A 106622-nucleotide genomic window follows, 5' to 3' on the forward strand; every position below is an offset into this window, starting at 1 on the left:
GTAAACCTCCGGCGACGGCCGTCTGATCTCAGGCTCAATCTGATGGTAAGTCCGACCTTATGTCCGACTTTATCAACCGCCCTCAAATCGAAGTTCTGTCTGCTGCCGATGGTGAACGCCGCCGGCATTGGTCGGATGATGACAAACTGCGCATTGTGGAAGAAAGCTTTATTGGCCACCGTCAGGTGACAGCCACGGCGCGGCGACACGGCATTGGCCGGTCGCTTTTGACGACTTGGCGGCGGCAGTATCGAAACGGTGAGCTTGGGTCTTCTGGCTCTGTATCGTTCGCGCCGGTGACTGTGCCGAAGGAAGTTTCCGCGTCGCAGGCAAATCCAATCGATGCCAGTCCACCTCCGGACTGTCGGGTTGAGGTAGCCCTTCCGAATGGGCGTCGTCTCATCGTGCCCATCGGCGTGGAGTCCGAAGCGCTTGCTCGGCTTCTGGCAGTGGTGGATCGGCAATGATCGCGTTTCCGGCGGGCGTGAAGGTGTGGATCGCAGGCGGCGTCACCGATATGCGGCGGGGCATGAACACGCTGGCGCTACAGGTGCAAGAAGGGCTCGGCCGTGATCCCCATGCGGGTGAGATATTTTGCTTCCGAGGTCGTAAGGGCGACCTCGTCAAGATCCTGTGGCATGATGGCGTGGGCATGTCGCTTTATCTAAAGCGCCTGGAGGCAGGCAAGTTCATCTGGCCCGTGAGCCGGTCGGGCGAAGCGGTACAGATATCGGCGGCGCAGTTGGGTTATCTTCTGGAGGGCATCGACTGGCGTAACCCACGCTGGACACAACGCCCTGCAAAGGCTGGTTAATTTGCGCCAGCCAGCCTGTTTTTATTGGTGCTTCGCGGCTTCGGCTGGTAAATATTGGTCATGTCTAATGCCGCCTCTGAACTCGCCAAATTACGCGCTGCCCTGGCCGCCGCAGAGGCCCGTGCAGATGTTGCGGAAAGCGAGCTGGCGCAGGCCCGCGCGGTTGTCTCCTGCTCCGAGGCGATGATCCAAGAGCTCAAGCTCGAGATCGCCAAACTGCGCCGTGACAAATACGGTATCTCGTCAGAACGACGCGCCCGGCTGATCGATCAACTGGAACTGCAGCTTGAAGAGATGGAAGCGGCGGCCACCGAGGATGCCTTAGCCGCAGATCAAGCAAGCGAGAAAGCCAGCACGGTGCGCGCCTTCACGCGCCGCCATCCCGTGCGCAAGCCGTTCCCCGATCACCTGCCGCGCGAGCGAGTTGTTGTTGAGGCACCGGCCGCCTGCACTTGCTGTGGCTCGGACCGGATCGTGAAGATGGGCGAAGATGTCACCGAGACACTGGAGGTGATCCCGCGACAGTGGAAGGTCATACAGACCGTGCGTGAGAAGTTCACCTGCCGGTCTTGCGAAAGGATCAGTCAGCCGCCGGCGCCCTTCCATGCGATTCCGCGCGGATGGGCCGGGCCCAGCTTGATCGCAATGCTAATCTTCGAGAAATATGGTCAGCACCAGCCGTTGAACCGGCAGGCCGAGCGGTTCGCCCGTGAAGGTGTAGAGCTGAGCCTGTCCACCCTGGCGGACCTGGTCGGGCACGCGACTGTTGCCTTGCAGCCGATCCATGCCCTGATCGAAAGCCATGTGCGTGCCGCTCACCGCCTGCATGGCGATGATACCACCGTGCCGCTTCTGGCGCGGGGCGGTGCAAAAAAGGCCCGGCTCTGGACCTATGTGCGTGATGATCGGCCATGGAATGGTGGCGCCCCACCAGCGGCGTTCTTCCGCTTCTCTCGAGATCGCGGCGCAACCAATCCCAATCAGCATCTGGCCGGATGGCAAGGTGTGCTGCAAGCGGACGCCTATGGTGGATACAACGATCTCTATCGCGAAGACCGCGACGCGGGGCCCGTGACCAGTGCGTTGTGTTGGTCACATGCCCGCCGGAAGTTCTTCGAACTGGCCGACATTGCGGGCAACGTCCGCAAGGGCAAACCCGCCCATCAGATCTCGCCGGTCGCACTGGAAGCGGTGAAACGGATCGATGCCATCTTCGACATCGAGCGCGAGATCAATGGGCTGGATGCTGATGCCCGGCTCGTCGCCCGCCAGAACCTGTCCCGTCCCCTGGTGAACGGCCTCCACGACTGGCTGCAGGACGAGCGTGCGAAACTGTCCAGACACAACAAGGTGGCCAAGGCGATCAACTACATGTTTGAGAAGCATGGCCGTTGGCAGGCCTTCACGGCATTCCTCGATGACGGGCATATCTGTCTGACGAATAATGCGGCCGAACGCGCTTTACGTGGCGTGGCACTGGGCAGAAAGTCGTGGCTCTTCGCAGGCTCAGAGCGCGGCGGTGAACGGGCTGCCGCCATGTATACCCTTATCGTCACCGCCAAAATGAACGACATCGATCCGCAGGCCTGGCTCGCCGATGTTCTCGCCCGGCTGCCCGACTTGCCCGTCTCGCGCGTGCATGAACTTCTGCCTTGGAACTGGAAAGCTCTATCCCTTACACAAGCAGCGTAACCATGCAGCTGAACAAGGTGTATTCCGTCAAGACAATCGACCGCGTCGCTGTCGAACTGGGCGAAACCGTCAATCAGATCTTTGATCTCGCCACCGGTATGGAAACCGAAGATGGTATAATCTGGGTCTACGGTCCCAGCGACGACGGTGTCATCGCATTCACTCCATTCGGGATCGAAAACCTGCAAGAGCTCATCGAAATGGACCGTGATCGCGAGCGATGACCTACCTGTGGCCTACGCCGGATGCTTACTCACGAGGCTTCCGACATGCCATTGGATTGCGGGCTAGCTACCGGCGTGAAGCAAGGTTTCAGGCCAAGCTGACGAGCAAAGATGCGCGTTTCCTTCGCCGTATAGGAACTGCCGTTGTCGAACAAAACCTCGATCACCACGGGCGCACGGTCGCTGCCAAATCGTTTTTCGACTGTCTCCAGCAGCAGGTCACGCACGTCCGAACCGCTGATCTCGGCATTTGCCACAGAGATATGCGCAGAAGTTGGTGACGCGTGATCAAGCGGCGGTTTGAAGGTGGCGGAGGCTGTCGCGGAACTCAACCTCTTCGATGATTTCGGGCATGCGGTTAAACCGCGTGACAGGCCCTTGGCGTTCGGACCCGGCAGCGCCTCCAGGGCCTCGATGAAATCGCCCGTAGACACGCCTTTGAGGTAAAGTCACGGCAGCAGTTCCTCGACCGATTTCGCCTTGCACAGGTAGCGCGGCAGGATGCTGGGCGTGAAGTTGATCCTGTCCGCGCCACGCTTTCGATGACGGACACGCGGCACCTTCACTGGCACCGGGCCGATTCCGCTCATCACCTCGCGTTCCGGCAAGTGACCATGACGGACCAGTCGCGCCCATAAATCTTCAAGCTACTCCCCCGAAACGGCGGCCATCAGCGCGGCCAGTCCCGCGTGGATCGCCTGTTCAATCAGTTTGCGCGTCCCGCCGCGGAGGACGTCAGTGAACGGGTCGGAGCCAAATCTCGATGGATCTGGCAACTGGGTGATGGTATTCTCAGACATGTGGCATATCCCTTTCTCGGCAGAGAATTGGCGGCGTCTGAACACCGCCATGATATGCCGCTCCTCAGGGCATCACCAACTTTCGCGCGTTTGTTGTCCCGCAAGCGTCCAGCGCCGACGCTTGACCATCTACCGAACTCTTCGGGCAAGTTACACCACGGGGCTTCGGTGCAGGAAGTCCGGAAAATTCCTTCAGGAACAAAGCGGTGGGAGGTGGGTTTGAGCCCATTCGGCGCACGGGCAGCCTGGATGACGCTTTTAAGGAACCTCCATTCCTCGTCCGGCATAAGGTCTTGTGCCAAGCTGGTCTCCATTGCAGATACCAGCTTGACTCACGATCAGCGCCCGGTGGAAATCCCCTGTGTCAAAACGGCCTAGGGCTGTCAGCTCTTGGCGGCCGGTTCGTTCTCGGGATGGTCGAAGCTTGCCCAGGGGCGCGATGTGCCAGTGGGGGGAAGGGTGCCGGGCGTTTCGTTTCGGTGAATATGGGTCTTGGCGATGAAGTGTCCGGTCACGGGGGCGGTCAGGAAGAGGAACACCGTGATCATCAGCTCATGGAAGGACAGATGCCCCTCGACCAGTCCGAAATAAAGCATCGACGCAATCAGCGCGCCGCCGACGCCCAGCGTGGTTGCCTTGGTGGGCGCGTGCAGGCGCATCATCGGGTCTGGCAGTTTGATCAGGCCGAAAGACCCGACAATGCCAAAGATACCGCTGATCACCAGCCCGGCGGAAATGAGAATTTCTACGATCATGTCCAGCCTCACTCGATAATGTCGCCACGCAGCATGAAGCGCGTGTAGGAAACGGTGGAAACAAAGCCGGTCATTGCGATGATCAGAGCGGCCTCGAAATACATGGTCGTGCTTTGATGGATGCCGAACAGGGTCAACAGGGCGATGGCATTGATCACCAGCGTATCCAGCGCCAGGACCCGGTCGCCGACGCCGGGGGCGATGACGATGCGGTAGATATTCATCAACAGCGCCGCACCATAGCAGGCCAGCGCGAAAAGCAGGGCATATTCGATCATTCGAAAATCTCCTTCAGGCGGCGTTCGTAACGGTCCTTGATCTGGTCCCGCACGGCGTCAGGGTCGGGTGCATCAAGGCAATGGACCAACAAAGCTCTACCATCACCGGACAGATCGCTGGATACGGTGCCCGGTGTCAGGGTGATTGTGCCGGCGAGGACGGTAATCGCCTCGGGTGTGCGCAATTCCAGCGGGATGGTGATCCAGGCGGGGTGGGTGTTGGCGTTGGATTTGAACAGGATGATATAGGCGACCTCGATATTGGCGATGATGATGTCCCAGATCACGATGCAGATATATGCCACGATCCCGACGGGGTTGCGCAGCCGGGCGCGGTTCGGCCAATACGCGGCTGTCATGAAGGGGATTGTCAGGCCAAGGATCAGCCCCAGCAACAGATTGCCCGGTGTCAGCTTGTTGACCAGCATCTGCCAGACCACGATCAGGGTCAGCGTCAACAGCGGGTGGGGCAGGAGTTTGCGCAACATGGCCTAGTGCTCCTTTTCAGCGACGGGCGCGTCGGTGGCCGCTTTGCCGTGCCCATCCGTGTCGCCATAGGCGTCAGCCTCGTGGCCCTTGTCGCCCTTGTCGCCGCCGATCCGGTCCGGTCCTGTCAGCACTGCCGAGATATAGCCTTGCCGTTCGTAAAGCTGCGCGGAGGTGGCATTCAGGTAGCCCATCATCGGTCCGGCAAAGACGGTCAGCAGGATGATGCCGGCAAGCAAGGAAAAGGCTGCGGTAAAGGCCAGGCCCTGCTTCGGTGCGGGGGGTGTCTCTAGGGGGGCATTTTCGTCGGATGGGCCTTCTTCCGCAGGACGGGTCTTCCAGAAGACCGCGCTGCCGCCCTGTGCAAAGCCCACGATCGCCAAAAGCGAGGTGATCAGGATCACGGCCCAGATTGCGGCAGCGCCCGGCAGCGGCCAGACTGCCTTGAGGATCAGCAGTTTGCCGACGAAGCCAGACAGGGGCGGCATACCGACCATGGCGATGGCCGCAGCAAAAAAGAGGGCCGCGATCAGCCCTTGCTGGTGAAATGCGGGCAGGGTGGCGTAGCCGTCGGAACTGCCCTGACGCCGTTCCCGCACCATGTCCACGGTCAGGAACAGTAGCGCGGTCGCCAGCGTCGAATGCAGGATGTAATACAACGTCGCGGAGGTGGTTTCAGGCGTGAAGGAGGACATGGCCACAAAGACCGTGCCCATCGACGCGATCACCGAAAACGCGGCCAGCCGTCCCAACCTGTTGGTTCCCACGACACCGATCATCCCGATGATGATCGTGATCAGGGCCGCCCCCATCAGCAGCGGTGTCACCACATCCGCCGTCGCGTGCAGGTCCGGCCCGAAGATCAGCGTATAGACCCGCAGGATCGAATAAGCGCCCACCTTGGTCATCACCGCAAAAAGCGCGGTCACCGGGGCAGGGGCCTCGGCATAGGTTTCGGGCAGCCAGAAATGCAGCGGCAGAAGGGCTGCCTTGATCGCAAAGACGGTCAGCAAAAGCACGGCTCCGATGCGGATCAGCGCAATGTCGGAGTCCGGGATCTCTGCGACGCGCACGGCCAGATCGGCCATGTTGAGCGTGCCGGTGGTGGCGTAGATCGTCCCCAGCGCAAACAGAAACAGGGTGGAGCCCAGCAGGTTGAACACCACATATTGCAGGCCCGCGCGCAGACGCCGGGTGCCGCCCGCATGGATCATCAGCCCGTAAGAGGCGATCAGAAGAACCTCGAAGAACACGAACAGGTTGAAGATGTCTCCGGTCAGAAAGGCCCCCATGATGCCCATGACCTGAAACTGCATGAGCGCGTGGAAGTGGTTGCCTCGCCTGTCCCAGTCAGTACCCGCTGCGTAAAGCGTGACCACAAGGGCCAGCACTGCCGTCAACAGGATCATCAACGCTGACAGCCGGTCCAGCACCAGAACGATGCCGAAAGGCGCGGGCCAATTGCCAAGGTCGTAGACCTCTATCGTGCCGCTGGAGGCCTGGACCGCCAGCCCGGCAGTGATGGCAATCACTGCGCTTAGCCCCGCAATGCTGAAGATCCTTTGCAGCCGCACATGGTGGCGCATCGACATCACGATAATGGCTGCCAGAACTGCTGGCAGAATGATGGGGGCGATGATCCAATGGGTCATTCGACGGCTCCCGGCTCTGCTTCGGGGACGGGATCGGGGTCGTCTATGTCAACCGCGTCAGTGCGCGAGGACAGGTAGGCACCAAGCGCCAGCATCACCACCACCGCCGACATCCCGAACGAAATCACGATGGCGGTCAGAACCAGCGCCTGTGGCAGCGGATCGGTATAGCCTGTCGCGTCATCGGTCAGGACCGGCGGCATGTTGACCATCAGCCTGCCGGACGAGAACAGGAACAGGTTCACCGCATAGGACAGCAAGGAGACGCCAAGGATCACCGGAAAGCTGCGCAGCCGCAGCACGAGATATAGGCCGCCGGCGGTCAGGACGCCGATTGCACTGGCCATGAGAAGCTCCATCTCAGGACTCCTTTTCGTCGGCGGGCGGGGTTTCGCGGCCCGGATTCACGTCCATCGGGAAGATGTTGACCTGCTCGCCAGTGCGGCGGGACATGCTTGACAGGCTGTGCAGCGCCAGCATGACGGCACCCACAACGGTCAGGAACACACCGGTGTCAAAGGCCATGGCGGTTGCCCATTCGAACTCTTCTATTGGCGGGATATGAATATAGCCGTAGGACGAACTCAGGAACTGCCGACCTGCCAGCCATGAGCCCATGCCGGTGAGCGCCGCGAGCATCACACCCGCCGCAATGACGGCATGATAGTGAAAGCGCTGGCGTTCCTCGGCCCAGGCGAACCCGGATGCCATGTACTGCATCAACAGCGCGATGGCGACGATCAGCCCCGCGATGAACCCGCCGCCGGGCGCGTTGTGGCCCCGCAGGAAGATATAGGCCCCGACCATGATCGCAATCGGCATGATCATCCGGGTGATGACCACCATCATCAGGGGGTGGCGGTCGCCCGCCTCGTCTTCGTCAGGGCCCCAGTTGACCAGCCAGCGCCCACCGGGACCACGCAGCACGCCCATGGTCAGGGCGTAGATGACCAGCGCGGCGATGCCCAGAACGATGATCTCGCCGAATGTATCGAAGCCACGGAAATCAACCAGGATCACGTTGACCACATTCGTGCCGCCGCCGCCCTTGTAGGAGTTGGCAAGATGGAAGGCAGAGATGCTTTCCGCCGCGAAGTCCCGCATCAGGATGGCATAGGTCAGCACCGACACCGCCAGACCGGTGCCGCCTGCAATAACGGCGTCCCGGATACGACGGGGTGCACCGCTTTCGACAGGCGTGCGCCGGGGCAGGAAGTTCAGTGCCAGCAGCAGCAGAATGATCGTGACAACCTCGACAGAGATCTGCGTCAGGGCAAGATCGGGTGCCGAGAAGAAGACAAAGGCCATTGATACGGCCAGACCGATCACACCCAGCAGGACCAGCGCCAGGATGCGGTTGCGGTGGAACGCGATGATACATCCGGTGGAAATCACCAAAAGCACCCAGCCAATCGCCATGATCGGATTGATCGGCAGCGCGTCGCGGGTTGTCGGCCCAATCGGGCTTTCGACCCAGGCGAAGACACCGGCTGCGGTGATGGCGGCGGCGAAGATCGCCCCGTAGCGGGTGATCGACCCGTTATGCAGCGCGTCGGTCAGCCAATGCGACCCCAGTGTCGCCGCGCGTGTGATGGCGTCGAAGATCACTTTCGCCTCGGGGCGCGGGGCGGCATTCCAGCCGCGCGCCAGAAGCCGGTGCTGTGACAGCAGCAGCGCCCCGGCAGCGACCGCAATCACCGACATCCAGAAGGCCGGAACCAGCCCATGCCAATGCGCGATATGCGCGTGAGGATGCCCCCCCGTCACCGCCGCTGCCGTCACATCGACCAGCGGACCGGCGATCAGGTTCGGCATCAGACCGATAAGGACGACCAGAACCACCAGCAGGGCAGGGGCGGCCCACATGCCGAAGCCCGGATCATGCGGCTTCGCGGGATAGTCGTCGCGTTTGGGACCAAGGAAGACATGCACGATCAGCCGCAGCGAATAGGCGACAGAGAATACCGCGCCGAAGGTCGCAAGTGCGGGCAGGATCCACGGGTTGTTCAGCCATGCGGTATGTGCGGCCTCCTCCAGCATCATTTCCTTGGACAGGAAGCCGTTGAGCGGCGGGATGCCGGCCATCGACAGCGCCGCGATGGTCACGATGACAAAGGTCACAGGCATCAGATGCCGCAGCCCGCCCAGACGCTTGATGTCGCGCGTATGGGCCTCGTGATCGACGATACCCGCGCACATGAACAGCGACGCCTTGAACGTGGCATGGTTGATGATGTGGAACACGGCGATCAATGCGGCAGCCTCTGTGCCGAACCCCAGAAGCATGGTGATCAGGCCAAGATGACTGACCGTCGAGAACGCCAGAAGCGCCTTGAGATCATCCTTGAACAGCGCGATCACCGCGCCCAGCACCATGGTTATCAGGCCGGTGGTGGCGACGATATAGAACCATTCCGGCGTGCCCGACAGAACCGGCCACATCCGCGCCATCAGGAACAGGCCCGCCTTCACCATCGTGGCGGAATGCAGATAGGCCGAAACGGGCGTCGGTGCGGCCATCGCATGCGGCAGCCAGAAGTGAAACGGGAACTGAGCCGATTTGGTGAAACAGCCGATCAGGATCAGGATCAGCGCGGGCAGGTAGTAGGGGCTGGCTTGAATCAGCTCCTTGTTTTGCAGGATCACCGACAGATCGAAGCTGCCGACGATCTGGCCAAGGATCAGCATGCCCGCAATCATCGCCAGCCCGCCAAGCCCGGTGACGGTCAGCGCCATGCGTGCGCCCTGACGGCCCTCGGGCAGATGCTTCCAATAGCCGATCAACAGAAAAGACGATAGCGAGGTCAGTTCCCAGAAAACCAGCAAAAGCAAGATGTTGTCGGACAGAACAATCCCGACCATCGCGCCCTGAAAAAGCAGCAGGTAGGTGTAGAACTGCCCCATCGGGTCTTCGCGGCTCAGGTAGAACCGGGCATAGAGGATGATCAGCATCCCGATGCCAAGGATCAATCCGGCAAAGAGCAGGCCCAGCCCGTCGAGCATGAAATTGACGTTCAGCCCCAGCATCGGCAGCCATTCGAGCTGGAATTGCAGAACCTCGCCGCGCATTACCGCGGGGGCCGACAGCATCAGCAGGATGAAAGCCAGCGCGCTGGCCATGAATGTGTAAGTGGCGCAGGCCGTGCGTCCCGCATGGATCATCACGCCCGGTATCAGGGCTCCGACAAATGGCAAGGCGGCAATGATGGGAAGAAAAATGCCGCCGGTGTCCATTCAGCCTGTCCTTTCAGTTCTGTGTCGTCTTTCCCGAAGCTCACCTGCCCGGTTTCATACCGATGCCGGTTCGATTCTGGCCCGGATGTTTCCGGGAAATTTCATGGCAACCTCTGCTGCCCGGTCTGGGTCGAGGTCCGCTGCGCGCCCCTCTAAGTGTTCTGTGCCAGCATCGCCGCATTTCCGGCGCTTTTGGCGTAGGTGTGGCGAACCATAGCGGTTGCCCGCTCTTGTGGCCCAAGCGCCGTTTCCGCGCCGCGTCCCATGCGCTTGTTCAACAACGACACCTTTGGCGCAAGACCCTTTTCTGCGGCTAACGCGCAGGCAATGTCCACCTCCTTGCGAAACAGCGACAATTTGAAGCCGGTCGCAAATCCGCTACCCCGTTGGCAGCCGGTGAGCCCCCACGCCCCCAAGTTCCAAGAACGTGAACCGCATTAGTCCTTTTCACCCACTTTCCTGTCCATCCGCAATGCAACACGCCAACGGATACGGCGTCAAGCAGTTGAAACCGCGCCATTGATGCCCGAACGCCGTGTCATAGGGCATTCAGCCAGACGGAGATTGCGAACGGTCTTGCGCGTCAAAATGTTCCACCACCAGATCGGCGCGCCTGCTTTCGCGGATCACTGTCCGCGCATTGGGCAGATCATTGCCTTCCATTTTCGTAATCAGCTCGACCCCTTGCAGCGTATCCCAGCGTTCTGCCAGCCGTCTTTCCAGCTCTGCAAAGGGCACTTCCAGAAAGACGGTCAGGTCAAACTGCGCGGCCAGCTCGCCCCATGGCGCTTGGTTCAAGAGAAGATAATTTCCCTCAGCGATGACGTGGCGCACCGATTGCGGGATCAGCCGGGCACCCGCGCGGGCGATCTCGATAGAGCGGTCAAAGACCGGTACGGCGATTTCCGGATCGCAATTCGCCCGCATCCGCGACAGCATATGCGCAAACCCCGCCACATCGAATGTGTGCGGCGCGCCTTTTCGCGCACGCCAGCCGCGGGCATTCAGAACCGTATCATCATAGTGATACCCATCCATCGGCAGAACGGCGGCGCTTCCCGGCGTCGCGGCATTCAACGCCTCGACCAGCTTATCAGCCAAAGTCGACTTGCCTGATCCCGGCGCGCCCGCGATCGCGGTCAGGTATCTTTCGGTGCCGGGCTGCGCGCGCAGTTTTTCGCACAGCGCGTCGATGGTGATTGTCTGCGGCATGACGGGCCTCCGGTGGGCGGATTGCAATGGGTTGGCGCAGCATGGGCGCATCACCTGCGGGTCGCAAGCGGATCCGTGTCTGGCGCGGGGCAGAGGGGCCGGCGGCCTTGGTCCCTTGCCGGTATTATCTGCTTGTCGCGCCCCGCAATGGTGCAGAGACACCGCAATCAGGACCGGTGGGGTCAGGGCGTTGGGGAAAGATCGGGCGCGCCCTCCAGCCAAGCATACGCGTTCGGCGGAAGGTTCAGCGACGTGCCGTCAAGCGTGGCGGTTGAGGGACCGACGAGTTCAGTCGCGCCGATCTCCAGCCTGTGCGGCTCTGGCGAAAGGTTGAAAATGCAGGTCAGCACCTGTTCCTCAGCCTCTCGTGTGAAGGCAAGGATCGGTTCGGGCAGATCGATGAACCGGGTCTTGCCGACTGCCAAGGCCGGGTTGGCCTTGCGCCATGCGATGATCTGTCGATAGACGTGCAGCACGCTGTCGTTCTGCGCCTCTTGCGCACTGACCGCGCGGGTCTGATGCGGTTCCTTGACCGGCAGCCATGGCTTGGCGGTCGAAAATCCGCCATTGGTGGCCTCTGCGTCCCAGACCATCGGGCTGCGGCAGCCGTCGCGACCCTTGTTTTCGGGCCAGAAGCGCAGGCCGGGCGGGTCGGTCAACTCGCTGTATTCCAGCTCTGCTTGCGGCAGGCCCAGTTCCTCGCCCTGATAGATGCCGATCGTGCCTTCGAAACTGAACAGCAAGGCGGCCATCTGGCGCGCAAGCATGTCCTGGTCCAACGCATGTTCGGCCCAGCGGGTCACATGGCGCGGCACATCGTGGTTGGAGAACGACCAGGACGGCCAGCCATCCGGCGCGCCGTTCTGGAAGCTTTCAATGGTGCGGCGGAAATGCGCGGCGGTGAAGGTCGGGCCCAGCATCTCGAAGCTGTAGCACATGTGCAGCCGGTCGGTGCCGCGCGTGTAATCGGCCATGATGTCAATCGCCGTCTGGCCGCCATCACCGACCTCGCCCACCATCATGCGGGCGTCAAATTCATCCGTCAGCGCGCGCAACCGCTTGAGGAAGGCGATATTTTCGGGCCGGTTCTTGGAATAGATATGTTGCTGCATCCCGTAAGTGTCGGTCGCCATTTCCTGATGCCCGTCCGGGTTGGGCGGGTTGTCGCGCAATTCCTGATCGTGGAAATAGTAGTTCACCGTATCAAGGCGGAAGCCATCGACGCCGCGTTCCAGCCAAAAGCGCATCGTATCCAGCAGCGCGTCCTGCACGGCGGGCATATGCATGTTCAGGTCCGGCTGTTCGATCAGGAAATTATGCAGGTAGTATTGCCTGCGGCGCGGTTCCCACTCCCATGCCGGGCCGCCAAAGACCGACGGCCAGTTGTTGGGCGGGGTGCCGTCAGGGTTCGGATCGGCCCAGACATACCAGTCGGCCTTGGGGTTGGTCCGGTCGGCGCGACTTTCGGCGAACCAGTCATGCTTGTCCGACGTGTGGCTGATGACCTGATCAATAATGACCTTCAGGCCAAGCTTATGCGCGCGGTCTATCAGCGCATCGAAATCCGCAAGACTGCCGAATAACGGGTCGATGTCGGTATAGTCCGACACGTCATAGCCCATATCCTTCATCGGCGAGGTGAAGACCGGACTAAGCCAGATCGCATCGGCACCCAGCCCCGCGATGTGATCCAGCCGCGAGGTGATACCGCGAAGATCACCGATGCCGTTCCCCGTGGCATCCTGATAGGAGCGGGGGTAGATCTGATAAACAATTGCGCCACGCCACCATTCAGCCATCAAAAGAACTCCTTGTGGATCGCGAGGATCTCGCGCTCGGTGCAGGCACCGCTGCGCGATTCGTCCATGTTAGCGATACCAGAGATCGCCTTGAAGCGCATAACGGCGCGACATCGGCTTGCACAAGCATCCGATCAGGAAGGGCCGGTCCCGCGCATCGAAGGCCCTCTATGCGATAATCAAACGCGGCGCTTGCGCGTTATGCTTGCGCGGCGCGCCGTTTTGCCGGTTTCGCTGACGTGCAAACCAGTGGTCGCTGTAGACAACTGACCCGCAGAGGCTAAGGTTCCGCTGGAGATTTCATGACCAGGGAGGATAACATGAGACGGAATTTTCTGACGACGGCCATTGCGGCCACGGTGATCGGTCTTGCGGGCACAACTGCCACGCTTGCACAGGAATACACGTTCAAGCTGCACCATTTTCTGGGGGCCAAGGCACCGGCGCAGACCCAGATGCTGGAGCCGTGGATAAAACAGGTCGAGGAAAACTCTGGCGGTCGGGTCAAGATAGAGATCTTTCCCGCGATGTCGCTTGGCGGCAAGCCGCCAGAGCTGGTTCAGCAGGCCCGCGACGGCGTCGTGGATCTGGTCTGGACGGTCAACGGCTACACGCCGGGCCTGTTCACCCGCACCGAGGTGTTTGAGCTTCCGGGCGTTTACACCAATGACCCCGTCGCCACCAATCTGGCCATGTACGACATGTTCGAAGATGACCTGAAAGAGGAATACAAAGGTCTGGAGGTCATGTGGCTGCATGTCCATGCCGGGCAGGCGATGATGATGGTCGACAAAGAGGTCCGCAGCCCGGCCGATCTGGAGGGGATGAAGATGCGCATCCCCACCCGCACCGGCGCGTGGGTGATCGAGGCGCTGGGCGCGGCCCCGCTGGCGACACCGGTGCCGGAGGTTCCGACGGCGCTGTCCAAGAAGGTGATCGACGGCACGCTGCTGCCATGGGAGATCATCCCGCCGCTGAAGCTTCAGAACCAGATCGAATATTTCATCGAAGGCCATGAAAAGACCCGTCTGGGCACGACCACGTTTCAGGTGTCGATGAACGGTGAACGCTGGAACGGTTTGCCTGACGACATCAAGAAGGCGTTCAGCGACGCGTCGGGCCGTGACTGGTGGGGACAGGTCGGCGAATACTGGCGCGCCTCGGATGACTTTGGCATCAGCCTGGCCGAGAAAGCCGGCAAGCAGCATGTCACGCTGAGCGAAGAGGAAACCGCTGCCTTCATGTCGCAACTTGAACCGGTCGTTCAGAAATGGGTCGATGATGTGACCTCCAAGGGCATCGACGGCGCGGATCTGGTGGAAAAGGCGCGTAGCCTGTCCAAACAGAATGCGATGTAATCCGCATGGCTGACATGCACCTCGCATCGGGAACGGGGCCTTTGGGCCTCGTTTCGCGTCTGATCACGGGCTGGGCGCTGCTGGGCGGTCTTGTCCTGCTGGCGGTCGTTCTGATGAACACATGGTCGGTGATCGGCAATCAGTTCGGCATGCCGTTCCCCGGCGATTTCGAGATGACAGAGGTTGGCATCTGCGTCGCCGCTTTTGCTTTTCTGCCTTACTGCCAACTGTCCGGCGCGAATGTGACCGCCGACATCTTCACCAGCGGGGCAAGCCCTTTCTGGCTGGCGATCTTCTCGCTTGCGGCATCCGTGGTCGCGCTGGCATTCTCGGGGCTGCTGCTGTGGCGGATGTATGCCGGACTGCTTGATCAGAAGAATTACGAATACACGACGGCGATCCTGCAATTCCCGCATTGGCTGGCCTTTATCCCGATCCTCATTTCGCTGGCGCTTCTGGCGGTGGCCTCGATCATGACACTCGCCGCTTCGGCGCGACAACTCTGAAGGCGGCGACATGGATGCATTGATGATCGGGTTTCTGGGCCTCGGCGTGCTCGTTCTGCTGATCGGCCTGCGCATGCCGATCGCCTATTCGATGATTCTGGTGGGCGGGGTGGGCGTGACCATCCTGAACGGCCCGTCGATCTTCTTCTCGCAGCTCAAGACCTTGGCCTACGGCCAATTCTCCATCTATGATCTGTCAGTCGTGCCGATGTTCGTGCTGATGGGCAATTTCTCGACCAAGGCGGGGCTGAGCCGGGCGTTGTTCCGCGCCGCCTCTGTCTGGCTGGGCTGGATGCGCGGCGGCGTCGCGATGGCGGCCATCGCGGCCTGTGCGGGGTTTGGCGCGGTCTGCGGCTCGTCGCTTGCCACCGCGTCCACCATGGGGCAGGTCGCCCTGCCAGAGCTGAAACGCTACAAATATTCCGACGCGCTTGGCACCGGCACGCTGGCGGCAGGCGGCGTGCTTGGCATCCTGATCCCGCCCTCGGTGGTGCTGGTCATCTATGCCGTGATCGTCGAGGCGAATATCGTCACCATGTTCATGGCGGCGATGATCCCCGGCATCATCGCGGTGCTGCTGTTTCTTGTGACCATCGGCATCTATGTGCGCCTCAACCCCAATGCCGGGCCTGCGGGCGAATTGGCCGACCGGGCAGAGTTCATCTCGTCCCTGATTGATGTCATCCCGGTCGTGCTGGTTTTCGGTCTGGTGATCGGCGGCATCTATGGCGGGTTCTTCAACCCTACGCCCGCGGCGGCAGTGGGCTGCGTTCTGGTCTGGCTGTACGGTGCCGTGCGCGGTTTTATCAAGGTGAAAGAGACGCGTGACGCATTGCTGGAGACCGCAAAAACCACCGGCATGATCTACCTGATCCTGCTGGGTGCGGAAATGCTCAAGATCTTCATGTCGCGCGGCGGGGTTCCGCAAGCGGTGGCAGAATGGATGGCCAATTCCGGCCTCGCGCCAATGACGATCCTTGTGATCCTGTTGGTGGCCTTGATCTTTCTGGGCATGCTGATGGACAGCCTGTCGATGATCCTTCTGGCCATTCCGTTCTTCTGGCCGGTGCTGGTGGAAATCAACGGCGGCGATTACGTCATGGCGGCCGAGGCGGGCTTTGGCATGACCTCCGAGGATCTCAAGGTCTGGTTCGGGGTTCTGGCGTTGATCGTGGTGGAGCTGGGGCTGATCACGCCCCCTGTGGGCATGAACGTCTTTGTCATATCGGCCATCGCCAAGGATGTGCCCATGCGCGAGACTTTCGCCGGCGTGATGCCGTTCTTTCTGGCAGAGCTGGTCCGCGTCGCAATCCTGTTGGCCTTTCCGGCGCTGACGCTCTGGCTGCCAACCTATCTCGGAGGATAACCATGGCCCGCATGACAGCAGGTGGCGCGATTTTCCCGCGGTTGAAGGCGCTGGGGGTGGATTATGTGTTCGCCAATTCCGGCACGGATTTCCCGCCGATCATCGAAGGTCTGGCCGAGGCTGCGGCCCAGGGCGAGGAATTGCCGCAAGCCGTGGTGATCCCGCATGAACATGCGGCAATGGGCATGGCGCATGGCTATTACCTGGTCTCGGGGTGCCCGCAAGCGGTGATGATGCACACCAATGTCGGACTCGCCAACGGCTCTATCGGGGCGATCAACGCGGCCTGCGAGAATATCCCCGTGCTGATGATGTCAGGCCGCACACCGGTGACGGAAGCGGACCGTTTCGGTGCCCGGACCGTGCCGATCGGGTGGGGGCAGGAGATGCGCGATCAGACGGCGTTGGTACGCGAAGCGTCGAAATGGGACTATGAGCTGCGCTTTCCCGAACAGATCTCTGGCCTTCTGGATCGTGCTTTTGCCATCGCCAACTCCACCCCCAAAGGGCCGGTCTATCTGTCCCTCCCGCGCGAGGTGCTGTGCGAGGACGTGGACGCAGATGCGCTGTCCGCCCCCGCCACCATCCGCCCCTCTTTGGGCGCGGGCGATCCGGCCGCCATTGCCGAGGCTGCCGCCTTACTGGCCAATGCGCGAAACCCGTTGATCATCGCGCAGCGCGGTGTCGGCACGGATGCGGTGTTTGACGCCTTCGGGGACTGGGTGACACGGCACGGCATCGCGGTCGCATCCTGGTGGGCCACGCATCTGTCGCTGCCCACCGATCATCCATGTCACATCGGCGCCGACCCCGGTGCGGCGATGGCCGAGGCCGATGTGGTGCTTGTGATAAATTCGCTGGCGCCGTGGTGGCCGGACAAACACAAGCTGGCCGACGACACCAAGGTCATCAACATCGGGCCAGATCCGATTTTCAACCGCTTTCCCGTGCGCATGTTCCCGTCGGACGTCACCATTCAGGGCGAGACCGCGCTGATCCTGCCCGCTTTGATGCAGGCGGTGGATGCCGCACCTGACCATCCTGACACCGAAACGCGCCGAGTGGCCTTGGCCGAGGCGTCTGCAACGCGGTTGGCGGCAGAGCGTGCCGCCGCATTGGGCGACACGGCCAAAAGCATCACCAAGGCTCAGGTCAGCCATGCCCTTGGCGAAGCTCTGGCCGGGCACGGGCAGGCTTTCAGCGTCTTTTCGGAACTGGGCGCGCAGCTTGGCCCGCTGGCCTGCCGCGAAAGGCTGAACTGGTTTCAGGAACCGCATTCCGGCGGGCTTGGCTGGTCCTTTCCGGCAGCGCTTGGCGCGCAATTGGCCGCGCCTGACCGGACCTGCGTCGCGACGCTGGGGGATGGCAGTTACATGTTCGCCAATCCCACCGTCTGCCACCAGATCGCCGAGGCTATGGAGCTGCCGATTCTGGTGGTGATCCTGAACAACGCCGAATGGGGGGCGGTGCGCCATTCGGTGGCGCAGCTCTATCCCGACGGCCACGCAGCGCGCGCCAACACCATGCCGCTGACCAGCCTGTCGCCGGTGCCGGATTTCACCCTGACCGGGCAGGCCAGCCGCGCCTGGACGCGCGACGTCACCGATCCCGCCGAGGTCGCCTCTGCCATCGACGATGCCCTGCGCGTGATCCGCGAAGAGCGCCGCCTTGCGCTGCTGAACATCCGCATCCTTCCCTGAAACGCCAGCCAGAACGGATCAAGATGAGCCCTCTGAAACCGCCCTTCCGCGCCGACCATACGGGCAGCCTGCTGCGTTCGCAGGCAATCACGGCCGCTCGCCGACAGCACCTCCAAGGGGACGGACTGTCGGCTGGTGATCTCAAAACGGTCGAGGAGGCCGAGATCCCCGCGCTGATCAAGATGCAAGAAGGGGCGGCCCGAAAGCCGTCACCGATGACGAGGCGCGACGGTCCCTCTGGCATTATGATTTCATGGAAATGCTCGACGGGTTCGATCTGGTCGAACGCGAAGAGGGTGTGCAATTAGCGGGTGTCAAACTGCGACCCATTTTCCCGACGATCTTCGCAAGCTCGGCTTTCCCGAGGACCGCCCGATGCTGGACCATTTCCGCTTTGTGAAGAACGACGACCAGCATCGTGCCCCGGTTCTCGATGCCCGGTCCGTTCTGCTGCCATTTCCGCACCGCGCCTGACGACATTCATCCGACGGAGTATAAGGATGCCGACAAGTTGTTCGTCGACATCGCCGCGACCTACAAGACTGCGCTCGAACAGTTCTACGAGGCCGGGGTCTTTGCTCTTTCCGTATAATCGTGCAACACACCACCAACGGCCACAGGGGGGCGGCGGCGCAGAAAACTGCTGTCTTGTCCTGACACATGCCAAGGCGCGCAAAGGTAGACCGCAAAGTGATAGACAATAGCCTCCTGTTGATCGGACTGGCCTTCGCATTGGGCGGGATTCTGAAAGGGGCGACAGGGGCAGGGGCACCGCTGATTGCCGTGCCGCTGATTGCAATGCTCTATGACGTCCGGCTGGCCGTTGCTGTGTTCGCGATCCCCAATGTCGTGACGAATGCCGTTCAGGTCTGGCAATTCCGTGATGCGCGCGTGCCGAAGTTGTCGTTGCGGTTTGCGCTTGCCGGGGCGGTGGGGACGGGCTTCGGCACTCTGGCTCTGACCGCCCTGAACGCCGCGGCGCTGCTGCTGGTCGTGGCGGCGGTCGTGTTTCTTTATATCGGCTTCCGGATGGCGCGTCCCGGTTGGTCGCTGCCCTTCGCGCTGGTGTCGGTTCTGGCTTGGCCGATGGGGGCTTTGTCAGGCGTCTTGTTCGGGATTTCGGGCCTGTCCGCGCCGGTCAGCCTGACCTATCTCAATGCAACCGGTTTGGATCGTCATAATTTTATTGCGACAGTAACGTCACTATTTCTGGCCTCGGGGCTGGTGCAGATTCCGCTGTTGTTGTGGTACGGCATCATGTCGTCACAGACCATCCTGTTGGGCCTTGCCGCCATTGCGCCGCTGCTTGCCGGGATGCCCGTGGGGGCGTGGCTGGCGCGCCGCATCTCGAAACAGGTTTTCGACAAGACGATCCTGGCGCTGCTCTGCGTTCTGGCGGTCAAGCTGGTCTGGGACGCGCTGATCTGACATGCGGCGGCCCTTGGCCTGGTTCGTCCGCCATTGCGCGCCGCAGCCCCGGGGCGTCAATGGCGGATCTATCCCCCTGACGGCCTGTTAGCGTGCGTCGCCCAGGCACTCTTCGATCGTTGTGGAGAGCGCCTCAAGCAGTCCGGCATAAAGCCCGGCCCCCGCTGGCAGATCTGCGCCCAACGGGTCAAGCACCGCATGCGCTGCGCCGTCCGGGCTAACGGCCCGGATAAGGCCCGTGTTGTATTGCGGTTCCGAGAACACGCACTGCACGCCGGCATCCGTCAGGTGATCGCGCAGCGCTGTCAGACGTGCGGGACCGGGCGCCGATGCGTCGTTCATCGCGATGGCACCCAGAGGCGTCAGACCAAAGCGATGTTCGAAATACTGGAAGGCATCGTGATAGACGGTGAAGGATCGCTTGGACAGCGGTGAAAGCCGGTCTGCGATCTGCTGTTCCTGAACTTTGAGAGCCTCTATCGCCGCCTGCGCGTTCGCGCGGTAGGTGTCGGCATTGTCCGGATCGGCATCACCAAGCGCCTGGGCAATGGCCGCCAGCCAAATCCGTGCATTGGCCGGATCAAGCCAGGCATGCGGATCGGGGCCGGAATGGTTGTGGCCCGACGCCGCGTGATGGTCGTCGTCGCCGTGCGCTTCATGCTCGTGACCGTGATCCGTATGGTCCTGCGCATGTTCCGACGCGGCATGGTCATCGTGGGCATGTCCCTCGTGCGACTTATCTTCGTGCGCGTCCTCTGCGTGAACCTCATCTGCGTGGGCGTCGTCGTCATGAGGATGCTCTGTTTCAAACAACGGCCCTTCGCGTGTCTCCAGAACTTCAGTTCCATCGGTTTCCAGCAGCGCGACATGCAACGCCTCCCCCGACAGCGTTTCCAGCGGACCCGTCAGCCACGGCGTCAACGCGGGGCCGACCCAGAAGACCAGCTCGGCCTCTTGCAGGGCGCGCGCCTCGGTCGGGCGCAGCGCGTATCCGTGTGGAGATGCACCCGGGCGCAGCAGCACATCCGGCGTGCCCAACTCGCCCATGACCTGCGCCGCCAGCGACTGAACAGGCAGGATGTCGGTGACCACATCGGGGGTGTCGGCGTTTGCCGCACCGCAGAAAACTGTGGCGGCCAGAAAGAAAGATCTCATCGTATCGGCTCCGGTTCTTTTGCTGTGAGTCGCCTCTTGTTAAATGTAACAGTATAACATATCAAGCCACTGAAACGCGAAGATGACCGCAAGGGGGCAGCAGATGGCAACACTCGGATTTGAAGCGCATGACCATAAACATTGCATCACGGATGGGCTGGAAGAGCTTCGCACGCAATGCGCTGCGAAGAAGCTGCAACTGACGCCGGTCCGCAAGCGGGTGATGGAACTGCTTCTGGAAAAGCACCGTGCACTTGGGGCGTATGAAATCCTTGACCATCTGCGCGCCGAAGGACTGGGAACACAGCCACCGGTGGCGTATCGGGCGCTGGATTTTCTTGTCACCAACGGGTTTGCTCACCGGATCGAGCGGCTGAATGCCTTTGTGGGCTGCGCCCATCTTGGCAAGCAACACATCCCGGCCTTTCTGATCTGCCGCGGGTGCAACGCCGTGGCAGAAGCGCCCTCGGGGCGGGTCAGCCGGGTGCTGGGACGCGCGGCCCGCGAGATCGGGTTTCAGGTCGAAAAACTGGTGGTCGAGGCTGAAGGCGTCTGCCCGTCCTGCGCCGAAAAGGCCCCCGCATGAGCCTGATCGAGGCGCGAGGGCTGGCCGTTCGTCTGGGCGCGCAAACCGTGCTGAGCGGGGTCGATTTTGACATCTCCGCACGCGAAATCGTCACCGTGGTCGGCCCCAACGGATCGGGCAAGTCGACCTTGCTGCGGGCGCTGATCGGGGCCGTGCCCATTTCGGCGGGCCAGGTGGTGCGGGCATCGGGGCTGCGGCTGGGCTATGTGCCGCAAAAGCTGCAAATCGACCCGACGCTTCCGATGACGGCGCGGCGGTTTCTGAATTTGCCGGTGCGCGCGACGCCACAAAAGACGGCTGCGGCGTTGGAGCGGACCGGTGCGGCCGGGCTTGAGGCCCGGCAATTGGCGGACCTTTCGGGCGGGCAGCTTCAGCGCGTGGTTCTGGCGCGCGCGCTGCTGGCCGATCCGCAGATCCTGCTGCTGGACGAGCCGACTCAGGGGCTGGATCAACTGGGGTCCGCCGCTTTCTACCGGTTGATCGAAGATATCCGCACCGATCTGGGTTGCGCCATTCTGATGGTCAGCCACGAGCTGCATGTGGTGATGAGCGCGAGCGACCGGGTGATTTGCCTTAACGGTCATGTCTGCTGTCACGGCACGCCAGAAGTGGTGGCAAGCGCGCCGGAATACCGCGCGTTGTTCGGCACCGGAACGCAAGGTGCCTTGGCGCTGTACCGGCACGAACATTCGCACCGGCACGATCACGACCATGACCACTCGCAGGAAGAGGCGCATTGATGCTGGATGATTTCATGGTGCGCGCGGCGCTGGCGGGATTGGGGGTGGCCCTGGCCGCGGCACCGCTGGGATGTTTCGTGGTCTGGCGCCGCATGGCCTATTTCGGCGATGCCACGGCCCATGCGGCGATCCTTGGCGTGGCGCTGTCACTGATGCTGTCGATCTCTGTCTTCGCCGGCGCGCTGGCGGTGGCGTTGCTGACGGCGGTGGCGGTCACGGCCCTGTCCGGGCGCGGGCAGGCTGTGGATACATTGCTGGGCGTGGTGGCGCATTCCGCGCTGGCGGTTGGCCTGGTCGCGGTCAGCCTGGTCGGCGGGCGGGTTGAGCTTTCGGCCTATCTGTTCGGTGACATACTGGCAGTGGGGCGCGGCGATCTGGCCGTGATCTGGGGCGGCGCGGTGTTGGTGCTTGGGCTGTTGGCGTGGAAATGGTCTGACCTGCTGACAGCAACCATGGGGGCGGATCTGGCGCGCGCCAGCGGTATAGATCCGGGGCGTATCCATATGGGCATGGCGCTGGCGCTTGCCGTGGTGGTGGCCGTGGCGATCAAGGTCGTGGGCGCGCTTCTGATCGGCGCGCTTCTGATCGTGCCCGCCGCCGCCGCACGACCGCTTGTCCGCACGCCCGAGGGGATGGCCGCCGTGGCGCTGGTGATTGCGGTGCTATCCGTCGCCGGCGGGCTTTGGGGGGCCTACCACGTCGATGCGCCCGCCGGTCCGGCCATTGTCTGCGCGGCGGCGTTGGTCTTTGTTCTGGTCAATCTCGGCAAGCTTTTGTCCCGCAGGTAACGCTGTGGGCAATTGAAGATCGGCGCTGAGCCTGATCTTCGGGCCTGCGTGATCGCCCCTTTGGTTGCGGCCAAAGACAGCGACGGGGTGGTGAACGGCTGAAACATCAGACGCTTCCGTTCAGGACCACACGGCCCGATCAAGATGTCGTTTGCGAGATCCGGCCAGCTGCATTTTCCAAAACGGCACTGTGGCAAATCATGCATGGCTGACAGACCAACAGGGTCGGCGGCTATGCTTTTCCGATTGGAAACACTGTTCCGGGCACGCCCCGGACGGGCGAGGGGGCGATGTGCCCCCTCGCGACCTATCAGGCCGCGTCAGCCTTTGGGCCGAAGCGTCCGTAGAACTCTTGCCCTTTGCTTGCCATCTCGCGCAGCAGGTCGGGGCAGGCGAAACGGTCGCCATGTGCGCTGGACAACTGATCGCAGCGCTCTGCCGCATAGGGCGCGCCGATGATGTCGAGCCAACTGAACGGACCGCCGGACCACGGCGCAAAGCCCCAGCCGAGGATCGCGCCCACATCGCCTTCGCGGATGTCTTCCAGCACACCCTCTTCCAGCGCGCGGACCGCTTCCAGCACCTGCACGAACAGCAGCCTGTGCTGGACCTCGATCAGCGAGGGCTGTTCGTCGGCCTGCGCATAACGTTCGCCCAGCCCGGACCACAGACCCTGCCGCTTGCCCTTGTCATCATAGGCGTAGAACCCCGCTTTGGACTTGCGGCCCAGACGGCCTTCGCCCTCCATCCAGAAGATCACCTCGTCCACCGCACCGTCGGGATAGGCGTCACCCATCGCGGCCTTGGTCGCGCGGGCAATCTTGGCACCCAGATCAATCGAGGTTTCATCGACCAGTTGCAGCGGTCCCAGCGGCATGCCGACCATCTTTGCGGCATTCTCGATCAGCGCAGGTGCGACACCTTCGGCGACCATGCGGATGCCTTCGTTGATATAGGGAATGATGCAGCGGTTGGCGTAGAAGAACCGCGCATCGTTCACCACGATCGGTGTCTTGCGGATCTGGCGCACGAAATCCAGCGCCTTGGCGACGGCGCGCGTGCCGGTCTCGCGGCCCTTGATGATTTCGACCAGCATCATCTTTTCGACTGGGCTGAAGAAATGGATGCCGATATACTGCTCGGGCCGCTTGCTGGCCTTGGCCAGATCGCTGATCGGCAGGGTAGAGGTGTTGGTGGCGAAGATGCAGTCCTCTCCGATCACGGCCTCGACGGCTTGGGTCACCTCTGCCTTGATCCTGGGATCCTCGAACACCGCCTCGACGATCAGATCGCAGCCTTTCAGCGCGTCATAATCGGTGGTGGCGGTGATCCGGCCCAGCACCTCTTCCTTTTTCTCGGGCGTGGCCTTTTTGCGGGCGATGCCCTTGTCCATGTAATCGGCGGTATAGGCGCGGCCCCGGTCGGCAGCGTCCTGTTTCTGGTCCAGCAGCACGACCTCAATCCCGGCTTGGGCCGACACCAGCGCGATGCCTGCGCCCATCATGCCCGCGCCCAGAACGCCGACTTTCTTGACGCGCTCATCCGCCACATCAGGCCGGTTGGCGCCTTTTTCCAGCGCTTCCTTGTTGATGAAAAGCGACCGGATCATCGCGCCGGAGGACGGGTTCAGCAGCACGTTCGTGAACCAGCGCGCCTCGATCTTCAGCGCCGTGTCAAAGGGCACCATCGCGCCTTCATAAACCGCGGACAGCAGCGCCTTGGCGGCCGGATAAACGCCCTTGGTCTTGCCATTGACCATCGCGCTGGCACCCACGAAGGTCATGAAACCAGCAGGGTGGTAGGGCGCGCCACCGGGCATCTTATAACCTTTGGCGTCCCAGGGTTTGACGATGTCGGCATCCTTCGCATCCAGCACCCAGGCTTTTGCCGCGGCCAGCGGATCCTCGACAACCTCGTCGATCAGTCCGGCGGCCTTGGCTTTCTTGGGGTCCAGCAGCTTGCCTTCCAACAGATACGGCGAGGCGGCCATTGCGCCCATCTTGCGCACCAGTCGGGTGGTCCCGCCAAGGCCGGGGAAGATGCCGACCATGATCTCCGGCAGGCCGATCTTGGCCTTGGGATCATCGGCGCAGAAAATGCGGTGACAGACCAGTGGCAGCTCGTACCCGATGCCAAGCGCTGTGCCGGGCAGGGCGGCGGCAATGGGCTTGCCCCCCTTGTTCTTGTCGTCCATGCCCGCACGCTCGATCTTGCGCAGCAGCTTGTGCTTGGCCATCGTGCCTTCGAACAGCCCGCGTGCAGGGTCGTCACCCGCGCTTTGCTTCATCTTGGCGATGATGTTGAGGTCCATGCCGCCCGCGAAGGTGGACTTGCCAGAGGTAATGACGATGCCCTTGACGGCGTCGTCGGCGAGGGCGTCGTCGATCAGGCCGTCAAGCTCGTCAAAGCCTTCCAGCGACATGACGTTCATGGATTTTTCCGGAACGTCCCAAGTGATGACGGCAACGCCGTCGCTGTCAGTGGCCATCGTGAAATCGGTCATGGCAGGTCTCCGTGGATCAGTGTCTATTTGCGTAAGCATGCGTGTAGGGCCGGGCCGCGCCTGTCATCAGACGCGCTCGATGATGGTCGCCGCGCCCATGCCGGAAGCGATGCACAGCGTCGCCAGACCGGTGCTTTTCCCGGTGCGTTCCAGCTCGTCCAGAAGCGTGCCGATGATGATCGCGCCGGTGGCCCCCAAAGGATGGCCCATTGCGATCGACCCGCCATTGACGTTGACGCGATCGTCACTCACATCAAACGCCTGCATGAAACGCAGCACCACGGCCGCAAAGGCCTCGTTCACCTCGAACAGGTCGATGTCCTTGATGCTCATGCCGCTATCGGCGAGGATCTTCTCGGTCACGGGAACCGGACCGGTCAGCATGATGGTCGGATCAGTGCCGATCTTGGCGGTGGCCTTGATGCGGGCGCGGGGCGTCAGCCCGTGCGCCTCGCCAAAGGCCTTGCTGCCGATCAGCACCCCGGCAGAACCATCGACGATGCCGGAAGAGTTGCCCGCATGGTGAATGTGGTTGATCCGCTCCAGATGCGGGTATTTCATCAGCGCCACAGCGTCAAAGCCGGGCATGACCTCGCCCATTTGCTGAAAGCTGGGATTGAGCGCCCCAAGCGATTGCATATCAGTGGCCGGGCGCATGTATTCGTCGCGATCAAGGATCGGCAGGCCGTTCTGGTCGCGCACGGTGATGATCGACTTCGCAAAACGGTCATCCTTCCAGGCCTCTGCGGCGCGGCGCTGCGATTCCACCGCCAGCGCATCGGCCTGCTCGCGGGTGAACCCGTATTCGGTTGCAATGATATCGGCGCTGATGCCTTGCGGGACGAAATAGCTGTCCATGGCAAGGCTGGGATCCACCGCGATGGCAGCCCCGTCAGAGCCCATCGCAACGCGGCCCATCATCTCGACCCCGCCGGCAATATAGCCGTCGCCGGCCCCGCCGCGGATCTGGTTGGCGGCAAGGTTCACCGCCTCCATACCCGATGCGCAAAAGCGGTTGATCGCCAGTCCGGGAATGGATTCGTCCAGATCCGAGGCAAGCACGGCAGACCGCGCCAGACAGCCGCCCTGTTCGCCGACTTGCGTGACATTGCCCCAGATCACGTCCTCGACGGCGTGGCCTTCAAGGCCGTTACGCTCTTTCAAAGCGTTCAAAACCTGTGCGGACAGCCGCAGGCTGGTGACTTCGTGCAAGGCGCCGTCCTTGCGGCCCTTGCCGCGAGGTGTGCGCACCGTGTCGTAGATGAAAGCGTCGGTCATGGGAGTGTCGTCCTTTGCAAGGTCGGTGTCTTTACCTGACTTGGGGGTGTAGGGGGGCGGGGATCAATGGTGACGTGGCGACGTTTTGCGTAAACTACGTTTCGTCACGCCCTGTCGGCGGGAGAACCCGGCATCAGATCATAAGGGTGCTTCCAGCCAGGTTGTTGGCTGAGCCGGGTCAGCCAGGCATCTATGTGTGGCCAGTCCTCGCGAATAAATCCGAAAGGTTCGGGATAATAGAGATAGCCACAGCAGCTGAGATCCGCGTTGGTGAGGCTGTCGCCGACGATCCAATCGCGGCCTTCCAGATGTGTGTCGAGGACGTCGTAGGCCGCTTTGAGCCTGCCTTGCGCGAATGCGATCACCTCGGCGGAGCGTTTGGCTTCGGGCAGGAAGTTCATCAGAAACCGGGTCATGCCAGCCTGACTGGATAGTTTGTGATTGTCCCAGAACATCCAACGCATGACCTCCCGCGAATCTTCGGGTGTGACGCCTCCAAACCTCCCTGATTTTTCTGAGACGTACTGCTGGATCACACCAGATTGCGTGATCGTGACAGAGCCGTCGACCATCACCGGCACCTCGCCCATATTGTTGAGCGTATCGCGATAGTCGCGCGCCCGTGTCGCCCCGCCGAAGAAATCGACATAGACCGGTTCCCAGTCCAATCCGGAAAACTGTAGAGCGAGCGCTGCTTTATAGGCATTCCCGGATTCGCCAAAGCAATGCAGTTGGATGGTCATGGGCCAAGCCCTCCTGTTGTGAATTTGGCAGAGGTTGTAGCGGGGGCTTCGCGCCCCCACACCCCCGCGGAGTATTTGTGCCAAGAAGAAGCGGAATTTGTGAGCTTACGGTAACCGGGCATTAACGTTAACGCACCTATCCTGTTTTTGCGGAACAGGCTGGAGAGCCGATGGCCGCCCGAGGAGAAGCCCCGCCTCGTTCCGGATGCCGCTTGGCCGGTGTTCGAGGTGGGGTGGACCGCCTGCTGCCCACGCCGAAATACGGGTTCGATGTTCGGATCTTCTTCTTGGTAGAAATACTCCACGGGGGTCCGGGGGTGTGAAACCCCCGGCTCTTCATATGCAAGTTGCGATTCCGTCTGTCGTGTCACAGCGTTCTCGCAATCAGCTCTTTCATAATCTCATTTGTGCCCCCGTAGATCCGCTGCACGCGCGCATCTGTCCACATTTCGGCGACAGCGTATTCCTGCATGTAGCCGTAGCCACCATGAAGTTGCAGACAGTCGTCCAATACTTCGCCTTGGGTGTCGGTCAGCCAATATTTTGCCATCGCGGCTTTTTCGACGCTCAACTCGCCGCGCAGGTGGTCCGCTATGCAGGCATCCAGAAAGGCGCGGGCGACCGCGGTCTTTGTCTGGCATTCGGCCAGCTTGAACCGGGTATTTTGAAATTGCGTCAATGGTCCACCAAAGGCTTTGCGCTCTTTGCAATAGGCTATCGTGCGCTCTACTGCGCCTTCCATTGCGCCGACGGCACCGCACCCGATGATCAGCCGTTCCTGTGGCAGCTGCTTCATCATCTGATAAAAGCCACGACCCTCCTCCTGGCCAAGGATGTTTTCCGGCGGGATCTCGATATTGTCGAAGAAAAGCTCTGACGTGTCCGCCGCGTGGCAGCCGATTTTGTCGAGATTGCGCCCGCGTTGAAATCCCTCGGCTCCGTCCGTCTCGACAACAACCAGCGAGACGCCCTTGGCACCTTCGGTAGGATCAGTCTTGGCGGCGACGACGATCAGATTGGCATGTTGGCCATTGGTTATAAATGTCTTCTGCCCGGACAGCCGGTACGCATTGCCGTCGCGGATGGCGCGGGTCTTGATGTTTTGCACGTCGGAACCGGCCGAGGGTTCCGTCATCGCCAAAGCGCCTACAAGCTCTCCGGTGATCATTTTTGGCAGCCAGCGTTTCTTCTGTTCATCGGTGCCATAGGCCAACACATAATGCGCCACGATCCCGGAATGAATGCCGTGTCCCCAACTGGCAAGGTTGGCGCGGCTGCCTTCCATCAGGATCACTGCCTCATGTCCGAAATCGCCGCCGACGCCGCCATATTCTTCGGGGATCGACGGGCAGAGCAGGCCCAGTTCACCGGCCTGCGCCCAGGTTTCGCGGTCCATCTGGCCTTGCTTGCGCCAGCGGTCATACTGCGGCACCCATTCATCGGTGATGAATTTTCGCGTCATCTCGGCGAGCATTCGGTGCTCATCCGTCATCCAGTCCGACGTCATGGGCCTCCCCTCCCTTGTTGTCAGTGTTGTCCGGTCAGCTATTCAGAATAGCGGCGGTCAGCGATTGACAGGCCTTGCCGTCCACCACGTCAGGCCAAAGCGTAGCGGAGGGAACGACAGCCTGTCGTCGCCGTCAAGTCAAACGCGATCAGAAAAGTCGTATTCCAAAGCCAAGGTCTTGGCATGCTTGTGATTTCGGTGCGGATCACAGGAACGAGACGTGGGGCGGAAGAGGGCGAGGCGTTGCCCCACCCCCACCTAGGCTGTCAGAAGTTCGCGGCGTCCAGCGCCATGACAGTGTCGGCACCGCTTTCGATGCGGGCAAGATGCATCTTCGTGGCGGGCAGGTGACGTGCCATGTAATAGCGTCCCGTTGCCAGTTTGGTTTCGTAGAACTCTACGTCGGAGGCACCGCCATCCAGCGCGGCTTTGGCGGCCAGCCCCATGCGTGCCCACATCAGGCCAAGGCAGACATGGCCGAAAAGGTGCATGAAGTCATACGACCCGGCCAGCGCGTTGTTGGGGTTCTTCATGCCTTGCTGCATGAAATACATACCCGCCGCCTGAAGATCTTTTGACGCGGCCTTCAGTGGATCAAGGAAATCCTTGTCGAAGGCTTCATCGCCGCCGTTTTGCTTGATGAAGGTCTTGACCATCTCGAAGAATGCCATGACGTGTTTGCCGCCGTCCTGAGCCAGCTTGCGACCGACCAGATCCAGCGCCTGAATGCCATTGGCACCTTCGTAGATCATCGCAATCCGGGCATCGCGGGCAAATTGCGACATGCCCCATTCTTCGATATAGCCGTGGCCACCATAGACCTGCTGCGCCTGCACGGCCATCTCGAAGCCCTTGTCGGTCTGGAACCCCTTGATGACCGGGGTCAAGAGCGAGACCAGCCCTTCGGCATCCTTATCACCAGAGCGATGCGACTTGTCGATCAGATGCGCGCCCCAGAAGGTGAAGGCCCGCGCCCCTTCGACAAAGCTTTTCTGGTCCATCAGGCTGCGGCGAATGTCGGGATGCACGATCAGCGGATCAGCCGGGCCGTCGGGGTTTTCGGCACCTGTCACGGCACGTCCCTGAAGGCGGTCATTGGCGTAGATCACGGCGTTCTGATAGGCGGCTTCAGCCTGTGCATAGCCTTGCAGGCCGACACCCAGCCGGGCCTCGTTCATCATGGTGAACATGGCGCGCATGCCTTTATGCGCTTCACCCAGCAGGTAGCCCGTGGCACCGTCGTAATTCATTACGCAGGTGGAGTTGCCGTGGATGCCCATCTTTTCTTCGATCTTGCCGCAGGTCACGCCATTGCGCGCGCCAAGACTGCCGTCTTCATTCACCAGGAATTTCGGCACGATGAACAGCGACACGCCCTTGATACCTTCGGGACCGCCCGGAATTTTGGCCAGCACCAGATGGATGATGTTGTCGGCCAGGTCATGCTCGCCCGCGGAGATGAAGATCTTCTGCCCGGTGATCTGATAGCTGCCGTCATCCTGCGGTTCCGCCTTGGTGCGCATCAGGCCCAGATCGGTGCCGCAATGTGGCTCCGTCAGGTTCATGGTGCCGGTCCATTCGCAGGTGACCATCTTGGGCAGATAGGTGGCTTTCTGGTCGTCGGAACCATGGGCGTGGATCGCCGTATAAGCGCCATGCGTCAGTCCCTGATACATGTTGAAGGCCATGTTCGCGCCGACGAAAATCTCGCCGACCGCAGTATGGAGCAGGTAGGGCATGCCCTGACCGCCGAATTCCGGGTCACAGTCCAGCGCGGTCCAGCCACCATCCTGCATCTGCTTGAACGCTTCCTTGAAGCCCTCTGGCGTGCGCACAACGCCGTTTTCCAGCACGCAACCTTCGGTATCGCCCACCGTGTTCAGCGGTGCCAGAACTTCCGCCGCCAGCTTGCCCGCCTCTTCCAGGACGGCCCCGGTGAAATCGGATTCCATCTCGTCATAGCCGGGAATACCGGTCTCTGCGGCGTTGAGCACGTCATGCAGCACAAACTGCATGTCTTTGGTGGGGGCGATATAAATGGGCATTTGCGTCCTCCGGTAACAGTCGGGGCAGTCCCTATTCGGCCGCCCGCTTGGTCTGGTTCATCGAGGTGAGCATCTTTTCACCCCATTTTATCTGGTCGTCGAGTTCGGCGATGGCAGTGTTCAACTCGTCCCTCTGGCGGATCATGTCATCCAACCGGTCTTTTGCTATTTCGACGGTGCGCGTCAGCTGCGTCTGCTGCTGATCGCCAACATGGTAGAGATCAAGAAGCTGTCGAATCTCCTCCAGGCTGAACCCAAAACGCTTGCCGCGCAAAATAAGCTTCAGCCGGGCACGGTCACGATGGGTGAACAGCCGTTTCTGGCCTTCGCGGATCGGAAACAGCAGTTCCTTGGCTTCGTAAAACCGCAGCGCTCTGGGGGTCACGTCGAATGCGTCACACATCTCCCGTATTGTCATCGTCTCATTAACGTCATTCATCACCTGGTCCTCCACTCGTAAGGTTATATGGACTGTAGGTGGCTCTCTGAGAGCATTCATACAATGGGAATTTCGTTTGCGCAGGCGCAACGCTACGTCAAATTGATGTTGACGTAAGATCATGTCGCGTCAGCCGGTTCGGCCCGAAACTATCTTTCAAAGCGCTTTAATTTTACCGCTTGGTAAAATGTTTGAATTGCTTACCCTGGGTCAGAGCGACTCAGTCTTTCAGCGATGCGGCGACCTCATCGCGCAGCGCGCGCAGTTCTGCCTGCGCTTCGTCGAGCTGGCGGCGCTGTTCGTCAAGCTCGCCCAACTGGCGGGTTGCGGCCTCGACCCACAGCCGGTTCTGCGCCTCCGTGCCTTCGTTCTCATAGATCATAAGCCACTGGCGAATCTCTTCCAGCTGAAAACCGAAGCGGCGTCCGCGCATGATCAGCGTCATCCGTGCGCATTCCCTTGGACCATAGAACCGCGAACGGCCATCACGCTCTGGCTGTAGAAGTTCGATATATTCGTAATAGCGCAGGGTGCGCGGCGTGACGTCGAAACGCGCGCACATTTCCTTAAAACTGAGGCGGGTGTCGGACATGCTTTGGATTCTCCTGAGCCCAAGTCTAACGTGGTCTGCGCGAAGGGCAACAGGTGGGGTTGCAGCCCGCGTGCGAAGCGGCCCATAACGGCGGGGCACAAGCAGGACACCCAGACCGATGAGCGATAAGCGAGCCCGCATGGCGCGGGATTTCATTCAGGCGATCCCACATGCCCAGGCACTTGGCATGCAGCTTGGGGATATTGGTGAGGGCACCGCCGAAATCAGCATGGCGTATGATGCAAAGTTTATCGGTGACCCGGTGACCGGGGTGATCCATGGCGGTGCGGTCTCGGCACTGATGGACACCTGTTGCGGCGCGGCGGTGATGAGCCACCCGGACCTGCCATCCGTCACCGCGACCATCGACCTGCGCATCGACTACATGCGTCCGGCAACGCCGGGCCAAGCGATCACGGCGCGCGCGACCTGCTATCACATGACCCGTTCGGTTGCTTTTGTGCGCGCGGTGGCAATGGACGACGATACCGAAAATCCTGTCGCAACGGCCACGGGCGCGTTTACGGTGGAGCCAGCACAACCATGATCCGCAAAACTCCTGAACCTGTCCAGGTCGTCAAACAACGGCGCGATACCGCCCTCAGCGCGCTGGTCGAAGGCGTGCCTTATGCGCAATTCCTTGGCATCAGCTTTGATCGGCGCGGGGACGAACTGACGGCGGTGCTGAGATATGATGAGAAATTGATCGGCAATCCGCGCCTTCCTGCTTTGCATGGCGGGGTGACGGCGGCGTTCCTCGAAGTCACGGCCATCATCGGTCTCAGTTGGGCGATGTTGTGGGAAGGGATCGAGTCCGGGCGTATCGACGTTGCCACGCTGGAAGAGGGTACGCTGCCACGCCTGCCCAAAACCATCGATTTCACCACGGATTTCCTGCGATCCGGCTTGCCGCGTGACGGCTACGCGCGGGCGCATGTCACGCGGTCGGGGCGGCGCTATGCCAGCGTCAATGCCTATGCCTGGCAAGACAATCGCGACAGGCCCATCGCGCAGGCCACGGGGCATTTTTTGATGCCGCGCACCGATGTCTGAGATGTTACAGGATATTTCGCATCGCAGGGTTCTGAAAATAGCGCTGCCGATCGTGCTGGCCAATGCGACCGTGCCAATCCTCGGTGTCGTGGATACCGGCGTTGTTGGACAACTGGGGGAGGCGGCACCGATCGGTGCCGTGGGCATCGGCGCGATCATCCTGACCGCGATCTACTGGATGTTCGGCTTTCTGCGCATGGGCACCGTCGGGCTGACCAGTCAGGCGGCGGGTGCGGGCAATACCGCCGAAGTTGCGGCGTTGCTGACCCGCGTGATCATGATCGGATTGACCGCGGGTGTCGCCCTGATCGCCCTTCAACAGTTGATTTTCGCCGGAGCCTTCTATCTGTCGCCCGCCTCGGCCGAGGTCGAGGGCATGGCCCGCGATTATCTGACCATCCGCGTCTGGTCGGCCCCCGCGGCCATTGCGATCTTCGGTATCAGCGGCTGGCTGATCGCGCAGGAACGCACCCGCGCCGTGCTGGTGCTGCAACTGTGGATGAACGGGCTGAACGTGGTGCTGGACGTTGTTTTCGTCCTTCAGCTTGGGTGGGGCGTGAACGGCGTCGCCATTGCCACGTTCTTCGCGGAATGGAGCGGCCTGGCCCTGGGGCTGTGGCTGTGCCGGGCAGCTTTTCGCGTGCCGGACTGGCGCGATTGGGCGCGGGTGTTCGACAAGGTGCGGCTGAAGCGGATGCTGGGTGTGAACACGGATATTCTGATCCGATCGGCGCTGCTGGAGGTTGGGTTCGTGTCGTTCCTGTTCCTCGGGGCGGATTTCGGCGATGTAACATTGGCGGCCAATCAGGTGTTGCTGCAATTCCTGCACATCACCGCCGCCGCGATGGATGGGTTTGCCTTCTCGGCCGAGGCGCTGGTGGGGCGGGCGTTTGGCGCAGGCGTTGTGGCGCGTGTGCGCCGCAGCGCCATTGTCACCAGTATCTGGGGGCTGGTCACAAGCCTTGTCATGGTGGTGGCCTTCGCCTTGCTTGGCGGAATCATCATCGACCTGATGGCAGACGCGCCCGAAGTGCGCGCCGAGGCGCGGCTTTATCTGCCTTACATGGTGCTGGCACCACTGGCCGGCACGGCGGCCTGGATGCTGGACGGGATATTCATCGGTGCCACCCGCAGTGCGGATATGCGCAATATGATGGCGCTCAGCTTTGTCGTTTATGTGGGGTCGGTGCTGCTGCTGGTGCCCAGTCTTGGCAATCACGGGCTGTGGCTGGCGCAGTTGATCTTCTTCATCGCACGCGGCGTGTTCCTGTGGTTGCGCTATCCGGCGTTGGAGGCTGCCGCTTCAGAACCCGGAATAGACCAGCAACCCCCAGGGACGCAGGGCACAATCCACCTGTGACCAAAGCGCGCCGGCCTGCATCGGGTCCAGCCGCGCCACGTTGAGGATCTGCGCCACGCTGCGGCGTCCGTCGATGCCTGCGATCAGCGGCGCGGTCTGTTTTGGCAGGTCAAGCCGGGTCTCGACGCCAGAAACGGTCAACTTCGGGCGTTTGCCCTGTGCGATGGCCTGTGCCAACGGTTTTGCCCCGACGCCGCGCAGATGCGGCACGGCACTGCGGTTGCTTCCCGATGCGACGCGGATGCCACGGCCCGCAGGCGCGGCATAGCCCACATGCAGCTTGATCGTGCCGCGCAGTTTCTCGGCGGTGGCCATGGCCGCAGCGCGGTCCAGATGGCCTGGCACATCCGCGATGCGCGACAGATCATACAGCGCGGGTTGGGTGAAATCGGCCAGTTCCCATCCGGTGGATGTGAGCACAGACATCAGAGACGCGACATCGAAGGCGCGATCCTGTGAATGCAGCAGCAGGTCGTAGAAACCCGCGTCGCTTTGCCGGTGATCCACGAGATGCGGGTTCAGCCGGAACGGATGGCCCTCGGGCAATTGTTCAACCAGTTGCCGCGCCTTGGCCAGCCGTTCGGCGGGGGCAAGACCCTCCAGCAATGCGCCGAACGCCTGTTGTAGGGGATAGACGCCCGATCGCCCGTACGGCGCATAGACCATGAAGCCAAGCCCCCCATCCGGGGCGACGGCGGCCCGAAGGGCGGCAAATCCCTGTGCCGGGTCGGGCAGGTGGTGCAACACGCCGCAACAATCAATGTAGTCGAAGGTGCCAAGGTCGGGCGCGTCCAACAGGCTGCCGGTGTGAAAGGTGATGTTGGTCAAGCCACGCGCTGTCGCGCGGGCCTCCGCCACCTGCCGCGATGCGGTGGACAGGTCGAGATAGGTGATCTGATGCGGATGACCCGCATTTGCCAGATGCTGCGCCAACATGATCAGCCCGTCGCCAGTACCGCCGCCTGCGACCAGAACGCGAAAGGGCCGGGACCAATCACGCTGACCGGCAAACAGGAAATGATCGACCTCATGCGGATGGCTGGGCGAGCCTTCGATCAGGCGTTTGGATTCGTCTGCCGGATCGCGTTCGGGATAGGGATAGGCTTCGTATTGTTCGGACACAGTGACCATTGATTGCCTTTCCTGGGGCGGCGGTTGCGCGGGCAATCTGGCACGCGGATGCGGGAAAGACAAAACCTAGCGCGCGGCCTTGCGCGCGATGTCGATCCGCGCCTCCATCATCGACATGTCCTTCATGATCTCGTGTCGTCTGGTGCGGTCGCCTTCTTCGCGCAATTCCGCACGCAGGCGCGCCAATTCGCGCGACAGGGTAACAAATTCGGGGGCCGCGCCGTTTTCCTTCATCAGGCGATTGATCAGCGCATTTTCCGGATCGTCGCAGGGCGGCAGGGGTTTGCCAGCGCCGGGCAGGTTGTCAAAAGCACCTTCCGTCTCCGCTGCGCGGATCCGGGCGTTTACAAGGTCAATAAGCGGGTGGTCCATCAGCGCGTCCCCTTGGCATCGCAGAAGCATAACATCCGCGATTGGCGGTGTCATTTTCGCGCGCGTCCTCAAGAAAGCAACGGTTTTGCACGCGGACGTGTCGTGCATAGCCTGTGCTGAAACGAAACAGGGCTGAAACGAAACAGGCCCCGGCTTGATGCCGGAGCCTGCGCAGAATTTACAAGACGCTCAGGGTTACTTCAACGTGATGCGTCCATCGGTGTAGGGCGTGTAGGGGCCTTGTTCCGCCAGATACTCGGCGGTCACATCGGCCAGGTCCGGGCCGAAGTCATAGGCGTTCTCGGCATTGATGAACATCTTGTAGCCATCACCGCCGTTGCGGACGTAGTTGTTGGAGACAACCCCGTACATTTTCTCGGGCTCGATCGGCGCACCGTCAACCATGACGTCGGACACGCGGCTGCCCGGCTCTGCCGACGGATCGGCTGTGAAGGTCAGGCCGGCCACCTGTGGGAAACGGCCCGCGCCTTCCTCGATCTGGCTGACACCGTTTTCAAGCGCCTCAACCACGGTCGCACCGGATACCTGGAAGGTGGACAGCGTGTTCTGGAACGGCAGCACGGTCAGCACTTCGCCCATGGTCACTTCGCCTGCGTCGATAGAGGCGCGCAGACCGCCGGAGTTGACAATGGCGATCTGCATGCCCTGATCCTTCACCCGTGCCAGAATGGCGTCAGCCACCAGATTGCCCATCGAACATTCCATGGCGCGGCAGACATCGCGGTTGCCTTCGATGGCCTCGGATGTTTCGGCCACGACCTTGTTGCGGATCTCTTCCAGCGGAACTGCGGCTTCGGTGATGCGCGCGACGGTTGCTTCGTCCTCGGTGACCGCACCGTCAAGGATGATCGGCTCGCCCACGGCTTCGGTGATGTTGCCCTCGTCGTCGAAGGTCACGTTCAGCTCGCCCAGAAACTTGCCATAGGCATAGGCCTGCACGATGGCGGTGTTGCCGACCATGATGGGGTAGGGGCCTTTGGCACCTTCGATCGTGTTGGACAGCAAGGAGTTGTCATGCCCGCCCACGATGACATCGACGCCCGTGGTGTTCTCGGCCACGGTCGTATCGACGTTCAGGCCGGAATGCGACAGCACGATAATCTTGTTCACGCCCATTTCGGTCAGCTTGTCGACCTCGCCCTGCACGGCGTCGCTGGGATCGGTGAAGATGATGTTCTTGCCGGGGCTGGCCAGTTCATCCGTGTCTTGCGGTGTCAGGCCGATCAGGCCCAGCTTTTCGCCGCCCCGCTCGATCACCGTGGATTTCATCAGAACATCGGCCAGCAGTTCCTCGCCCGAGACATCGGCATTGGACATCAGCACCGGAAAATCGACCGCATCCATGAAACCGCGCAGAACTTCGGGGCCGTCGTCGAATTCGTGGTTGCCCACGGTCATCGCGTCATAGCCCATCTTGTTCATCATTTCGGCGGCAAGCTTGCCCTTGTAATAGGTATAGAACAGTGTGCCCTGGAACTGGTCGCCGCCATCGACAAGGATCGCGTTGTTGCTGCGCTGGCGCGCTTCCTCGATCGCCGAGACCAGACGCGCGGAACCGCCAAAGCAGTCGCCCGCGGTGTTGTCTTCCGCCGAACAAGGGGAATCATATTTTGAAATCGGTTCGAACCGGGCGTGGAAATCATTGGTATGAAGGATCGTCAGGGAATAATCTGCGGCGGCGGCACCTGCGGTCAATGCAAGGGCGGCGGCACCGGTCAAAAGGCGGATAGACATGTTCAGTTCCTCTCTGTCGGAAGTCTTATGCGCAGGATCGTGCCGCTTCCGTCGGGCTAAGTCAAAGCCCGTCGCAACGTCATCGGCGGTTTTTGTCACAATTGCATGACGCTTGACGATAAGCCGTCCAGAAGGCATCTCAGCGTCATGCTGATCTACAAGATATTGCGCGCCGCCGAATGGCAGGCGCTGGAGGTCTCGGGCGAAACCGCCGGTGCCCCGATCGACGTGGCCGATGGCTACATTCATTTTTCAACCGCGCTGCAAGTCCGCGAGACAGCCGCCAAGCATTTCGCCGGGGAGGACGGGCTGGTTCTGGCCGCGTTCGATACCGAGACAATGGGCGATGCCCTGAAATGGGAGGTCGCGCGCGCAGGTGCCGAGTTTCCGCATCTTTATGGACCGCTGAGGCGCAAGGATATTGTGTGGTCCTGCGCCGTGCCCTTGGTGAACGGGACACATGACTTCCCGCGGGAGATGGCATGAGCAACGTCGCTTGTTACCCAAATCCGGGCGCGCGGATATGAGCTTGCTTGAACAGGCCGGGCTGCGGGTTTTGCGCCATATGGATCCGGAAACCGCGCATGGGCTGGCGCTACGGGCGTTGCAACTGGGCGTCGCACCATCCCCCGGTCTGGTGACGTCAGACAGATTGCGCTGCGAGGTGGCGGGGCTGCACCTGACCAATCCGATCGGGCTGGCGGCGGGGTTCGACAAGAATGCAACAGCACTTCTGGGCCTTGGCCGAGCGGGGTTCGGCTTTGCCGAGGTGGGGGCCGCAACACCGCGCCCGCAGCCGGGCAACCCAAAACCGCGCCTGTTTCGCCTGACCGAAGATGGTGCAGCGATCAACCGGTTCGGGTTCAACAATGACGGGATGGAGACGATTGCCGCAAGGCTGGAAAAACGCCCCCGTGATGCGGTGATCGGCCTGAACCTTGGTGCCAACAAGGATAGCGGGGACCGGGCCGCGGATTTCGCCCGCGTGTTGGACCATTGCGGAAAATGGCTGGATTTTGCCACGGTGAATGTCTCCAGCCCCAATACCGAAAAGCTGCGCGACCTACAGGGCAAGGCAGCCTTGGCCGGATTGCTGGCCGGCGTGATGCAGGTGCGCGACGGAATGGCGCGGCGGGTGCCGGTCTTCCTGAAGATCGCGCCCGATCTGACGCCGGATGAATTGGCGGATGTGGCAGAGGTCGCGCTGTCCTCGGGCGTTGATGCGGTGATCGCCACCAATACGACGCTGGACCGCGCTGGATTGCGCAGCCGCCATGCGCCCGAAAAGGGCGGGTTGTCCGGTGCGCCGTTGTTTGAGAAATCCACCCGCGTTCTGGCGCAACTGTCGGTGCTGACCGAAGGCCGCTTGCCGCTGATCGGGGTGGGGGGGGTCGGCTCTGCCGAACAGGCCTATGCCAAGATCCGCGCCGGGGCGAGCGCCGTGCAGCTTTATACCGCGCTGGTCTATGGCGGGCTGAGCCTTGTGGAAGAGATCGCAAAGGGTCTTGACCGCCTGTTGGCGCGGGATGGGTTCGATAATGTGGCGGATGCCGTCGGCACCGCAAGGGAGGACTGGCTATAATGGAATATTGGCACAACCCACGGTGCAGCAAGTCCCGGCAGGGATTGGCGCTGCTTGAGGAGAACGGCGTGGCACTGACGGTGCGGCGCTATCTTGACGATCCGCCGTCCTTGTCTGAACTGAAAGCCGTGCACGCGGCGCTGGGCCTGCCTGTGCTTGCAATGGCGCGGTCCAACGACCCGTTATTTGCAGAACTGGGCCTGACGAAAGACAGCGATGATGACGCGCTGCTGGCCGCGATGGAAGCGCATCCAAAGCTGATCGAGCGGCCGGTGCTGATCGCTGGCGACCGCGCGGTAATTGGACGCCCGACCGAAAAACTGCTGACCCTCACCTGAAGCCGACAAGGCAGGCCCCTTGGCTTGTGTCCGGACGCGGTGAATTTGAACCATACCGAAGTATCGGTTGTGCAAGAGCACTGCCCGACCTGCCGCGTGTCCGCCGCTTGCCAAAAGGCGGGCAGGGGGGCAAATTGCCCGCCAAGCCCCGCAAGCGGGATCGCCCAACCAATCAAGGACACGCCCTGTGACCACGACCGTCTATATACTCAATGGCCCGAACCTGAACCTTCTGGGCAAACGCCAGCCCGAGATCTACGGCCACGATACGCTTGCCGATGTGGAGGCCACCTGCACCGAGCTGGGCGAGAAAATTGGCATAACGACGCGGCTGTTGCAGTCCAACTGGGAAGGCCAGATCATCGACTGGATTCACGAGGCGCGTGACGCGGCACAGGGCATCATCATCAATCCCGCAGCGCTGACCCATACCTCCGTCGCGGTGCTGGATGCGCTGAACACCTTCGACGGGCCGGTGCTGGAGGTTCATATCTCGAACGTCCACCAGCGCGAAAGCTTTCGCCATCATTCCTATGTCAGCCAGCGGGCTGACGGGGTAGTCGCGGGCTTTGGCATTGAAGGTTACGCGCTGGCGTTGCGGCGCATGGGGCGTCTTCTGGCATGATCGTATGCACCGGGGCCAGCGGCCTTGCGGATGGTCGCAGCGGCCGCGACAGGGCAGAGGGTGATCTTGCGGCAAAGCTGGACCTGCGACGTTTACATCGCGGCGTCTGTGAGGCAGGGACCGGCAAAAGTGCTCAGGCGATAAGGAAGAACAGGACGTGACGGACCGCTACGCCGTATTCGGCAACCCCATCGGGCATTCGAAATCGCCATTCATTCATCGCAGCTTTGCCGCGCAATTTGATGACGACATCTCCTACGAGGCGATTGAGGCACCGCAAGACGGGTTTCGCAACCGGCTGGATCAGTTCATCTCCGAAGGAGGCCGGGGCATCAACATCACCGTCCCGTTCAAGACCGATGCCTTTGCGGCGGCGGATGACCGCCGCGAAGGGGCGGCTCTGACAGGGGCTTCCAACTGTCTGAAATTCGAGGATGGACGCATTATTGCCGAAAATTTCGACGGGGTCGGGTTGTTGCGCGATATCGCGGACAATCTGGGCCAAGCGGTTTCGGGCAAGCGTGTGCTTTTCCTTGGCGCGGGCGGGGCGACACGCGGCGCGGCGCTGCCGATCCTCCGGGCCGGGGCAGCGCAGGTGGTCGTGGCCAACAGGACCGTTGCCAAGGCGCAGGCGATTGCCGATGAATTGGCCCGCTTCGGCGAGATCCGCGCGACAGGCTATGACGCTTTGGGTGCAGGGCATGACATCGTGCTGAATGCCACCTCTGCCAGCCTGTTCAATACGCGCCCACAGGTCGCGGATGCGGTGTTCGAGGGGGCAGGGCTGGCCTATGATCTGGTCTATGCAAAGGGTCTGACAGGGTTCTTGCGACAAGCCCAAGGGACGGGTGTGCCGGTCCTGGCGGATGGCGTCGGTATGCTGGTTGAACAGGCGGCCGAGGCCTATGCCTGGTGGCGTGGTCAACGCCCCGATACAGCCGCGTTGATACGGGATCTGACGGTGCCGCTGGTGTGACCATCCGTCAGGTGGCCGGGTTGCGACCGAAATCGGGCTGACCCGATTTCAGATCCTTCGGGCCTTTGCCGCCGGGCAACGCGCAATCCACGCCGTAGGTGAACCAATCGCCTTTAAAGGGCTATCGGGGAAATCCCGCCCGCAAATGCAGCAAGGATAGGTGCGGTGACGGCAAAGCCTGCACGCAGGTGGTCACTGGTGCTGAATTTCAGGCCGCGCGCCTTCATCCAATCGTCGACATCGGTGCGCTTGCCCCCATCTGAAACTTGGGTCGCGCTTTGTGCGAGCCTGCTGATGCGCCCATCCAGAACGAGCGCGACCGGCAGATAGAAACTTAGGATCAGCAGGCAGAAATATGTGCCGGTGAACAGCGCCGAGGCGAGAATCACGGTGCCGTAAGCGTCCTGCTCTGCCTCCATGACCAGGGGCAGCGGCCAGTACATCCAGCTTGTCGCGAAGAACATGCCGAAGGTCAGGATCAGGCTGGACAGGTAAAGCTGTCGCCGCATGCGGACCAGATTCTGCGCAAGTTGCGCGGCCTCTTCCTCGCGCGTGTTGCCGCTGCTGCGTTCCAGACACAGGATCATGCCAACAATTAGCGCGCCCACGCCAAGCCCTGCCAGCCCGTTGATGATATCCAGCACCCGCTCAAGCAGCGATATGACGGGAATCTCACCGCAACGCCCCAGCAACCACATATCCTGAGGTGCCGAACAGCCGGGCAGGCTGCCGCGGGACAAAGCGGATTTGAACAGGTCCGCGCCCAGCCGGTGATAGACGTGCGGCGCGTCGGGGGATGCGTTTTGCTCGATCGTGGGCGTCATCGCGAGCAAAAGGATGAACAGCAACGTGCCGATTGCCGCGATCCGGGTCGCGCGCGAGATTGGTCCCACGATGTCCCGGATCACCAGCGCAACGGCAAGCAGGGCCAGAGCGCCAAAAAACCATGTTGCGGCAATGAACTTGAACCGGCCCGCCGCTTCCAGCCAATGCCGACCCTCGTGCAGAATGTCGCTTGGAACCGCCAGATCGGTGGCGAAAATATGGTCGGAGATCACCCCATGCGTCCAGAAGATGCTGACCGGCACCAGTGCGATTGTAAAATAGCGCAATTCCACTTTGCGGATGGTCACGACCGATGCCTCGGATTGATGTAGGGTCCTGTTGCGCAGTCTAGCATGAAATCTGTCAGTTGCGCATATGGCTTGGCTATGACGGCATGCGGTGGATTTTGCCCCGCTCAAAACCGCCCGGCGGCGTGGTATTCGTGATACTGCGCGCTGTCGGATGGGTGCGGTTGCGGTACACCTGTTGCCTTTTCGGGGGGGGACGAGGCCGAACATTTGCTGTTTGCTTGGCCCGAAACGCCCGGCGAAAACCCGGAGCGTTTCAATGAAACGACTGCCAGCGCTTGACGCCGGAACAAGGCTGAAATAAGTGAAGAGTCGTTGAGCGGGCGTTGTGTAATGGTAAGACCTCAGCCTTCCAAGCTGATGATACGGGTTCGATTCCCGTCGCCCGCTCCAAATCTTTCAGATATTATAGACGCCCGTGGAAATGCCGTTTGTGGCTTTGAGTGATTGTCACTTGTTGCATAGGACCGGTGGCCGCGCGAGATGGATGTGAAAACATGCGCGTGGCGGTGATGCAGGCCAATGCAGGGCGTTGAGCCTTGGAAAGCGGGGGTGTCGACGCTTTGCAAATCGTGCAAAAACTGGCAATTCTCATCGGCGCTCCGTCCGGCTGTAAATTTCTTTCAATCCGTGTGGAACCAATCAAATGTCGGAAGGTTGGATTTTCAGGCACGAAACTGCTTGTCCAATTTACGGCAGGTAGCCAGGTCGCGGCAATCTTCCTCCCTCAGATTTGCCGCGACCTGACCGGGCGCTGAATGCGCGCCATCGGAACCCTCCCCCCGGTGGCGCGAAGCAGAGAAGAGAGCACCTGCTTACTGGCGCATCTCTGCTATCGACACGCCCATCGGGTGCGGATCCGGTGGGCGTGTCAATTTTCCCCAATACCTCAATATCCGGTCGCCGGACCTCACATGATGGCCGCTGCTTGCACGGCAAGCGGAACCAATGGCGTTCAGCGTGCGTTATTTGCCCGACACAGGCCGAGAATCGGTCGCAACGGAGGACAGTCCATGCCCCGCAAGTTTTTGACCCTGAGCGCAAGCGCTGCAATCATGGCAGGTGTCGTCCTGACCGGAGCCACCGCTGTCGCGGGGTTTTGGGCAGATAACGAGATGTCAACGCCCGCCGCGATCCACGCTGCGACTGACCTGCCAAGCCCCGCGGTCGTGGATTTCGATGTGTTGCACGGACTGCCGGTCTTTGACGAACAATCCGATACGGTTGGCACCGTAGCGGAAGTGCGCGTCGGACCAGATGGCCGCGTAACCGGCGCAATCGTCGAGATCGGCGGCTTTCTGGGTCTGGGCGCGCATCGCGTCGATCTTGGCCTTGATCTGCTGGCGATGCGCGGATTGAACGGAGAAACGCGTGATCCGGCCGTGCAACTTCTGGTCAGCAACGCCGAACTGGACCGCTTGCCGCGGTTCGAAGGCTAAGGGCGAGCACCGCGAATGCATTCCAACATACGCCAGCATTGGCAACTGACAATCCTCGCGGTGGTGGCAATCATTGCCGCGTTGTATTTTGCCAAACCCGTCTTCGCACCTTTTACGCTGGCGTTCGTGTTCGCCATCGTTCTGACGCCGATTTCCGATTTCTGGCAGCGCACCGGCTTGCCCGCAACAGCGTCGAGCCTGATGACACTGTTCTTATGCGTTCTGATGATCGTCGTGCTGGCCGTGTTGCTGGAACCCGTCGCAAACGGGTTGTATGAAAAATGGCCCAGCATACGCGGCGGGATGCGCGAAATGGTATGGAGCCTGCGCGGGCTGTTGCGTGACATTGACGATGTGTCGCGTGAGGTCACAGGTGCCTTGGGGTCCTCCGCAACAGGTGAAGGCGATGGCGGTGTGGTCGATGAAGCCAGCAAATCGTTTCCCAGCCTGACTGAACTGATGTTTCTGGCTCCTGCGCTGTTGGGGCAGGTGATGATTTTCCTTGGGGCGCTGTATTTCCTGTTGCTGTGTCGCAGTGATGTCTATCGCTGGTTGGGCAAGCTTTCGACCGTCAATTCCAAGGCCGCCGCGCTGAAATTCTACGAGGCCGACCGGCTGGTTGCCCGCTACTCGCTGACGATCACGGTCATCAATGTATGCTATGCGGTCTGCGTCGCGCTTGTGTTCAAGCTGATCGGAATGCCGGGGTACATCATCTGGGGTGCGGTTGCAGGCCTGTTGAACTTTGTCGTCTATCTTGGGCCGGCCCTCGTGGCCACTGCTGCGCTCGTTGCAGGTCCGGCGGTCTTTACCGGCGGTATGGCGTTTGTGCCGGCCGCTGCATATGTGGGGCTAAACCTGATCGAGGCACAATTTGTGACGCCCACGCTGGTCGGCCGGCAAATGAATGTGAACCCGCTCTTGGTGTTCTTGTCGCTGTGCCTGTTTCTCTGGCTTTGGGGACCGCTGGGCGGCATCGTCGCGATCCCGCTCCTGGTGTGGTTCATTGCGGTCTATGATGGGCTGACGACGCTGGCCGAGGAAGAGGCGGCGACGGGCACGCCTGCAATCTGAAACGGTCCTGCAACTAAAGTCGCTGGCACATGAGATCGAACACCATGCGCCAGCGGCGTAAACTTGCATCCGGGCGGTATTGCGCTACTTTTCCTTGAACTCGGCTATGGGAAAGTTGATTTCCAGAACGAACATTTCGGTGTCCTCTGTGACGTCCATCGTTCCTTCAAGCTGCGCGACGAACGCCGCGATCAATTGCGATCCCAACCCCCCGCTATCGGCCGATGCACTTGCTTCGGTGACATGTTCGCCAAGCGAATTCGCGACGCGCAGCACCGCGTTGGCATCATCGGTTTCGCGCAGGGTGACTTCCAGCCACGGCTGCTGGCCATCTGCGGGCTTGCCAATATATTTCAATGCATTGCTTGCAGCCTCGGAAACGGCGAGGCTAAGAGGCACGGCCTGGTCGGGATAAAGGATCACACGGTCCGCGCTTTGACGGATCTCGATCCGGCTTTCCGGCAGGCTGCCCGCCGACACCACGCGGTCAACGATGGCCTTCACCAATTCGTCGGCCTGAACCCGGCCCTGAAGCGAGGTTTCGTAGAGGTTGCGGTGAACGGTCGCGAGGCTCATCACGCGACCCTGCACATCGCGCAACGCTACGCGCGCGTCGTCATTGGTGGATTTGCGGATCTTCATGTTGAGGATCGAAGCGATAAGCTGGAGATTGTTTTTGACCCGATGGTGGACTTCTTTCAGCAACACCGTCTTGTCATGGATCATATCCTCCAACTCGGCTTCGTCGCGCAAAACGCTGACGGCCAGCCGGTGCCAGGTCTCATCGATTTCGCGCAGCTCTTTTGGGGTGATAATATCCGGTCGTGGTGTCTGAATCGCGCGTGACCGCATGAACATCAGCATCCGTGCACGCAGGTTCCGAGTGGGGCGGATCACCAGCCGCTCGACCGCCACATAGGCGACGGCAAGGCTTGCCAGCCACATCAGCACCGGGAAGAGCAGCGGAATTGCCAAGCGGATCGCCCCGGCGGTGATCGAGTTCACCTTCGATGGCCAACTGCCAAGCGCGTAAATCAATCCAGGGACAACCGGCACCACGGCAAAGACGCGTTCTTCAGCCATCCGGGTGATGCCGGTAAAGCTTTGCTGGGGCTTGTCAACGAATTTCTGCAAGGGCCGTCCTGCGGGCAAACGTACCTCTACCCCGTTCATGCCGCCACTGGCCGACAGGATCTCGCCGGTGTCGTTGAACAGCACCAGGTCCAGCGGGCTGTCCTTTTTCGCGTCGTTGTCGCGAGAATGCAGGTTGCCGTGGGGCAGAGACACCGAAACATGTCCGTTATATTCACCGTTGTTCCTGATGGGGATCGACACGACGATCACCGGCACACCGCTGACAGATCCTGACGCTGACATGGTGATGCGCGGGCGGGGATCTTCCTTCATCATCAAGTACAGTTTGTTGTCGGACAGGTTCAGTTGCTGCGGCGAAGAAGAACATTCGACAATGCCGTCCGAATTGATGAAGCCCGCAAAACTGTAGGTGCTGGATGTGTCCAGATAGTTCTTCAGGACCGAAGTGCAAAGCGCAGGGTCATCACGAATCAACGGAACAAAGCTGGAGATTGCCTGCGCGGCACCAAAGGCGTTGCGCAGCAGACCTTCTTCACCGCCGGCCGCAGCGGCCGTCAGCGCAAGCAGGTTGGCTTCGGCATTACGGCGGGACTTTTCGACCACCACAGCGGTTTGCGAAACCGATATCAGACCAAGCGGCAACAACGCCGCGGCCAGCATGACACCAAACCTGAAGGCGAGGCCATCGCTCGCGCCGCGCAGTCTGCGTATCACGCCGAAAATCTGCCCGGCGGAATGATGCCATTGACGACGGCCATCGTCGCCTTGTCGGTCATTTCCATGCTGTCGTCACTGTGCAGATTCAGCAGTTCGGCCAATCTGGACCGGCCACGGTTAACACGGCTCTTGATGGTGCCGATGGCGACGCCGCAGGTTTCGGCAGCATCTTCATATGAAAAACCGGATGCGCCCACGAGGATCAGCGCCTCGCGCTGTTCGTCAGCAAGCTTGGCAAAGGCTTCTTCGAAATCGCGCATCGCGAGACGTCCGTCGTGATGTGGCTTCTCGGACAGGGTTTCGGCAAAGGACCCATCGACATCCGCGACTTCGCGGCGGCTTTTGCGACGGTCAGAATAAAAGGTGTTGCGCAGGATGGTGAACAGCCAGGCGCGCATATTCGTGCCGGGTTCGAAATGGTCGATCTTGTTCCACGCCTTGACAACCGTGTCCTGCACCAGATCATCCGCAGCAGACCCGTTTCGCGTCAAACTCAACGCAAAGGCCCGCATGGACGGGAGGTGCTGCACGATCTCATCGCGCGGGTCGGAATGCTCTTCCGAGGCTTCTAAATCGCTCATTTATTGGCTTCCTGTGCCTTAAGCTTTTCCAGCAACGCCTTGAACCTGTCCGGCACATCTTCCTCGACAGTTTTCTGGTAAACCTTGCGAAGATTTTCCTCTATCTGTTCTTCTAAGCCGGACTTTCGGTTTGGTAGAGCCATCCTATTCCCCTGCACCACTTCAATTAGGCAAAAAATTGCACATCACGGGAACCGAACGCCATAGAGGAACGTTAGGTTCCAAGAAAAACACAAGAGGTACGAAAAAATGACGGATGGTCGCTCCGCTGCGGATTTCGCGGAAACAGTTGGCAACCTGTTGCCTTACCTGCGGCGTTACGCCCGCGCATTGACGGGTAGCCAGACCACGGGGGACAACTACGCGCTCGCCACGTTGGAGGCTTTGCTGGAAGATCGGACGATCTTTGACGCGGAGCTTGACCCCAAGGTTGCGTTGTTTCGGGCCTTTCATGTCATCTGGACCAGCGCGGGCGCGCCCGTCGCAGAGGACGAAACGGCGATTGGGCGCCGCGCTCAGGCGCATATGGCCGATCTGACCCCGAACACCCGCGAGGTTTTGTTGCTTTACACGATCGAGAGCTTCTCGCATCGCGACATCGCTTCGATCATGCAGATTTCGGCAGACGAGGCCGAAGAGTTGCTGACGATCGCGCGCCGCGAGATGGAATCCAGCTTGTCGGGTCGTATTCTTGTGATCGAAGACGAGGCCGTGATCGCGCTGGATCTGCAAAGCATCATTGCGGATATGGGCCATGCCATCACCGGTGTCGGGCGGACCCGCGACGGTGCAGTCTCGCTGGCTCAGAAAGAACGCCCTGACCTTATCCTGTCGGACATCCAGCTTGCGGATGGATCTTCGGGGATTGACGCGGTGAATGACATTCTGGCCGCGGCAGGAGAGATCCCGGTGGTTTTCATCACCGCCTTCCCCGAGCGCCTGTTGACCGGCGAGCGACCGGAGCCCGCATTCGTCATCACCAAGCCTTACTCGGAAGAACAGGTGCAATCCGCGATCAGTCAGGCGATGTTCTTTGCGTCGACAGAAACGTTGAACGCCTGAGCTTTTTCACAACGGTTAAACGCGAAAGGTTCACAACGGTTAAACGCGAAAGGGCGGTCACATCGACCGCCCTTTTTCATGTGATCCAAGCCGTGCGGTCAGACCGGCGGTCGTCCTTTGACCGCGCGTACGATCATCGCAATGACGAACAGCACCACGAAGATGAAGAACAGGATCTGTGCGATACCGGCAGACGCGCCGGCGATGCCGCCAAAACCGAACAAGGCGGCGATCAGCGCAACTACAAGAAATGTCAGTGCCCAACCAAGCATAGGGGGCCTCCTTTCAGTGTGTTTTTGGTCGCGTCGTCCTGACGCGTTGTGAGAAGAAAACGCCGTTATCGGCGGTGCGGTTCCAGAGTATCTTTGGCGACCTGATCGGAACAAAATGTCTTTAAAAGCGTTTTGCGAAGTCGGGCTCGGGGCTGTCCTCGACAATGATGCACGAGGTTTGCCGACGCGTACGCGTCCGTGCTAGGAACAAGGCGCAGTGCAGGCACATGTTTCCTAAGGATGTCCAGAAAGTGATCCCGCAGTTTTCTCCTTTGGTGACGTGATGCAGCGGCTTGACGCGCGCGACCTGCAAATCTTGACGGTGCTGAGCCGGCAAGGGCGGATTACAAAGGCCGCCCTTGCCGAGGCGGTCGGACTGTCGCCCACCCCTTGCTGGGAGCGGCTGCGCAAACTGGAACGCGCTGGCCTGATCGAAGGCTACGGCGCGCAGATCAATCTGCGTAAACTTGGCCCTCATGTCTTCGTGTTTGTCGCCGTGGAACTGGCCGATCACACTGCCGCCACCTTCCGCGTGTTCGAGGATGCGTTGCACCGGTATGACGAGGTCACAGCTTGCTGGGCCTTGGGCGGCGGGTTCGACTATCTGATGCAGGTCGTCACCCGCGATATTGACGCTTATCAACGCCTGATCGACAGCATGCTGGAGGCGCGTATCGGGCTGGCGCGCTATTTCACCTATATCGTGACCAAACCGGTGAAGGGGCCAAATCCTCCGCCTCTGGCGTTGCTGGCAGGGCTGGAAGAGTAAGAGGCAGAGGAATCCTCTGCCATGATCGTCTCATGTAGGCGAATTTTCTTCCCATGCAGGTGATTTCAGCCGCAACCGCTGCCAAGCGTGGCCGATACTACAGGCAACAATCCCGGAGGTGTTGCCATGTATGACGTGAAATTGCCTGACGCTCTTGCGCTTGAGGATCCTCGCCTGCAACGCAGCTTTGCCTATGTCGATGGCAAATGGTGTGCTGCGGCATCCGGCGAGGTTGTCGAAGTGACCGATCCTGCAACGGGCCGAGTGATCGGCGAGGTTGCCAGCCTGTCCGCCACCGAAAGCGCCGGGGCGGTGGATGCGGCACAGGCCGCATTTGATGGTTGGGCGGGGCGGTTGCCGCAGGAACGGTCGGCCATCCTGCGCCGCTGGTTCGATCTGATGATTGAGCATCGCGAAGATCTGGCCCGGCTGATGGTGGCCGAACAAGGCAAACCGTTATCCGAGGCGCGCGGCGAGATCGACTATGCCGCGTCCTTCGTGGAGTTTTATGCCGAAGAGGCCAAGCGCCCGAATATCGAGGGTGTCACCAGCCATCTGCCCGATGCAGAGGTGGAATTGTGGCTGGAACCTGTCGGTGTCGTGGCGCTGATCACGCCGTGGAATTTTCCGGCTGCAATGCTGACCCGCAAGGCCGCGGCGGCGCTGGCAGCAGGCTGCACCGTTGTCGCCCATCCCAGCCACGAGACGCCGTTTTCCGCGCTGGCACTGGCGGAACTGGCTGAACGCGCGGGCCTGCCTGCGGGCGTGTTCAATGTCGTCACCGGGCGCGCCTCTACCCTCGTGCCGCCCTGGACGGATGATGCGCGCGTGCGGGCGCTGTCCTTCACCGGCTCGACCGAGGTGGGGCGGCTGCTTTACCGCGCCTCTGCCGACACGATCAAACGGCTGGTCATGGAACTGGGCGGCCACGCGCCTGTGATCGTCTTCAAGAACGCGGATCTCGATAACGCCGTGGCCGAGACGATCAAGGCGAAATTCGCGACCACCGGGCAGGACTGTCTTGGCGCAAATCGTATCTATGTGGAACGCGCCATCTATGCAGAGTTCAGCGCAAGGTTTACCGAAGCGGTGAAGGCGCTGACCATCGGGCCGGGCGCGCAGGATTGTGACCTTGGACCGCTGATGAACGAAGCCGCCATCGCCAAGCAAGAGGCGCATGTCGCGGACGCCTTGGCCAAGGGCGCGAAGCTGGTCACAGGTGGTAAACGCAATGCCCTGGGGCCGCTATTTTATGAACCTACGGTGCTGACGGATGTGCCGGACGACGCTGCCATCATGTCCGAAGAAACCTTTGGCCCGGTGGCCCCGCTGACGCCCTTCGATACCGAAGCAGAGGTTGTGGCCCGTGCCAATGCGGGCGAATTCGGTCTTGTCGCCTATGTCCACAGCCACGATCCACGCCGCATTTACCGGGTCAGCCGGGCGCTGCAATTCGGCATGGTCGCGGTCAACCGCACCAAGGTGACGGGCGCGCCGATCCCCTTCGGCGGCGTCAAGCAGTCGGGTCTGGGTCGCGAAGGGGCGCGTCGGTGCATGGAACAGTTCATGGAAATCAAATACGTCTGTCGTGACTGGGCATGACTTTTGCGGCGTCCGGACCTGGTCAGGGATTTGAACGCCGACGCTACGAAATTACGCAAAGGAACTGACAATGCTGAAGAATGATCAACTCGAAGCCTGGGACCGGGACAACTTTTTCCACCCCTCGACACATCTTGCCGAATTCGCGCGGGGCAACGCGCCGCATCGCGTCATCACCGGCGGCGAGGGCTGTCACATCACCGACCGCGAGGGCACGCGCCTGCTGGATGCGTTTGCGGGGCTCTACTGCGTGAATGTGGGCTACGGACAGCAAAAGATCGCCGAGGCGATTGCCGAGCAGGCGCGCGAATTGGCCTATTATCATGCCTATGTCGGGCACGGCACCGAGGCGTCGATTACCTTGTCCAAGATGATCCTCGATCGCGCCCCCGAACACATGTCCAAGGTCTATTTCGGGCTGTCAGGGTCGGATGCGAACGAAACCAACGTCAAGCTGATCTGGTATTACAACAATATCCTCGGCCGTCCCGAGAAGAAGAAAATCATCAGCCGCTGGCGTGGCTATCACGGGTCCGGGCTGGTGACTGGCTCGCTGACCGGGCTGGAACTGTTTCACAAGAAATTCGATCTGCCACTGGCGCAGGTGATCCATACCGAAGCGCCGTATTACTTCCGCCGCCCCAAGCATGAGATGACCGAAGAGGCATTCTCGGCCCATTGCGCGTCAGAGCTGGAAGAGCTGATCCAGGCCGAAGGACCGGACACGATTGCCGCCTTCATCGGCGAGCCGGTGCTGGGCACAGGTGGCATCGTGCCGCCGCCCGCAGGCTACTGGGAGGCCATCCAGGAAGTGCTGGACCGTCACGACATCCTGCTGGTCGCGGATGAGGTCGTCACCGGCTTCGGACGTCTGGGCAGCATGTTTGGCTCCACGCATTACGGGATGACGCCGGATCTTATCACCATCGCCAAGGGGCTGACCTCTGCCTATGCGCCGCTGTCGGGTTCTATTGTCTCTGACAAGATGTGGAAGGTGTTGGAGCAGGGCACGGATGAAAACGGCCCCATCGGGCATGGCTGGACCTATTCCGCGCATCCCATTGGCGCGGCTGCGGGCGTGGCCAACCTGAAGCTGCTGGACGAGCAGAACCTGATCGAGAATGCCGGCACGGTGGGTGCCTATCTCAACAAGGTCATGGCCGAGGCCGTGGGCGAACATGCCAATGTCGGTGAGGTTCGGGGCGAAGGCATGCTATGCGCTGTGGAATTCGTCAAGGACCGCGAGGCGCGCGAATTTTTCGACCCGTCCGCCAAGGTTGGGCCAAGCATCGCTGCCGCGCTTCTGGAACGCGGCGTGATCGGGCGCGCGATGCCGCAGGGCGACATTCTGGGGCTGGCACCGCCGTTCTGCCTGACTGAAGATCAGGCGGACGAGATCGCGTCCAAGACGGCCGAGGCCGTGGCGCAGGTTCTGGGCTGACACTTTGCGTTTGGGGCGGCACCTGTTTTCGGCATTCAATGGCTGGAACGCAGGCAAGTGCCGCCAGACCGCGGGTCTAGTCTCGGGCGGACCATAACGGCCTCGCATCGACCGGTACAGCAAACGGGGCAGGCCCAACGCTCTGTTCAGATGGTCCGCAAAAGCGACGGGGCAGGTCGATGGACCTGCCCCGTTTTGTGATCGCGCATCACGATGTGTGGCTTTACTCGGCCTCGTCCATTGTCGAAGCGTTGAGTTGCGCGTATTTCTCTTCGCCGATTTTGGTCATCAGATCGAGCTGTGTTTCCAGGAAGTCGACATGGCCTTCTTCGTCGGTGAGAAGTTCTTCGAAGATGTTTTTGGAGACGAAATCACCCACGGACTCGCAATATTTGCGGGCTTCCTTGTACATCGCGACAGAGTCAAGCTCTGCGGCCAGGTCGCATTCCAGTGTTTCCTTGGCGGTCTCGCCAATGCGCAGCGGATCCAGCTTTTGCAGATTCGGATGACCACCCAGAAACAGGATGCGCGCAATCAATTTGTCCGCGTGGTGCATTTCCTCGATGCTTTCCTCGCGGCTTTTCTTGGCCATATGACCCAAGCCCCAGTCCTCTTGCAGACGGTAATGCAGCCAGTATTGGCTGACCGCTGTCAGTTCGGCCCGAAGAGCGTCGTTCAGATATTGGATGACTTTGCTGTCGCCTTGCATGCTTGGTTTTCCTCTGTTTCTCCGGCGCGCAGGCGGCGGAGGTTCATGGGGACTTCCAGATTATCGTTCTTGCGCATCGTCCCAAGAAACAGCGACATGCAGCCGCCACAGTCGGGGGATTTGCCCAATGCGCGATAGACCTTACCCGGAGTGATCAGTGTAGTCTCATCCGCCGCGCGCATCCAGTCAATGGCTACATCAATGTCTTGGTTGGTGATGTTCTGACAATGGCAGACGATCATGCGGCGCTCCTTTCAGTGCAAGGTTTCGGCAGGTTGGCGATGAATGGATGTGGGAACATGACGCGCCATCCTGCGCAGCGCGAGGCCAAGCGATTGGGCAAGTTCGACGATAGAGGGCGCAACGTCCGGCCGAACCAGCAAGGTCGCCATCAACATCGCGTCTTCGCGGGCACCTTCAGTGGCCGCGCCGACAAAATTGGCGAAACACGCCTCGTCCGCGCCAAGACATTTGCAGGTAACATGGTGCCGCATCAACGGTCGGCGGCCGTGATCGGCGCAAAGCTGGCACAGTTCTTCCAGGTTGCGCAGCGCCGAGCGGCCATGATGTGCGCCCAGGCTTGCTGAAAAGTCGTTCCAGACCTGCTGCTGTGCCTCGGCACCGTCGCACCAGAGCCGCAGATAAAGGACGGCCCCAGCCTCGATCGGGCCAAGTTCCGTGAGGTAGCCGACGGGCGCGCCGCCGCGATTATGTGCTGTCTGGGTCATTTGGTCAGGATCAACTTGCCGGCCTTCGTGATGCGAAGACGATAGATCTGGTCGCCAAGGACGATTTCCGCAAGATCGCCGCCACTGGTCAGATCCGTCGCTTCATAGCGGGGCAGGGCAGGGACCGCGGCACTTGGTGTTCTGTTCGGGATCTCGGCTGTCATCTCACGGCCTCCACCCGGTCCGTGAAATGGTCGAGCAACCATTCAAAGCTGACCCCGCCCGATACCCTGTTGATTTCGGCCAGGCTCCATAGCTCTGACCGGCAGGCGGGGGGTTCGGTGCTTTGAGCGTGTTCATAGGCGGGTTCGTCGTAGGATTTCTGCATTGGGATACCTCCACATGATGTGGTCGGGCTTCCCCGGATGCAGGTGGGGTGGCTGGACACCCATTAGGTGACTTATTTAGTCGGATATGTCAATCCGACTCTTTCTGTCGTGTATTAAATTGCTTTGTCGGTCCCGGCCGCAGATCTTATGGACCTGCGCAGACTGTCGAAAGGTCGGTAAGACAGATCATAATGGCCGAACATGCGTGCGGCCAAACAAGCTGGGCGCTCCGTGGTGCTGTCCTGCCGGACGGACACATGGGGTTCTGCAATCCAGTCCCGCAGGAACAGGTCAAAAGGGAATGTCGTCCGCCGCCGAGATATAGCTGGCCACGACCTTCTTGGTCCCGGCTTTCTCGAATGCGATCTCCAGCTTGTCGCCTTCGATCCCGATGATGCTGCCATAGCCGAATTTCTGGTGAAACACGCGCTCGCCGGTCTCGAAACGCGACACGGCTTGCAGGTCGATCACGGTATTTCGGGTCTCGCGCGGTTGGCTGACAGGTCGCTGCGCAGTGCGTTCCTGCAAGCGTCGCCATCCCGGCGAGTTGTAGACATTGGCATCGGCGGCACGCTGTTCGATGCCCGGCGATCCGCCCATACCCGCAGCGCCGTAGCCGCCACCATAAAGGCCCGGCGGGGTCAGCACATCGACATGCTCCTCGGGCAATTCGTCGATGAAGCGCGAGGGCAGGGCCGATTGCCACTGGCCGAAGACACGGCGATTCGCGGCAAAGGAAATGGTGCAGATTTCCTCGGCCCTCGTGATGCCGACATAGGCCAGCCGCCGCTCTTCCTCGAGGCCCTTAACGCCACTTTCATCCATGGATCGTTGCGAGGGAAACAGCCCGTCCTCCCATCCCGGCAGGAAAATGGCAGGGAATTCCAACCCCTTGGCCGCGTGCAGCGTCATGATGCTGACCTTGGCACCGCCATCGTCGGTTTCATTGTCCATGATCAGGCTGACATGTTCGAGAAACCCTTGCAGGTTGTCGAAATTCTCCAGCGCCTTGACCAGTTCCTTGAGGTTTTCCAGCCGGCCCGGTGCCTCTGGCGTCTTGTCGTTCTGCCACATGCCGGTATAGCCGGATTCGTCGAGGATGATCTCGGCCAGTTCCATATGGGTGACGTCGTCGTCGCCCGCCATCCGGCCCCAACGCGCCAGATCCACGACAAGCTTGCCCAGTTCCTTGGCGCCCTTGCCCTTCAGCAAACCCTGTTCGATGGCCAGCGCGGCCCCGTCGATCAGGGACACGCCATTGGCGCGGGCCGTGGTCTGGATCACCTGCTGGGCCTTGTCGCCCAGCCCGCGTTTGGGCGTGTTGACGATGCGTTCGAAGGCCAGATCATCATCCGGGCTGACCACACAGCGGAAATAGGCCATGGCATCGCGGATCTCCAACCGCTCGTAAAAGCGCGGGCCGCCGATCACGCGGTAGGGCAGACCGATGGTCAGGAACCGGTCCTCAAACGCCCGCATCTGGTGCGAGGCGCGGACAAGGATTGCCATCTCGTCCAACCCAAACGTGTTTGGAATGGGGCTGTTTCCAACGCCTCCTGGCGAAAGTGCCTCGCTTCGGCGAAGATTTATCTGATGAATATCACCCTGAGGATTTTCAGATATCTTTCCGCCCTTGGCAAGACGCTCCGATTCTTGTTGAGGCGTTACAGATCGCGTGTTCTTGCGACCAATCGCCAGTCGTGATGTCCCTGAACTTAGAGCCTCGATTTCCTCACCGATCCAGCGGGCCTCTTCCTCGCCATCCCAATGGCCGATCAGGCGGACCTTTTCGCCGTCCTGTGCCTCGGTCCACAGGGTCTTGCCCAGACGTCCGGTATTGCCGTCGATCACGCCGGATGCGGCGGCAAGGATATGCGGGGTAGAGCGGTAATTCTGTTCCAGCCGGACGACATGCGCGCCGGGAAAGTCCTTTTCGAACCGCAGGATATTGCCCACCTCGGCACCGCGCCAGCCATAGATCGACTGATCGTCGTCACCCACGCAGCAGATGTTTTTATGCGACGCCGCCAGCAGCCGCAGCCACATATATTGCGCGACGTTGGTATCCTGATATTCGTCCACAAGGATGTATTTGAACCAGCGTTGATACTGTTCCAGCACGTCTGGATGCGCCTGAAAGATTGTCACGACATGCAGCAGCAGATCACCGAAATCGACCGCGTTCAACTCTCGCAAGCGGGCCTGATATTGGGCGTATAGTTCCGCGCCGCGCTGGTTGTAGGCACCGGCATCGGCGGCGGGCACCTTGGAAGGCGTCAGCGCGCGGTTTTTCCAACCGTCGATGATGCCTGCCAACTGTCGCGCGGGCCAGCGCTTGTCGTCGATGTTGGCGGCGCGGATCAGTTGCTTCAACAGCCGGATCTGGTCGTCGGTGTCCAGGATGGTGAAGTTGGATTTCAACCCGGCCAGTTCGGCATGGCGGCGCAACAGCTTGACGCAGACAGAATGAAACGTGCCAAGCCATGGCATGCCCTCGATCGTTTGTCCCAACATGCCGCCGACGCGATTTTTCATCTCGCGCGCGGCCTTGTTGGTGAAGGTCACGGCGAGGATCTCGTTCGGGCGGGCGCGGCCGGTGTTGAGCAGATGCACGATGCGGGCGGTCAGCGCCTTGGTCTTGCCTGTGCCGGCCCCTGCCAGCATCAAAACGGGGCCATCCAGTGCCTCGACCGCCGCGCGCTGCGCGGGGTTCAGCCCGTCCAGATAGGGGGTGGGCCGCGCAGCCATGGCGCGCGCGGAAAGTGATGCGCCTTCAAAGGCGTCCATTTCGTCGAAACTGCTCATGCGCCAAACCTAGTCGAGGATATGACGAAAGGGAAGGCTCGTTCCTGCTATGTTCGCGGCGCTTTTGCGGGAAATTTCCGGCTTTGATGCTCTGCCGACCCGTGACCTGCTGGACAAGACGCGGCTTCCGTCGCACATAAGCGGCATGGATCTTCACGCTCGCTTTCCGGCAATTGCCGACCTGAAGGACCGCGCGCAGCGGCGAGTGCCGCATTTCGCATGGGAATATCTGGCCAGCGCAACCGGAACCGAAGCCACAAGGGCGCGCAACCGGGCCAAGCTGGATGATGTCCTTTTCATGCCCTCGATTCTTCATGGCGAATTCGTGCCTGACCTGTCCACGAAGCTGTTTGGGCACACCTATCCGTTGCCGTTCGGTGTCAGCCCGGTGGGCATGTCCGGGCTGCTTTGGCCGGATGCGGAACGCAGGCTGGCGACGGCGGCAACGCGTGCAGGACTGCCCTACAGCCTGTCGACCGTCGCCACCCGCACGCCAGAGGATCTGGCACCGCATATCGACGGCAATGGCTGGTTCCAGATGTATCCGCCGCGCGACGAGGCCGTGCGGACCGACATGCTGCGCCGCGCCAAAGATGCGGGCTTTTCGGTTCTGGTGCTGACTGTCGATGTGCCGGTGGCAAGTCGCCGCGAGCGGCAGTTGCGCTCTGGTCTGACCTCACCACCACGCCTGACGCCGCGCGTTCTGGCACAGGTGGCGCGCTGCCCGGCTTGGGCCTTGGGCACCTTGCAGCAGGGCATGCCGAGGATGCGTCTGATTGATGATTACGCCGCCAAGGTGACCGGCCTCAGCAGCACTCAACATGCAGGCTATCTGCTGCGGACGTCGCCGGGATGGGATTATTTGCGGTGGCTGCGCGATGGCTGGGACGGGCCGTTTGTGGTCAAGGGCGTGATGCGCGCCGACGACGCCGAACGGCTGGAGGCAGCGGGCGTCGACGCGCTTTGGGTGTCCAACCATGCCGGGCGCCAGTTCGACGCCGCCCCGGCCAGCATCGAAGTGCTGCCGGAAATCCGCGCCGCGACCAACCTGCCATTGATCTTCGACAGCGGTATCGAGGGCGGTCTGGACATCCTGCGCGCCGTGGCGCTGGGGGCCGATTTCGTAATGATGGGAGGTGCCTGGCATGTCGCGCTTGCGGCATTGGGCGATGATGGGCCTCCGCATCTGATTGACATGCTGACCCGCGATATGGCCGCCAATATGGGGCAAATCGGGGCTAAGAACCTCGCGGACCTTTCAAATTGCTTACGTTAGCGTGACCAGAACCATCAATGCTGCATGTGCAAAAAACTGCTCGCATCTTTGTAATCTGCCGCTACTGTAAGCGCCTAAAATGACATGCCGAACGGACTTTAAGTACAGGACAACGCCACGATGACAGATTTCAACAAGATCCTCATTGCCAATCGCGGAGAAATTGCCATCCGTATCATGCGCGCCGCCAACGAGATGGGCAAGCGCACGGTGGCGGTCTATGCCGAAGAGGACAAGCTGGGTTTGCACCGTTTCAAGGCGGACGAGGCTTACCGCATCGGCGAAGGGATGGGGCCGGTGGCCGCCTATCTCAGCATTGAAGAGATCATCCGCGTGGCGAAGGAATGCGGCGCTGACGCGATTCATCCCGGTTATGGGTTGTTGTCGGAGAACCCGGATTTCGTGGATGCCTGCACCGAGAACGGCATCACCTTCATCGGGCCCAAGGCGAAAACCATGCGTGCCCTGGGCGACAAGGCCAGCGCCCGCAAAGTGGCAATAGAGGCCGGGGTTCCGGTCATCCCCGCGACCGAGGTTCTGGGCGACGATTTCGACGCCATTGCGAAAGAGGCCGAAGCGATCGGCTATCCGCTGATGCTGAAGGCCAGTTGGGGCGGGGGCGGTCGCGGTATGCGTCCGATCAACGGCCCTGACGAGTTGAAGGAAAAGGTCTTGGAAGGGCGCCGCGAGGCCGAGGCGGCCTTTGGCAATGGCGAAGGCTATCTGGAAAAGATGATCATCCGCGCCCGCCATGTCGAGGTGCAGATCCTGGGCGACAGCCACGGCAATATCTACCACCTGTATGAACGCGATTGTTCGGTCCAGCGCCGCAATCAGAAGGTCGTGGAGCGCGCACCCGCACCTTACCTGTCCGAGGCGCAGCGCGAAGAGATTTGCGAGCTTGGCCGCAAAATCTGCGCGCATGTGAATTACGAATGTGCGGGGACGGTCGAATTCCTGATGGATATGGACACCGGCAAGTTCTACTTCATCGAGGTAAATCCCCGCGTGCAGGTTGAACACACCGTCACCGAGGAAGTCACCGGAATCGACATCGTTCAGGCGCAGGTCCTGATTGCCGAGGGCAAATCGCTTGCCGAGGCAACTGGCAAGGCCAGTCAGTATGACATTCGGCTCAACGGTCATGCGCTGCAAACCCGGATCACCACCGAGGATCCGCAGAACAATTTCATCCCCGATTACGGACGGATCGTTGCTTACCGCGTTGCCACCGGTAACGGTGTGCGGCTGGATGGCGGTACGGCCTATTCCGGCGCGGTCATCACGCGGTTTTATGACAGTTTGTTGGAAAAGGTGACGACCTGGGCACAGACGCCGGAAAAGGCGATTTCGCGCATGGACCGTGCCTTGCGTGAATTCCGTATCCGGGGCGTCAGCACCAATATCGCCTTTGTCGAAAACCTGCTGAAGCATCCGACGTTCCTGAACAACCAGTATCACACCAAGTTCATCGACGAGACGCCCGAGCTGTTCGAATTCTCCAAACGGCGCGACCGGGGCACTAAGGTGCTGACCTATATCGCCGACATTTCGGTGAACGGCCATCCCGAGACGGCAGGCCGTGTGCTGCCTGCCTCGGACCTTAAACCGGCGCGTGCTCCGCAAGTGCGTGGTGAGCCTGTGCCGGGCACGCGGAACCTGCTGGAAGAAAAAGGCCCGCAGGCCGTGGCCGACTGGATGGCGGCGCAAAAGCAGGTGCTGATCACCGACACCACCATGCGCGACGGCCACCAGTCGTTGCTGGCCACGCGGATGCGCTCGATCGACATGATCAATGTCGCACCTGCCTATGCGGCCAACCTGCCGCAATTGTTCAGTGTCGAATGCTGGGGCGGTGCCACATTCGACGTGGCCTACCGCTTTTTGCAGGAATGCCCGTGGCAGCGGTTGCGCGATCTGCGCGCGCGTATGCCCAACCTGATGACGCAAATGCTGCTGCGTGCCTCGAACGGGGTGGGCTACACCAATTATCCCGACAATGTGGTGCAGAGTTTTGTCAAACAGGCAGCGGAAACCGGCGTCGACGTGTTCCGCGTCTTCGACAGCCTGAACTGGGTCGAGAACATGCGCGTCGCGATGGACGCGGTTCTGGACAGCGACAAGGTGTGCGAAGGCACGATCTGCTATACCGGCGACATCAACGACCCGGATCGCGCCAAGTATGACCTGAAATACTATGTCGCCATGGGCAAGGAGCTGAAGGCCGCGGGCGCGCATGTGCTGGGGCTGAAGGACATGGCAGGGCTGTTGAAGCCCGCCGCAGCCGGGCCGCTGATCACCGCGCTCAAGGAAGAGGTGGGCCTGCCGATCCATTTCCACACCCATGACACCAGCGGTGCCGCGATCGCCACCGTAATGGCCGCGGCGCAGGCCGGGGTGGATGCGGTGGACGCGGCCATGGACGCGCTGTCTGGCAATACCAGCCAGCCAACGCTCGGCTCTGTGATCGAGGCCTTGCGCTGGACTGAGCGCGACACCGGGCTGGACATTGGCGCGGTGCGCGAAATCTCCAACTACTGGGAGGCCGTGCGCGGCAAATACGCGGCCTTTGAAAGCAGTCTTCAGGCCCCCGCATCCGAGGTCTACCTGCACGAGATGCCCGGCGGCCAGTTCACCAATCTCAAGGCGCAGGCCCGCAGCCTGGGGCTGGAGGAACGCTGGCATGAGGTCGCCCAGACCTATGCCGATGTGAACCGGATGTTCGGCGATATCGTGAAGGTGACGCCGTCCTCGAAAGTGGTGGGCGACATGGCATTGATGATGGTCAGTCAGAACCTGACCCGCGCCGAGGTCGAGGATCCCAAGACCGATGTGGCCTTCCCGGATTCGGTGATCGACATGATGCGCGGCAACCTCGGCCAGCCTCCGGGCGGTTTCCCGGACGGTATCCTCAAGAAGATCCTGAAAGGCGAAAAGCCCAACACAGAGCGTCCCGGCAAACATCTTGTGCCCGTTGATCTGGACGCCAAGCGCAAGGAGCTTTCGGATCTTCTTGATGGGGCAGAGGTGGATGATGAGGATCTGAACGGCTATCTCATGTATCCCAAGGTGTTTCTGGACTACATGGCGCGCCACCAGACCTATGGTCCGGTGCGGTCATTGCCGACGCGGACGTTCTTCTACGGGATGGAGCCGGGCGAAGAAATCTCGGCCGAGATCGATCCCGGCAAGACTATGGAGATCCGCCTTCAGACCCTGGGCGAGACCGACGAAAACGGCGAAGTCAGGGTGTTCTTCGAACTGAACGGCCAACCCCGCGTGATCCGCGTGCCGGACCGCAAGTCCAAGGCCAGCACCGCTGCACGGTCCAAGGCGGAACTGGGCAATGCCAACCATGTCGGAGCCCCGATGCCCGGTGTCGTGGCCTCTGTCGTGGCGCAGGCCGGACGTCCCGTGAAGCAGGGCGACCTGCTGCTGACGATCGAGGCGATGAAGATGGAAACCGGCATCCATGCAGAGCGTGACGCGGTGGTTGCGGCCGTGCATGTCCAACCCGGTGCCCAGATTGATGCCAAGGATCTGCTGGTCGAATACGAAGCCTAGGAAATTCGTCGCCCCGGAACCTTGCCGAACCGGGGCGACGACACAAGTTTACGCGTGTTTGGCAATGCGTGACCCATCGGGCGGTGTCGAAGGGGTGAAGCTGATCCGCGCCAAACACAGGCGCTCGGCGCGGTCGTGACGTTGAGTGCCGCCCGAGGTCAAAGCGGGGCTGGTATCGGCTGGCACTGCATCGCCCCCGGCGAGCCAATGCAAAACGCATTCGTGGAAAGCGGCAATGACCGTCTGCGAGATGCGTGTCTGAATGGGCATATCTTCGGCAACTTTGTCCAAGCCCGAAAGATCGTGAGGCATTGGTCAAATCTGTTTATCAGCGAATATCATGGGAGAGTGGCGGAAGAATTCGCGAAGGGCAGTTCCAGCGGTTGCGCGGTTCGGCTGTCTGCGCCCGACGAGCGGTCATCGAACCCGCATCATATCACCGGTATCCAGCTTCTTGATGTAGTCAACCGCACTGCCATTCCAGTGGTAGGCGAAATGCGCCCCCTGTGCGGGGATCGGAACCACATCGGGCCAGAATGCGGCGATGCAGTTGCCGCCCGCAAACCGGACGCTGGGCCAGGTTATGCCGTTCGAGCCTGCCGCGCGCCGTTCGGCACCGAACACCTGCGACGGTCCGTAATCGTCAGGGTCCAGCAGGTCGCCTAAGCCCGACACGTCGTCCATATCGGCGTTCACCGAACCGATCAACTCGCGAAACTGCGATGTCCAGCCCGGGGCTTCCGCCGTGGCCAGCATGGTTTTCGTGTGGTGATGGATGGTTTCGGCAATCGCGACCTCGGTGCTGTCGCCCGCGTAATACAGGCCAAACGTTCCATCGCTGAACCGCCCCGGCCGCAACGGCGAGCAGTGAACAAAGGGGGCCATGACCCAGCTTGCACCGGTGCCTGTGACGCGTCGGGCCACGGGGACCTTCGCGAGATCGCCGATGCTGTCGCGGATGCGCGGGTTGAACTTGGCCTCGGCCGAGGCCAGCGCCTCCCAATCGGCAGGGTCGGCAATGTCCTCGAACAGATCAATCGGCGGATAGATCGAGCGGATGATCCGGGCTGTGCGCGGCCAGATCACGCGGCGCACCGGTGCGGTCACCACGCCCCGCGCTCGGCATCCAGATAGCTGCGCAGGTCGATCAGGTCGGTGATCTCGCCGCGCATCATGATGTCGAGCGCGCTTTGACCGTTGAAGGCTGCGTTTGGTTTTCTGATCCAGTCATAGCCGCGCGCGGGATCGGTGAACAGATAGCGCAAGCCCTTGTGGATCCCCATCAGGATCGCCATGCGCGCCCGCAGATCGCGGTCGATCCGGCCGATGCTGCCGTCCTTCCAGCGGGCCCAGGTGCGCTGAGCCATGTCGCCCAGCAGCGTGCGGGCCTCAATATCGCTGAGTTGCCAGGCGCGAAACAGGTTGACGGTGGTGCGCGCGAGGGCTGCGGCCTCCTCCTCCGTGATGGCGGGAAGGTCCGGGCGCGACGCGGTGGGTTCAATCGTGGCAAACTGCATGGTCAATCTCCTGTGGCATATATATACATAATAAATGCCATTTGGCAAGGGGCGGCTTGCGATGAGATCGCTGCGCGCGTGCGTCAGCGCCACGGTCGCACTTTCCATTCCGACAACCACGATCAGTTGCGAGCGCACCTCGCCGACGTCATGGCGGCCCACAATTTCGTCTGAAGGCGCAACACATTCAGCGGCATCACGCCCTATGCATACATCTGTAGGATCCGGACGTCAGACCCCGTTCGACTCACCGTCAATGCGATCCACCAGGTGCCGGGACTGAACACTGGGCTATCGTAGGATGGCTCCAAGGCTGACTCCGCCAAGGCTGGCAGCGCGCAGGGCGGGGAGCGGCGCGTTTGTTGTCTTTCTGTCCGGTCTGAACAATCCCATATCGCCCGCGGAATGCGTCAAGCGCGCTGTTTTGGCCTGGTTGAGGACTGATCCGAACCGACTGGCTTTGGGATGTGGTGTGCCATCAACTTGCGGGCCTCGCACGGGTTTGGTCCCCATATGCGTGCTGACAAGAAGAGGGACAGCGGCCGGGTGGCCAGGCAGGTTCGGTCGTGATGGGGCAGGGGGAACCCATTCGACCTGAGGCAGGGCAGCACGAAATCCCTTGTTCATCAATGCCGCGACGCGAGCGGTTCTATCGGCGGAGGAGCGCGCCCCGAATACGGTCACGATCAGACGTTTCTGGCCACGCTGCGCCGAGGCGGTCAGGTTGTATCCGGCGGCGCGCGTGTAGCCGGTCTTGATCCCGTCAGCGCCGGAATAGGCACCCAGAAACCGACGGTTGGTATGCGCGATCTTGCGTCCGCCTGCCGATGCGTGAACCTTGCTGAACAGGTCGAAATATGCCGGATGATCGAAGAACAATTGGCGCGCCAGCAGCGACATGTCCCGCGCGGTCGAAAGATGGCCGTCCGCCGTCAGCCCGTGGGGGTTGCGAAAATGTGTCCGGGTCATGCCGATCCGCGCGGCCGTGGTGTTCATCCGGGCGACGAAATTTTCGGTAGTGCCCGAAATTGCCTCTGCCAGCGCGGTGGCCGCATCATTGGCGGATTTGATTGCGGTGGCGGTTACAAGGTCGCGCAGACTGATCCTTTCGCCTGTTTGCAGATGCAATGACGACCCCGTCACTGCCGCGGCTTTGGCCGATACGGTGACTTGCGCGTCAAGATCAACCTCGCCCGCACCCGCCGCCTGAAACGCGATGTAGAGCGTCATCATCTTGGTCAGAGAGGCGGGATGCAGTTGCTTGTCGGCATCCTCGGCTAGGTAGACCTGACCGTTGCGGGTGTCCATGAGCAACGCGGCTTGGGGGGCGGCACCGGCGGCGAAGGGAAACAACAGGAAAAGCAACGGGATGAGCCGTTTTAATGCCATTCCGAAGCGGAGACATAAACGCTTTGAATATTGGTTTGCACCGCGCATGTTTCGCCCTCAAATGGTTCGGGCGATGACAGATCTGTCCCGCACCCTTCCTGCGACGGTCTTAAGGCGTCAGGGTTTATGGACAGTGAATCTTGTCCGACGCGGTGTCGGATGGGGTGGGTAGATCGTCTATGACAGAGGATCGAAAATGCCGATCCGCTACATGCGACCTCCGCTCGCAACGCCGTGCCAAAAGGCACATCAGATGAGATGCGCTTGCCTCGCTGGCCAAGGGGTCCTTGCGCTCCGGTGGCTTGTTCCACCGGTCCAATTCGCCTATACCGCCAGTTCCGTGCCTGCGTATCGGAAGGCGAAAGACATGCTGCACACACCCTATTATCTGATCGACAAGTCGCGGCTGCTGCCGAACCTCGAAAAGATCGCGTGGCTGCGCGAGGCATCAGGTGCCAAGGCGCTGCTGGCGTTGAAATGTTTCGCAACATGGTCGGTGTTTGATCTGATGAGCGAGTATATGGACGGCACCACCTCCAGTTCACTGTTCGAGGTGAAACTTGGACGCGAAAAGTTTCCGGGTGAGACACATGCCTATTCGGTCGCTTGGGCCGATCACGAGATCGACGAGGTGCTGGCCAATTCCGACAAGGTGATCTTCAACACCGCAGCACAGCTGCGCCGGTTCGAGACCATCAGCCGCGATCATGTTCGCGGGCTGCGCGTCAATCCGGGCGTGTCCACATCCGGTTTTGATCTGGCCGATCCCGCGCGCCCGTTCAGTCGGTTGGGAGAGCATGACCCTGCGGATATCGAACCCGTCGCGGACCTTATCAGCGGCTTCATGTTCCACAACAATTGCGAGAACAGCGACTTTGCCCGGTTCGACGAGATGCTTGACCTGATCGAAGACCGTTTCGGCGCGTTGATCCGTCGGATGGGCTGGATCAGCCTTGGTGGGGGCATCCATTTCACCGGTGAAGGCTATCCGTTGGACAAACTGGCCGAGCGGCTGAAGCGCTTCGCAGGCGAGAACGAGGTGCAGGTCTATCTGGAACCGGGTGAGGCCGCGATCACCAATTCAACCACGCTGGAAGTCACGGTTCTGGACACGCTTTTCAACGGCAAGAACCTTGCCATCGTCGACAGCTCGATCGAGGCACATATGCTTGATCTGTTGATCTACCGCGAAAGCGCCAAGGTGGTGCCGAATGACGGGCCGGAAGAGTGGATGATTTGCGGCAAATCCTGCCTTGCGGGCGATATTTTTGGCGAGTTCCGCTTTCCTGCGCCGCTGAAACCCGGTGACCGGTTGTCGATGCAAGACGCGGGTGGCTATACGATGGTCAAGAAAAACTGGTTCAATGGCGTGAAAATGCCCGCCATCGCGATTCGCGAGATGGACGGGACAGAGCGGCTGGTCCGCGACTTCACATATGGCGATTTTGCGGCGGCCTTGTCGTGACTCTCGCGCATGGGCGTTAAAATTACGCGCCAGGAATACTTGCGAACGAAAAAGGGGTTCTGTCAGTTGAAAAAACACGTTCTCATCATCGGCGCCGGCGGCGTTGCTCAGGTCGTTGCGCATAAATGTGCGCAGAACAATGATGTGTTGGGCGATATTCATATCGCCAGCCGGACCTTGTCCAAATGCGAAGGGATCATCGCTTCGGTCAACGAGAAATCTGCGATGAAGCAGGACGGTGTGCTTGCCGCCCATCAGGTTGACGCGATGGACAGTGCCGCAGTTGCGGCGCTGATCCGCGAGACCGGCGCGCAGATCGTGATCAATGTCGGATCGGCCTTCGTCAACATGACGGTGCTGGATGCCTGTATTGAAACCGGTGCCGCCTATATCGACACGGCGATTCACGAAGACCCTGACAAGATTTGCGAAACGCCGCCCTGGTACGGCAATTACGAATGGAAAAAGCGCGATCTTTGCGCCGAAAAGGGCGTGACCGCGATCCTTGGTGCAGGCTTTGATCCGGGTGTGGTCAACGCCTTTGCCCGGTTTGCCGCCGACCGGATGGACGAGGTGCGCAGCATCGACATCGTTGACATCAACGCAGGCTCACACGGGAAGTATTTCGCCACCAATTTCGACCCCGAGATCAACTTTCGCGAATTCACCGGGACGGTCTATTCCTGGCAGAATGGCGCATGGCAGGAAAACGCCATGTTCGAGGTCGGCCGCGAATGGGATCTGCCGGTTGTCGGCAAACAGATGGCCTATATGTCCGGGCATGACGAGGTGCATTCGCTTTCGGCCAACTATCCGCAAGCAGATGTCCGGTTCTGGATGGGGTTCGGCGAGCATTACATCAATGTCTTTACCGTGTTGCAAAACCTAGGGCTTCTGTCCGAACAACCGGTGACGACCGCCGAGGGGCAGGAGGTTGTTCCGCTGAAAGTGGTCAAGGCGGTGCTGCCGGATCCGGCCTCGCTCGCGCCGGGCTATACCGGAAAAACCTGCATCGGCGATTTTGTCAAAGGCGTGAAAGACGGCAAAGAAGTCGAGCTGTTTGTCTATAACGTCGCCGATCATGCCGAAGCGTATAAGGAAGTGGGTAGTCAGGGTATCAGCTATACCGCCGGTGTGCCGCCGGTTGCTGCGGCCATGCTGGTCGCCTCGGGCGAATGGGATGCCAAGACGATGAAAAATGTCGAGGAACTGGATCCGAAACCGTTCTTCACGCTGCTCGACCGTATGGGGCTGCCGACCATGATCCGGGACGACAGCGGCGATCGGCCGTGGAACGCCTAGGATAGGTCAAAGGTGCTGTAGTGCCTTCCGCATTCTGCTGGTGCTGACTTGCGGAAGGCCAAATCAATGGCTGTGGGCTGTTCATCCGGCCCATAGCCCCGCCCGAACACGCGCTGACAGATCTTTCAACGAGATATGCGGATCCGCTTAAAGACCCCGGCATAACTGCAAACTGCGTATTTTCGCGATGCCCGGTTCTGCACATCTCGGCCCAAACCGCGCGATGTCTTGAGCGCATAACAAAAAAGCCCGGTGCGCAGGGCACCGGGCGAACTCATTAAAAAAACCTTGAACTAGTGGGTAGGCTTGCCAAGCCCCTCATCTTTTGCCGTTGACTTGGCGGCTTGTGCGGCGCGTTTTCCGGTTTCTTCGGCTGCGTCCTTGACGTCCGCTGCCGACGCATCCCCGGTTTTTTCCTTCAGCGTCGCTTTGCCTTCTTCATAAGCGGCGCGCCCGGCGTCCAGCGCCTTGCGGCTTTCCTCTTCGAACACACGCTCTGCCTCGGAGACAAAACGGTCGGAATACCCACCGAAGGCCCGGTTTTCACGGTCGGTGCGTTGCAACAGCGCGCCTACAGCCGCGCCACCGGCGATGGCCAGCGCGCCCACCACCAAGGGGTGTTCCTCATAGAAGCCGCGCGCCTTCGTTGCCCCTTCGCTGGCCGCATCCTGAGCGCGGCGGCTCAGCACATAGGCCTGCTCGCGTGCCTCGACCACCCGGTTGCGGGCCTCGGCGCTCAGATGGTCGGTGCCTTCTGCAAACCTTTCGCGCAACCGTTCGGCCTTTGCGACAAGACGTGCCCGGCGGCTGGCGACCGCGTCGCTGATTTCTTCGCCCTTGGCGCGGGCATTCTCGCGCAGCTCTTCGATGCGGCTTTGCGATACCGCGGGAGTATCATGCATATCGGCCATCCACGCTGGCGACCTTCGGTCGATCATCGGTGTTGCGCGGACTGTATGCCCGGTCACGGCACCGGCTTGAATCGTATCGTCACCATCATCGTCGGACTGGGGCAGACGATCACGCAGGTTGCGCCCCAGATCGCGACCCTTGTCGCCCAGACGCTCACCGCCGCGGCGGATTTGTCCGGCAGTCGGGCCGGCGTTCGACAAGGCTAGCGCTACACCGGCACCGACAAGGGCCAATGCCAATGGATTGCGCTTGGCAACCTGCACGGCAGAATGGCCCAGATCATTTGCCATTTCCGAAGCGTTTTGCAGGGCCTTTTCGGGCGACAACCTGTCGCCGAGATCTTCCAGAGTCGCACCGAGACGGGCGCGACGACGTTCGAGTTCACGTTCGAGTTCGCTTGAATCAACCGGCATGGGTTTTCTCCTTTATGACATCTGCGTCCTTGCGGACGCTATTCGCGGTACGCTCGGGTGTGAGCGACATGTTTTTCATTCTGGCGACGGCGATCTTCACCATGATCAGCGCGATCAGCGCGAGCACGGCCCCGATCGCCAGCGCGGCAAGGCCGGGATGCAGCCCGTATTCCATCAACCCGAACACGGCGGCGGCGGCGAATGCGTGCAACGCGACCAGCGTCACCACCACACCCGCGACAACCAACCCCAGCGCTCCGCCTAGCGAGGATGCCTTCTCGGACATCTCGGCTTTCAGCAGATCCACCTCGCCTCTGAACAAGCCGGACAGTTGCTCTATGAGCGACTGAAGAAGCGATGCGGTAGAGGTCTTGGGATGGTCGTTTGGCGTCATCAGCTATACTCCGGCCAATCTTCCGACAGGTCGTCGGCGCGCGGCGGCGTGTAGTCCGACGCTTTCAGGAACCGCGCCCCGGCAAAACCCAGCAGCGCCGCGGCCCCCAGAAACGCCACCGGCTGGCGGCGCGCATATCCGGCCATGTCGTCAACACCCTGGCGCAGATCTGCGGTGGCGATGTTGTCGGACAGGTCGGCAATGCCTTCGGCAACGCGCGACATCGCCTGTTCCTGAATCGTGCCGGTTTCAAGGTCGCGGGCCGCCTTGCGAAGTGCGCCCCCAAGACTGCCGACTTCATCGGCAACACGCTGGCGGGCAGCGTTGGCCTGACCCTCGGCAATCTTTTCCGCCTCGGTGCGCATGTGGCGCGCCGCGCCTCGGGCGTCGTCACGCAGATCCTCTGCCGCCGCCTTCACGTCAGCCTTGGCGCTTTCGTAGTCTTTCTGGACGGTGTCATCTTGTGTCATCATATCCATCCTTCTGAACATTCCGCGTTTTGCCTCGCGCGGTGTTTGCAACGGCCATCGCGGCCGCCTGTCGATGAAAGAAGGCGCGACGACGGGCTAAAGTTCCACGATTTGCACCTAAAAAACGAAGAAGCGCATGGATTTCGGGAAAGGTCGCGAAGGCCAGTTTTTGACCGGAACCAAAGCGGATTTCATGCGTTATTTACGGTTGATCTGCACATTTTCCGCTTTCTTGCGGTCAAACTTGGCCCGGTGCCAGACCTTGCGGCCAAGGCTCGCATGTCCGAAATCACTTGCCCTCTGTCGTTGGTGCTTGTCTTGCAGTGCCCCTCTTGCGCGGCATGTGTTTCGGCGCGATTGCCGTGCCCGGATGTTTGGTATACCAAGCCCGCGTAAATGCCCGAAACCTGTTCAAATCAGACATGCGGGACAGGGGCGTTCGCGCTGGTGGCAGTAGGGAGAGCTCAGATGACACAGTTGAAATTTGCCGACTCGCTGGGACGGCTGGGAACGGAATCCGCGTTCGAAGTTCTGGCGCGTGCCGCAAAGCTGTCGGGCGAGGGGCGCGACATCATCAATCTTGGCATCGGCCAACCGGATTTTCGCACGCCGGACCATATCGTCGAGGCAGGCATCAAGGCGCTTCAGGACGGCCATCACGGCTATACCCCAGCCAACGGGCTGTTGCCCTTGCGCGAAGCCGTGGCAGCCGATCTGCACCGCCGCCACGGGGTTGAGGTCAACCCGGACAACGTCGTCGTCGTGCCCGGTGGCAAGCCCACGATGTTCTTTGCGGTGCTGATGTTCGGGCAACCCGGCGTCGAGATCATGTACCCCAATCCCGGCTTTCCGATCTACGAATCCGTGATCCGCTATTCCGGTGCCACGCCGGTGCCGATCGCGCTGGAAGAAAAGAACGGGTTTGCCTTCTCGGCCGAGGCGCTTTTGGCGCAGATCACCGACCGCACCCGGCTGATTATCATCAATTCGCCCGCGAACCCCACCGGCGGCGTCACGCCAAAAGAGGAAATTGACAAGCTGGTGAAAGGGTTGGAGGCGCATCCTCATGTTGCGCTTATGTCCGACGAGATCTACTCCAACATGCTTTATGGCGGGCGTGAACACACCAGCCTGCTGCAATACCCCGAAATCCGCGACCGGCTGATCATGTTGGATGGCTGGTCTAAGACCTATGCGATGACCGGCTGGCGGTTGGGCTATGCGGTCTGGCCGGATGCCTGCGTGGAACATGTCACGCGGCTGTGTATCAACGACCATTCCTGTGTGAACGCCGCCACACAATTCGCCGGGATCGCGGCGCTGAATGGCCCGCAGGACGCGGTGCACGAGATGGTGGCGCAGTTTGACGCTCGCCGTCAGGTGATCGTGGACGCGTTGAACGGCCTGCCGGGCTTTCGTTGCCAGGATGCGGCGGGGGCTTTCTATGCATTCCCCAATATTGAAGGCACCGGAATGACCGCGCGCGAAGCGCAGGACCGGTTCCTGAACGAGGCTGGCGTTGCCACGGTTGCGGGCACCAGTTTTGGGAAATTCGGTGAGGGATATTTGCGTTTCTCCTACGCCAACTCAACCGAGAATATACGCTCCGCGATTGAACGTATCGCCGCAATACTCTGACAATAAGAGGTTATCCATGTCTGACCCCATCCTTCTTATCTCTGGTGACAGCTTTTCCGAACAAGAGCGCACCCGTCTTGAAACTGCGCTGGGATCCGCCTTCGTCGCCGGGCCGTCCGACATGGCTGCCCTGCCGGACGCTGTGCGCAATTCGGTCCGCGCCATAGCCGTGAAAGGACACCACCCGCTTGGCGGCGCGGAAATGGATCTGTTTCCCAACCTTGGCGTGATTGCGAATTACGGCGTGGGGTATGACGCGATTGATGTCGCGGCCGCGACCGAACGTGGCATCAAGGTGACGAACACGCCTGACGTGCTGAACGACGATGTGGCCGATCTGGCCGTCGCGATGTTGATTGCGCAATGTCGCAACATGGTGGCAGGCGATGATCTGGTTCGGTCGGGTCGTTGGTCCGCCGGTGAAAATCTGCCACTGAACCGACAGATGAGCGGGAGCACGGTCGGCATCATCGGGCTGGGACGCATCGGACGCGAGATTGCCGACCGGCTCGCAGCCTTCAAATGCGACATCCATTACACATCACGCAGCCGGAAAGAGACGCCGGGCTGGACCTTCCATGCCTCGCCCGAGGAAATGGCCGAAGCGGTCGACATTCTTGTCGTGGCGCTGGTTGGCGGGGCCGAGACGGAAAAGCACGTTTCCCGGCAGGTGATAGATGCGCTTGGGCCGCGCGGCATTGTCATCAATATTTCGCGCGGAAGCACGATCGACGAGGCCGCATTGCTCGACGCGTTGGAAGAAGGCCGGATCGCCGGTGCGGGACTTGATGTCTTTCTGAACGAACCAAAGATCGATCCGCGCTTTCTGAAACTCGACAATGTTCATCTGCAACCGCATCAAGGCTCCGGCAGCAGCGAGACGCGCGGCCGTATGGCGAAGCTGCAACTGGCAAACATCGAGGCGTTTCTTGCCGGTGATCCTTTGAAAACGCCGGTGAATTAAGCAGCGGCCGGTCTGGAAACCACTTAAAGGGGCGGGAGACCGCGCACCGGTTTGCCGCCTCGGACATGCGTCTTGAGACAAATAACCGTTGCGGCGGAAATCAGGTTCTTCAGCCAGACAGTGTTCCGGCACAGGCGCATGTCGTAAAGATCAGCCCGAATTTCACCGATAGCGGCTTCTCGGACTGTGAGGGTCAGAAAAGACGCGCATTTCATATGTATCTAGCGTCCGGGGGGCGCGGGGTTTAGCCCCGCGCCCCCCGGTCGGATCGGGCGTCAGCCTGATCCGAAACACTCGGACAGATCGTTGGTTATTTTGCGGCGACGGTATCCTGACGCTGCGCGCCAAGCCCTTGCACTTCGATCTCCATCACATCGCCAGGGCGCAGGAAGCGCGGCGGCTTCATGCCCATGCCAACACCGGACGGCGTGCCTGTGGCGATGATGTCGCCTGGCACCAGCTTCATGAATTGCGACATATGCGAGATACACTGCGCAACCGTGAAGATCATGTCGGAGGTGTTGGAATCCTGCACGACGTCGCCGTTCAGGGTCAGTTTCACATCCAGCTTCTGCGGATCGCCGACTTCATCAGCGGTTACCAGCCACGGACCAACCGGGCCGAAGGTCGGGGCCGATTTCCCCTTGATCCACTGGCCGCCACGTTCGATCTGGAAAGAGCGTTCCGACACGTCGTTGATGGTGCAATAACCCGCGACATAGTCCAGCGCCTCGTCTTCGGAAACGTACAGGCAGTCGCGCCCGATCACCACGCCCAACTCGACCTCCCAATCGCCCTTTTCAGAGCCGCGCGGAATGATCACAGGATCAAACGGTCCGGACAAGGCAGAACTGGCCTTGGAAAAGATGATCGGTTCCTTTGGGGGCTTCGATCCGGTTTCTTCGGCATGTTTGGTATAGTTCAACCCGATGCAGAAGAAGTTCGGCACGCTTGCGAGGCAAGATCCGATCCGCCCCGGCTCTGCGACCAATGGCAGATCTGCGGGGTCAAGGGCGCGCAGGGCCTCCAACGCCTCAAGCGCCACGGTCGGCCCGGCAAAATCATCAACATGGGCGGACAGATCGCGGACGTTGCCGTCGCCATCCAGCAAGCCGGGTTTTTCCTGTCCAGCATTGCCGAATCTGAGTAGTTTCATTTTTCTTCCTTTCGGGGTTGGTCGTCTCTGCTGTGTTTCGCGGCGTCGGATGCTTCTTCCGACGCGCGTTCTTCGAAATAAGTTTCGATATTCAACACCAGGTGTTCCAGATGCTGCTCGATTTGGCCGGTGACCCGGATCACGTCTCGCGCCTCCAGTCCGGCGATGATTTCGCCATGCTGTTTCAGGACGCGGTCCCGCGCCCTGCGTCTGCGCGCTGACAGGAATCGTGCCCGCCAGAGACGTTCAAGATAGCTGCGGTGGGTGTCGGCCAACGAAGTATTGTGCGAGGCGCTGGCGATGGCAAGGTGAAATGACATGTCGATCTCGAACAGATCAAGCGTATCGACATGATCGTATGCCTTGACGAAATGCTCGTGGATACCGCGGATGTTTGCGATGTCCTGATCGGTGGCGTTGCGGCAGGCCAGTTTGCCCGACAACGTCTCCAGCGCCGCCAGCACGACGATTGCGTCTGTGACCTCTTTCAAAGACGGATCGGCAACCACAGGGCTGCGCGACGCGCGCAACATTACCAGCCCTTCCTTGGCGAGAATACGGATCGCTTCGCGCATGGGCGTGCGGCTGACGCCCATCCCCTGCGCGCTGTCGCGTTCCTTGATCTGGGCACCGGGTGCGAGGGCACCGCGCAGAATGTCCCGGCGCAGCGAAGTGGCGATTTTTTCGGCCAGGCTGTTGTCCGTCATGGTCTTCGCTTCACCTCCACAGTTTGAAAAGGTCTTATTTTTCAACGTGCTGCCATCTTCGGCCGATATTGTTTTATTTGGTATACCAAAAAAGATTGATTGTCGATAACGACATCGTTAGCGTGCCAATACTGGTGGTATACCACTTGGCACCGCGAACCAAGATCGCAGCATACAGAAGCAGAACATGTCTTTTAGGGAGGAAAACATGAATATTGCTCAGATGATGAAAACGGCCGCAGCGGCAGCATTGCTTGCCGGCACGGCGAGCGCGCAGGATGTGACTCTGCGGATACAGACCCATTATGCGTCCGAACATCCGACCGGCCAGATGCTGGCCACGTTCATTGACGACGTACAGACCATGTCGGGCAACGAAATCGCCATCGAGATGTTCTATTCGTCCTCGGTGGTCGCCACGACCGAAACATTCGACGCGGCAATCAACGGCATCGTCGATTGCGACGCCACAGGCGGGGCCTACCAGACCGGCAAGAACCCGGCCTTCCAGTTCGTCGGGGACATCATGGGCGGCTATGAGACGCCATGGCAGCAGTATTCCTGGCTGTATTATGGCGGTGGTTTCGACGCCGCGCAGGCGCTTTACAACGCCAATGACATGGAGCTGATCGGCTGGTCGCTTTACGGGCAGGAAGCTCTGTCATCGTCAAAGCCGCTGGCCGGATTCGAGGATCTGGAAGGCTGGAAATTCCGTTCGCCTCCGGGGATGGAGACAGAGATTTTCGAGCAATTGGGCGCCACGCCCATCGTCATGGATTTCACCGAGATTTTTACCGCATTGGAAACCGGTATCATCGACGGGGCGGATGCTTCTGGCCTGGCCAACAATGTCGGCCTAGGCATCTATGACATCGTCAAGCATGCAACCTATCCCGGCTTTCATTCGATGCCGTCGGACCATCTGGCCTGCAACAAGGGCATCTGGGACGGGCTGAGCGAGAAGCATCAGCGCATCATCGACACCGCTTGGCAGAAACTGTCTTTCCAGATCGCCTTGATGAACGAGAAGGCCAATGCCGAGGCCGCCGCGTCGCTGCAAGAGCAGGGCGTGACGATCTACGACTGGTCCCCCGAAGACCGGGCAGAGTTCCGCCGCGCCGCTCAGGTGGCTTGGGATGACTGGGGCACCCGCTCGCCAGAGGCCGGTAAGCTTCTGGAAAGTCATAAGGAATACATGACCCAATTGGGCCTGATCGAATAATTCTGCGGGCCTCTGAACAGGGTCCGGAACGGATTTGACATGGCGGGCCTCTCAGCCGGGAGGCTCGCTCTTTTTTACCAGAGACAAAAGGCGGGTGGCTGATTTTGATACAGAACAACAGTCTGTGGTTGGGGCCTTTGCGGCGGCCCATGAAACTGGCGATGATAGGCTTTTCGGTGCTGACGGCACTGTTGTTCGCCTTCCTTGCCGTCAATACGTTGGTATCCGACGACGCAATCGGCATGTACGAAATGATCCGGCCGGCGGGGCGCCCCATGGTCATGCTGATGCTCGCTTTGGTCGCGGCGACCCTGTTGACGGCGTCGCTGTATCTGTCCGACACGAAAGCGGCGATCGAGGCCCGGCCGGACGGTTTCTTCGACATCGTGTCGCTGGTGTGCTCGCGTTTGGCGATGATCGCCGTGGCGTTTATCGTGCTGGTGATGTTCTACGAGGTCGTGTCGCGCTACGTTTTCTCGAAGCCGACGCTTTGGGCCAACGAGCTTTCACTGTGGATCGCGTCCCTTGTGTTCCTGCTTGCCGGGCAATATGCCATGCAGCAGCGCAGCCATATCCGGATCTATGTGATTTACGACATCATGCCGCGCTGGATGCAGAAGACCGCTGACGTGATCTCTGTCGGGCTGATCTGCACATTCACCTTCGCACTGATCTGGGGGGGCTATAACGATGCCCTGCGCCGCTTTCTGCGGATGGAGACATTCGGCACCGCCTGGGATCCGCCCATTCCGGGCACGGTGAAGCCTGCGATCCTGATTATCATCGTGCTGGTGACCATTCAGGCCATATCCAACCTGATTGCCGACTGGAACAAGTCGCCGGAACATCATTCGGCCGCTGACGATATCGACGAGGTGGAGATCGAAAATATCCGCCGCACGCTTGAGGAGAACAAGTAATGGTCGATACCGGAACACTGTCCCTGATCCTGTTACTGGGGATGTTCGCGCTGCTCGCCATCGGGATGCCGCTTGGGTTTGCATCCGCCTTTCTGGCCGTGGTCACACTTGTGCTGAAGTTCGACGTCGACATTCTGTTCCGCACGTTCGGGCAGGGGCCTTTGTCGGTGTTGGGGCAGGCGGTCTATCGGCAGATGACGAATTACGTTCTGATCTCGGTGCCGCTGTTCATCTTCATGGCGGCGCTGCTGGAAAGATCGGGCATCGCGCGGGATATGTATTCCTCGCTTAACGTGTGGTTGTCACGCACCCGTGGCGGCATCGCCTTTGTGACCTCGATCATGGCTGTCATCATGGCGGCAATGTCGGGCATCATCGGCGGCGAGGTCGTTCTGCTGGGCTTGATCGCCCTGCCACAGATGCTGCGCCTTGGCTATAACCAGAACCTTGCGATCGGAACGATCTGTGCAAGCGGGTCACTCGGAACGATGATCCCGCCGTCGATCGTGCTGATTTTCTACGGGCTGGTGACGGAAACCTCGATCAAGGCGCTGTTCACGGCGTCCTTCCTGCCGGGATTCATGCTGGCCTCGTTCTTCATCATCTACATCATCATCCGCACGCAGATGAACCCGAGCCTTGCGCCGCTTCCGCCGGACGATCCCGATGATCCGAAGGGCAAGGAAAAGGGGCTGCTGTTTCTTGGGTTTCTGGCGCGGTTCGGCATGTGGGTCACCGCTGTTCTGATCCTGCGCGCGCTGTTCTTCACTGTCACCAGTGCGAATATCGTCACCGAAGGGGTTGATCCGATCTTCCTTGGCATGGTGTCGGATCTGCCGTGGTTGATCGGGGCGTTTGTCCTGTTCGCGGTGGTTGTCTTTGTCATCGTCGGCAGGGAACGTACCGCCATCGGCTGGGAAATGGGCAAAGGCCTGATCGCGCCCACCGTGGTGATCGGGGTTGTCCTGGGGTCCATCTATGGCGGCATCACCGGCATCACCGAGGCCGCCGGCATGGGGGTTGTCGCGGTCTTTGTCATTGGTGCGCTGCGCCGCGAGATGAGCTTTGACATTGTCTGGGACAGCCTGATCCGCACGCTGAAATCGACCGGCACGATCATCTGGGTGACGATCGGTGCGGCGGCACTGGCCGCGGCCTACACGCTGGCCGGCGGGCCGACCTATGTGGCCAACCTGATCGTCGGGGCCGAGATGCCGACGATGGGGGTTATCCTTGTGATGATGTTCATTTTCCTGATCATGGGGATGTTCATGGATTGGGTGGGCATTGTGCTGCTGATCATGCCGGTTTTCCTGCCCATCGTGGTTCGGCTTCCGGCGGAAGAGATCGGCTTTCTGGGGCATGTCGACGCGCGCTACGTTCCGATCTGGTTCGGCGTGGTGTTCTGCATGAACATGCAGGTCAGCTTTCTGTCGCCGCCCTTTGGTCCGGCAGCGTTCTACCTGAAATCTGTGGCCCCGCCCGAGATTTCTCTGACCGATATCTTCAAAGGGTTCCTGCCGTTCATCGCCATTCAGATGATTGCATTGGCGATCTTGCTGATCTGGCCGCCGATTGTCACACTCTTCTTGTAACGCTTGAAAAACCCGGCCCGGCGGCCACTGCGTCGCTGGGCCGTACAACAGACCTGACGGGCTTTCTTCAGGCCCGATTTCCGTGTGAGGACACACCATGAAAACCGTCCGACTGTCCGCCGAGGACAATGTCGTCACTGCCATTTCGCCGCTTGCTGTCGGGGACGAAGGGGCCACGGCGTTGATCCCGCGTGGCCACAAGATGTCCGCCGTGGCGATCCCCAAGGGCGCGCCGGTGATCAAATATGCGCAAGTCATCGGCTACGCTGCCGAGGATATTGCACAAGGCGCGCATGTTCATACCCACAACCTTGAATTTCGCAATGTGGATACCGAATACGAATTTTCGACCAACCTGCGCCCTGTCGCGCCGGCCAAGACGCGCGACACCTTCATGGGGTATCGCCGCGCCAGCGGTCGTGTGGGGACGCGCAACTACATCGCGGTCCTGACATCGGTGAACTGTTCGGCCACCGCCGCGCGCAAGATCGCCGCCCATTTCACCGATGAGCGTCTGGCCGCGTTCCCCAATGTCGATGGTGTTGTGGCCTTCGTGCATGGCACGGGCTGCGGCATGGCCGGCTCCGGAGATGGGTTCGAGGCGTTGCAACGCGTCATGTGGGGCTATGCCCGCAACCCTAACGTGGCCGCCGTGTTGATGGCGGGGCTGGGCTGCGAGATGAACCAGATCGACTGGTTGATCGAGGCTTACGGTCTGGTGCCGGGGCCACTGTTCCAGTCAATGAACATTCAGGACGTCGGCGGGCTGCGCAAGTCGGTCGAGCTGGGCATCAGGAAGATCGAGTCGATGCTGCCGCTGGTCAATGATGTGCAGCGCGAGAAATGCCCGGCATCAGAACTGATGGTCGCGCTGCAATGCGGCGGGTCAGACGCATGGTCCGGCATCACCGCCAATCCGGCGCTTGGCCATGCGTGCGATCTGCTCGTGGCGCAGGGCGGCACCGGGGTGTTGGCCGAAACCCCCGAGATCTACGGCGCAGAGCATCTGCTGACCGCCCGCGCTGCCGACCGTGAAATCGGCGACAAGCTGATTGGGCTGATCCGCTGGTGGGAGGATTACACCTCCCGCAATCTGGGCAGCATGGATAACAACCCCAGCCCCGGCAACAAGAAGGGCGGTCTGACCACCATCCTTGAAAAGTCACTGGGGGCCGCGGCCAAGGGAGGCACCACGCCGCTGACCGGGGTCTATAAATACGCCGAACCGGTGACAAAACCCGGCTTTGCCTTCATGGACAGCCCCGGCTACGATCCGGCCAGCGTGACAGGGCAAATCGCGTCCGGATGCAATCTTGTGACCTTCACCACCGGTCGCGGATCGGCCTTCGGGGCGAAGCCGTCGCCGTCGCTGAAAATCGCGACCAATACCGAGATGTACAACCGGATGACCGAGGATATGGATATCAACGCAGGCACGATCCTGACCGACGGCATGACTGTGGAGCAGGTGGGCCGCGAGATCTACGAGACGCTCTTGCATGTGGCCAGCGGAGAGAAGACAAAGTCCGAAGCACAGGGTTTGGGCGATTACGAATTTGTGCCGTGGCAGATCGGCGCTGTGATGTAGCGACGGGGCAGGGCGCAGGCCGGGCAGGAATGCGCAACAGGAATTGAAACACATGATTGCGGGGCGGGACGTCGTTCACGCATCAAAAAATGGAGACTCACATGAGCAAACCCAGCATTGGATTTATCGGCCTTGGCCTGATGGGCGCGGCCATGGTCGGCCGGTTGCAGGACAAGGGCTATTCCGTGACGGTGATGGCCAATAAATCGCGTCAGGCGGTCGATGCCGCCGTTGCGCGTGGTGCAGCCGAGGCCGAAACCGCGGCGTCGCTCGCGGCTGTCAGCGACATCGTCATGTTCTGCATGGGCACATCCGAGCATGTCGAAAGCCGCGTTTACGGCGCGGACGGGGTCTTGGAAGGGTTGCGCACCGGATCGGTCGTGATCGACTTCGGCACCTCGCTTCCCGGATCCACCCGCAAGATTGCCGCCGATGTGGCAGAGCGCGGCTCGGCCTATCTTGATGCGCCTCTGGGGCGTACTCCGGCCCATGCCAAGGACGGGTTGCTCAACATCATGTGCGCAGGTGACGAGGCCGCATATGAGCGCGTCAAGCCGGTGCTGGATGATCTGGGCGAGAACGTCTTTCACCTTGGCGAGTCCGGTGCCGGGCACACGATCAAGCTGATCAACAACTTCTTCGCCATGACCACGGCCTGCGCCATGTCCGAAGCGTTTGCCATGTCGGATGCCGCCGGCATCCCCCGCGAGACGATGTATAGTGCCGTGTCCGCAGGGCCGCTGAAGTCGGGCATGATGGAATTCATCCGCAACTACGCCAAGGACGGCGAGATTGACCTGGCCTTCTCGGTCGCGAATGCCAACAAGGACGTGGGCTATTACCGGACCATGGCCAAGGATCTGGGCGTGACCTCGCGCATGTCCGGGGCCGCAGATGCGACGCTGACCGAGGCCGTGGCGGATGGGTTCGGTGACCGCATGGTGCCGGAAATGGTTGATTTTCTACACGGGAAGATGAAAGCGAAATGAGACTTCAGGGAAAACGGGCCTTCATCACGGCCGCAGGGCAAGGTATCGGACGCGCCATCGCAGAAGCGTATCTGCGCGAAGGCGCGGATGTGACCGCGACGGATCTGAACGACGGGCTTCTGGCAGGGCTGGACGGGGCGCGCTGCTTTGCGCTGGACGTCACCGACAAGACGGCACTGCAATCTGCGGTGGCCGACGCGGCCCCGGACATATTGGTGAATTGCGCAGGTGTGGTCCATGCGGGCAGCATCGCCGAGGCGACGGATGACGAATTCGACTTCGCGATGAACCTCAATGTACGGGCGCAGTTCCACTCCATGCAGGCAGCGCTGCCGGGCATGGTCGAACGGGGGGGCGGGTCGATCGTGAACATCGCTTCTGTCGCGTCGACTATCCTGGCCGCGCCCAATCGCTATCTTTACGCGACCTCCAAGGCGGCGGTCATCGCATCGACAAAATCTGTCGCGGTCGACTATGTTAAAAAGGGTGTGCGGGCCAACGCGATCTGTCCCGGCACGGTGGACAGTCCCAGCCTGCATGACCGCTTGCGTGCGACGGGCGATTACGACGCGGCGCTTGAGGCCTTCATCGCCCGTCAAGCCATGGGGCGCATCGGACTGCCAGAAGAGATTGCGCATCTCGCGGTTTACCTTGGCTCTGACGAAAGCGGATTTACCACCGGACAGGCGCATGTGATCGACGGCGGTTGGGCCAACGGTTGACCTTCCGATGTCTGCGCTGAAACCAAAGGAAGACAGGGCCGGCGCTGGGCTGGCCCTGATGGCTTTGGGTGTGCTGGGGTTTACCTGCATCGACACCTCGGCCAAATGGCTGATGCTGTCGGGGCTGGGGGCGTTGCAGGTCGTGTTCATGCGCTATCTGGGGCATTTCGTGCTGGCGCTTGCGGTGTTTCTGCCAACCCAAGGCAAGGAGGCGCTGCGCTCGCAAAGCCCACGCCTGCAACTGGCGCGGTCGGCCTTCCTGCTGGGCAGCACCGGGCTTAATTTCGCGGCGTTGCAATTTTTGCCGATCACCGTGACGACAGCGATCATGTTCAGCATGCCCGTGACGGTGACGCTGCTTTCGGTTCTGCTTTTGGGGGAAACCGTCGGATTGCGTCGGTTTCTGGCGGTGCTTGCGGGATTTAGCGGCGTGCTGGTGGTGGTTCAGCCGTGGGGGGCGGATTTTCATCCCGCGATGTTCCTGTCGCTGGGCGCGCTTTGCTGCGCGTCGCTTTATTTCGTCGTGACCCGGATGCTGGCCGGGCATGAATCCAACGCCACGAGCCAGATCTGGAGCAGCGGCCTGGCGGTGATCTGCATATTGCCATTCGTGATGCAAAGCTGGCAATGGCCTGACAGCCCGATCGGCTGGATCGTGATGGCTGTCATCGGCGCGTTCGGGTTTGGCGGGCATGCGGCAGCGACTGCGGCGCATCGGTTGGCCGATGCGTCCCTGCTGGCACCTATGGCCTATGTCCAGTTGATCTCGGCCACTGCCGCCGGTGTGCTGGTATTCAACAGCTGGCCGACGATCTGGACGCTTGTCGGATCGCTGATCATCGTGGGGTCCGGCATCTATATCTGGTGGCGGGAGCGTCGGCTGGGACATGTTGCGAAGCCCACGCCACCCGTCCGCTAACGCGCCCCCGCGAGGCCCCGGGTCTTACGCCCGGGGCAGGTCGTCCTGCATATAATAGCGTATATTTTCTTCAAAACTCTCATCGGCTGAAAGTCCCAGTGACAGGGCTTTTGCAGGGTTGAGATCAAATTTCCAACCTTTGACGATGGCCTGGATTTCGGGTTGATCCTCGAAGCGGATCAGGCGCGCAGGCTCTGGGCCGGCCACCGCGGTCATGGCATCGATCATCTGACCGATGGTCCAGGTGCGTCCCGGCATCATCATTGTGCGGCTGGTGCCCATCGCATCGCCGTCGATCTCTGCGCCGCGGATCAGGTTGTCCACGCAGCGCCGTGGCGACAGATAAAAATGCGCAAAATCCCTGTCGACCGGGCAGATCGCCTGTTGCCCGTTCAGCGGTTCACGGAAGATCGAGGACATGAAGCTGGATGCGGCAAGGTTCGGTTTGCCGGGCCGGACCGAGATTGTCGGCAGCCGAAAGGCCCGCCCGTCGATAAACCCCTTGCGGGAATAATCGTTGACCAGCAGTTCGCCGATGGCCTTCTGGGTTCCGTAGGACGTTTGCGGATTGGGAATGGTCCAGTCCTCGATCGGGTCCGGCACGTCGCCGCCGAACACCGCCATTGAAGAGGTGAAGACCACCACGGGCGTGGTTTCCAGCGCCCGGCACCGTTCCAGCACGTTCAGCGCGCCATGCAGGTTTACCCGCATCCCGATGTCGAAATCGCTTTCGGCCTGGCCCGACACCACGGCCGCGAGCAGATAGATGACGTCGATGTCCTTGTCGATCAGATTGGCCACAGCCGCAGGCTCGCCGATGTCGCAGCTTGCGGCGCTGATGGGAAACGGCGCGTCGGGCAGGGCCGGATCGACAATGTCGGCCAGCACCATGCCGGTGATTTCCTGCCCGCGCAACTCGCCCTTGTCGATCAGTTTATGCGCCAGTTTCTGGCCGATCAGACCGCCGCCCCCGATGATGAGAATGTTCATGCCTGTGCTCCTTCAATATCCGTCATGTCCAAATCCACCAATGCGCCGCGTGCCTGCACCACCTGTGCTGCAACGGCCATTGCCAGATGCGCCGAGGCTGCGATGCCGCGTTCCATCGCGAGCCCTGCAAGAAAGCCCGCGCCAAAACTGTCGCCCGCGGCGGTGGTGTCGATCACCGGGTCAATCTTGACCGGCTGGAATTCCTGTGTGCCTTCGGTCTTGTCCCAGATGGTCAGCGTGCCCGCGCCATCCTTGACCGCGATGGTCGATGCGCCGCAGTCGCGGTAGCGGGCGATGGTATCCGCCGGTGTGGCGTCACCAAACAGCCCTTCTTCCTCGTCAAAGGAAGGCAGGACCGTATCGGACACTTCGGCCCCCATGCGCAGGCCCGCGCGCATCGTGGCCTCATCTTCCCACAGCCGTGGCCGCAGGTTTGTGTCAAAGGCCACATGCGTTCCGTTTGCGCGCGCGCGGGCCAAAGCGGCGCAGAATGCCTCGCGCCCTTCCGGCGACAGGATCGCCAGTGTGATGCCCGAAAATTGCGCCATGGACGCGCCGTCCAGTTGTGTTTCCAGCCAGTCGGGATCGTCGGCCAACAGCTTGGCCGCTGATTGCCCGCGCCAATAGGAAAAGCTGCGCTCGCCATTTATCAACTGGATCATGTAAAGCCCCAGCGTGCGGTCCGCGACCTTGCGAACGCCGCTGATGTCGATCCCATGGCCGCGCATCAGGTCAAGCATGTCGTCAGAGACCGCATCCTGACCGACGGCGCTGCAATAGCCGACGGTCCAGTCCTGCGGGAGCAGGCGGCGCGCGTAATAGGCGGTGTTGAACGTGTCGCCGGCGAAGCCTTGGTGGTAAAGTTGATCGCCCGCCGGGGCAAGCTCCACCATACACTCGCCAAGTGTCAGAAAACGCTTCATCTTACAGGATCACCTCAAATTCTTGCTGGCCTTCGCCATCGGCCTCGATCTCGAATGTCTGGCCATCCTTGGGACTGGGATCGGACAGGCCTTGCGCGGCACTGGTGATGAACATCCGCGAACTTCCCTTGCCGCCAAAAGCGGGGCAGGTCACCTGACTTGCAGGCATCTGGATCTGCTGGATCAGGTTGCCCGCCTTGTCATGGCAGGTCAGCAGCCCGGTGCCGTAATTGGCACACCACAGGTTGCCTTCCGTGTCGACGACCGCGCCATCGGGGCGGGGCAACAAGGCAAATTTTTCAGGATCGCCCTTTGGCCATCCATCCTTGTGGTTCAACGGCTGCCGCCAGATCTGGCGTGTCGATGTGTCAGCGAAATAGCCGCAGGATCCGTCCGGCGCAAAGCAGATCGCATTGGGAATGGTGATCTTGCCATACATCGCGCGGATCTCGCCGCGATAGAAGCGGTAGATCGTCCCCGCACCCTCTTCGGCGGATTTGCCCATCGTGCCGATCCAGAACCCGCCCCACGGGTCGGCGCGGCCATCGTTGGATCGTGTGACCTCGTTCTCGGCCTCCAGCGCCACAATGTCCTCGCGGTCGCCGGTGGCGGGGTCAAAGGCGAACAGCCCGGTTTCCCCGGCCACGAAAAGCCGGCTTCCCAACCGTCCGAGCGCGGAGACATGTTCACCCATTTGCCAGAATGCAGTGTCTTCCACGCCGCGCGTCAGAATGCGACGATTGTTGATGTCGCACCAGAACAGCGCGGACAGATTCGGATGCCACAGCGGGCCTTCGCCCAAAGAGCAGCGGGTCTCGTCATAGACACCGGTCATAACAGTCCCCTTTCAGAAAGGCTGCGCATCAACGCGCCGGTGCCATAGGTCCATTCGGGACATTCGGTGGACAGGCGCACGGTATTGGTCAAGGCCCCCAGGGACGGTTCGCTGATCGTGACCACATCGCCGGTCTTGTGGGTGAAGCCCTGTCCCGGCGCGTCACGATCCTGTATCGGCGCAAACAGAGTGCCCAGAAACAGCATGAACCCATCCGGATATTGGTGATGCCTGCCGATCGTCTGCGAGACGATATCCTCGGGGCGGCGGCTGATCTTGGTCATGCTGGAATGCCCGTCCATGACAAAGCCGTCACGGCCCTCGACCCGCAGGGTCAGTTCTGCCTTGCGGACGTCTTCCATGCTGTAGCTGTCATCGAACAGCCGCAGGAACGGTCCGATCGAACAGGACGCGTTATTGTCCTTGGCCTTGCCGAGCAGCAGGGCAGAGCGCCCTTCGACATCGCGCAGGTTCACGTCATTGCCAAGCGTCGCGCCCAGAATGCGCCCGCGGCTGTCGATGGCCAGCACGATTTCCGGTTCCGGGTTGTTCCAGTGTGACATCGGGTGCAGCCCGACGCTGGCACCGTATCCGACAGAGGCCATCGGCTGGGCCTTGGTGAAGACCTCGGCATCCGGGCCAATGCCGACCTCCAGATATTGCGACCACAGGCCTTCTTTCTGAAGCACGGCCTTGACCTGCATGGCCTGATCGCTGCCCGGTTCGATCCCCGACAGAGAGTCGCCGATCACCGATAGCACCTTCAGGCGAATTTCCTGCGCGCGGTCGGCATTGCCTGCGGCCTGTTCTTCGATCACGCGCTCGACCATGGATTCCGCGAAGGTGACGCCGCTGGCCTTGATCGCCTGCAAGTCGCAGGGCGGCAGCAGGCGTAGCCCGTCCGCACCCTCGACAGAGCCAGCCACCAGATCCGTCAATGTCGTGACCTTTGCGCCCGGCGCATTGCGCGCATAGGCTGCCGGATCGTCAAGCTCCAGCAGGTCGCGCATGGTCGGTGCCTCGGCGCTGGTAATGTCGATCACGGCGTCACCGTCCAGCCGGATCAGCGCCGGGCCCACGCCCTCGCGCCAGATACGGCCGACCAGTGTGGCGGTTGCGCGATCATTGGTTGCAGGCAACATTCGTGTCTCCATGATGATTGGTCGCTGGCAGGATCTTGCCGGGATTGAGGATATTCTTGGGGTCGAGCGCCATCTTGATCGCACGCATGGCGTCCAAAGCGTCGGGCCCGTGCTCTTTTTGCATGTATTTCATCTTGCCAAGACCGATTCCGTGTTCGCCGGTGACCGTGCCATTCAGGCGCAGCGCCATATCGGCAAGTTCTTCGGCAAAGCCGGTGACGCGTGCCAGTTCCTCGGCATCGGCGGGATCAACCCGGCACCCGCAATGGAAATTGCCGTCGCCCACATGGCCGACGATGGTGCAGGTGATGCCCAGCTCGCGGCTGCGCCTTTGTGCCGTTGTCACGGCCTCTGCCAGTTGCGAGATCGGCACGCAGACATCCGTTGCCAAAGTCTTTTTGCCGGGGTCAAGCGCATTGTTTGCGTAATGCCCGTTATGGCGCATCTTCCACAATTCATTGCGCTCTTCGGCCCGGTCGGTCCAGTTGAATCCATTGCCGCCGAAATCCTCGGCAATGGCGCCAAAGGTTTCCGCCTGCTCGGCGACACTGGCGGGCGAGCCTTGAAATTCGAGGAACAGATGTGGCGCTTCCGGCAGGTCTTTCTTCATATGCAGGTTGAAGCCGCGCACCATCATCTCATCGACCAGTTCGATCCGGGCCATGGGAATGCCGGTCTGGATCGTGGTGATGACACAGTTCACCGCATCCTCGACCGAGGCAAACCGGCAGGTGGCGGCGGATACGGCCTCTGGCTGGCCTTGCAGGCGCAATGTCAGTTCGGTGATGATGCCAAGCGTGCCTTCGGAGCCGACGATCAGCCGCGTCAGGTCATAGCCCGCGCTGGTTTTGCGCGCGCGGGATCCAGTGCGGATCACCCGGCCATCGGCAAGAACGACCTCCAACGCCAGAACATTGTCCTTCATCGTGCCGAATTTCACCGCCGTCGTGCCAGAGGCCCGCGTTGCCGCCATCCCGCCCAGCGAGGCATTGGCGCCGGGGTCGATGGGGAAATACAGGCCCGTCGCGCGCAGATCCACATTCAGCTCTTCGCGGGTCAAGCCAGGCTGGATCACGACATCCAGATCCTCGGCATTGACCTGCAAGACCTTGTTCATCCGGCTCATATCAAGGCTGACGCCGCCCTGAACGGCCAGATGATGACCTTCCAGAGAGGTGCCGGTCCCAAAGGCCACGACCGGGCAGTCATGCGTATTGCACAGGTGCATAAGCTCGGACACTTCCTGCGTGGTCTCGGGAAAGACCACGGCATCCGGAAGGGTCAGCGCGAAATGGCTTTCATTCGTGCCGTGCTGTTCGCGCAGCGCGTCCGACGTGGCCAGCCGGTCGCCGAATATCGGCGTCAATGCGTCGATGGCGGACGCGATGCTCATGCTGTCATTTCCCCCATTTCAGGACCACGGGATCAAGCGGGCGGAGCAGTTCCAGCAACATCGCGCGGGTGTCCGCGTGCAGCGGCGCGACCGGATGGCGGCAGAAGTCGGACGCGATCACGCCACCTTCGAGCATGGCCGCCTTGGCCGCCCGGAAACCGCATTGCCGGTTTTCATGGTTCACAGCTGGCAGCACGCGGGCATAGCCGTCAATGGCCGCCTGTCGGTTTCCGGCAAGGAAATCAGTCAGGATGGGCTTGATCAGGTCTGGGATCATCGCGCTGGTCATCGTGCCCGTGGCACCGGCATCCAGATCGGCCAGCAGGGTGATGGCCTCTTCACCGTCAAACGGGCCTTCGATCGCGGCACCACCTTCGGCGATCAGGCTGCGCAGCTTGGCGGCGGCCTGTGGGCATTCGATCTTGAACAGCTTCAGCATCTCGATCTCGTTTGCCATCCGAACCAGCAGCGGCACAGGCAGATCGACACCGGACAGGGGCGCGTCCTGCAACATGATCGGAATGCCAACCTCGCCCACTGCGGCGAACTGCTCATACGTCTGCTCGGCTGTGCCTTTCAGCAGGGCACCGTGATAGGGCGGCATCATCATGACACTATGCGCGCCCAGATCCTTGGCCAGTTGCGCGCGCTCGACCACAATGGGGGTCGCGTAATGGCTGATGGTCACGATCACCGGCACGCGTCCCGCGACATGCTCCAGACTAAGACGGGTCAGCGTCTCGCGCTCCGCATCGGAAATCAGAAACTGTTCCGAGTAATTCGCCAGGATACAGATGCCGTCGACATGCTGGTCGATCATGCAATCCAGAACGCGGCGCATGCCCGGCAGATCAAGGCTGCCATCGGGGTTGAAAGGGGTCGGCGCGACCGGCCAGATGCCGGAATAGGTTGCATGTGTCATCGTTCGTCTTTCGTTGAAATCCTGCGAGAGGTGTTGAAGGCTTGGTCGAGGTCGGGATTGAGTTCTGTCCCCAGGCCTGGGCCGGGAGGGACGGTGATGGTGCCGCCGGATATATCGGGAAGCGCGGTCAGAAGATCGCGATACCAAGTGCGATAGTAGGCACGCACGCTTTCCTGCACCAAGGCGTTGGACGCAGCCAAGGACAGGTGAGTGGAGGCTGTCAGTACCACAGGCCCGGTGCAATCATGCGGTGCCACGGGCAGGTGCCAGGCTTCGGCCATATGGGCGATTTTACGGGCTTCGGTCAGCCCGCCGCACCAGGCGATGTCCAGCATGATGATGCCCGCAACGCCGGTTTCCAGCAGGTCCCGGAAAGCGCCAAGCTCGCCCAGGGTTTCTGACGCGCAGATTGGCGCTTCGCTGGCCTCGGCATAGCGTTTCAGCAGCGCAAGGCTGTCCATCTTGATCGGGTCTTCGTGCCAATAGGTGCCGTATGGCGCAAGCGCGCGGGCGATTTTCATCGCGGGCAGCAGCTTCCACATCGAGTGGAACTCGACCATGATTTCCATCCTGTCGCCCACGGCTTTGCGGATCTTGTCGAAAGGTTCCAGCGCGGATTTCAGATCCTCGGCCGTGATGTCTTGCCCGCCGGTCTTTTCGGCCGCGAAGTCGAATGGCCAGATCTTCATGGCTGTTATACCATCCTCCAGCAGGGAATGCGCCAGCTCGTCTGCGCGGTGCAAAAATCCGTTCAAGTCGTCATATTCGCCGCCCTTGCTCAGCCCGAAATTGGCAGTCCGCTGCCCGGTATCGGTCTTCATGTATTCGGTGCCGGCACAGGTGTTGTAGGTGCGGATGCGGTCGCGCGTGAACCCGCCCAGAAGCTGCGCCACGGGTTGCCCGGTTGCCTTGCCCCAGAGGTCGTAAAGCGCGATGTCAAAGGCCGAATTGCCGCGCACTTCTACGCCCGAAGACCGGAACCCCAGATAGCCCTTGGCGCGCTGCGACAGATGTTCGATCCGGGCGGGATTTTCGCCCAGCATGCGTGGGGCCAGCGTCTCGTGGATATAGGCCTCGACCGCTGCGGCACCGCGAAAGGTTTCGCCCAGCCCCGTGATGCCTTCGTCCGTATGGACCTGTAACCACAGAAGGTTTGGTCGTTCGGCAATGCGAATGGTTTCCAGCGCGGTGATCTTCATGTTGTTCCCGTGGCAAAAACAATGGCCAGCATGACAACCACCAGCATCGACGTGACCGTTTTATGGTTGATCCGGCATCGCGCTGCGCCGGACAGGTTCACGCCGTAAAGCGCCCCGCCAGCATAGAGCTTTCCGGACGTAACGGACGCCCCGAAACCCGTCTTCCCCCTGACATCGGGTCTTGCGGAGTGGCGCAGGACCAAGAAAGCGGTCACAAAAGTCAGCATGTGGGCGCAACATCCCGTTCGCCAAGCCGTCCCCCGGCCATGTGCCAGCGCGTCCGCTGGGCGGTTGTTGTGAAGCTCACGGTCATTGTTGTCTCCCTGCGTGCCGCCCGGTGGTCCGGTCGTTCGTCGCGGCTTGCATTGCGGTCGAAATGGTATACCATTTTTCGAGATCATCAAGCAGCCTTTTGGCGGTTTCATCAATGCTGTCGGATCCACAGCGAAGGAGACTACATGAAAATTTTCGATCTGACCGGTCGCAGGGCTTTGGTCACCGGGTCATCCATGGGCATTGGCTTTGCGCTGGCGCGTGGATTGGCGCAGGCAGGCGCAAGCGTTGTTCTGAACGCCCGTAACGCCGAACGGCTGGAAGACGCCGCGCAAACCCTGCGCAACGAGGGCTACAGCGTGGATACGCTGGTCTTTGACGTCTGTGACGCCAAGGCGGTGGCAAGCGGGATTGACGGGTTCGAAGCCGAACATGGCGCTTTCGATATTCTGGTGAACAATGCGGGCATGCAACACCGCAGTCCGTTGGAAGATTTCCCACCCGACAGGTTTGATACGCTGATGCAGACGAATGTGAATTCGGTTTTTTATGTCGGGCAGGCGGTGGCGCGGCACATGATCGGGCGCGGGCGCGGCAAGATCGTCAACATCGCCAGCGTTCAAACCGCGCTGGCCCGACCCGGAATCGCGCCCTACACGGCCTCAAAAGGGGCGGTGGCGAACCTGACCAAAGGCATGGCGACCGATTGGGCCAAGCACGGCCTGACCTGCAATGCCATCGCGCCGGGGTATTTCGACACGCCGCTGAATGCGGCGCTTGTCGCGGACCCGGAGTTCAGCGCCTGGCTTGAAAAACGTACCCCCGCCGGCCGATGGGGCCAGATCGACGAGCTGGTGGGCGCGTGTGTGTTCCTGTGTTCGGACGCGTCGACCTTTGTCAACGGGCATACGCTGTTCGTGGATGGCGGCATTTCGGTATCGTTGTGAATTGGGAGGGAAAACAATGAATGACAAACCAGTCATCGGCTTCATCGGCGTGGGCCATATGGGGCACGGCATGGCGGCCAACATCCTGCGAGGCGGCTATCCGCTGGTGGTGAAGGGCAACCGCAACCGCGTGCCGGTCGAAGATCTGCTGTCAAAAGGCGCGACCGAGGTCCAGGCCCCCGCACAGATGGCGGCGCAATGCGACATGATCCATCTGTGCCTGTCCAACTCGCCCCAGGTAGAGGCGATCATTCGCGGCGAAGACGGCATCCTGGCAGGCGGACGCGAGAGGCTGATCGTGCTGGATGCGACCACAGCGGATCCGACCTCGACCACCGCCCTGGCGGCAGACCTGGCCGAGAAGGGCATGACGCTGGTCGATGCCCCGCTGGGCCGCACGCCGAAAGAGGCCGAAGAGGGCACGCTGGACGCGATGATCGGCTGCGATGAGGCGACCTATCGAAAGATCCTGCCGGTCGTCGAATGTTGGGCCGGGAATATCAACCATGTGGGCGAGACCGGGTCAGCGCATCAGATGAAGCTGATCATGAATTTCATCTCGATGGGCTATGCCGCGCTATATGCAGAGGCAGTGACGCTGGGTGCGGGTGTCGGTCTGGCACCGCAGATGATCGAACAGGTGATCGGCTCCAGCCGGTTGAGCAACGGGTTCTTCGACACGTTCATGAAATTTGCCGTGGGCCGGGATCGTGACGCGCATAAGTTCGCCATTTCCAACGCCTCCAAGGATGTGCGCTACGCCGCAAACATGGCCAGCGATGCTGGCGTGGCCAATATCATGGGCGCTGCAATCAAGCACTACTTCACGCTGGCCGAAGGCGCGGGCAAGGGCGATCACTACGTCCCGATGCTTGCGGATCATGTCGCCGAGATGAATGGATTGGATCTGGCAGCAATCGTGGCCAAACACGCCAAGAGTTGATCACAACGCCAAGGGAGGTGAGACCATGCTAAGCGACGCACAGAAATGCGACTACGCCGAGAATGGCTATTTGCTGGTTGAGGATGCCGTCAGTGCAGACCAGTTGGCCGAATTGCGACGCCTGACCTACGACTATATCGAGGGGTCGCGCAACGTGCGCGAAAGCAATGCGCTTTACGATCTGGATCGCGGTCATAGCGCCGAAACACCGCGCCTGACGCGGGTGAAGGTGCCGCATAAACAGAACCCCTATTTCTGGGATGTTCTGCGAAACTCGAAGATGACGCAGGTGCTGAACGATCTTCTGGGACCGGACACGATGATCCTGACCTCCAAGCTGAACACCAAGGCACCGGGCGGTGGGCGCGCGGTGGAATGGCATCAGGATTGGGCCTTTTATCCACACACGAACGACGACCTCTTGGCCTTTGGCCTGATGCTGGAAGACGTGACCGAGGATAACGGGCCGTTGATGGTCATCCCCGGATCACATCGCGGCCCGGTCCTCAGTCACAAGATGAACGACGTGTTCGCGGGGGCGGTCGATCCGGATGATCCGGATTTCCACCGGGATCGCGCCGTCACCCTGACCGGAAAGGCGGGCAGCATGACCGTGCATCACGTCCGCACGCTGCACGGGTCCGCGCCGAACCTCAGTGATCGCAACCGGCTGATCCTGTTTTACGAACTTGCAAGTGCTGACGCATGGCCGCTGCTGGGATCGAATTCCTACTTCCACCGCCTGTCACAGGCCGAATTGTGGCAAGACGTGCAGTCCCGCCTGGTCACAGGAACGCCCTGCCTGACGCCTCGGCTGGAACAGGTGCCGGTCCGCCTGCCATTACCGCCTGCCAGCGATGTGTCCTCGATCTTTCGCACTCAGGAAAGTGCTGGCGCGAAAAGCGCCTTCACCTGACGCGCCTCTTTTGCCGAGTCTGGGTTGTAACGCAGGCCTCGGATCGCAACCCGCCCCGGACCTGATCCGGGGCCTTGTGCCTTGTCTCTAAAACGCTCTTGCAAATGGTATACCAAATTGACAGGGTGGACCTGAAGCCAACGTATACGATCCGCAGGGAGATTCACCGACATGAGCGATACGCGTGCAAACAAGCGATTCCGGTCTCAGGAATGGTTCGATAATCCCAACAATCCCGGCATGACCGCGCTCTATGTCGAGCGGTATCAGAACCAGGCTTTCACCCGCGACGAATTGCAGGGCGAACGTCCCGTGATCGGCATTGCCCAGACCGGCAGTGACCTGACGCCGTGCAACAAGATCCACGTTTTCCTGATGGACCGGGTCAAGGCGGGCATCCGCGACGCAGGCGGCATCCCGATGGAATTTCCGGTGCATCCGATCCAGGAAACCGGCAAACGGCCGACGGCTGCGCTGGACCGCAACCTGCAATATCTCAGCCTTGTCGAGGTGCTGCATGGCTATCCGATTGACGGCGTGGTGCTGACAACCGGCTGTGACAAGACCACGCCGGCCATGCTGATGGGGGCCGCAACGGTAGATCTGCCCGCCATTGCGCTGAACGGTGGCCCGATGCTGGACGGCTGGTGGAACGGCAAACTGGCGGGGTCCGGCACCATCGTCTGGGAAAGCCGCCGCCTGCTGGCCGAAGGCAAGATCGACTACGAAGAATTCATGAGCCGGGTCTGCGCGTCCGCCCCCAGCTTGGGCCATTGCAACACGATGGGCACCGCCAGTACGATGAACGCCATGGCCGAGGCGCTGGGCATGTCGCTCACCACCTGTTCGGCGATCCCCGCACCGTTCCGCGAGCGGATGAACATGGCTTACCAGACCGGTCGCCGCATCGTTGATATGGTCTATGACGACCTCAAACCCTCGGACATCCTGACGCGCGAGGCGTTCGAAAACGCCATTGTCGTGAACTCCGCGATTGGCGGATCGACCAACGCACCGCCGCATTTGCAGGCCGTTGCACGTCATGCCGGGGTGGAACTGGATGTGACCGATTGGCAGAAGATCGGCTTCGATGTGCCGCTGCTGGTCAATATGCAGCCCGCGGGCGAATATCTGGGCGAAAGCTTCTACCGCGCGGGCGGGGTGCCTGCCGTGATGGGAGAGCTGAAAAAGGCGGGCCGCCTGCACGAAGGCGTGATGACCGTCACCGGCAAAGCCATGAGCGAGAACCTGTCCGGCTGGGAAAGCCGCGATACGCGCGTCATCAAGACTTACGATGATCCGATGCGGAAGAATGCAGGCTTTCTTGTGCTGACCGGCAATCTGTTTGACTCAGCGCTGATGAAAACCTCGGTCATTTCGCCGGACTTCCAGAAACGCTTCCTGTCCGACCCCGGCAGCGAAGGCATCTACGAGGCGCGGGCCATCGTCTTTGAAGGCCCCGAAGATTACCACGACCGGTTGAACGACCCGTCGCTGGAGATTGACGAGAACTGCATCCTGTTTATCCGCAACGTTGGCTGTGTGGGCTATCCCGGTTCTGCCGAGGTGGTGAACATGCAGCCGCCGGATGCCGTGATCAAGCGCGGCGTGCAGCACTTGCCCACCGTGGGGGATGGCCGACAGTCAGGCACGTCTGAAAGCCCCTCGATCCTGAATGCCTCGCCCGAGGCGGTGGTGGGCGGCGGTCTGGCCTATCTGAAAACCGGCGACCGTGTACGATTGAACCTCAACGACTCGACGCTGAATGCGCTGGTGGATGACGCTGACTGGCAGGCGCGCATTGACGCGTGGGACGCGCCAGAGATCACCAGCCAAACCCCGTGGCAAGAGATCTACCGCACCCATGTCGGGCAGCTTTCGGATGGCGGCTGTCTGGAACTGGCCACCACCTATCAACGGGTTGTTCGCAACCTGCCACGCGACAACCATTAAAGGGCCTGACACATGAGCGACCCCAAAAGCATCATCATTACCGGCGCGGGCAGCGGTATCGGACAGTCCACCGCGCACACGTTTCTGGACGCGGGCTGGAAGGTCGGCCTTGTCGGTCGCCGCGCGCAGGCGCTGGAAGACACCGCTGGCAACTATGAAAACGCATTGGTGCTGTCAGGTGACGTGACCGTGCCGGATGAGGTCGACGCGATCTTCGCCAAGGCGGCGGGTGAATGGGGGCGGGTGGATGCGCTGTTCAACAATGCCGGCGTCAGCCTGCCAGGCGCGCCCATTGACGAGATCGCCGTCGAGGATTGGATGAACCTGATGAGCGTCAACCTGAATGGGTCGTTCCTGTGCGCCCGTGCGGCCTTTGGCCAGATGCGGCGGCAGGATCCGCAGGGCGGACGGATCATCAATAACGGGTCGATCTCGGCGCATGTGCCGCGCTGGGGCTCGGCGCCCTATACGGCCTCCAAACACGCGATCACCGGGCTGACACGTTCGCTTTCACTGGACGGCCGGGCGTTCAACATCGCCTGCGGTCAGATCGACATTGGCAATGCGCTGACAGAGATGGCGCGCAAGATGACCAAGGGCGTGCCGCAGGCCGATGGGTCCATCGCGGTAGAGCCGGTGATGGATGTGTCCAATGTTGGCAAATCCGTCCTGCATATGGCGTCGCTGCCGTTAGAGGCGAACGTCCAGTTCATGACCGTGATGGCCAGCGCGATGCCCTATATCGGGCGCGGTTGATCGCAGCGCCACGATCGGCGGTTCAAGCCTCGGGCAGATCCCGCCGCGAGAGGACAAAGCAAACGTCGGGGCGGCCCAGTCCGGCCGCCCGTCCCAAGCGTCGCGCCGCATGGCCGGCAGCGCCGAAAACCTCCCTTTTCAACCGATCCAGGCGCGCCGCGATGCGTGCCCAAATGGCCTCGTTTTCTCGGGGCATGAAGCGGCGCGCGGCAGCGAAGACCAAGCCGCGGACCACGCCCAATCCAGAGGACAAGCCAAGACGCTTACCCGTAAAACTTGCAGTGTGCAGGTGAGCGTGCAACTCTGCACCGATAGAAAAAGATACGAGACGGACGTGCAAATGTACGCTGGAAACTGAACACAGCAGGAGACCCCATGGTAGATCCGGCAAGCGACAGTGGCGAAATCGAAACGGATTTTGAGATTGGCCAAGACAATATAGACGGCAATCTTGGACCTCTGGGGTTCGATATTCACAATCCGGTATTTGTCATTTCCGGTCTCACCGCAGTCGTCTTTGTGATCCTCACACTGATCTTTCCGCAGCAGGCGGGGGCCACATTCGCGGCGGTACGCGACTTTTCGATCAGCAAACTTGACTGGTTCTTCATGATCGTCGTGAATTTCTTCGTGATATTCTGTATCGCATTGATCTTTATGCCAATGTCGAAGGTCAAGCTGGGCGGACAGGACGCCGTGCCGGAATATTCCTATCTGGCATGGTTTGCGATGCTTTTCGCGGCCGGTATGGGGATCGGCCTGCTGTTTTTCGGGGTTCTTGAACCTGTCTACCATATGAACGTCTCGGGGCCCTTGGGCGTTGCCTCTCCCATTGCGGAAGATGGCAGCATCATCGCCGAAAACGTCGAGGCCGCGCGCGCCATGGGGCTGGCGGCAACCTTCTACCACTGGGGGCTGCACGGCTGGGCCGTCTATGCCATCATGGCGCTGGCATTGGCGCTTTTCACCTATAACAAGGGTTTGCCGTTCTCTATCCGCTCTTGCTTTTACCCGATCCTGGGTGATCGCGTCTGGGGCTGGTGGGGCCATTGCATCGATATTCTGGCGGTTTTTGCCACGCTGTTCGGGCTGGCGACGTCCCTGGGCCTTGGCGCACAACAGGCCAATGCAGGTTTCAACTTTGCCTTCGGGCTGGAAATCTCGACCAACGCACAGGTAGTCATCATCATTCTGGTGACGGCGGTGGCGCTGGTGTCGGTCTATCGCGGCCTTGATGGCGGCGTGAAAGTTCTTTCTGAGTTCAACATGATCCTTGCGGTCCTGTTCTTTTTCTTTGTCCTCCTCGTTGGTCCGACTCTGGTTGGTCTGAACGGGTTTTGGACAGGGCTGCTTGCCTACACCCGTGAAATCATTCCGCTGTCGAACCCGATTGGTCGCACGGACGATGCGTATCGCGAAAGCTGGACCGCGTTCTATTGGGCGTGGTGGATCTCTTGGGCACCGTTCGTCGGCATGTTCATCGCCCGCGTTTCCCGAGGCCGCACGGTGCGAGAGTTCATCATCTGCGTCTTGCTGATCCCGTCGCTTATCATCTTCATCTGGATGGGGGTGTTCGGCGGTGTTGCGATTGATCAGATTATTACCAGCCCCGAAACGTCGCTGGTCAAGGCCAATGTGATCGACAGTTATTCGCCCGAGCTTTCGCTCTTTGGCATGCTCAACGAATTGCCATTCACCAAGGTCGCCTCGACGATCGCCATTTTCCTTGCGCTTGTGTTTTTCGTGACATCCTCGGATTCCGGTTCGCTTGTGGTCGATACGATCACGGCGGGTGGCAAGGTCGATGCCCCGGTGCCACAGCGCATCTTCTGGTGTGTCGTCGAAGGGCTGATCGCCATTGTGCTTTTGATCGGTGGTGGTTTGTCAGCCCTACAGGCGGGTGTTACAGCCACCGGCCTGCCATTCTCGGTCCTCATGCTGGTGATGTGCTACACGATCTTCAAGGGCCTTCGCAGCGAACCACGGTAGGCAATATCTGGCGATGGTGCCAAGGCGTCATGCGGCCACGCTACGACAGCAGCCATGCGGTGGGCCGCCTACCGCTTAATTCAGGCTTCGTGTCTGGCCTCTGCTGCCGCGTCCCCTTATCAGGGTGAGTGGCGGTGCGAGGGGCGGAATGCGGAAATCACAGTTGTTCATTGGCGTCGATAGCGGTGGCACATTGTGCCGGGCAGTCATCGAAGGCCCGCGGGGCCGGGTCGAGACCGCCGCACCGGGGTGCAACTGGACCACCGATCCGGCCCGGACCATTGCCGCGATCCGCGCGGTCTTGCGATCATGTGCGGTGAAGGCCGGTCTTGCCGAGGCAGAGCTGCGCCATGCGCGCGCACATATCGGTGCCGCAGGGATTGTCAGCAGCAGTGACGCAACCGCCTTGAGCCGGGCGCTTGACGACCTGCTTGGCGAGGTCACGGCAAGCGAAGATCTTGAGTGCGCCGTCGCGGGGGCTTTGGGGCCATCTGGCGACGGGTTTGTCGCTGGGTTGGGAACAGGCTCTTTCCTCGCTGGCCGTCAGCAAGGCACGGTCCGGCGTGTGGGCGGTTGGGGACTCGTGCTGGGGGATGAAGCGTCGGGGGCTTGGCTTGGCCGGGCGCTGCTGGCGCGTGCCTTGCATGTTCGTGACGGGCTGGCAGAGCCGTCGGCGCTGGTTGCCAAGGTGATGGACAGGTTCGGCAACGATCCGGCCGCGCTTGTGCGGTTCGCGTCAACCGCCACCCCAGCGGATTTTGCGGTATTTGCCCCCTTGATCGCCGAAGCATTGGATGCGGGAGACCCGGCTGCCGCCGATCTGTTGAACACCGGGGCAGGGTGGATCGAGCGCGGACTGCACAGGCTTGGTTGGCGACCCGGTGCGCGGTTATGTCTGTTGGGAGGCTTGGGACCGCTCTATACCCGCGCTTTGCCCGCGCAATTATCAGAGGCAGTCGCGCCGCCGGTCGGCACCGCGCTTGACGGTGCGCTTGCGCTGGCCCGGCAGGCAGGCGCTGCACAGGGCTGAGCGAACCCCGGCGAAGGCGCTATTAATTCATGTCCTGCAACAATCGTCCATGACGGCGCGTCTCTTCGATGACATCGCCAAAGCTGCGCATACCGCAGCCTTCGAGCATCGGCAACATCTGCACCAGCGCCTGGGCCGTGGCAATCGCGTCGCCAAGCGCCGTGTGGCGATGCCTCTCGGGGATCTCTATTTTCAGGCGCTTGCACAGCGCGTCCAGCGTATGCGGCTCGTTTGCCCCGAACAGCACCGCCGACAGCAGCACCGTGTCCAGAATGGGGTGATCCCAGACCAATCCGCATTTCCCGGCATGGCGGCGCAGAAAAGCCATGTCGAAGGGCGCGTTATGCGCCACGATCACCGAATTGCGGGCAAAGTGGTGAAACCGGCCGGCTGCGCGGACAATATCGGGGGCGTCCTGCACCATCCTGTCGGATACGCCATGCACCTGCGTCGTGGATGCAGGGATCGGAATGCCGGGATTGACCAACTGGTTGATCTCTTCGCCGGCAACAATGCGGCCATTGACGATGCGCACGGCACCGATCTGGACGATCTCGTCTTTATGCGGCAACAGGCCGGTCGTTTCGGTATCAAACACCGTATAAACCAAGGACCGCAGCGGCGTTGTGGCCAGATCGCCGGTCGGGCGTTGTCCGAGAAGCTCGAAATCATAGACCAGCGGACGCGCGACGTTGGGGGAGGCGTGCATGGTCTGCCCCTCTATCAGAAGCATGTAGTCGCCATCGTCCAGCGATTTGAGCACGGCTTCGAAGACCAGCCCGTCGTCCAGGCCTTTCAACTCGAATTTCTGTTCCAGCCCGGTCTTGTTCATCCGGTCCAGCCCGGCACGCAGGCTGTTTTCGTCGAAATAGTCAAATAGCGGCGCATTGAGCCGGGGCACCCCGCCCTGGGCCAGAACCTCGGCGGCCTGTCCGTCATACAGCACGATCTGATGCGCGGCATTGGCCAGAATTGTGGCCACGGGAATTTCGGTCAGCAGGGCGGTCAGGCGGGTCTTTTCCTCGGCCAGCCGCGAGGTTTCGTATGTGACGGCGCGCGCGGTCTCCATGGCGCTGTCGGAAATCCGGCGGGTGACCGCGTGAACCGCCGGGGCAAGGTCACCCAGAAATCGCGCCGAATATGTGTCCACGTCGACATCCACGCCGGTATGGGCGCGTGTGCGCATTGAGGCCGCCAGCCGCTGGATCGGCTTCACCACGATTTCGTCAAAGGCCAACCAAGCCGCGACGGTAAGTGCGGTCAGCGCAAAGCTGCCCGAAATACCCGCCAGCACGATTGCGCCGCTCAGATCGTCAGGGTTGCGCGACACGCCAAGCCATAATGCGCCCCACAGGATTGCCAGACCGCTTACCGCGATGAGGCAGAAGAACAGAAAGACCCGCGTTCGCAAAGAAAACATGCGCTACCCCTCTTTACAGATCGACGCGACAAAAGGATCGTCCGCGCCGACCTCTCGCCAGCGCAGGTTTTGCGTTTCCAGCCCGCTTTCGCCTGGATCGGCGCGGGCGTTGCGGTCGCAATCCACCATGATCTGAACGGCTGTGGTGGGCTTCCAGCGACCGTAGAACAACAGATCGGCCAGCCGCATCTGCGGTTGTTCGGCATTGGCCTGCACCCCGGCGCGGTCCAGGGCGATGAAGCGGTTGATATAAGGCACGACATAGGTCCAGGGACGGTATGCAGCACGGCTTTCGACGGTTTCGATCACCTCAAGCCGGTCTGGCATGTTCTGCGTCGTGCGCCCGTACCACGCATATTCGCTGGAGATGGTCATGGTCAGCATCGCCGCCCCTGCCGCGACCGGGACCAGCCAGCGGGGCAAACGGTTTCCGGTTATCCGGTTGAGCAGCATCATTATGCCCGCCCCCGCAATGCCGGCCACGAAGGTGGCGATCAGTTCCAGAAACATCGCTTACTCTTCCCTTTAATGGTCTTTTCCAGCAAGGCCCAAGGCGTAGCATTTCATGGTTGCCGCTCCAAAGCCTGCCCGTATTGATGACTCTCCCCCGAAACGACAGGAAAGCAATGCTATTTTTGGCTGACGTGCCAGCGCTATCCCAGCATTCCGCGGCCATGCCCGATGGCAGATTGCATCGTCTTGACCACGACAAAGGCGTTACGCAGATGGCTGCGTTCAAAATCCGACAGATCCGAAGGCGACAGATAGTTGTTCGGCGCGGACCCTCCGCGAACCCGAGCGGCCTGATGCGCCAAGCGCCGCTCTGCAATCAGATCGTAAGCGTCCAGAAGGTCCTGCCCACCTGATGCCGACAACACCCCCGCCGCGATCGCAGATGCCAATCTCGCGCGGGTATTGACCTGTGTAAGCTGCCCCCGAAGGGCGTAGATCCGCCCAAGATCGACCACCGGCACGACCCCGTTATGCTTCAGATCGACATGGTTCTTGTGCTCGCCCGAACGGATTGTGGCGAAACCGCGCAGCAGCCCCAGGGGTGGCGCATGTTTCAGCGAGTTGGTCACCATATGCGCCACGAAGATCGAGTTGTCGGAGGCGGCTTTCAGCGTCTCGGTTTGCAGCCCGTCAAACAGCGAGGTGGTTCCGCCGATCGGGCGCAGGTCAAACATCACGCTGGCCAGCATCTGTGCCTCTGGATCGGGGCGGTTGATCCAGCCTTGGAAATAGCCCTGCCAGACCTTCAGCGGCTGGCACCAGCGGGGGTTGTTGGCCATCATGTCGCCAGGACAATAGACATAGCCGCAGGTGTTCAGCCCGTCGCAGACAAACTGCGCGAGGTCGTGGAAGTAGGCCATTTGCGCTTCGGTCACGGCATCGTCGATGATCAGGCAATTGTCCTGATCGCTGACGCCGGTCTGTTCCTGACGGCCCTGACTGCCACAGGCCAGCCAAAGATAGGGCACCGGCGCGGGGCCGATGGCTTGCTCGGCCAGCGTCAGCAGGCGCCGTGTGGCGGTATCGGCAATGTCGGTGATCAGCCGAGTTACAACCTCGTGCCGGTTGCCGCCTGCCACCAGTTGCACCAAAAGGCGCGGGATGCGGGCGGTGATCTCGGCCATGCGCGCGGCATCTTCGGCGCTGGAAACCTCGGCCACCAATTCGGCGGAACTGATCGCCTGGAACCGGGTCAGATCGGTCTGGGTGACGATGCCGACCAAAAGACCGGCCTCTGTCACCGGCACATGGCCGATGCGACGTTCAAGCATCATGTGCAGAACGTCCGATCCGATGGAGGAGGGCGACAATGTCACGGGGTCCGGGGTCATCACTTGTGCCACAGGCGTGGTGGCGGGCAACCCCTCGGCCACCACCTTTTCCGCCAGATCGCGCGAGGTGACGATGCCGGTCAATTTGCTGGCGTCGGTGACGCAGACAGACGAGGTGTGTGCCTTGCGCATCTGCCGGGCGACGTCCTGCACCGTGGCGGTGGGGGGGCAGGTGACGGGCTGACGCGCCATCAGTGTGTCGACCATGGTGGTGGCAAGATCATGGCGGCGTGGACGGACCGGACCCTTCCTGTTGAAGAAACGTGCGGCGGTGTCACTGTCGTCGATTAACTGCACCAGAACATCGCGCGGCAGCACCAGAAGCAGGCTGTCCGTGACCGCGCGAGCCTGTGTCACTGCCACCCCGCCACGCAGCAAGCCACGCTCGCCAAAAGAATTTCTTGGGCCGAGCAGGGACACCTGAACGCCATTTGCGTCCTGGATCTCTACCTCGCCCTGATGAATGATATAAAGACCCTGAAGGTCATCGCCCAATTCGTAGATCGAGGTTCCGACCGATGCCGTTTCCTGCCGAATTTCGGGCAGGATCGCCTCAAGCCGGGGGGCGGGCAGGGTGTCATAAGGATGGATGCCATCGAGAAAGCGTTTCAGCTCGTCCGGAGTGAGGGTCATGGGTCTGTCCGTCCCGTCATTTCAAAGAAACTCCTGCCCGAACGTGTCCGGACAGGAGCGAAAGCTTGGGGCGTAGACCGGGACCGGCATGGTCCCGGCCTGTCCACGATCAGTGGTCCTGGGCCGCGCCGGCACCACGGGGGAACCGGACGCTTTCGACCAGGTCCTTGATCTCCTGCGGGGTCTCCTTGGTCATGCCGGCAACGACATAGGCCACGACGAAGTTGATCATGGCCCCAACCGCGCCGAAGGATGTCGACTGGATGGTGCCCAACAGCGGATCAGCATCGGTGAAGCTGTTCGTGTCGGGGATGAAGAACCAACCCTTGTGCAGGAAGATGTAGACCAGCGTCACAACCAGACCTGCCAACATCCCGGCCACGGCACCCACGTTGTTCACCTTCTTCGAGAAGATGCCCATCATCAGCGCCGGGAAGATCGACGCCGCGGCAAGACCAAAGGCGAGCGCCACGGTTTGCGCGGCAAACCCCGGAGGATTGAGACCCAGATAGGTGGCCACAACAATGGCAACCGCCATGGCGATACGCGCCGACAACAGCTCGCCTTTTTCCGAGATCGACGGATTCAGCTGACCCTTGATCAGGTCGTGGCTGACAGCCGAGGAAATTGCCAGAAGCAGACCGGCAGCCGTTGAAAGCGCGGCCGCAAGACCACCCGCCGCAACCAGGCCGATCACCCAACCCGGCAGGTTGGCAATTTCAGGGTTCGCAAGCACCAGAATATCACGGTTGAAGTTGGTCAGCTCATTGCCTTCCCAGCCGTTTTCTGCCGCCTTGGCCTGCATTTCGGGATTGGCATCGTTGTAATACTGGATGCGGCCGTCACCGTTCTTGTCCTCAAAGCCGAGAAGACCGGTTTTCTGCCAGGTGGCCATCCAGTCATACTCGTCATCTTCGGCAATCATCTGCACCGAAACGGCTTCGCCATCCGTGCCGTTGGGCCACATCAGCTCTGTGATGTTCAGGCGAGCCATTGCGCCGACAGCCGGGGCCGTCAGATACAGCAGCGCGATGAACACCAGCGCCCAACCGGCCGACCAGCGGGCGTCGGCCACGCGGGGAACGGTGAAGAAACGCATGATGACATGGGGCAGACCGGCAGTGCCGATCATCAGGCTCAGCGTGAACAGCACCATGTTAAGCGTGTCGGTGTGATGGGCGGTATATTCGCTGAAGCCCAGTTCACGAACGATCTGGTCAAGCTTTGTCAGCAGCGGTTCGCCACTTGCGACGTGATCGCCAAACAGACCCAGCGCCGGGATCGGGTTGCCGGTCAGTTGAAGCGAGATAAAGATCGCCGGGATGGTGTAGGCCAGGATCAGCACACAGTATTGCGCCACCTGCGTGTAGGTCACACCTTTCATGCCGCCGAAAACGGCATAGGCAAACACGATGACCGCTCCGACGAGCAGACCGGTTGTGTTGGACACTTCAAGGAAACGGCCAAAGGCCACGCCCACGCCGGTCATCTGTCCGATCACATAGGTGGTCGAGGCGATGATGAGACAGGCAACCGCAACCATGCGGGCCGTCGGGCTGTAGAATCGGTCGCCGATGAATTCGGAGACGGTGAACTTGCCGAACTTGCGCAGATAGGGTGCCAGAAGCAGCGCCAGAAGCACATAACCGCCGGTCCAGCCCATCAGATAGGTGGAGTTGTCATAGCCCACAAACGCGATAAGACCCGCCATCGAGATGAAAGAGGCCGCCGACATCCAGTCGGCCGCCGTGGCCATGCCGTTGGTGACCGGATGAACGCCGCGGCCCGCTGCATAGAATTCCGAAGTGGACCCGGCGCGGGCCCAGATCGCGATGCCGATGTAAAGCGCGAAGCTTGCGCCCACAAACAGCAGGTTGATGGTAAATTGATCCATGTATTATTCCTCCTCGACGCCGAATTCACGGTCGAGCTTGTTCATGCGCCAGGCGTAGAAGAAGATCAGCGCCAGAAAGACGAGGATCGAGCCTTGTTGCGCGAACCAGAAGCCCAGGTCGGAACCGCCGACCGAGATGCCAGACAGGGCAGGGCGCAGCAGAATGCCGAACCCGAAAGACACGATTGCCCAGATGATCAGGCTGATGATGATGATGCGTACATTCGACGCCCAATAGCCTTTATCGGCTTCGGTCGCTGATGCAGCACTTTGCGGTGTTTTATCCGCCATGATGTGAGACCTCCTCTTTCTCGTTAATGCCCGTTGCCGGGCGCCGTGGTGCCCGCCCGTTTCCGGACGGGGAATTCTGTCGGGCTGACCGGGTGCGGCTCAGCCGGTGGCTTTGGACACGACCTTGGCCAGATCTGCCGAGATTTCGTCGATTGCACCCATCGCCGGAACCCGGTGCAACGCCCCCTTTTCGTCATAATAGGTGATCAGCGGGGCGGTTTGGGCGTGGTAGGCTTCCAGCCGGCTGACAACGGTTTCGGCATTGTCGTCGGCACGACGTTTCATATCCGTGCCGCCGCATTTGTCGCAGGTTTCGGCCTTGGTCGGTGGTTTGAACCTGTCGTGATAGCCCTCGCCGCAAGTGCCGCAGGTGAACCGGCCCGAGATCCGGGTGACCATTTCCGCATCGTCCACCTCCAGGCTGATGGCTGCGTTGATCTGCTGGCCGCTTTCCGCCAGCAACGCATCAAGCGCTTCGGCCTGCACCGTGGTGCGCGGAAAGCCGTCCAGGATGACGCCCTTGGCGCAGTCGGCTTCGGCCAGACGGTCGCGCAGGATCGCAATGACGATGTCATCGCTGACCAGACCGCCCGTTTCCATCACCGCCTTGGCGCGCTTGCCGGCATCGGTGCCAGCGGCGACGGCTGCGCGCAGCAGGTCGCCGGTGGACAGTTGCACAAGACCAAACCTGTCTTCGAGGATCCTGGCCTGGGTGCCCTTTCCGGCTCCCGGAGGGCCAAGCAGGATCAGAACCGGGGCGATTGCGGGGGTGTTCGCGCCATCCATCGCCATCACGCCCGGTTCATTCTGTTATCGATGAGGTCGTTGACGACGGTTGGGTCTGCGAGTGTTGATGTGTCGCCGAGGGATCCGTAGTCGTTTTCGGCGATTTTGCGCAGGATGCGGCGCATGATCTTGCCGGAGCGTGTCTTGGGCAGGCCGGGGGCCCATTGGATGAGGTCGGGGCTGGCGATGGGGCCGATCTCGGTGCGGACCCATGTGCGCAGCTCTTTCATCAGCTCGTCGGACGGCTCGATCCCGTTCATCAGGGTGACATAGCAATAGATGCCCTGGCCCTTGATCGTGTGCGGATAGCCGACCACGGCGGCCTCGGCCACCTTGGCATGGGCGACCAGCGCCGATTCAACCTCTGCCGTGCCCATCCGGTGGCCCGACACGTTGATCACGTCATCGACGCGCCCGGTGATCCAGTAATCGCCATCCGCGTCGCGGCGACAGCCATCGCCCGAGAAATAATAGCCTTTGTAATCCGAGAAATAGGTCTTCTCGAACCGCTCATGGTCACCCCAGATGGTGCGCATCTGGCCCGGCCAGCTGTCTTTCAACGCCAGCACACCTTCGGTCGGGCTGGTATCGATTTCCTCGCCCGTCTGCGGGTCCAGCACCACCGGCACCACGCCGAAAAACGGCTTCATCGCGGCACCCGGTTTGGTCGCATGCGCGCCGGGCAGCGGCGTCAGCAGGTGCCCGCCGGTTTCGGTCTGCCACCAGGTATCGACGATCGGGCAGCGGCCCTGACCCACCACGTCATTATACCAGTTCCAGGCCTCGGGGTTGATCGGTTCGCCCACCGTCCCAAGGATTCGCAGCGACGATAGATCGGCACCGGTTACGAAATCGTTACCCTGTCCCATCAGCGCGCGAATCGCCGTCGGCGCGGTGTAGAACTGGTTCACCTTATGCTTCTCGCAGACCTGCCAGAACCGGCTGGCATCGGGATATGTCGGCACGCCCTCGAACATGACAGTGGTGGCACCATTGGCCAGGGGCCCATAGATGATGTATGAGTGGCCCGTCACCCACCCAACATCTGCCGTGCACCAAAAGACATCGCCCTCGTGGTAATCGAACACGATTTCATGGGTCATGGCGGCGTAAACCAAATATCCACCTGTTGTGTGCACAACTCCTTTCGGCTGACCCGTCGACCCGGAGGTATACAGAATGAACAAAGGATCCTCGGCCCCCATTTCGGCGGGCCGGCTGACATCGGAGGCTTCAAGCGCCATCTCGTTATAGTCAAAGTCACGCTCGTCGATCCAGGTGGTCTGCCCGCCGGTGCGCTTGACCACCAGGCATTTCACACTGTCCTTGCAATGCAGCAGGGCGGCGTCGGCATTGGATTTCAGCGCGGTCTTGCGGCCACCGCGCGGAGCCTCGTCGGCGGTGATGACAAGTTTGGCGTCGCAGCCATTGACGCGTGCGGCCAGCGCATCGGGGGAAAAGCCCGCGAAGACGATGGAATGGATCGCACCGATCCGCGCGCAGGCCAGCATGGCATAGGCGGCCTCGGGGATCATCGGCAGGTAGATCACCACCCGGTCGCCGCGGCGCACGCCCAGCGTTTCAAGGATATTGGCCATGCGGCACACATGCCCGTGCAGCTGGCGATAGGTGATGTGCCTGGCGTCTTCCTCGGGGTTGTCCGGCTCGAAGATGATCGCGGTCTGATCGCCGCGCGTCGCCAGATGCCGATCGACGCAATTGGCCGCCACGTTCAGCGTGCCATCGGCGAACCAGTTGATCGAGACATTGCCAAGCGTGAAATCCGTCTCCTT

At 60.9% G+C, this 106622-nt stretch carries 101 protein-coding genes, 1 tRNA gene and 4 pseudogenes; 49 read left to right on the forward strand and 57 right to left on the reverse strand.

The annotated features are described in order from the left end of the window. Positions 1-59 precede the first annotated feature (59 nt). From tnpA to DMZ65_RS13125, 4 genes are read left to right on the forward strand one after another with little or no spacing between them, the layout of a single operon-like run. Positions 60-467 carry an IS66-like element accessory protein TnpA gene (tnpA, locus tag DMZ65_RS13110; RefSeq protein WP_116599346.1) on the forward strand — a complete coding sequence of 136 codons (408 nt, stop codon included), beginning with the start codon at positions 60-62 and terminating at the stop codon, positions 465-467. Beyond that, the gene (gene tnpB, locus DMZ65_RS13115; protein ID WP_067630184.1) at positions 464-814 is read left to right on the forward strand and encodes an IS66 family insertion sequence element accessory protein TnpB; all 351 of its coding nucleotides are present in this window, start codon (positions 464-466) and stop codon (positions 812-814) included. Before tnpA ends, tnpB begins: the two co-directional genes overlap by 4 nt. Before the next feature lie 60 nt (positions 815-874). Continuing rightward, positions 875-2506 (forward strand): IS66 family transposase, encoded by a 1632-nt coding sequence (gene tnpC, locus DMZ65_RS13120; protein ID WP_116599435.1) that lies wholly within the window; start codon positions 875-877, stop codon positions 2504-2506. 2 nt (positions 2507-2508) lie between these two features. Continuing rightward, positions 2509-2730, forward strand: a complete 222-nt coding sequence (locus tag DMZ65_RS13125) for a hypothetical protein (protein WP_116599347.1) — start codon at positions 2509-2511, stop codon at positions 2728-2730. Between the two features lie 35 nt (positions 2731-2765). Here DMZ65_RS13125 and DMZ65_RS13130 read toward each other — a convergent pair. The 12 genes and pseudogenes from DMZ65_RS13130 to DMZ65_RS13185 all read right to left on the reverse strand — a co-directional run. Next, positions 2766-2990, reverse strand: a pseudogene (locus DMZ65_RS13130) (DDE-type integrase/transposase/recombinase); the annotation flags it as partial. A 108-nt stretch (positions 2991-3098) separates the two neighbouring features. Continuing rightward, positions 3099-3530, reverse strand: a pseudogene (locus DMZ65_RS13135) (transposase); the annotation flags it as partial. Between the two features lie 116 nt (positions 3531-3646). Then, a pseudogene (locus DMZ65_RS19890) lies at positions 3647-3844 on the reverse strand (transposase); the annotation flags it as partial. A gap of 69 nt (positions 3845-3913) precedes the next feature. Further along, positions 3914-4285, reverse strand: a complete 372-nt coding sequence (locus DMZ65_RS13145) for a Na+/H+ antiporter subunit G (protein ID WP_198662699.1) — start codon at positions 4283-4285, stop codon at positions 3914-3916. Between the two features lie 8 nt (positions 4286-4293). Further along, entirely contained in the window at positions 4294-4563 is a 270-nt protein-coding gene (locus DMZ65_RS13150; protein ID WP_116599349.1) for a K+/H+ antiporter subunit F, read from the reverse strand. Further along, positions 4560-5051, reverse strand: a complete 492-nt coding sequence (locus tag DMZ65_RS13155; protein WP_116599350.1) for a Na+/H+ antiporter subunit E — start codon at positions 5049-5051, stop codon at positions 4560-4562. The genes DMZ65_RS13150 and DMZ65_RS13155 overlap by 4 nt, the downstream gene beginning before the upstream one ends. A gap of 3 nt (positions 5052-5054) precedes the next feature. Next, entirely contained in the window at positions 5055-6701 is a 1647-nt protein-coding gene (locus tag DMZ65_RS13160; RefSeq protein WP_116599351.1) for a monovalent cation/H+ antiporter subunit D, read from the reverse strand. Continuing rightward, positions 6698-7060 (reverse strand): Na+/H+ antiporter subunit C, encoded by a 363-nt coding sequence (locus tag DMZ65_RS13165; RefSeq protein ID WP_116599352.1) that lies wholly within the window; start codon positions 7058-7060, stop codon positions 6698-6700. Before DMZ65_RS13165 ends, DMZ65_RS13160 begins: the two co-directional genes overlap by 4 nt. A 1-nt stretch (position 7061) precedes the next feature. Continuing rightward, entirely contained in the window at positions 7062-9920 is a 2859-nt protein-coding gene (locus DMZ65_RS13170; protein ID WP_116599437.1) for a monovalent cation/H+ antiporter subunit A, read from the reverse strand. A gap of 167 nt (positions 9921-10087) precedes the next feature. After that, positions 10088-10213: a hypothetical protein gene (locus tag DMZ65_RS20040; RefSeq protein ID WP_269801562.1), complete on the reverse strand. Its 126-nt coding sequence runs from the start codon at positions 10211-10213 to the stop codon at positions 10088-10090. Positions 10214-10484: 271 nt separating this feature from the next. Next, positions 10485-11147, reverse strand: a complete 663-nt coding sequence (locus DMZ65_RS13180; protein WP_116599354.1) for a nucleoside/nucleotide kinase family protein — start codon at positions 11145-11147, stop codon at positions 10485-10487. Between the two features lie 182 nt (positions 11148-11329). Next, positions 11330-12946, reverse strand: a complete 1617-nt coding sequence (locus DMZ65_RS13185) for an alpha-glucosidase family protein (protein ID WP_116599355.1) — start codon at positions 12944-12946, stop codon at positions 11330-11332. Positions 12947-13266: 320 nt separating this feature from the next. Here DMZ65_RS13185 and DMZ65_RS13190 point away from each other — a divergent pair, with 320 nt between their 5' ends. The 6 genes from DMZ65_RS13190 to DMZ65_RS13215 all read left to right on the forward strand — a co-directional run bounded on the left by DMZ65_RS13190 (position 13267) and on the right by DMZ65_RS13215 (position 19304). Further along, positions 13267-14304, forward strand: coding sequence for a TRAP transporter substrate-binding protein (locus tag DMZ65_RS13190; RefSeq protein ID WP_116599356.1), 1038 nt, complete (start codon positions 13267-13269; stop codon positions 14302-14304). Between the two features lie 5 nt (positions 14305-14309). Further along, entirely contained in the window at positions 14310-14810 is a 501-nt protein-coding gene (locus DMZ65_RS13195) for a TRAP transporter small permease (RefSeq protein WP_116599357.1), read from the forward strand. A 10-nt stretch (positions 14811-14820) separates the two neighbouring features. After that, complete coding sequence (locus DMZ65_RS13200) at positions 14821-16176, forward strand: TRAP transporter large permease (protein WP_116599358.1); 1356 nt, start codon at positions 14821-14823, stop codon at positions 16174-16176. A 2-nt stretch (positions 16177-16178) separates the two neighbouring features. Beyond that, positions 16179-17876, forward strand: coding sequence for a thiamine pyrophosphate-requiring protein (locus DMZ65_RS13205; protein WP_116599359.1), 1698 nt, complete (start codon positions 16179-16181; stop codon positions 17874-17876). 418 nt (positions 17877-18294) lie between these two features. Beyond that, positions 18295-18468: a hypothetical protein gene (locus DMZ65_RS19490; protein WP_157960627.1), complete on the forward strand. Its 174-nt coding sequence runs from the start codon at positions 18295-18297 to the stop codon at positions 18466-18468. 98 nt (positions 18469-18566) lie between these two features. Beyond that, the gene (locus DMZ65_RS13215; protein WP_232824991.1) at positions 18567-19304 is read left to right on the forward strand and encodes a sulfite exporter TauE/SafE family protein; all 738 of its coding nucleotides are present in this window, start codon (positions 18567-18569) and stop codon (positions 19302-19304) included. An 87-nt stretch (positions 19305-19391) separates the two neighbouring features. Here the strand turns inward: DMZ65_RS13215 and DMZ65_RS13220 are convergent, their stop codons facing one another. Next, a complete protein-coding gene (locus DMZ65_RS13220; RefSeq protein WP_116599362.1) occupies positions 19392-20459 on the reverse strand; it encodes a zinc ABC transporter substrate-binding protein in 1068 nt (355 codons plus the stop codon). A 103-nt stretch (positions 20460-20562) separates the two neighbouring features. On the opposite strand from DMZ65_RS13220, the gene DMZ65_RS13225 reads away from it, so the two are divergent. The 3 genes from DMZ65_RS13225 to DMZ65_RS13235 are packed head-to-tail and all read left to right on the forward strand — an operon-like array spanning position 20563 to position 22573. Next, positions 20563-21045: a Fur family transcriptional regulator gene (locus DMZ65_RS13225; RefSeq protein ID WP_116599438.1), complete on the forward strand. Its 483-nt coding sequence runs from the start codon at positions 20563-20565 to the stop codon at positions 21043-21045. Beyond that, complete coding sequence (locus DMZ65_RS13230; protein ID WP_116599363.1) at positions 21042-21785, forward strand: metal ABC transporter ATP-binding protein; 744 nt, start codon at positions 21042-21044, stop codon at positions 21783-21785. The genes DMZ65_RS13225 and DMZ65_RS13230 overlap by 4 nt, the downstream gene beginning before the upstream one ends. After that, positions 21785-22573 (forward strand): metal ABC transporter permease, encoded by a 789-nt coding sequence (locus DMZ65_RS13235; RefSeq protein WP_116599364.1) that lies wholly within the window; start codon positions 21785-21787, stop codon positions 22571-22573. The genes DMZ65_RS13230 and DMZ65_RS13235 overlap by 1 nt, the downstream gene beginning before the upstream one ends. A gap of 310 nt (positions 22574-22883) precedes the next feature. Here the strand turns inward: DMZ65_RS13235 and DMZ65_RS13240 are convergent, their stop codons facing one another. The 7 genes from DMZ65_RS13240 to DMZ65_RS13270 all read right to left on the reverse strand — a co-directional run bounded on the left by DMZ65_RS13240 (position 22884) and on the right by DMZ65_RS13270 (position 31680). Continuing rightward, on the reverse strand, positions 22884-25076 hold the full coding sequence (locus DMZ65_RS13240; protein WP_116599365.1) for a 3-hydroxyacyl-CoA dehydrogenase NAD-binding domain-containing protein: 2193 nt from the start codon (positions 25074-25076) through the stop codon (positions 22884-22886). A gap of 66 nt (positions 25077-25142) precedes the next feature. Beyond that, positions 25143-26354 carry an acetyl-CoA C-acetyltransferase gene (locus DMZ65_RS13245; RefSeq protein ID WP_116599366.1) on the reverse strand — a complete coding sequence of 404 codons (1212 nt, stop codon included), beginning with the start codon at positions 26352-26354 and terminating at the stop codon, positions 25143-25145. Between the two features lie 104 nt (positions 26355-26458). Then, entirely contained in the window at positions 26459-27097 is a 639-nt protein-coding gene (locus DMZ65_RS13250) for a glutathione S-transferase family protein (protein ID WP_116599367.1), read from the reverse strand. A gap of 367 nt (positions 27098-27464) precedes the next feature. Continuing rightward, positions 27465-28604 carry an acyl-CoA dehydrogenase family protein gene (locus tag DMZ65_RS13255; RefSeq protein ID WP_116599368.1) on the reverse strand — a complete coding sequence of 380 codons (1140 nt, stop codon included), beginning with the start codon at positions 28602-28604 and terminating at the stop codon, positions 27465-27467. A 266-nt stretch (positions 28605-28870) separates the two neighbouring features. Beyond that, a complete protein-coding gene (locus DMZ65_RS13260) occupies positions 28871-30649 on the reverse strand; it encodes an acyl-CoA dehydrogenase C-terminal domain-containing protein (RefSeq protein ID WP_116599369.1) in 1779 nt (592 codons plus the stop codon). 31 nt (positions 30650-30680) lie between these two features. Further along, positions 30681-31088 (reverse strand): MerR family transcriptional regulator, encoded by a 408-nt coding sequence (locus tag DMZ65_RS13265; protein WP_116599439.1) that lies wholly within the window; start codon positions 31086-31088, stop codon positions 30681-30683. A 220-nt stretch (positions 31089-31308) separates the two neighbouring features. Continuing rightward, on the reverse strand, positions 31309-31680 hold the full coding sequence (locus tag DMZ65_RS13270; RefSeq protein ID WP_116599370.1) for a MerR family transcriptional regulator: 372 nt from the start codon (positions 31678-31680) through the stop codon (positions 31309-31311). Between the two features lie 118 nt (positions 31681-31798). On the opposite strand from DMZ65_RS13270, the gene DMZ65_RS13275 reads away from it, so the two are divergent. From DMZ65_RS13275 to DMZ65_RS13285, 3 genes are read left to right on the forward strand one after another with little or no spacing between them, the layout of a single operon-like run. Further along, a complete protein-coding gene (locus DMZ65_RS13275; RefSeq protein WP_116599371.1) occupies positions 31799-32227 on the forward strand; it encodes a PaaI family thioesterase in 429 nt (142 codons plus the stop codon). Next, positions 32224-32733: a PaaI family thioesterase gene (locus tag DMZ65_RS13280; RefSeq protein WP_116599372.1), complete on the forward strand. Its 510-nt coding sequence runs from the start codon at positions 32224-32226 to the stop codon at positions 32731-32733. The genes DMZ65_RS13275 and DMZ65_RS13280 overlap by 4 nt, the downstream gene beginning before the upstream one ends. Continuing rightward, positions 32726-34093, forward strand: coding sequence for an MATE family efflux transporter (locus DMZ65_RS13285; protein ID WP_116599373.1), 1368 nt, complete (start codon positions 32726-32728; stop codon positions 34091-34093). The genes DMZ65_RS13280 and DMZ65_RS13285 overlap by 8 nt, the downstream gene beginning before the upstream one ends. Here DMZ65_RS13285 and DMZ65_RS13290 read toward each other — a convergent pair. The 3 genes from DMZ65_RS13290 to DMZ65_RS13300 all read right to left on the reverse strand — a co-directional run bounded on the left by DMZ65_RS13290 (position 34037) and on the right by DMZ65_RS13300 (position 37351). Continuing rightward, entirely contained in the window at positions 34037-35224 is a 1188-nt protein-coding gene (locus DMZ65_RS13290; protein ID WP_116599374.1) for a class I SAM-dependent methyltransferase, read from the reverse strand. The two genes, DMZ65_RS13285 and DMZ65_RS13290, sit on opposite strands and share 57 nt — an antisense overlap. 66 nt (positions 35225-35290) lie before the next feature. Continuing rightward, positions 35291-35596: a DnaJ family domain-containing protein gene (locus tag DMZ65_RS13295; protein ID WP_116599440.1), complete on the reverse strand. Its 306-nt coding sequence runs from the start codon at positions 35594-35596 to the stop codon at positions 35291-35293. Between the two features lie 195 nt (positions 35597-35791). Continuing rightward, a complete protein-coding gene (locus DMZ65_RS13300; RefSeq protein WP_116599441.1) occupies positions 35792-37351 on the reverse strand; it encodes a bifunctional metallophosphatase/5'-nucleotidase in 1560 nt (519 codons plus the stop codon). A gap of 147 nt (positions 37352-37498) precedes the next feature. Between DMZ65_RS13300 and DMZ65_RS13305 the strand changes: the two genes are divergently transcribed. The 5 genes from DMZ65_RS13305 (at position 37499) to aroE (ending at position 40872) form a co-directional block, all read left to right on the forward strand. Then, positions 37499-37837: a DUF952 domain-containing protein gene (locus DMZ65_RS13305; RefSeq protein ID WP_116599375.1), complete on the forward strand. Its 339-nt coding sequence runs from the start codon at positions 37499-37501 to the stop codon at positions 37835-37837. A gap of 37 nt (positions 37838-37874) precedes the next feature. Continuing rightward, the gene (locus DMZ65_RS13310) at positions 37875-38933 is read left to right on the forward strand and encodes a quinone-dependent dihydroorotate dehydrogenase (protein WP_116599376.1); all 1059 of its coding nucleotides are present in this window, start codon (positions 37875-37877) and stop codon (positions 38931-38933) included. Beyond that, complete coding sequence (arsC, locus tag DMZ65_RS13315) at positions 38933-39271, forward strand: arsenate reductase (glutaredoxin) (RefSeq protein ID WP_116599377.1); 339 nt, start codon at positions 38933-38935, stop codon at positions 39269-39271. The genes DMZ65_RS13310 and arsC overlap by 1 nt, the downstream gene beginning before the upstream one ends. 187 nt (positions 39272-39458) lie before the next feature. Beyond that, positions 39459-39896 carry a type II 3-dehydroquinate dehydratase gene (gene aroQ / locus DMZ65_RS13320; protein WP_116599378.1) on the forward strand — a complete coding sequence of 146 codons (438 nt, stop codon included), beginning with the start codon at positions 39459-39461 and terminating at the stop codon, positions 39894-39896. A gap of 157 nt (positions 39897-40053) precedes the next feature. Further along, positions 40054-40872: a shikimate dehydrogenase gene (gene aroE, locus DMZ65_RS13325; protein WP_116599379.1), complete on the forward strand. Its 819-nt coding sequence runs from the start codon at positions 40054-40056 to the stop codon at positions 40870-40872. 113 nt (positions 40873-40985) lie between these two features. Here the strand turns inward: aroE and DMZ65_RS13330 are convergent, their stop codons facing one another. Further along, complete coding sequence (locus DMZ65_RS13330) at positions 40986-42005, reverse strand: hypothetical protein (protein WP_116599380.1); 1020 nt, start codon at positions 42003-42005, stop codon at positions 40986-40988. Between the two features lie 319 nt (positions 42006-42324). On the opposite strand from DMZ65_RS13330, the gene DMZ65_RS13335 reads away from it, so the two are divergent. From DMZ65_RS13335 to DMZ65_RS13350, 3 genes are all read left to right on the forward strand, one after another. Then, positions 42325-42398, forward strand: a tRNA-Gly gene (locus DMZ65_RS13335). A gap of 620 nt (positions 42399-43018) precedes the next feature. Further along, positions 43019-43444, forward strand: coding sequence for a PRC-barrel domain-containing protein (locus DMZ65_RS19495; RefSeq protein WP_157960628.1), 426 nt, complete (start codon positions 43019-43021; stop codon positions 43442-43444). 15 nt (positions 43445-43459) lie between these two features. Continuing rightward, a complete protein-coding gene (locus tag DMZ65_RS13350) occupies positions 43460-44518 on the forward strand; it encodes an AI-2E family transporter (protein ID WP_116599383.1) in 1059 nt (352 codons plus the stop codon). A gap of 84 nt (positions 44519-44602) precedes the next feature. Here the strand turns inward: DMZ65_RS13350 and DMZ65_RS13355 are convergent, their stop codons facing one another. Genes DMZ65_RS13355 through DMZ65_RS13365 form a run of 3 tightly spaced genes read right to left on the reverse strand, consistent with a single transcriptional unit; the run spans position 44603 to position 47054 of the window. After that, positions 44603-46327 carry a histidine kinase dimerization/phosphoacceptor domain -containing protein gene (locus DMZ65_RS13355; RefSeq protein WP_116599384.1) on the reverse strand — a complete coding sequence of 575 codons (1725 nt, stop codon included), beginning with the start codon at positions 46325-46327 and terminating at the stop codon, positions 44603-44605. After that, on the reverse strand, positions 46324-46911 hold the full coding sequence (locus tag DMZ65_RS13360) for an RNA polymerase sigma factor (protein WP_116599385.1): 588 nt from the start codon (positions 46909-46911) through the stop codon (positions 46324-46326). Before DMZ65_RS13360 ends, DMZ65_RS13355 begins: the two co-directional genes overlap by 4 nt. Beyond that, positions 46908-47054 carry a NepR family anti-sigma factor gene (locus tag DMZ65_RS13365; protein WP_116599386.1) on the reverse strand — a complete coding sequence of 49 codons (147 nt, stop codon included), beginning with the start codon at positions 47052-47054 and terminating at the stop codon, positions 46908-46910. Before DMZ65_RS13365 ends, DMZ65_RS13360 begins: the two co-directional genes overlap by 4 nt. 106 nt (positions 47055-47160) lie before the next feature. Between DMZ65_RS13365 and DMZ65_RS13370 the strand changes: the two genes are divergently transcribed. Further along, the gene (locus DMZ65_RS13370) at positions 47161-47973 is read left to right on the forward strand and encodes a response regulator (protein ID WP_116599387.1); all 813 of its coding nucleotides are present in this window, start codon (positions 47161-47163) and stop codon (positions 47971-47973) included. Between the two features lie 98 nt (positions 47974-48071). On the opposite strand, the gene DMZ65_RS13375 is transcribed toward DMZ65_RS13370, so the two are convergent. Further along, entirely contained in the window at positions 48072-48245 is a 174-nt protein-coding gene (locus DMZ65_RS13375) for a DUF1328 domain-containing protein (RefSeq protein ID WP_116599388.1), read from the reverse strand. A gap of 283 nt (positions 48246-48528) precedes the next feature. On the opposite strand from DMZ65_RS13375, the gene DMZ65_RS13380 reads away from it, so the two are divergent. From DMZ65_RS13380 to DMZ65_RS13390, 3 genes are all read left to right on the forward strand, one after another. Next, positions 48529-49014: an Lrp/AsnC family transcriptional regulator gene (locus tag DMZ65_RS13380; RefSeq protein WP_116599389.1), complete on the forward strand. Its 486-nt coding sequence runs from the start codon at positions 48529-48531 to the stop codon at positions 49012-49014. A 126-nt stretch (positions 49015-49140) separates the two neighbouring features. Next, a complete protein-coding gene (locus DMZ65_RS13385; protein WP_116599390.1) occupies positions 49141-50616 on the forward strand; it encodes an NAD-dependent succinate-semialdehyde dehydrogenase in 1476 nt (491 codons plus the stop codon). A gap of 70 nt (positions 50617-50686) precedes the next feature. Next, complete coding sequence (locus tag DMZ65_RS13390) at positions 50687-52057, forward strand: aspartate aminotransferase family protein (RefSeq protein ID WP_116599391.1); 1371 nt, start codon at positions 50687-50689, stop codon at positions 52055-52057. Between the two features lie 223 nt (positions 52058-52280). Here DMZ65_RS13390 and bfr read toward each other — a convergent pair whose 3' ends face one another. The 6 genes from bfr to DMZ65_RS13415 all read right to left on the reverse strand — a co-directional run bounded on the left by bfr (position 52281) and on the right by DMZ65_RS13415 (position 56628). Continuing rightward, positions 52281-52766, reverse strand: a complete 486-nt coding sequence (gene bfr, locus DMZ65_RS13395) for a bacterioferritin (protein WP_116599392.1) — start codon at positions 52764-52766, stop codon at positions 52281-52283. Beyond that, positions 52733-53008 (reverse strand): (2Fe-2S)-binding protein, encoded by a 276-nt coding sequence (locus tag DMZ65_RS13400; protein ID WP_116599393.1) that lies wholly within the window; start codon positions 53006-53008, stop codon positions 52733-52735. The genes bfr and DMZ65_RS13400 overlap by 34 nt, the downstream gene beginning before the upstream one ends. 12 nt (positions 53009-53020) lie before the next feature. Then, entirely contained in the window at positions 53021-53494 is a 474-nt protein-coding gene (locus DMZ65_RS13405; protein ID WP_116599394.1) for a hypothetical protein, read from the reverse strand. Next, positions 53491-53658, reverse strand: a complete 168-nt coding sequence (hemP, locus tag DMZ65_RS13410) for a hemin uptake protein HemP (protein WP_116599395.1) — start codon at positions 53656-53658, stop codon at positions 53491-53493. Before hemP ends, DMZ65_RS13405 begins: the two co-directional genes overlap by 4 nt. Beyond that, positions 53655-53822 carry a hypothetical protein gene (locus DMZ65_RS19500; protein WP_157960629.1) on the reverse strand — a complete coding sequence of 56 codons (168 nt, stop codon included), beginning with the start codon at positions 53820-53822 and terminating at the stop codon, positions 53655-53657. Before DMZ65_RS19500 ends, hemP begins: the two co-directional genes overlap by 4 nt. A gap of 292 nt (positions 53823-54114) precedes the next feature. Continuing rightward, positions 54115-56628 carry an ATP-dependent helicase gene (locus DMZ65_RS13415; RefSeq protein ID WP_116599396.1) on the reverse strand — a complete coding sequence of 838 codons (2514 nt, stop codon included), beginning with the start codon at positions 56626-56628 and terminating at the stop codon, positions 54115-54117. Positions 56629-56773: 145 nt separating this feature from the next. Here DMZ65_RS13415 and DMZ65_RS13420 point away from each other — a divergent pair, with 145 nt between their 5' ends. The 3 genes and pseudogenes from DMZ65_RS13420 to DMZ65_RS20145 form a co-directional block, all read left to right on the forward strand. Further along, positions 56774-57904 carry an alpha-hydroxy acid oxidase gene (locus tag DMZ65_RS13420; protein WP_198662700.1) on the forward strand — a complete coding sequence of 377 codons (1131 nt, stop codon included), beginning with the start codon at positions 56774-56776 and terminating at the stop codon, positions 57902-57904. A gap of 120 nt (positions 57905-58024) precedes the next feature. Then, positions 58025-61468 carry a pyruvate carboxylase gene (locus tag DMZ65_RS13425; protein ID WP_116599397.1) on the forward strand — a complete coding sequence of 1148 codons (3444 nt, stop codon included), beginning with the start codon at positions 58025-58027 and terminating at the stop codon, positions 61466-61468. A 207-nt stretch (positions 61469-61675) separates the two neighbouring features. Then, positions 61676-61726, forward strand: a pseudogene (locus DMZ65_RS20145) (hypothetical protein); the annotation flags it as partial. 159 nt (positions 61727-61885) lie between these two features. On the opposite strand, the gene DMZ65_RS13435 reads toward DMZ65_RS20145, so the two are convergent. From DMZ65_RS13435 to DMZ65_RS13445, 3 genes are all read right to left on the reverse strand, one after another. Next, positions 61886-62575: an RES family NAD+ phosphorylase gene (locus tag DMZ65_RS13435; protein WP_198662701.1), complete on the reverse strand. Its 690-nt coding sequence runs from the start codon at positions 62573-62575 to the stop codon at positions 61886-61888. After that, positions 62572-62985 (reverse strand): MbcA/ParS/Xre antitoxin family protein, encoded by a 414-nt coding sequence (locus tag DMZ65_RS13440; protein ID WP_116599443.1) that lies wholly within the window; start codon positions 62983-62985, stop codon positions 62572-62574. The genes DMZ65_RS13435 and DMZ65_RS13440 overlap by 4 nt, the downstream gene beginning before the upstream one ends. Positions 62986-63276: 291 nt before the next feature. Beyond that, positions 63277-64374 carry a D-alanyl-D-alanine carboxypeptidase family protein gene (locus DMZ65_RS13445; protein ID WP_116599399.1) on the reverse strand — a complete coding sequence of 366 codons (1098 nt, stop codon included), beginning with the start codon at positions 64372-64374 and terminating at the stop codon, positions 63277-63279. 370 nt (positions 64375-64744) lie between these two features. Here DMZ65_RS13445 and DMZ65_RS13450 point away from each other — a divergent pair, with 370 nt between their 5' ends. Together DMZ65_RS13450 and DMZ65_RS13455 are read left to right on the forward strand one after the other, a co-directional pair. Next, positions 64745-65839: a carboxynorspermidine decarboxylase gene (locus DMZ65_RS13450; protein WP_116599444.1), complete on the forward strand. Its 1095-nt coding sequence runs from the start codon at positions 64745-64747 to the stop codon at positions 65837-65839. 66 nt (positions 65840-65905) lie between these two features. Beyond that, positions 65906-67141, forward strand: coding sequence for a saccharopine dehydrogenase family protein (locus DMZ65_RS13455; protein ID WP_116599445.1), 1236 nt, complete (start codon positions 65906-65908; stop codon positions 67139-67141). Between the two features lie 293 nt (positions 67142-67434). Here the strand turns inward: DMZ65_RS13455 and DMZ65_RS13460 are convergent, their stop codons facing one another. The 3 genes from DMZ65_RS13460 to DMZ65_RS13470 are packed head-to-tail and all read right to left on the reverse strand — an operon-like array spanning position 67435 to position 69330. After that, positions 67435-68466 carry a DUF3618 domain-containing protein gene (locus DMZ65_RS13460; protein WP_116599400.1) on the reverse strand — a complete coding sequence of 344 codons (1032 nt, stop codon included), beginning with the start codon at positions 68464-68466 and terminating at the stop codon, positions 67435-67437. Further along, positions 68456-68860, reverse strand: a complete 405-nt coding sequence (locus DMZ65_RS13465; protein ID WP_116599401.1) for a phage holin family protein — start codon at positions 68858-68860, stop codon at positions 68456-68458. Before DMZ65_RS13465 ends, DMZ65_RS13460 begins: the two co-directional genes overlap by 11 nt. Then, on the reverse strand, positions 68860-69330 hold the full coding sequence (locus tag DMZ65_RS13470; RefSeq protein WP_157960630.1) for a hypothetical protein: 471 nt from the start codon (positions 69328-69330) through the stop codon (positions 68860-68862). Before DMZ65_RS13470 ends, DMZ65_RS13465 begins: the two co-directional genes overlap by 1 nt. Before the next feature lie 468 nt (positions 69331-69798). Between DMZ65_RS13470 and DMZ65_RS13475 the strand changes: the two genes are divergently transcribed. Together DMZ65_RS13475 and DMZ65_RS13480 are read left to right on the forward strand one after the other, a co-directional pair. After that, positions 69799-70968 (forward strand): pyridoxal phosphate-dependent aminotransferase, encoded by a 1170-nt coding sequence (locus DMZ65_RS13475; protein WP_116599403.1) that lies wholly within the window; start codon positions 69799-69801, stop codon positions 70966-70968. A 16-nt stretch (positions 70969-70984) separates the two neighbouring features. Further along, the gene (locus tag DMZ65_RS13480; protein WP_116599404.1) at positions 70985-71932 is read left to right on the forward strand and encodes a 2-hydroxyacid dehydrogenase; all 948 of its coding nucleotides are present in this window, start codon (positions 70985-70987) and stop codon (positions 71930-71932) included. A gap of 310 nt (positions 71933-72242) precedes the next feature. Here DMZ65_RS13480 and DMZ65_RS13485 read toward each other — a convergent pair whose 3' ends face one another. Further along, positions 72243-73088: a fumarylacetoacetate hydrolase family protein gene (locus DMZ65_RS13485; RefSeq protein ID WP_116599405.1), complete on the reverse strand. Its 846-nt coding sequence runs from the start codon at positions 73086-73088 to the stop codon at positions 72243-72245. After that, entirely contained in the window at positions 73085-73795 is a 711-nt protein-coding gene (locus DMZ65_RS13490) for a GntR family transcriptional regulator (RefSeq protein ID WP_116599406.1), read from the reverse strand. Before DMZ65_RS13490 ends, DMZ65_RS13485 begins: the two co-directional genes overlap by 4 nt. A 208-nt stretch (positions 73796-74003) precedes the next feature. Here DMZ65_RS13490 and DMZ65_RS13495 point away from each other — a divergent pair, with 208 nt between their 5' ends. The 7 genes from DMZ65_RS13495 (at position 74004) to DMZ65_RS13525 (ending at position 81750) form a co-directional block, all read left to right on the forward strand. Beyond that, positions 74004-75017 (forward strand): TRAP transporter substrate-binding protein, encoded by a 1014-nt coding sequence (locus tag DMZ65_RS13495; protein ID WP_116599407.1) that lies wholly within the window; start codon positions 74004-74006, stop codon positions 75015-75017. A 149-nt stretch (positions 75018-75166) separates the two neighbouring features. Further along, complete coding sequence (locus DMZ65_RS13500) at positions 75167-75937, forward strand: TRAP transporter small permease subunit (RefSeq protein WP_116599408.1); 771 nt, start codon at positions 75167-75169, stop codon at positions 75935-75937. Further along, positions 75937-77532, forward strand: coding sequence for a TRAP transporter large permease (locus tag DMZ65_RS13505; protein ID WP_116599409.1), 1596 nt, complete (start codon positions 75937-75939; stop codon positions 77530-77532). Before DMZ65_RS13500 ends, DMZ65_RS13505 begins: the two co-directional genes overlap by 1 nt. A 97-nt stretch (positions 77533-77629) precedes the next feature. After that, a complete protein-coding gene (locus DMZ65_RS13510; protein ID WP_116599410.1) occupies positions 77630-79120 on the forward strand; it encodes a UxaA family hydrolase in 1491 nt (496 codons plus the stop codon). A 101-nt stretch (positions 79121-79221) separates the two neighbouring features. Further along, positions 79222-80109: an NAD(P)-dependent oxidoreductase gene (locus DMZ65_RS13515; RefSeq protein WP_116599446.1), complete on the forward strand. Its 888-nt coding sequence runs from the start codon at positions 79222-79224 to the stop codon at positions 80107-80109. Then, a complete protein-coding gene (locus DMZ65_RS13520) occupies positions 80106-80831 on the forward strand; it encodes an SDR family oxidoreductase (protein ID WP_116599411.1) in 726 nt (241 codons plus the stop codon). The genes DMZ65_RS13515 and DMZ65_RS13520 overlap by 4 nt, the downstream gene beginning before the upstream one ends. Before the next feature lie 7 nt (positions 80832-80838). After that, positions 80839-81750 carry a DMT family transporter gene (locus tag DMZ65_RS13525; protein ID WP_116599412.1) on the forward strand — a complete coding sequence of 304 codons (912 nt, stop codon included), beginning with the start codon at positions 80839-80841 and terminating at the stop codon, positions 81748-81750. Between the two features lie 24 nt (positions 81751-81774). On the opposite strand, the gene denD is transcribed toward DMZ65_RS13525, so the two are convergent. The 8 genes from denD to DMZ65_RS13565 are packed head-to-tail and all read right to left on the reverse strand — an operon-like array spanning position 81775 to position 89369. Continuing rightward, positions 81775-82740, reverse strand: coding sequence for a D-erythronate dehydrogenase (gene denD / locus DMZ65_RS13530; RefSeq protein ID WP_116599413.1), 966 nt, complete (start codon positions 82738-82740; stop codon positions 81775-81777). Next, positions 82737-83663: a sugar kinase gene (locus DMZ65_RS13535; protein WP_116599414.1), complete on the reverse strand. Its 927-nt coding sequence runs from the start codon at positions 83661-83663 to the stop codon at positions 82737-82739. The genes denD and DMZ65_RS13535 overlap by 4 nt, the downstream gene beginning before the upstream one ends. 1 nt (position 83664) lies before the next feature. Continuing rightward, positions 83665-84498 carry an SMP-30/gluconolactonase/LRE family protein gene (locus DMZ65_RS13540; protein ID WP_116599415.1) on the reverse strand — a complete coding sequence of 278 codons (834 nt, stop codon included), beginning with the start codon at positions 84496-84498 and terminating at the stop codon, positions 83665-83667. Beyond that, a complete protein-coding gene (locus DMZ65_RS13545) occupies positions 84495-85640 on the reverse strand; it encodes a fumarylacetoacetate hydrolase family protein (protein ID WP_116599416.1) in 1146 nt (381 codons plus the stop codon). The genes DMZ65_RS13540 and DMZ65_RS13545 overlap by 4 nt, the downstream gene beginning before the upstream one ends. Then, positions 85621-87033, reverse strand: coding sequence for an FAD-binding oxidoreductase (locus DMZ65_RS13550; protein ID WP_116599417.1), 1413 nt, complete (start codon positions 87031-87033; stop codon positions 85621-85623). Before DMZ65_RS13550 ends, DMZ65_RS13545 begins: the two co-directional genes overlap by 20 nt. Before the next feature lie 4 nt (positions 87034-87037). Beyond that, a complete protein-coding gene (locus tag DMZ65_RS13555; RefSeq protein WP_116599418.1) occupies positions 87038-87955 on the reverse strand; it encodes a dihydrodipicolinate synthase family protein in 918 nt (305 codons plus the stop codon). Beyond that, complete coding sequence (locus DMZ65_RS13560) at positions 87952-89154, reverse strand: mandelate racemase/muconate lactonizing enzyme family protein (protein ID WP_116599419.1); 1203 nt, start codon at positions 89152-89154, stop codon at positions 87952-87954. Before DMZ65_RS13560 ends, DMZ65_RS13555 begins: the two co-directional genes overlap by 4 nt. After that, complete coding sequence (locus DMZ65_RS13565; protein ID WP_157960631.1) at positions 89151-89369, reverse strand: hypothetical protein; 219 nt, start codon at positions 89367-89369, stop codon at positions 89151-89153. The genes DMZ65_RS13560 and DMZ65_RS13565 overlap by 4 nt, the downstream gene beginning before the upstream one ends. Before the next feature lie 243 nt (positions 89370-89612). Between DMZ65_RS13565 and DMZ65_RS13570 the strand changes: the two genes are divergently transcribed. The 7 genes from DMZ65_RS13570 (at position 89613) to DMZ65_RS13605 (ending at position 97961) form a co-directional block, all read left to right on the forward strand. Then, a complete protein-coding gene (locus DMZ65_RS13570) occupies positions 89613-90374 on the forward strand; it encodes an SDR family oxidoreductase (protein WP_116599421.1) in 762 nt (253 codons plus the stop codon). A gap of 16 nt (positions 90375-90390) precedes the next feature. Then, on the forward strand, positions 90391-91317 hold the full coding sequence (locus DMZ65_RS13575) for an NAD(P)-dependent oxidoreductase (RefSeq protein ID WP_116599422.1): 927 nt from the start codon (positions 90391-90393) through the stop codon (positions 91315-91317). Positions 91318-91342: 25 nt separating this feature from the next. After that, positions 91343-92233, forward strand: coding sequence for a phytanoyl-CoA dioxygenase family protein (locus DMZ65_RS13580; RefSeq protein WP_116599423.1), 891 nt, complete (start codon positions 91343-91345; stop codon positions 92231-92233). A gap of 171 nt (positions 92234-92404) precedes the next feature. Then, complete coding sequence (locus tag DMZ65_RS13585; RefSeq protein WP_116599424.1) at positions 92405-94186, forward strand: IlvD/Edd family dehydratase; 1782 nt, start codon at positions 92405-92407, stop codon at positions 94184-94186. 12 nt (positions 94187-94198) lie between these two features. Further along, on the forward strand, positions 94199-94942 hold the full coding sequence (locus DMZ65_RS13590) for an SDR family oxidoreductase (RefSeq protein ID WP_116599425.1): 744 nt from the start codon (positions 94199-94201) through the stop codon (positions 94940-94942). Positions 94943-95317: 375 nt separating this feature from the next. Next, positions 95318-96931 (forward strand): BCCT family transporter, encoded by a 1614-nt coding sequence (locus DMZ65_RS13600; protein WP_116599427.1) that lies wholly within the window; start codon positions 95318-95320, stop codon positions 96929-96931. Between the two features lie 148 nt (positions 96932-97079). Continuing rightward, entirely contained in the window at positions 97080-97961 is an 882-nt protein-coding gene (locus DMZ65_RS13605; RefSeq protein WP_116599428.1) for a glucosamine kinase nucleotide-binding domain-containing protein, read from the forward strand. 22 nt (positions 97962-97983) lie between these two features. Here the strand turns inward: DMZ65_RS13605 and DMZ65_RS13610 are convergent, their stop codons facing one another. From DMZ65_RS13610 to acs, 7 genes are all read right to left on the reverse strand, one after another. After that, complete coding sequence (locus DMZ65_RS13610) at positions 97984-99381, reverse strand: 3'-5' exonuclease (protein ID WP_116599429.1); 1398 nt, start codon at positions 99379-99381, stop codon at positions 97984-97986. A 3-nt stretch (positions 99382-99384) separates the two neighbouring features. Further along, positions 99385-99891, reverse strand: a complete 507-nt coding sequence (locus DMZ65_RS13615; RefSeq protein WP_116599430.1) for a hypothetical protein — start codon at positions 99889-99891, stop codon at positions 99385-99387. 143 nt (positions 99892-100034) lie between these two features. Beyond that, on the reverse strand, positions 100035-101858 hold the full coding sequence (locus DMZ65_RS13620) for a DUF294 nucleotidyltransferase-like domain-containing protein (protein ID WP_116599431.1): 1824 nt from the start codon (positions 101856-101858) through the stop codon (positions 100035-100037). A 109-nt stretch (positions 101859-101967) separates the two neighbouring features. Beyond that, positions 101968-103752: a sodium:solute symporter family protein gene (locus DMZ65_RS13625; protein WP_116599432.1), complete on the reverse strand. Its 1785-nt coding sequence runs from the start codon at positions 103750-103752 to the stop codon at positions 101968-101970. A gap of 3 nt (positions 103753-103755) precedes the next feature. Continuing rightward, a complete protein-coding gene (locus tag DMZ65_RS13630; protein WP_116599433.1) occupies positions 103756-104043 on the reverse strand; it encodes a DUF4212 domain-containing protein in 288 nt (95 codons plus the stop codon). 99 nt (positions 104044-104142) lie between these two features. Further along, complete coding sequence (locus DMZ65_RS13635) at positions 104143-104829, reverse strand: adenylate kinase (protein WP_116599447.1); 687 nt, start codon at positions 104827-104829, stop codon at positions 104143-104145. 5 nt (positions 104830-104834) lie between these two features. Further along, on the reverse strand, positions 104835-106622 hold a 1788-nt coding region (gene acs / locus DMZ65_RS13640; protein ID WP_116599434.1), incomplete at its 5' end, for an acetate--CoA ligase.

The sequence above is a fragment of the Primorskyibacter marinus genome (genome assembly GCF_003313245.1).
GTDB classification, from domain to species: domain Bacteria; phylum Pseudomonadota; class Alphaproteobacteria; order Rhodobacterales; family Rhodobacteraceae; genus Primorskyibacter; species Primorskyibacter marinus.

Bases quoted from the DNA above. Each gene is read 5' to 3' on its own strand.
- tnpA (WP_116599346.1), top strand. From the start codon at position 60: ATGTCCGACTTTATCAACCGCCCTCAAATCGAAGTTCTGTCTGCTGCC.
- tnpB (WP_067630184.1), top strand. From the start codon at position 464: ATGATCGCGTTTCCGGCGGGCGTGAAGGTGTGGATCGCAGGCGGCGTC.
- tnpC (WP_116599435.1), top strand. From the start codon at position 875: ATGTCTAATGCCGCCTCTGAACTCGCCAAATTACGCGCTGCCCTGGCC.
- DMZ65_RS13125 (WP_116599347.1), top strand. From the start codon at position 2,509: ATGCAGCTGAACAAGGTGTATTCCGTCAAGACAATCGACCGCGTCGCT.
- DMZ65_RS13145 (WP_198662699.1), bottom strand. From the start codon at position 4,285: ATGATCGTAGAAATTCTCATTTCCGCCGGGCTGGTGATCAGCGGTATC.
- DMZ65_RS13150 (WP_116599349.1), bottom strand. From the start codon at position 4,563: ATGATCGAATATGCCCTGCTTTTCGCGCTGGCCTGCTATGGTGCGGCG.
- DMZ65_RS13155 (WP_116599350.1), bottom strand. From the start codon at position 5,051: ATGTTGCGCAAACTCCTGCCCCACCCGCTGTTGACGCTGACCCTGATC.
- DMZ65_RS13160 (WP_116599351.1), bottom strand. From the start codon at position 6,701: ATGACCCATTGGATCATCGCCCCCATCATTCTGCCAGCAGTTCTGGCA.
- DMZ65_RS13165 (WP_116599352.1), bottom strand. From the start codon at position 7,060: ATGGAGCTTCTCATGGCCAGTGCAATCGGCGTCCTGACCGCCGGCGGC.
- DMZ65_RS13180 (WP_116599354.1), bottom strand. From the start codon at position 11,147: ATGCCGCAGACAATCACCATCGACGCGCTGTGCGAAAAACTGCGCGCG.
- DMZ65_RS13185 (WP_116599355.1), bottom strand. From the start codon at position 12,946: ATGGCTGAATGGTGGCGTGGCGCAATTGTTTATCAGATCTACCCCCGC.
- DMZ65_RS13190 (WP_116599356.1), top strand. From the start codon at position 13,267: ATGAGACGGAATTTTCTGACGACGGCCATTGCGGCCACGGTGATCGGT.
- DMZ65_RS13195 (WP_116599357.1), top strand. From the start codon at position 14,310: ATGGCTGACATGCACCTCGCATCGGGAACGGGGCCTTTGGGCCTCGTT.
- DMZ65_RS13200 (WP_116599358.1), top strand. From the start codon at position 14,821: ATGGATGCATTGATGATCGGGTTTCTGGGCCTCGGCGTGCTCGTTCTG.
- DMZ65_RS13205 (WP_116599359.1), top strand. From the start codon at position 16,179: ATGGCCCGCATGACAGCAGGTGGCGCGATTTTCCCGCGGTTGAAGGCG.
- DMZ65_RS13220 (WP_116599362.1), bottom strand. From the start codon at position 20,459: ATGAGATCTTTCTTTCTGGCCGCCACAGTTTTCTGCGGTGCGGCAAAC.
- DMZ65_RS13225 (WP_116599438.1), top strand. From the start codon at position 20,563: ATGGCAACACTCGGATTTGAAGCGCATGACCATAAACATTGCATCACG.
- DMZ65_RS13230 (WP_116599363.1), top strand. From the start codon at position 21,042: ATGAGCCTGATCGAGGCGCGAGGGCTGGCCGTTCGTCTGGGCGCGCAA.
- DMZ65_RS13235 (WP_116599364.1), top strand. From the start codon at position 21,785: ATGCTGGATGATTTCATGGTGCGCGCGGCGCTGGCGGGATTGGGGGTG.
- DMZ65_RS13240 (WP_116599365.1), bottom strand. From the start codon at position 25,076: ATGACCGATTTCACGATGGCCACTGACAGCGACGGCGTTGCCGTCATC.
- DMZ65_RS13245 (WP_116599366.1), bottom strand. From the start codon at position 26,354: ATGACCGACGCTTTCATCTACGACACGGTGCGCACACCTCGCGGCAAG.
- DMZ65_RS13250 (WP_116599367.1), bottom strand. From the start codon at position 27,097: ATGACCATCCAACTGCATTGCTTTGGCGAATCCGGGAATGCCTATAAA.
- DMZ65_RS13255 (WP_116599368.1), bottom strand. From the start codon at position 28,604: ATGACGTCGGACTGGATGACGGATGAGCACCGAATGCTCGCCGAGATG.
- DMZ65_RS13260 (WP_116599369.1), bottom strand. From the start codon at position 30,649: ATGCCCATTTATATCGCCCCCACCAAAGACATGCAGTTTGTGCTGCAT.
- DMZ65_RS13265 (WP_116599439.1), bottom strand. From the start codon at position 31,088: ATGAATGACGTTAATGAGACGATGACAATACGGGAGATGTGTGACGCA.
- DMZ65_RS13270 (WP_116599370.1), bottom strand. From the start codon at position 31,680: ATGTCCGACACCCGCCTCAGTTTTAAGGAAATGTGCGCGCGTTTCGAC.
- DMZ65_RS13275 (WP_116599371.1), top strand. From the start codon at position 31,799: ATGAGCGATAAGCGAGCCCGCATGGCGCGGGATTTCATTCAGGCGATC.
- DMZ65_RS13280 (WP_116599372.1), top strand. From the start codon at position 32,224: ATGATCCGCAAAACTCCTGAACCTGTCCAGGTCGTCAAACAACGGCGC.
- DMZ65_RS13285 (WP_116599373.1), top strand. From the start codon at position 32,726: ATGTCTGAGATGTTACAGGATATTTCGCATCGCAGGGTTCTGAAAATA.
- DMZ65_RS13290 (WP_116599374.1), bottom strand. From the start codon at position 35,224: ATGGTCACTGTGTCCGAACAATACGAAGCCTATCCCTATCCCGAACGC.
- DMZ65_RS13295 (WP_116599440.1), bottom strand. From the start codon at position 35,596: ATGGACCACCCGCTTATTGACCTTGTAAACGCCCGGATCCGCGCAGCG.
- DMZ65_RS13300 (WP_116599441.1), bottom strand. From the start codon at position 37,351: ATGTCTATCCGCCTTTTGACCGGTGCCGCCGCCCTTGCATTGACCGCA.
- DMZ65_RS13305 (WP_116599375.1), top strand. From the start codon at position 37,499: ATGCTGATCTACAAGATATTGCGCGCCGCCGAATGGCAGGCGCTGGAG.
- DMZ65_RS13310 (WP_116599376.1), top strand. From the start codon at position 37,875: ATGAGCTTGCTTGAACAGGCCGGGCTGCGGGTTTTGCGCCATATGGAT.
- arsC (WP_116599377.1), top strand. From the start codon at position 38,933: ATGGAATATTGGCACAACCCACGGTGCAGCAAGTCCCGGCAGGGATTG.
- DMZ65_RS19495 (WP_157960628.1), top strand. From the start codon at position 43,019: ATGCCCCGCAAGTTTTTGACCCTGAGCGCAAGCGCTGCAATCATGGCA.
- DMZ65_RS13350 (WP_116599383.1), top strand. From the start codon at position 43,460: ATGCATTCCAACATACGCCAGCATTGGCAACTGACAATCCTCGCGGTG.
- DMZ65_RS13360 (WP_116599385.1), bottom strand. From the start codon at position 46,911: ATGAGCGATTTAGAAGCCTCGGAAGAGCATTCCGACCCGCGCGATGAG.
- DMZ65_RS13365 (WP_116599386.1), bottom strand. From the start codon at position 47,054: ATGGCTCTACCAAACCGAAAGTCCGGCTTAGAAGAACAGATAGAGGAA.
- DMZ65_RS13370 (WP_116599387.1), top strand. From the start codon at position 47,161: ATGACGGATGGTCGCTCCGCTGCGGATTTCGCGGAAACAGTTGGCAAC.
- DMZ65_RS13375 (WP_116599388.1), bottom strand. From the start codon at position 48,245: ATGCTTGGTTGGGCACTGACATTTCTTGTAGTTGCGCTGATCGCCGCC.
- DMZ65_RS13380 (WP_116599389.1), top strand. From the start codon at position 48,529: ATGCAGCGGCTTGACGCGCGCGACCTGCAAATCTTGACGGTGCTGAGC.
- DMZ65_RS13385 (WP_116599390.1), top strand. From the start codon at position 49,141: ATGTATGACGTGAAATTGCCTGACGCTCTTGCGCTTGAGGATCCTCGC.
- DMZ65_RS13390 (WP_116599391.1), top strand. From the start codon at position 50,687: ATGCTGAAGAATGATCAACTCGAAGCCTGGGACCGGGACAACTTTTTC.
- bfr (WP_116599392.1), bottom strand. From the start codon at position 52,766: ATGCAAGGCGACAGCAAAGTCATCCAATATCTGAACGACGCTCTTCGG.
- DMZ65_RS13400 (WP_116599393.1), bottom strand. From the start codon at position 53,008: ATGATCGTCTGCCATTGTCAGAACATCACCAACCAAGACATTGATGTA.
- DMZ65_RS13405 (WP_116599394.1), bottom strand. From the start codon at position 53,494: ATGACCCAGACAGCACATAATCGCGGCGGCGCGCCCGTCGGCTACCTC.
- hemP (WP_116599395.1), bottom strand. From the start codon at position 53,658: ATGACAGCCGAGATCCCGAACAGAACACCAAGTGCCGCGGTCCCTGCC.
- DMZ65_RS19500 (WP_157960629.1), bottom strand. From the start codon at position 53,822: ATGCAGAAATCCTACGACGAACCCGCCTATGAACACGCTCAAAGCACC.
- DMZ65_RS13415 (WP_116599396.1), bottom strand. From the start codon at position 56,628: ATGAGCAGTTTCGACGAAATGGACGCCTTTGAAGGCGCATCACTTTCC.
- DMZ65_RS13420 (WP_198662700.1), top strand. From the start codon at position 56,774: ATGGATCTTCACGCTCGCTTTCCGGCAATTGCCGACCTGAAGGACCGC.
- DMZ65_RS13425 (WP_116599397.1), top strand. From the start codon at position 58,025: ATGACAGATTTCAACAAGATCCTCATTGCCAATCGCGGAGAAATTGCC.
- DMZ65_RS13440 (WP_116599443.1), bottom strand. From the start codon at position 62,985: ATGCAGTTTGCCACGATTGAACCCACCGCGTCGCGCCCGGACCTTCCC.
- DMZ65_RS13445 (WP_116599399.1), bottom strand. From the start codon at position 64,374: ATGGCATTAAAACGGCTCATCCCGTTGCTTTTCCTGTTGTTTCCCTTC.
- DMZ65_RS13460 (WP_116599400.1), bottom strand. From the start codon at position 68,466: ATGCCGGTTGATTCAAGCGAACTCGAACGTGAACTCGAACGTCGTCGC.
- DMZ65_RS13465 (WP_116599401.1), bottom strand. From the start codon at position 68,860: ATGACGCCAAACGACCATCCCAAGACCTCTACCGCATCGCTTCTTCAG.
- DMZ65_RS13470 (WP_157960630.1), bottom strand. From the start codon at position 69,330: ATGACACAAGATGACACCGTCCAGAAAGACTACGAAAGCGCCAAGGCT.
- DMZ65_RS13475 (WP_116599403.1), top strand. From the start codon at position 69,799: ATGACACAGTTGAAATTTGCCGACTCGCTGGGACGGCTGGGAACGGAA.
- DMZ65_RS13480 (WP_116599404.1), top strand. From the start codon at position 70,985: ATGTCTGACCCCATCCTTCTTATCTCTGGTGACAGCTTTTCCGAACAA.
- DMZ65_RS13485 (WP_116599405.1), bottom strand. From the start codon at position 73,088: ATGAAACTACTCAGATTCGGCAATGCTGGACAGGAAAAACCCGGCTTG.
- DMZ65_RS13490 (WP_116599406.1), bottom strand. From the start codon at position 73,795: ATGACGGACAACAGCCTGGCCGAAAAAATCGCCACTTCGCTGCGCCGG.
- DMZ65_RS13495 (WP_116599407.1), top strand. From the start codon at position 74,004: ATGAATATTGCTCAGATGATGAAAACGGCCGCAGCGGCAGCATTGCTT.
- DMZ65_RS13500 (WP_116599408.1), top strand. From the start codon at position 75,167: ATGAAACTGGCGATGATAGGCTTTTCGGTGCTGACGGCACTGTTGTTC.
- DMZ65_RS13505 (WP_116599409.1), top strand. From the start codon at position 75,937: ATGGTCGATACCGGAACACTGTCCCTGATCCTGTTACTGGGGATGTTC.
- DMZ65_RS13510 (WP_116599410.1), top strand. From the start codon at position 77,630: ATGAAAACCGTCCGACTGTCCGCCGAGGACAATGTCGTCACTGCCATT.
- DMZ65_RS13515 (WP_116599446.1), top strand. From the start codon at position 79,222: ATGAGCAAACCCAGCATTGGATTTATCGGCCTTGGCCTGATGGGCGCG.
- DMZ65_RS13520 (WP_116599411.1), top strand. From the start codon at position 80,106: ATGAGACTTCAGGGAAAACGGGCCTTCATCACGGCCGCAGGGCAAGGT.
- DMZ65_RS13525 (WP_116599412.1), top strand. From the start codon at position 80,839: ATGTCTGCGCTGAAACCAAAGGAAGACAGGGCCGGCGCTGGGCTGGCC.
- denD (WP_116599413.1), bottom strand. From the start codon at position 82,740: ATGAACATTCTCATCATCGGGGGCGGCGGTCTGATCGGCCAGAAACTG.
- DMZ65_RS13535 (WP_116599414.1), bottom strand. From the start codon at position 83,663: ATGAAGCGTTTTCTGACACTTGGCGAGTGTATGGTGGAGCTTGCCCCG.
- DMZ65_RS13540 (WP_116599415.1), bottom strand. From the start codon at position 84,498: ATGACCGGTGTCTATGACGAGACCCGCTGCTCTTTGGGCGAAGGCCCG.
- DMZ65_RS13545 (WP_116599416.1), bottom strand. From the start codon at position 85,640: ATGTTGCCTGCAACCAATGATCGCGCAACCGCCACACTGGTCGGCCGT.
- DMZ65_RS13550 (WP_116599417.1), bottom strand. From the start codon at position 87,033: ATGAGCATCGCGTCCGCCATCGACGCATTGACGCCGATATTCGGCGAC.
- DMZ65_RS13555 (WP_116599418.1), bottom strand. From the start codon at position 87,955: ATGACACATGCAACCTATTCCGGCATCTGGCCGGTCGCGCCGACCCCT.
- DMZ65_RS13560 (WP_116599419.1), bottom strand. From the start codon at position 89,154: ATGAAGATCACCGCGCTGGAAACCATTCGCATTGCCGAACGACCAAAC.
- DMZ65_RS13570 (WP_116599421.1), top strand. From the start codon at position 89,613: ATGAAAATTTTCGATCTGACCGGTCGCAGGGCTTTGGTCACCGGGTCA.
- DMZ65_RS13575 (WP_116599422.1), top strand. From the start codon at position 90,391: ATGAATGACAAACCAGTCATCGGCTTCATCGGCGTGGGCCATATGGGG.
- DMZ65_RS13580 (WP_116599423.1), top strand. From the start codon at position 91,343: ATGCTAAGCGACGCACAGAAATGCGACTACGCCGAGAATGGCTATTTG.
- DMZ65_RS13585 (WP_116599424.1), top strand. From the start codon at position 92,405: ATGAGCGATACGCGTGCAAACAAGCGATTCCGGTCTCAGGAATGGTTC.
- DMZ65_RS13590 (WP_116599425.1), top strand. From the start codon at position 94,199: ATGAGCGACCCCAAAAGCATCATCATTACCGGCGCGGGCAGCGGTATC.
- DMZ65_RS13600 (WP_116599427.1), top strand. From the start codon at position 95,318: ATGGTAGATCCGGCAAGCGACAGTGGCGAAATCGAAACGGATTTTGAG.
- DMZ65_RS13605 (WP_116599428.1), top strand. From the start codon at position 97,080: ATGCGGAAATCACAGTTGTTCATTGGCGTCGATAGCGGTGGCACATTG.
- DMZ65_RS13610 (WP_116599429.1), bottom strand. From the start codon at position 99,381: ATGTTTTCTTTGCGAACGCGGGTCTTTCTGTTCTTCTGCCTCATCGCG.
- DMZ65_RS13615 (WP_116599430.1), bottom strand. From the start codon at position 99,891: ATGTTTCTGGAACTGATCGCCACCTTCGTGGCCGGCATTGCGGGGGCG.
- DMZ65_RS13620 (WP_116599431.1), bottom strand. From the start codon at position 101,858: ATGACCCTCACTCCGGACGAGCTGAAACGCTTTCTCGATGGCATCCAT.
- DMZ65_RS13625 (WP_116599432.1), bottom strand. From the start codon at position 103,752: ATGGATCAATTTACCATCAACCTGCTGTTTGTGGGCGCAAGCTTCGCG.
- DMZ65_RS13630 (WP_116599433.1), bottom strand. From the start codon at position 104,043: ATGGCGGATAAAACACCGCAAAGTGCTGCATCAGCGACCGAAGCCGAT.
- DMZ65_RS13635 (WP_116599447.1), bottom strand. From the start codon at position 104,829: ATGGATGGCGCGAACACCCCCGCAATCGCCCCGGTTCTGATCCTGCTT.